This window comes from Stenotrophomonas genospecies 5, assembly GCF_054473825.1.
Genome location: NZ_JBTMUW010000001.1, coordinates 2,517,324 through 2,630,989, shown reverse-complemented (window position 1 = coordinate 2,630,989; position 113,666 = coordinate 2,517,324). Strand labels below are relative to the sequence as shown.

95 protein-coding genes and 1 riboswitch (2 of these 96 cut by a window edge) are annotated in these 113,666 nt (G+C 67.2%); of the genes, 52 read left to right on the top strand and 43 right to left on the bottom strand.

The features are described 5' to 3' along the window. Window positions 1-245, top strand: the final stretch of a protein-coding gene (locus ACX9OW_RS12065) for a glutamate--cysteine ligase (protein WP_065175138.1). 1,120 nt of this gene lie to the left of the window's left edge; only the last 245 of its 1,365 coding nucleotides appear in the window; the start codon falls outside the window, past its left edge; its stop codon occupies window positions 243-245. Window positions 246-407: 162 nt separating this feature from the next. Here ACX9OW_RS12065 and ACX9OW_RS12060 read toward each other — a convergent pair whose 3' ends face one another. Further along, on the bottom strand, window positions 408-1,460 hold the full coding sequence (locus tag ACX9OW_RS12060; RefSeq protein ID WP_053517445.1) for an NAD(P)-dependent alcohol dehydrogenase: 1,053 nt from the start codon (window positions 1,458-1,460) through the stop codon (window positions 408-410). A 106-nt stretch (window positions 1,461-1,566) separates the two neighbouring features. Here ACX9OW_RS12060 and ACX9OW_RS12055 point away from each other — a divergent pair, with 106 nt between their 5' ends. Beyond that, entirely contained in the window at window positions 1,567-2,451 is an 885-nt protein-coding gene (locus ACX9OW_RS12055) for a LysR family transcriptional regulator (RefSeq protein ID WP_065181739.1), read from the top strand. A 66-nt stretch (window positions 2,452-2,517) separates the two neighbouring features. Beyond that, window positions 2,518-3,186, top strand: a complete 669-nt coding sequence (locus tag ACX9OW_RS12050; RefSeq protein WP_459062319.1) for an SMI1/KNR4 family protein — start codon at window positions 2,518-2,520, stop codon at window positions 3,184-3,186. 31 nt (window positions 3,187-3,217) lie between these two features. Here the strand turns inward: ACX9OW_RS12050 and ACX9OW_RS12045 are convergent, their stop codons facing one another. Further along, window positions 3,218-3,622: a VOC family protein gene (locus tag ACX9OW_RS12045; RefSeq protein WP_053517441.1), complete on the bottom strand. Its 405-nt coding sequence runs from the start codon at window positions 3,620-3,622 to the stop codon at window positions 3,218-3,220. 130 nt (window positions 3,623-3,752) lie between these two features. On the opposite strand from ACX9OW_RS12045, the gene ACX9OW_RS12040 reads away from it, so the two are divergent. The 6 genes from ACX9OW_RS12040 to ACX9OW_RS12015 all read left to right on the top strand — a co-directional run bounded on the left by ACX9OW_RS12040 (window position 3,753) and on the right by ACX9OW_RS12015 (window position 10,271). Then, window positions 3,753-4,775 carry a glycoside hydrolase family 43 protein gene (locus ACX9OW_RS12040; protein WP_241685994.1) on the top strand — a complete coding sequence of 341 codons (1,023 nt, stop codon included), beginning with the start codon at window positions 3,753-3,755 and terminating at the stop codon, window positions 4,773-4,775. A 68-nt stretch (window positions 4,776-4,843) separates the two neighbouring features. Beyond that, window positions 4,844-5,119, top strand: coding sequence for a metal/formaldehyde-sensitive transcriptional repressor (locus ACX9OW_RS12035; protein ID WP_053517440.1), 276 nt, complete (start codon window positions 4,844-4,846; stop codon window positions 5,117-5,119). A gap of 58 nt (window positions 5,120-5,177) precedes the next feature. Then, window positions 5,178-6,287, top strand: a complete 1,110-nt coding sequence (locus ACX9OW_RS12030) for an S-(hydroxymethyl)glutathione dehydrogenase/class III alcohol dehydrogenase (protein WP_065175135.1) — start codon at window positions 5,178-5,180, stop codon at window positions 6,285-6,287. Between the two features lie 51 nt (window positions 6,288-6,338). Continuing rightward, window positions 6,339-7,169, top strand: a complete 831-nt coding sequence (gene fghA / locus ACX9OW_RS12025; protein WP_459062318.1) for an S-formylglutathione hydrolase — start codon at window positions 6,339-6,341, stop codon at window positions 7,167-7,169. A 192-nt stretch (window positions 7,170-7,361) separates the two neighbouring features. Then, window positions 7,362-8,789, top strand: coding sequence for a GGDEF domain-containing protein (locus ACX9OW_RS12020; RefSeq protein ID WP_340044958.1), 1,428 nt, complete (start codon window positions 7,362-7,364; stop codon window positions 8,787-8,789). A gap of 159 nt (window positions 8,790-8,948) precedes the next feature. Beyond that, entirely contained in the window at window positions 8,949-10,271 is a 1,323-nt protein-coding gene (locus tag ACX9OW_RS12015; protein ID WP_459040080.1) for an alpha/beta hydrolase family protein, read from the top strand. Between the two features lie 45 nt (window positions 10,272-10,316). On the opposite strand, the gene ACX9OW_RS12010 is transcribed toward ACX9OW_RS12015, so the two are convergent. The 5 genes from ACX9OW_RS12010 to ACX9OW_RS11990 form a co-directional block, all read right to left on the bottom strand. Continuing rightward, window positions 10,317-10,655 carry a hypothetical protein gene (locus tag ACX9OW_RS12010; protein ID WP_053443843.1) on the bottom strand — a complete coding sequence of 113 codons (339 nt, stop codon included), beginning with the start codon at window positions 10,653-10,655 and terminating at the stop codon, window positions 10,317-10,319. A gap of 91 nt (window positions 10,656-10,746) precedes the next feature. Then, a complete protein-coding gene (locus tag ACX9OW_RS12005; RefSeq protein ID WP_312556469.1) occupies window positions 10,747-11,688 on the bottom strand; it encodes a DegV family protein in 942 nt (313 codons plus the stop codon). Window positions 11,689-11,782: 94 nt separating this feature from the next. Next, the gene (locus ACX9OW_RS12000; RefSeq protein ID WP_459062317.1) at window positions 11,783-12,415 is read right to left on the bottom strand and encodes a DsbA family protein; all 633 of its coding nucleotides are present in this window, start codon (window positions 12,413-12,415) and stop codon (window positions 11,783-11,785) included. Window positions 12,416-12,432: 17 nt separating this feature from the next. Continuing rightward, window positions 12,433-13,701 carry an amidohydrolase family protein gene (locus ACX9OW_RS11995; protein ID WP_428999649.1) on the bottom strand — a complete coding sequence of 423 codons (1,269 nt, stop codon included), beginning with the start codon at window positions 13,699-13,701 and terminating at the stop codon, window positions 12,433-12,435. A gap of 11 nt (window positions 13,702-13,712) precedes the next feature. Next, a complete protein-coding gene (locus ACX9OW_RS11990) occupies window positions 13,713-15,122 on the bottom strand; it encodes an amidohydrolase (RefSeq protein WP_459062316.1) in 1,410 nt (469 codons plus the stop codon). Between the two features lie 151 nt (window positions 15,123-15,273). Between ACX9OW_RS11990 and ACX9OW_RS11985 the strand changes: the two genes are divergently transcribed. Next, a complete protein-coding gene (locus tag ACX9OW_RS11985; protein WP_053517431.1) occupies window positions 15,274-16,050 on the top strand; it encodes an AMP nucleosidase in 777 nt (258 codons plus the stop codon). A 43-nt stretch (window positions 16,051-16,093) separates the two neighbouring features. Then, window positions 16,094-16,633: a DUF924 family protein gene (locus ACX9OW_RS11980; protein WP_111186169.1), complete on the top strand. Its 540-nt coding sequence runs from the start codon at window positions 16,094-16,096 to the stop codon at window positions 16,631-16,633. Between the two features lie 87 nt (window positions 16,634-16,720). Here the strand turns inward: ACX9OW_RS11980 and grxD are convergent, their stop codons facing one another. Next, complete coding sequence (gene grxD, locus ACX9OW_RS11975; protein ID WP_053517428.1) at window positions 16,721-17,647, bottom strand: Grx4 family monothiol glutaredoxin; 927 nt, start codon at window positions 17,645-17,647, stop codon at window positions 16,721-16,723. Between the two features lie 60 nt (window positions 17,648-17,707). Here grxD and ACX9OW_RS11970 point away from each other — a divergent pair, with 60 nt between their 5' ends. Continuing rightward, on the top strand, window positions 17,708-18,487 hold the full coding sequence (locus ACX9OW_RS11970) for a polysaccharide deacetylase family protein (protein ID WP_053517427.1): 780 nt from the start codon (window positions 17,708-17,710) through the stop codon (window positions 18,485-18,487). A gap of 89 nt (window positions 18,488-18,576) precedes the next feature. Here ACX9OW_RS11970 and ACX9OW_RS11965 read toward each other — a convergent pair whose 3' ends face one another. Genes ACX9OW_RS11965 through ACX9OW_RS11955 form a run of 3 tightly spaced genes read right to left on the bottom strand, consistent with a single transcriptional unit; the run spans window position 18,577 to window position 21,193 of the window. Further along, the gene (locus ACX9OW_RS11965) at window positions 18,577-19,293 is read right to left on the bottom strand and encodes a class I SAM-dependent methyltransferase (RefSeq protein ID WP_459062315.1); all 717 of its coding nucleotides are present in this window, start codon (window positions 19,291-19,293) and stop codon (window positions 18,577-18,579) included. Between the two features lie 4 nt (window positions 19,294-19,297). After that, on the bottom strand, window positions 19,298-19,915 hold the full coding sequence (locus ACX9OW_RS11960) for an SGNH/GDSL hydrolase family protein (RefSeq protein ID WP_459062314.1): 618 nt from the start codon (window positions 19,913-19,915) through the stop codon (window positions 19,298-19,300). 3 nt (window positions 19,916-19,918) lie between these two features. Next, entirely contained in the window at window positions 19,919-21,193 is a 1,275-nt protein-coding gene (locus ACX9OW_RS11955; protein ID WP_459062313.1) for a pyridoxal phosphate-dependent aminotransferase, read from the bottom strand. A gap of 115 nt (window positions 21,194-21,308) precedes the next feature. Here ACX9OW_RS11955 and rsgA point away from each other — a divergent pair, with 115 nt between their 5' ends. Together rsgA and ACX9OW_RS11945 are read left to right on the top strand one after the other, a co-directional pair. Beyond that, window positions 21,309-22,418, top strand: a complete 1,110-nt coding sequence (gene rsgA, locus ACX9OW_RS11950; RefSeq protein WP_065175126.1) for a ribosome small subunit-dependent GTPase A — start codon at window positions 21,309-21,311, stop codon at window positions 22,416-22,418. 124 nt (window positions 22,419-22,542) lie between these two features. Continuing rightward, window positions 22,543-23,796, top strand: coding sequence for a flavohemoglobin expression-modulating QEGLA motif protein (locus ACX9OW_RS11945; RefSeq protein ID WP_065175125.1), 1,254 nt, complete (start codon window positions 22,543-22,545; stop codon window positions 23,794-23,796). An 81-nt stretch (window positions 23,797-23,877) separates the two neighbouring features. Here ACX9OW_RS11945 and ACX9OW_RS11940 read toward each other — a convergent pair whose 3' ends face one another. From ACX9OW_RS11940 to ACX9OW_RS11925, 4 genes are all read right to left on the bottom strand, one after another. Beyond that, window positions 23,878-26,169 carry a TonB-dependent receptor gene (locus tag ACX9OW_RS11940; RefSeq protein ID WP_459062312.1) on the bottom strand — a complete coding sequence of 764 codons (2,292 nt, stop codon included), beginning with the start codon at window positions 26,167-26,169 and terminating at the stop codon, window positions 23,878-23,880. A gap of 140 nt (window positions 26,170-26,309) precedes the next feature. Continuing rightward, window positions 26,310-27,050, bottom strand: coding sequence for an acetoacetyl-CoA reductase (gene phbB / locus ACX9OW_RS11935; RefSeq protein WP_053517420.1), 741 nt, complete (start codon window positions 27,048-27,050; stop codon window positions 26,310-26,312). Window positions 27,051-27,075: 25 nt separating this feature from the next. After that, a complete protein-coding gene (locus ACX9OW_RS11930; RefSeq protein WP_053517450.1) occupies window positions 27,076-28,404 on the bottom strand; it encodes a CitMHS family transporter in 1,329 nt (442 codons plus the stop codon). 73 nt (window positions 28,405-28,477) lie between these two features. Then, window positions 28,478-29,617, bottom strand: coding sequence for an OprO/OprP family phosphate-selective porin (locus tag ACX9OW_RS11925; protein ID WP_065175123.1), 1,140 nt, complete (start codon window positions 29,615-29,617; stop codon window positions 28,478-28,480). A gap of 327 nt (window positions 29,618-29,944) precedes the next feature. Between ACX9OW_RS11925 and ACX9OW_RS11920 the strand changes: the two genes are divergently transcribed. From ACX9OW_RS11920 to ACX9OW_RS11905, 4 genes are read left to right on the top strand one after another with little or no spacing between them, the layout of a single operon-like run. After that, window positions 29,945-30,634 (top strand): response regulator transcription factor, encoded by a 690-nt coding sequence (locus ACX9OW_RS11920; RefSeq protein WP_053517418.1) that lies wholly within the window; start codon window positions 29,945-29,947, stop codon window positions 30,632-30,634. Next, window positions 30,627-32,018: a sensor histidine kinase N-terminal domain-containing protein gene (locus ACX9OW_RS11915; protein ID WP_459062311.1), complete on the top strand. Its 1,392-nt coding sequence runs from the start codon at window positions 30,627-30,629 to the stop codon at window positions 32,016-32,018. The genes ACX9OW_RS11920 and ACX9OW_RS11915 overlap by 8 nt, the downstream gene beginning before the upstream one ends. Next, the gene (locus ACX9OW_RS11910) at window positions 32,015-33,070 is read left to right on the top strand and encodes an ABC transporter substrate-binding protein (protein WP_065175121.1); all 1,056 of its coding nucleotides are present in this window, start codon (window positions 32,015-32,017) and stop codon (window positions 33,068-33,070) included. Before ACX9OW_RS11915 ends, ACX9OW_RS11910 begins: the two co-directional genes overlap by 4 nt. 60 nt (window positions 33,071-33,130) lie before the next feature. After that, complete coding sequence (locus tag ACX9OW_RS11905; RefSeq protein ID WP_053517414.1) at window positions 33,131-33,778, top strand: response regulator; 648 nt, start codon at window positions 33,131-33,133, stop codon at window positions 33,776-33,778. Window positions 33,779-34,090: 312 nt separating this feature from the next. Here ACX9OW_RS11905 and ACX9OW_RS11900 read toward each other — a convergent pair whose 3' ends face one another. Together ACX9OW_RS11900 and ACX9OW_RS11895 are read right to left on the bottom strand one after the other, a co-directional pair. Next, a complete protein-coding gene (locus tag ACX9OW_RS11900; RefSeq protein ID WP_459062310.1) occupies window positions 34,091-36,736 on the bottom strand; it encodes a hybrid sensor histidine kinase/response regulator in 2,646 nt (881 codons plus the stop codon). 68 nt (window positions 36,737-36,804) lie between these two features. Next, window positions 36,805-37,974 carry an OprO/OprP family phosphate-selective porin gene (locus ACX9OW_RS11895; RefSeq protein ID WP_053517412.1) on the bottom strand — a complete coding sequence of 390 codons (1,170 nt, stop codon included), beginning with the start codon at window positions 37,972-37,974 and terminating at the stop codon, window positions 36,805-36,807. Window positions 37,975-38,305: 331 nt separating this feature from the next. On the opposite strand from ACX9OW_RS11895, the gene ACX9OW_RS11890 reads away from it, so the two are divergent. After that, window positions 38,306-39,649 carry a dicarboxylate/amino acid:cation symporter gene (locus tag ACX9OW_RS11890; protein ID WP_053517411.1) on the top strand — a complete coding sequence of 448 codons (1,344 nt, stop codon included), beginning with the start codon at window positions 38,306-38,308 and terminating at the stop codon, window positions 39,647-39,649. 230 nt (window positions 39,650-39,879) lie between these two features. Next, window positions 39,880-42,171: an NADP-dependent malic enzyme gene (locus tag ACX9OW_RS11885; RefSeq protein WP_065175119.1), complete on the top strand. Its 2,292-nt coding sequence runs from the start codon at window positions 39,880-39,882 to the stop codon at window positions 42,169-42,171. A 155-nt stretch (window positions 42,172-42,326) separates the two neighbouring features. Here ACX9OW_RS11885 and ACX9OW_RS11880 read toward each other — a convergent pair whose 3' ends face one another. Both ACX9OW_RS11880 and ACX9OW_RS11875 read right to left on the bottom strand, forming a co-directional pair. Continuing rightward, a complete protein-coding gene (locus ACX9OW_RS11880; protein WP_459062309.1) occupies window positions 42,327-43,073 on the bottom strand; it encodes a basic secretory protein-like protein in 747 nt (248 codons plus the stop codon). 4 nt (window positions 43,074-43,077) lie between these two features. Continuing rightward, a complete protein-coding gene (locus tag ACX9OW_RS11875; protein ID WP_459062308.1) occupies window positions 43,078-46,422 on the bottom strand; it encodes a GH92 family glycosyl hydrolase in 3,345 nt (1,114 codons plus the stop codon). A 459-nt stretch (window positions 46,423-46,881) separates the two neighbouring features. On the opposite strand from ACX9OW_RS11875, the gene ACX9OW_RS11870 reads away from it, so the two are divergent. From ACX9OW_RS11870 to ACX9OW_RS11855, 4 genes are all read left to right on the top strand, one after another. Further along, a complete protein-coding gene (locus ACX9OW_RS11870) occupies window positions 46,882-49,623 on the top strand; it encodes a TonB-dependent receptor plug domain-containing protein (RefSeq protein WP_081284377.1) in 2,742 nt (913 codons plus the stop codon). 120 nt (window positions 49,624-49,743) lie between these two features. Next, window positions 49,744-49,941 (top strand): zinc-finger domain-containing protein, encoded by a 198-nt coding sequence (locus tag ACX9OW_RS11865; RefSeq protein ID WP_053517405.1) that lies wholly within the window; start codon window positions 49,744-49,746, stop codon window positions 49,939-49,941. Window positions 49,942-49,954: 13 nt separating this feature from the next. After that, window positions 49,955-51,070 (top strand): glycosyltransferase, encoded by a 1,116-nt coding sequence (locus ACX9OW_RS11860; protein WP_459062307.1) that lies wholly within the window; start codon window positions 49,955-49,957, stop codon window positions 51,068-51,070. Continuing rightward, entirely contained in the window at window positions 51,051-52,394 is a 1,344-nt protein-coding gene (locus ACX9OW_RS11855; protein ID WP_459062306.1) for an O-antigen ligase family protein, read from the top strand. Before ACX9OW_RS11860 ends, ACX9OW_RS11855 begins: the two co-directional genes overlap by 20 nt. Before the next feature lie 27 nt (window positions 52,395-52,421). Here the strand turns inward: ACX9OW_RS11855 and ACX9OW_RS11850 are convergent, their stop codons facing one another. Then, window positions 52,422-53,339, bottom strand: a complete 918-nt coding sequence (locus ACX9OW_RS11850) for an LpxL/LpxP family Kdo(2)-lipid IV(A) lauroyl/palmitoleoyl acyltransferase (RefSeq protein WP_053517401.1) — start codon at window positions 53,337-53,339, stop codon at window positions 52,422-52,424. A 60-nt stretch (window positions 53,340-53,399) separates the two neighbouring features. Between ACX9OW_RS11850 and waaA the strand changes: the two genes are divergently transcribed. Both waaA and ACX9OW_RS11840 read left to right on the top strand, forming a co-directional pair. After that, window positions 53,400-54,698 carry a lipid IV(A) 3-deoxy-D-manno-octulosonic acid transferase gene (gene waaA, locus ACX9OW_RS11845; protein ID WP_459062305.1) on the top strand — a complete coding sequence of 433 codons (1,299 nt, stop codon included), beginning with the start codon at window positions 53,400-53,402 and terminating at the stop codon, window positions 54,696-54,698. A gap of 214 nt (window positions 54,699-54,912) precedes the next feature. Further along, entirely contained in the window at window positions 54,913-56,103 is a 1,191-nt protein-coding gene (locus tag ACX9OW_RS11840; protein WP_459062304.1) for an amino acid transporter, read from the top strand. Window positions 56,104-56,172: 69 nt separating this feature from the next. Here the strand turns inward: ACX9OW_RS11840 and ACX9OW_RS11835 are convergent, their stop codons facing one another. From ACX9OW_RS11835 to ACX9OW_RS11825, 3 genes are all read right to left on the bottom strand, one after another. Then, window positions 56,173-57,531, bottom strand: a complete 1,359-nt coding sequence (locus tag ACX9OW_RS11835) for a TolC family outer membrane protein (RefSeq protein WP_065175111.1) — start codon at window positions 57,529-57,531, stop codon at window positions 56,173-56,175. A gap of 16 nt (window positions 57,532-57,547) precedes the next feature. Next, complete coding sequence (locus ACX9OW_RS11830; protein ID WP_053520104.1) at window positions 57,548-58,195, bottom strand: protein-L-isoaspartate O-methyltransferase family protein; 648 nt, start codon at window positions 58,193-58,195, stop codon at window positions 57,548-57,550. Between the two features lie 140 nt (window positions 58,196-58,335). Beyond that, the gene (locus ACX9OW_RS11825) at window positions 58,336-59,013 is read right to left on the bottom strand and encodes a TetR/AcrR family transcriptional regulator (RefSeq protein WP_459062303.1); all 678 of its coding nucleotides are present in this window, start codon (window positions 59,011-59,013) and stop codon (window positions 58,336-58,338) included. A 114-nt stretch (window positions 59,014-59,127) separates the two neighbouring features. Here ACX9OW_RS11825 and ACX9OW_RS11820 point away from each other — a divergent pair, with 114 nt between their 5' ends. Next, window positions 59,128-60,258, top strand: a complete 1,131-nt coding sequence (locus ACX9OW_RS11820) for an efflux RND transporter periplasmic adaptor subunit (protein ID WP_065181718.1) — start codon at window positions 59,128-59,130, stop codon at window positions 60,256-60,258. Between the two features lie 4 nt (window positions 60,259-60,262). Next, window positions 60,263-63,424, top strand: coding sequence for an efflux RND transporter permease subunit (locus tag ACX9OW_RS11815; RefSeq protein ID WP_459062302.1), 3,162 nt, complete (start codon window positions 60,263-60,265; stop codon window positions 63,422-63,424). A 158-nt stretch (window positions 63,425-63,582) separates the two neighbouring features. Here the strand turns inward: ACX9OW_RS11815 and ACX9OW_RS11810 are convergent, their stop codons facing one another. Continuing rightward, window positions 63,583-64,488 (bottom strand): LysR family transcriptional regulator, encoded by a 906-nt coding sequence (locus tag ACX9OW_RS11810; RefSeq protein WP_459062301.1) that lies wholly within the window; start codon window positions 64,486-64,488, stop codon window positions 63,583-63,585. A 117-nt stretch (window positions 64,489-64,605) separates the two neighbouring features. Here ACX9OW_RS11810 and ACX9OW_RS11805 point away from each other — a divergent pair, with 117 nt between their 5' ends. Then, entirely contained in the window at window positions 64,606-65,379 is a 774-nt protein-coding gene (locus tag ACX9OW_RS11805) for an SDR family oxidoreductase (RefSeq protein ID WP_053520099.1), read from the top strand. Between the two features lie 112 nt (window positions 65,380-65,491). Here the strand turns inward: ACX9OW_RS11805 and leuB are convergent, their stop codons facing one another. From leuB to ilvC, 9 genes are all read right to left on the bottom strand, one after another. Further along, window positions 65,492-66,553, bottom strand: coding sequence for a 3-isopropylmalate dehydrogenase (leuB, locus tag ACX9OW_RS11800; protein WP_065175105.1), 1,062 nt, complete (start codon window positions 66,551-66,553; stop codon window positions 65,492-65,494). Beyond that, window positions 66,543-67,121: a 3-isopropylmalate dehydratase small subunit gene (gene leuD, locus ACX9OW_RS11795; RefSeq protein WP_065181715.1), complete on the bottom strand. Its 579-nt coding sequence runs from the start codon at window positions 67,119-67,121 to the stop codon at window positions 66,543-66,545. The genes leuB and leuD overlap by 11 nt, the downstream gene beginning before the upstream one ends. Continuing rightward, entirely contained in the window at window positions 67,121-68,539 is a 1,419-nt protein-coding gene (leuC, locus tag ACX9OW_RS11790) for a 3-isopropylmalate dehydratase large subunit (RefSeq protein WP_253118303.1), read from the bottom strand. The genes leuD and leuC overlap by 1 nt, the downstream gene beginning before the upstream one ends. Before the next feature lie 60 nt (window positions 68,540-68,599). Then, window positions 68,600-69,376 (bottom strand): class I SAM-dependent methyltransferase, encoded by a 777-nt coding sequence (locus ACX9OW_RS11785; RefSeq protein ID WP_111186152.1) that lies wholly within the window; start codon window positions 69,374-69,376, stop codon window positions 68,600-68,602. A gap of 10 nt (window positions 69,377-69,386) precedes the next feature. Beyond that, window positions 69,387-70,973, bottom strand: a complete 1,587-nt coding sequence (locus tag ACX9OW_RS11780; RefSeq protein WP_459062300.1) for a 2-isopropylmalate synthase — start codon at window positions 70,971-70,973, stop codon at window positions 69,387-69,389. After that, window positions 70,970-72,061, bottom strand: a complete 1,092-nt coding sequence (locus tag ACX9OW_RS11775; RefSeq protein ID WP_459062299.1) for a threonine dehydratase — start codon at window positions 72,059-72,061, stop codon at window positions 70,970-70,972. Before ACX9OW_RS11775 ends, ACX9OW_RS11780 begins: the two co-directional genes overlap by 4 nt. Before the next feature lie 96 nt (window positions 72,062-72,157). Next, complete coding sequence (locus tag ACX9OW_RS11770; protein ID WP_053520294.1) at window positions 72,158-72,421, bottom strand: ACT domain-containing protein; 264 nt, start codon at window positions 72,419-72,421, stop codon at window positions 72,158-72,160. After that, window positions 72,405-74,141, bottom strand: coding sequence for an acetolactate synthase 2 catalytic subunit (gene ilvG, locus ACX9OW_RS11765; RefSeq protein ID WP_111186805.1), 1,737 nt, complete (start codon window positions 74,139-74,141; stop codon window positions 72,405-72,407). The genes ACX9OW_RS11770 and ilvG overlap by 17 nt, the downstream gene beginning before the upstream one ends. Before the next feature lie 37 nt (window positions 74,142-74,178). Continuing rightward, entirely contained in the window at window positions 74,179-75,153 is a 975-nt protein-coding gene (ilvC, locus tag ACX9OW_RS11760; protein ID WP_053520296.1) for a ketol-acid reductoisomerase, read from the bottom strand. Window positions 75,154-75,849: 696 nt separating this feature from the next. On the opposite strand from ilvC, the gene ggt reads away from it, so the two are divergent. Further along, window positions 75,850-77,568, top strand: coding sequence for a gamma-glutamyltransferase (gene ggt, locus ACX9OW_RS11755; protein WP_340044931.1), 1,719 nt, complete (start codon window positions 75,850-75,852; stop codon window positions 77,566-77,568). A gap of 326 nt (window positions 77,569-77,894) precedes the next feature. Here ggt and ACX9OW_RS11750 read toward each other — a convergent pair whose 3' ends face one another. Next, window positions 77,895-79,472: a BCCT family transporter gene (locus tag ACX9OW_RS11750; RefSeq protein ID WP_053519166.1), complete on the bottom strand. Its 1,578-nt coding sequence runs from the start codon at window positions 79,470-79,472 to the stop codon at window positions 77,895-77,897. Window positions 79,473-79,716: 244 nt separating this feature from the next. After that, a riboswitch (TPP riboswitch) is annotated at window positions 79,717-79,817 on the top strand. Window positions 79,818-79,899: 82 nt separating this feature from the next. On the opposite strand from ACX9OW_RS11750, the gene thiC reads away from it, so the two are divergent. The 6 genes from thiC (at window position 79,900) to ACX9OW_RS11720 (ending at window position 89,405) form a co-directional block, all read left to right on the top strand. Then, complete coding sequence (gene thiC / locus ACX9OW_RS11745; RefSeq protein WP_065175099.1) at window positions 79,900-81,744, top strand: phosphomethylpyrimidine synthase ThiC; 1,845 nt, start codon at window positions 79,900-79,902, stop codon at window positions 81,742-81,744. Between the two features lie 97 nt (window positions 81,745-81,841). Further along, window positions 81,842-82,513 carry an ion channel gene (locus ACX9OW_RS11740; RefSeq protein ID WP_053519170.1) on the top strand — a complete coding sequence of 224 codons (672 nt, stop codon included), beginning with the start codon at window positions 81,842-81,844 and terminating at the stop codon, window positions 82,511-82,513. 260 nt (window positions 82,514-82,773) lie between these two features. Beyond that, a complete protein-coding gene (locus ACX9OW_RS11735; RefSeq protein WP_253118306.1) occupies window positions 82,774-85,086 on the top strand; it encodes a winged helix-turn-helix domain-containing protein in 2,313 nt (770 codons plus the stop codon). A 114-nt stretch (window positions 85,087-85,200) separates the two neighbouring features. Next, window positions 85,201-86,100: a helix-turn-helix transcriptional regulator gene (locus ACX9OW_RS11730; protein ID WP_053519175.1), complete on the top strand. Its 900-nt coding sequence runs from the start codon at window positions 85,201-85,203 to the stop codon at window positions 86,098-86,100. 49 nt (window positions 86,101-86,149) lie between these two features. Beyond that, window positions 86,150-89,029, top strand: coding sequence for a TonB-dependent receptor plug domain-containing protein (locus ACX9OW_RS11725; protein WP_053519177.1), 2,880 nt, complete (start codon window positions 86,150-86,152; stop codon window positions 89,027-89,029). A 166-nt stretch (window positions 89,030-89,195) separates the two neighbouring features. Beyond that, window positions 89,196-89,405, top strand: a complete 210-nt coding sequence (locus tag ACX9OW_RS11720; protein ID WP_053519179.1) for a hypothetical protein — start codon at window positions 89,196-89,198, stop codon at window positions 89,403-89,405. A gap of 68 nt (window positions 89,406-89,473) precedes the next feature. Here the strand turns inward: ACX9OW_RS11720 and ACX9OW_RS11715 are convergent, their stop codons facing one another. Continuing rightward, window positions 89,474-90,595 carry an HDOD domain-containing protein gene (locus ACX9OW_RS11715; protein ID WP_053519181.1) on the bottom strand — a complete coding sequence of 374 codons (1,122 nt, stop codon included), beginning with the start codon at window positions 90,593-90,595 and terminating at the stop codon, window positions 89,474-89,476. A gap of 151 nt (window positions 90,596-90,746) precedes the next feature. After that, entirely contained in the window at window positions 90,747-91,286 is a 540-nt protein-coding gene (ppa, locus tag ACX9OW_RS11710; RefSeq protein ID WP_053519183.1) for an inorganic diphosphatase, read from the bottom strand. 187 nt (window positions 91,287-91,473) lie between these two features. Here ppa and ACX9OW_RS11705 point away from each other — a divergent pair, with 187 nt between their 5' ends. From ACX9OW_RS11705 to ACX9OW_RS11685, 5 genes are all read left to right on the top strand, one after another. Further along, window positions 91,474-91,974, top strand: a complete 501-nt coding sequence (locus ACX9OW_RS11705; RefSeq protein ID WP_253118307.1) for a hypothetical protein — start codon at window positions 91,474-91,476, stop codon at window positions 91,972-91,974. Then, window positions 91,974-92,450: a hypothetical protein gene (locus ACX9OW_RS11700; RefSeq protein ID WP_459062298.1), complete on the top strand. Its 477-nt coding sequence runs from the start codon at window positions 91,974-91,976 to the stop codon at window positions 92,448-92,450. Before ACX9OW_RS11705 ends, ACX9OW_RS11700 begins: the two co-directional genes overlap by 1 nt. Before the next feature lie 79 nt (window positions 92,451-92,529). Next, window positions 92,530-93,036, top strand: a complete 507-nt coding sequence (locus tag ACX9OW_RS11695; RefSeq protein WP_053519189.1) for an RNA polymerase sigma factor — start codon at window positions 92,530-92,532, stop codon at window positions 93,034-93,036. A gap of 105 nt (window positions 93,037-93,141) precedes the next feature. Then, on the top strand, window positions 93,142-94,080 hold the full coding sequence (locus ACX9OW_RS11690) for a FecR family protein (RefSeq protein ID WP_253118309.1): 939 nt from the start codon (window positions 93,142-93,144) through the stop codon (window positions 94,078-94,080). Window positions 94,081-94,249: 169 nt separating this feature from the next. Next, window positions 94,250-97,165, top strand: coding sequence for a TonB-dependent receptor (locus ACX9OW_RS11685; RefSeq protein ID WP_459062297.1), 2,916 nt, complete (start codon window positions 94,250-94,252; stop codon window positions 97,163-97,165). A gap of 67 nt (window positions 97,166-97,232) precedes the next feature. On the opposite strand, the gene ACX9OW_RS11680 is transcribed toward ACX9OW_RS11685, so the two are convergent. Next, window positions 97,233-97,490: a DUF2789 domain-containing protein gene (locus ACX9OW_RS11680; RefSeq protein ID WP_053519195.1), complete on the bottom strand. Its 258-nt coding sequence runs from the start codon at window positions 97,488-97,490 to the stop codon at window positions 97,233-97,235. 107 nt (window positions 97,491-97,597) lie between these two features. Between ACX9OW_RS11680 and ACX9OW_RS11675 the strand changes: the two genes are divergently transcribed. Beyond that, window positions 97,598-98,185: a biliverdin-producing heme oxygenase gene (locus ACX9OW_RS11675; protein ID WP_164150861.1), complete on the top strand. Its 588-nt coding sequence runs from the start codon at window positions 97,598-97,600 to the stop codon at window positions 98,183-98,185. 31 nt (window positions 98,186-98,216) lie between these two features. Continuing rightward, a complete protein-coding gene (locus ACX9OW_RS11670) occupies window positions 98,217-98,648 on the top strand; it encodes a YbaN family protein (RefSeq protein WP_065181703.1) in 432 nt (143 codons plus the stop codon). A gap of 49 nt (window positions 98,649-98,697) precedes the next feature. On the opposite strand, the gene ACX9OW_RS11665 is transcribed toward ACX9OW_RS11670, so the two are convergent. Then, complete coding sequence (locus ACX9OW_RS11665; protein WP_065175091.1) at window positions 98,698-100,725, bottom strand: sodium-translocating pyrophosphatase; 2,028 nt, start codon at window positions 100,723-100,725, stop codon at window positions 98,698-98,700. Window positions 100,726-101,007: 282 nt separating this feature from the next. Here ACX9OW_RS11665 and ACX9OW_RS11660 point away from each other — a divergent pair, with 282 nt between their 5' ends. Next, window positions 101,008-101,511 (top strand): hypothetical protein, encoded by a 504-nt coding sequence (locus tag ACX9OW_RS11660; protein WP_065175090.1) that lies wholly within the window; start codon window positions 101,008-101,010, stop codon window positions 101,509-101,511. 119 nt (window positions 101,512-101,630) lie between these two features. On the opposite strand, the gene ACX9OW_RS11655 is transcribed toward ACX9OW_RS11660, so the two are convergent. Together ACX9OW_RS11655 and ACX9OW_RS11650 are read right to left on the bottom strand one after the other, a co-directional pair. Then, a complete protein-coding gene (locus ACX9OW_RS11655; RefSeq protein WP_164150863.1) occupies window positions 101,631-102,020 on the bottom strand; it encodes a DUF488 domain-containing protein in 390 nt (129 codons plus the stop codon). Window positions 102,021-102,028: 8 nt separating this feature from the next. Next, window positions 102,029-103,285, bottom strand: a complete 1,257-nt coding sequence (locus ACX9OW_RS11650; protein WP_459062296.1) for a 6-phosphofructokinase — start codon at window positions 103,283-103,285, stop codon at window positions 102,029-102,031. Window positions 103,286-103,420: 135 nt separating this feature from the next. On the opposite strand from ACX9OW_RS11650, the gene ACX9OW_RS11645 reads away from it, so the two are divergent. The 3 genes from ACX9OW_RS11645 to ACX9OW_RS11635 all read left to right on the top strand — a co-directional run bounded on the left by ACX9OW_RS11645 (window position 103,421) and on the right by ACX9OW_RS11635 (window position 106,246). Continuing rightward, entirely contained in the window at window positions 103,421-103,984 is a 564-nt protein-coding gene (locus tag ACX9OW_RS11645) for an adenylate kinase (protein ID WP_053519211.1), read from the top strand. Between the two features lie 322 nt (window positions 103,985-104,306). Beyond that, window positions 104,307-105,671, top strand: coding sequence for a UDP-N-acetylmuramate:L-alanyl-gamma-D-glutamyl-meso-diaminopimelate ligase (gene mpl / locus ACX9OW_RS11640; protein WP_065181702.1), 1,365 nt, complete (start codon window positions 104,307-104,309; stop codon window positions 105,669-105,671). Then, window positions 105,668-106,246, top strand: a complete 579-nt coding sequence (locus ACX9OW_RS11635) for an LON peptidase substrate-binding domain-containing protein (RefSeq protein WP_065175087.1) — start codon at window positions 105,668-105,670, stop codon at window positions 106,244-106,246. The genes mpl and ACX9OW_RS11635 overlap by 4 nt, the downstream gene beginning before the upstream one ends. Window positions 106,247-106,290: 44 nt before the next feature. Here the strand turns inward: ACX9OW_RS11635 and ACX9OW_RS11630 are convergent, their stop codons facing one another. Then, a complete protein-coding gene (locus tag ACX9OW_RS11630; protein ID WP_180875883.1) occupies window positions 106,291-108,288 on the bottom strand; it encodes a bifunctional DedA family/phosphatase PAP2 family protein in 1,998 nt (665 codons plus the stop codon). 85 nt (window positions 108,289-108,373) lie between these two features. On the opposite strand from ACX9OW_RS11630, the gene ACX9OW_RS11625 reads away from it, so the two are divergent. Together ACX9OW_RS11625 and ACX9OW_RS11620 are read left to right on the top strand one after the other, a co-directional pair. Further along, complete coding sequence (locus ACX9OW_RS11625) at window positions 108,374-109,036, top strand: serine/threonine-protein kinase (protein ID WP_111186793.1); 663 nt, start codon at window positions 108,374-108,376, stop codon at window positions 109,034-109,036. A gap of 14 nt (window positions 109,037-109,050) precedes the next feature. Then, a complete protein-coding gene (locus ACX9OW_RS11620; protein WP_429000952.1) occupies window positions 109,051-109,539 on the top strand; it encodes a DUF2867 domain-containing protein in 489 nt (162 codons plus the stop codon). A 34-nt stretch (window positions 109,540-109,573) separates the two neighbouring features. Here ACX9OW_RS11620 and ACX9OW_RS11615 read toward each other — a convergent pair whose 3' ends face one another. Beyond that, window positions 109,574-110,257, bottom strand: a complete 684-nt coding sequence (locus ACX9OW_RS11615) for a hypothetical protein (RefSeq protein WP_111186792.1) — start codon at window positions 110,255-110,257, stop codon at window positions 109,574-109,576. 108 nt (window positions 110,258-110,365) lie between these two features. On the opposite strand from ACX9OW_RS11615, the gene ACX9OW_RS11610 reads away from it, so the two are divergent. Both ACX9OW_RS11610 and ACX9OW_RS11605 read left to right on the top strand, forming a co-directional pair. Then, window positions 110,366-111,184: an SDR family oxidoreductase gene (locus ACX9OW_RS11610; protein WP_053519841.1), complete on the top strand. Its 819-nt coding sequence runs from the start codon at window positions 110,366-110,368 to the stop codon at window positions 111,182-111,184. A 76-nt stretch (window positions 111,185-111,260) separates the two neighbouring features. After that, on the top strand, window positions 111,261-112,241 hold the full coding sequence (locus tag ACX9OW_RS11605; RefSeq protein ID WP_459062295.1) for a YiiG family protein: 981 nt from the start codon (window positions 111,261-111,263) through the stop codon (window positions 112,239-112,241). A 105-nt stretch (window positions 112,242-112,346) separates the two neighbouring features. Here ACX9OW_RS11605 and ACX9OW_RS11600 read toward each other — a convergent pair whose 3' ends face one another. Beyond that, window positions 112,347-113,219, bottom strand: a complete 873-nt coding sequence (locus tag ACX9OW_RS11600; protein WP_053519846.1) for an ion transporter — start codon at window positions 113,217-113,219, stop codon at window positions 112,347-112,349. Between the two features lie 63 nt (window positions 113,220-113,282). On the opposite strand from ACX9OW_RS11600, the gene ACX9OW_RS11595 reads away from it, so the two are divergent. Further along, window positions 113,283-113,666: the 5' end (the start) of an acetylornithine transaminase gene (locus ACX9OW_RS11595; RefSeq protein WP_193396842.1), read on the top strand. 843 nt of this gene lie beyond the right edge of the window; only the first 384 of its 1,227 coding nucleotides appear in the window; it begins with the start codon at window positions 113,283-113,285; its stop codon lies beyond the right edge, outside the window.

The following is a 113,666-nucleotide window of genomic DNA, read 5'->3' as shown; positions in this document are numbered from 1 at the left end:
CGATGAACCTGCCGTTCCGCGATGGCACCGTGCGCGATCTGGCGCGCGAGGCGGTGAAGATTTCCGTTGAAGGCCTGAAGCGCCGCGCCGCGCGCAATGCCGATGGCCAGGACGAGAGCAAGTTCCTGGATGTGCTGCAGGAGATCGTCGAATCCGGCCTGACACCGGCCGAGCGCAAGCTGGCGCTGTTCCATGGTCGCTGGCACGGCAACGTGGACCCGGTGTTCCGGGAATTCGCGTACTGAATGCGGCCGCCGGGCATGGCCCGGCGCTACCCACAATGGCTCCGGTAGCGCCGGGCCATGCCCGCCATGATTCCGGTAGCGCCGGGCCATGCCCGGCGGGTGTTGCGCGCAGAAAAAACCCCGGCCTCCACGCCGGGGTTTTTCATTGCATCAGCCGGGCCGTCAGGCCTTGAGGCTGGCCATGTCGATCACGAAGCGATAGCGCACATCGTTCTTCGCCATGCGCTCCCACGCGTGGTTGACATCCTTGATGTCGATCACCTCAACATCGCTGACGATGTTGTGCTCGGCGCAGAAATCCATCATTTCCTGGGTCTCGGCCATGCCGCCGATGGCCGAGCCGGTGACGTGCTTGCGGCCGAAGATCACGCTGGCACCCATCAGGGGCGGGTCCAGCTCGGTGATGACGCCGACCAGGCACATGGTGGCATCGCGCTTGAGCAGGCTCATGTACGGGTTGGTGTCATGGCTGACCGGCACGGTGTTGAGCAGGAAGTCGAAGCTGTTGGCGTGCGCCTTCATCTGCGCCGGATCGCGCGAGACCAGCACCTCGTCCGCGCCCAGGCGCTTGGCGTCGGCGCCCTTTTCCGGGGTGGTGGTGATCATCACTACGGTGGCGCCCATCGCCTTGGCAAACTTCACGCCCATGTGGCCCAGACCGCCCAGGCCGATCACACCCACCTTCTGGCCGGGGCCGACCTTCCAGTGGCGCAGCGGCGAGTAGGTGGTGATGCCGGCGCACAGCAGCGGCGCGGCGGCCTTCAGGTCCAGCGTCTCGGAGACCTTCACCACGAAGCGCTGCTCGACCACGATGTGGTCGGAGTAGCCGCCCATCGTCAGCTCACCGGTATTGCGGTCGCGGCTGTTGTAGGTATAGGTCGGGCCCTTTTCGCAGTACTGCTCAAGGTCGTGGTCGCAGGCATCGCAATGGCGACAGGAATCCACCATGCAGCCGACGCCGGCGATATCGCCGACGCTGAGGCGGGTGACGGCCGGACCGACTTCGACCACGCGGCCGATGATTTCGTGGCCGGGAACCATCGGGTACTCCGCGCCGCCCCAGTCGTCGCGGGCCTGGTGCAGGTCGGAGTGGCAGATGCCGCTGTACAGCACTTCGATGCGGACATCGTTGGCGCCGACAGCGCGGCGTTCGAAGGTGAAGGGCTCGAGCGGAGCGGTATTGGTACGCACCGCATAACCATGGGCGAGGGACATGGGGAATCCTTGGCGGGTTTGTGGAAAGGCGTTTTACAATACGCCCCTCATACCCGCCCACAAAGCGTGGATATCGGCATGATTCATCAAGGCAGACTGCACAATCATGGCCACTGACAATCTCACCCACCTGGCCGCCTTCGCGGCGGTGGCCCGCCACCGCAGCTTCCGCCGGGCCGGCGCCGAGCTGGCCCTGTCGACCTCGGCGGTGAGCTATGCGATCCGGGCACTGGAAGAGCGGTTGGGGGTGGGCCTGTTCCATCGAACTACCCGCAGCGTGGCCCTGACCGAGGCCGGGCAGCGCCTGCTGGACCGGTTGCAGCCGGCGCTGGGCCAGGTGCACGAGGCGCTGGAGGAAATGAACCAGTTCAGGGACAGCCCGACGGGCCTGCTGCGCATCAACGCGGCCCGCGCGGCAGTGCCGACCCAGCTCGGCCCACGCCTGACCCGCTTCCTGCGCGCGCACCCCGATGTGCGCCTGGAGCTGACCGAGAACGATGGGCTGGTGGACATCGTTGCCGAAGGCTTCGATGCCGGCGTGCGGCTGCATGAGTTCGTGCCCGAGGACATGGTGGCCGTGCCGTTGGGCCCGGCCCTGCACGGCATGATCGTGGCCTCGCCCGGGTATCTGCGCCAGCACCCGGCACCGCAGCATCCCCGCGACCTGCTGCAGCACGAATGCATCCGCTTCCGCTTCGCCAGCGGTCACCTGTACAAGTGGCAGTTCGACCGCGATGGGCAGTCGCTGGAAATCGACGTGCGTGGGCGACTGACGCTGAGCGAGCAGACCACCATCATGCGCGCGGTGCTGGATGGCTTCGGCCTGGCCTATGTGCTTGAGGATGCCGCGCGCCCGCACATCGAAGCCGGGCGGATGGTGGCGGTACTGCAGGACTGGAGCGAACCGTTTCCCGGCTTCGTGCTGTATTACCCCAGGCAACGGCAGATGGCGTCGGCCTTGCGCGCATTCGTGGACATGCTGCGCGAATAGATCCGTGCCTGCGCGGATGCTGCCTGTCGAGGTAAAGTGCGTGCCGATCCAATCACAGGGACGTTCATGCATACGCTTGCCGAGATCGAACTGGCCACCGGCCAGACCTTTCCTGCTCTCTACCACCGGCTCGATGCAGAAGACCGGCTGAGCTGGGGGGCGACCCATCCGCAATGGGCGCAGGTGTACCTTCCGGAGCTGCAACCGGTACCGCCGATTCTGCTGTATGCGCAGGATTACGAGCCGCTTGAGCGTGGCGAACTGCTCGAGGCCTGGCAGGAGCTGACTGCAGAGGATCACTACAACCCATTGCGCGAGGATCTGCAGCTGCTGCCGTTCGCCCGCACGGGGGCCGGTGACAGCTACTGCTTCTGGACCAATGCGCCGGGCTGCGACGAGCCGCCGGTGCTGCTGGTGTGGCACGACGATGATCGCGCTGACGTACTGGCCCGCAACCTCCAGGATTTCCTGTTCCGCAAGATGGTGGAGGCAGTGGCGGACTACGAGGCCCCCTACACGCTGTTGTCGCACGGTGACCTGGCCGACAATCTCCAGCGCTGGCTGGGCTCGCATCGCGCGTGGCTGCGGGACGACCAGGCCACTGCGCTGGAGGCCCTGTTTGCACGCAGCGCAGAGATCGAGCAGGGAGAGATCGATGAGGATCAGGCGCAGGCGCTGGTGCAGCAGCTGATCGGATTCGAGCGGCTGGACGAATCATTCGCCTACGTGCGCTGATGCTGGCGGCGGGCCCGGTGCATTCCGCCGATCAATCCAGCAGGGCGTCGTAGCCGGGGCCGGTGAACTGGATCAGGCAGAAGCCGTGCCCGAACGGATCCGCCAGTACTGCGATGCGCCCCCATGAACGCTCGCGTGGCGCCTGCTCGAGCGCCGCGCCTGCCGCCAACGCCTGGGCAAGCGCGGCGTCGAGGTCCTCCACGATCCAGTCGATGTGCAGCGGGGTCCAGTGACGTTCGTAATCCCGCACGTCACCGTCGACGGTAGCCGCGCTGCCCGCTTCGTTCTGCAGCAGATAGAGCGGGGTCGGGCCGCCCAGCAGTTCCAGCACCTCCGGGCCGAGACGGCGCCCGGCATGGAGGCCGAAGGCGCGTGTGTAGAACGCCTCGGCGGCCGCGAGGTCCGGAACGTCCAGATTGATGATGAAGGGGATCATGGCCCGGGTCCTGCGTTGTGCCAGGCACCATGCGCCGATGATTCCCGTCGATCAAGAGGGTGCGCGGTTTGAGGCAGCGTGTCGCGGAAAGGCGCCGGCGATCGTTCTAGACTCGAGCGATCGAACCTGCATGGGAGTGGCTCTGATGGGACTGCGCGAATGGGGGAGGGGGGCCGCACTGGCCGTGCTGCTCGCAGCCACTGGCGTCGGCATCGCGGATGCGCGTGACAGCCAGGCACCGGTGATGTCCGGCAATCCGATCCTGCCGGGCTGGTACGCGGACCCGGAGGCGGCCGTATTCGGCAGCACCTACTGGATCTTCCCCACGCGCTCGCGGCCCTATGCAGAACAGGTTGCCTTCGATGCCTTTTCGTCGCCCGACCTGGTGCACTGGCGCCGGCACGACAGCGTGCTGTCCATCGAGAACATTCCCTGGGCCAGGCAGGCGTTGTGGGCACCCTCGGTGGTGGCCAACGACGGGCGCTACTACTTCTTCTTCTCCGCCAATGACATCCAGAACGACGGCGAGACCGGTGGCATCGGCGTGGCCGTGGCCGACCAGCCCGAAGGGCCTTACCGCGATCTGCTCGGCAAGCCACTGGTGGGCGCGTTCCACAATGGCGCGCAGCCGATCGACCAGTATGTGTTCAAGGATGACGATGGTGCCTGGTACATGATCTATGGCGGCTGGAAGCACGCCAACATCGTGCGCCTGAAGGCGGATTTCAGCGGCCTGCTGCCCTGGGACGACGGCACGCTGTTCAAGGAGATCACGCCGGCGCCGGAGTACGTGGAAGGTCCGCTGATGTTCAAGCGGGGCGGTCGCTACTACTTCATGTGGTCCGAAGGCGGCTGGGGCGAGCCGGACTACTCGGTGGCCTATGCGATCGCCGACGCGCCGACCGGGCCGTTCACACGCATCGGCCGGGTCCTGCAGCAGGACCCGGCCATCGCGACCAGCGCCGGGCACCACTCCCTGATCCACGCGCCCGGCGATGACACGTGGTACATCGTCTACCACCGCCGGCCGCTCGACCAGACCGACCGCAATGCCCGCGTCACCGCGATCGATCGCCTGTACTTCGACGCGCAGGGCCGCATCCTGCCGGTGAAGATGACGCACGAGGGCGTACCCGCGCACCGCCTGCGCTGAGGCGCAGGATGTACCTTTCCGTCACCTGTGTATACTATCCCCCAGTATAGTTCCTGGGTGGCCCTGCCATGCCGCACTCTCCCGAAGAGAAGAAGAAGGTCCTGGCCCGCGTGCGCCGCATCCGCGGCCAGTGCGATGCACTGGACCGTGCGCTGGAAGCCGGCGCCGACTGCGGGCCCGTGCTGCAGCAGATCGCCGCCATCCGCGGGGCGGTCAACGGGCTGATGTCCGAGGTGATGGAAGCCCACCTGCGCGAAGAGTTCGGACAACCCGCAGCGTCCGATGAACAGCGCGCCGAGCGCGTGCGCGAGATGAGCGGGCTGATCCGCTCGTACCTGAAATAAGCAACGGCGCAGCATAGCGTCGTCCATCTGTTACTGCCTGTCTTTGGAGAATCCCACCATGAAATCCCGTGCCGCCGTCGCCTTTGCTCCCGGCCAGCCGCTGCAGATCGTCGAGATCGACGTCGCCCCGCCGAAGGCCGGCGAAGTGCTGGTCAAGATCACCCACACCGGCGTCTGCCACACCGATGCGTTCACCCTGTCAGGGGATGATCCGGAAGGTCTGTTCCCGGTGGTGCTGGGCCATGAAGGTGCCGGCATCGTGGTGGAAGTAGGCGAGGGCGTGACCAGCGTCAAGCCGGGTGACCACGTGATTCCGCTGTACACCGCCGAGTGCGGCGAATGCCTGTTCTGCAAGAGTGGCAAGACCAACCTGTGCGTGTCGGTACGCGCGACCCAGGGCAAGGGCGTGATGCCCGATGGTACCAGCCGCTTCAGCTACAACGGCGAGCCGATCTATCACTACATGGGCTGCTCGACGTTCAGCGAGTACACAGTGGTGGCCGAAGTCTCGCTGGCGAAGATCAATCCGCAGGCGAACCCGGAACATGTCTGCCTGCTCGGCTGCGGTGTCACTACCGGCATCGGTGCGGTGCACAACACGGCCAAGGTGCAGGAAGGCGACAGCGTGGCAGTGTTCGGCCTCGGCGGTATCGGCCTGGCCGTGATCCAGGGCGCGCGCCAGGCCAAGGCCGGCCGCATCATCGCGGTGGATACCAATCCGTCCAAGTTCGAGCTGGCGCGTGAGTTCGGTGCGACCGACTGCATCAATCCGAAGGACTTCGACAAGCCGATCCAGCAGGTCATTGTTGAAATGACCACCTGGGGCGTGGACCACAGCTTCGAGTGCATCGGCAACGTCAACGTGATGCGCGCGGCGCTGGAATGCGCGCACCGTGGCTGGGGCCAGAGCGTGGTGATCGGCGTGGCCGGCGCCGGCCAGGAAATCTCCACCCGTCCCTTCCAGCTGGTCACCGGCCGCAAGTGGATGGGCACAGCCTTCGGTGGCGTCAAGGGTCGCAGCCAGCTGCCGGGCATGGTGGAGGACGCGATGAAGGGCGACATCGAACTGGCGCCGTTCGTCACCCACACCATGGATCTGGACGGGATCAACGATGCCTTCGATCTGATGCACGAAGGCAAGTCGATCCGTTCGGTCGTGCACTACTGAGCCATCCCGGGTGGCAGGCCGTCAGGGCTGCCACCCTTCTGGAGAGACACCATGGAACGCATCGAACATCGTGCCTGCTTCGGCGGTTGGCAGGACGTGTACCGTCATCCCTCGTCCACGCTGGGCTGCGACATGCAGTTCGCCGTTTACCTGCCGCCGCAGGCGGAAACGCAGGCGCTGCCGGTGTTGTACTGGCTGAGCGGACTGACCTGCACCGAACAGAACGTCATCACCAAGGCGGGCGCGCAGCGCTATGCGGCCGAACATGGCGTGATTCTGGTCGCGCCCGACACCAGCCCACGCGGCGACGATGTCGCCGACGCGGAGGGCTACGATCTGGGCAAGGGTGCCGGCTTCTACCTCAACGCCACCCGCGAGCCGTGGTCCAAGCACTACCACATGCATGACTATGTGGCGCAGGAACTGCCGGCGCTGATCGAGGCGAACTTCGCGGTGACCGGTGCGCGCGCGATCAGTGGTCACTCGATGGGAGGCCACGGTGCACTGGTGGTCGCGCTGCGCAATCCGGGGCGCTACCGCAGCGTGTCGGCATTTTCGCCGATTGTTGCCCCCAGCCAGGTGCCCTGGGGACAGAAGGCGTTCCAGGCCTATCTGGGCGACAACCGCGCCGACTGGGCCGCGTGGGATGCCTGCGAACTGATCGCTGCGGCCAGCGAACGCTTGCCGCTGCTGGTGGACCAGGGCGGGGCCGATGAGTTCCTGCAGAGCCAGCTGCAGCCGCAGCGCCTGCAGCAGGCCTGCGACGCCGTCGGCCATCCGCTGACCCTGCGCCTGCAGGATGGCTACGACCACAGCTATTACTTCATCGCCAGCTTCATCGGCGAGCACATCGCTCACCACGCCCACGCGCTGCACGGCTGAATAGCCCGCGTGACAGCTGCGGTCCCGGGGACGCAACCGCGCATGCCCCGGCGCGACGGAACGCCTGCGTCGATGTAGCGCCGCGCCATGCCCGGCGCAGGGGCAGGGGAAGCAGGTGTGGCGTGGATCACGCCTCCATGGCGGCCTGTCGCGCTATCGTGCGTGCAGACAGGCTTGCGCAGTGGGGGATGCATGCCGGTAGTGCTGGCGCTGCTGTACGTGTTCGGCCATGGCCTGGTCGTGGCCCTGTTGCCGGGGCCGGCAGGCCTGGGTTCGTTCGTGTTCCTCACCGGCGCGCCGCTGCTGGCCGCCGCCGCATGCCTGTGGCGCGCGCGTGCGGATCGCGCCGCGCTGGGCTGGCGTGCGATCGCGCTGGCACTGCTGCTGTGGGCGGGGGGCATGGGCATCAACATGCTCGATGCACTCAGTGCCGACCGCCCCGACATCACCCCGGGCGCCAGCCTGCTGCTGTACGTGCTGTATGGCGTGCCGCTGGTGTTCATCCTGGCCCGCTCGCGGCGGGAGCGCTGGGCCATCAGCGTGATCGACGGAATCATGGCGGCCCTGCTGGGCGTGCTGTTCTTCGTGCATACCCAGTCATTTGCCGACCATGTCGGCATCGACGACCAGGCGCTGGCCAACATGCAGCGCATGTTCGATATCCAGAACCTGTGCATCGCTGTCTTTGCCATCGTGCGCTGGGTGTCCTGTGATGTCCCGGAGCGACGCAGCGTGTTCCGCGCGCTGGCGCTGTACGCGCTGGCCTATCTGCTGGTGGCCTACTACATCAACCACTTCACCTCCGAACAGTCTTTCGGCGCCTACAACGATCTGCTGATCGACGTGCCGTTCCTGTTGCTCGCGCTGCTGGCACTGCGGCGGTCGCCAGCTACCGGATTCGTGCTGCAGCCGCGGCTGGCCCGGCTGGTGCAGGCCGGCGGCCCGATCATCCTGCCGCTGCTGTTGCTGGTGGTGGGCACCCTGGTGGTGGACCATGCCAGGCCCCTGGCATTGGCTGGATTCGTTCTGGCCACGTTGGGCTTCAGCCTGCGCAGTGCGCTTCTGCAGATCGATCTGCTGGAACGGCAGGCCGGGCTCGACCAGCTCGCGCGCCAGGATGGCCTGACCGGCGTAGCCAACCGCCGCCAGTTCGATGCCGAACTGCAGGCCGAATGGAACCGGGCGCGGCGGAGCGGCAGCGAACTGGCGCTGCTGCTGGTCGATATCGATCATTTCAAGGCGTTCAACGATGCCCATGGTCATCCCGCCGGCGACCGTTGCCTGCAGGCCGTGGCGGCGCTGCTGCAGCACAGCGCCGGGCGTGCGGGCGACAGCGTGGCGCGTTACGGCGGTGAGGAATTCGCGGTGATCGTGCCAGGCACGGCGTTGGACGGCGTACAGGCCTTGGCCGAGCGGCTGCGACGCGCGGTGGAAGCGCTGCAGCTGCCGGAAGGGCGGGTCAGCATCAGCATCGGCATCGCATTCCTGCATCCGCCGGCAACAGCCGATGCCGGGCAACTGCTCGCCGATGCGGATGCGGCGTTGTATGTGGCCAAACGCGCGGGACGCAATCGTGTGGCGATGCAGGGCGCAGCGCTGGCCGGTGCAGACCGCCGCTAGACCCCGCCCCGCGCATTCGCCAGGGCAACGCGGTTCCGCCGCTGGTGGCTGTCGCCCGCGGACGCGCCTTCGTCGGCGGTACCCGCACTCCGTCGCACCGCGCTGGCGATCACGCGGGAGCCGGTTCACCGTCACCCATCAGTGTGGAGAGGAGCAGACATGCACAGAACCCTGGTGTCGCTGGCCGCGTGGAGCGCGATGGCCTTCAGTGCGCAGGCGGTCGCGGCCACGGCGGCGTCGCCTTGCGCCGCTGCGAGCTACCGGATGGCCGATGGCAGTACGCTGGACATCGGCCCGGGTGCGGGCGATCAGCTGCGCTGGCGCACGCCAGATGGTCGCAGCGGCGCACTGCAGCGCACCGCGGGCGATGCCTGGACCAGTACCCGCGGCTGGACCGGGCAGCCGGACGGGCACCGGATGGTGCTCACGGACTGTGGGAAGCGCGGCATCAGTGTCGATGGAATGAAGGGCGAGCGCATTCCGCTGCGGCAGATCGACACCCGTTTCAGCGGTGCCGGCGCAACGCTGCAGGGGCGGCTGACGCTGCCCCCGGGCGATGCGCCGGTTCCACTGGTGGTGCTGGTGCATGGTGCGGAGAACAGCTCCGCGCTGGAGCGCTACTCGCTGCAGCGCGAGTTCGCCAGTGCCGGCATCGCCGTGTTCGCGTACGACAAGCGGGGCACGGGACGCTCTGGCGGGCGGTACACGCAGAACTACCTGACCCTGGCCAATGATCTGATCCTGGCCACGCGCGAAGCACGCCGGCTGGCGGGGGCACGTGCGCAGCGGGTCGGCTACCAGGCCGGCAGCCAGGGTGGGTGGGTGGCGCCGCTGGCGGCACGCATCGAGCCTGTGGATTTCATCGTGATCAGCTTCGGCCTGGCGGTCTCGCCGCTGGAGGAAGACCGCGAGGCGATCGCCTTCGACATGCAGCGGGCCGGCCAGGGCGCGGAAGCCACTGCGCAGGCGATGCAGATCGCCGATGCGGTGGCGACCATCGTCGAAAGCGGATTCACCGAGGGATTCGATGTACTGGCGGAGGTGAAGCAGCGTTACCAGCATGCGCCCTGGTTCCCTGCGGTACGCGGGAACATTACCGGTTATCTGTTGTCGACTCTGGAGGTCACTGCGCGCGAGCAGGGGCCGCGGCTGCTGGACGGAGTGCCGGCCCATTACGACCCTTTACCGGTGCTCACGCATCTGCAGGTGCCGCAGTTGTGGATCTTTGGCGGGCAGGACCGCGATGCGCCGCCGGGAGAGACGCTCAGGCGTCTTGCGGTTCTGCAGGGCCAGGGACGGCCGATCTACACGGCCGTGTATGCAGACGCCGATCATGGCATGTACGAGTTCGAGCTGGATGCGGCCGGGGAACGTGTATCGACACGGCAGCCGGCCGGGTACTTCCAGCTGATGACGGACTTCATCCGTGGCGATGCGCTGCGGGCCGAATACGGCCAGGCCCGCCCCACGTCCGCGCGATGAGGGCTTCGACGGGCGAAGCCCAGCAGACGCCAGCGCGTTCGCCGCTCAACGCACGTCGCGCAGTTCCCAGTGATGGCCGGCCAGCAGACGCAGGCGCTGCTTGAACACATCGCTGTCGATGCGGGTGGTGGCCACCAGGTTGATGCGCAGGTCCTTCTGCTCACCGGTTACGGTGGCGTCCGGGTCGGTCACGCCCCACTGCGGCTCCACTGCATCCGGATCGGGTTGCTTGGCTTTCCAGCGCTCGAACAGCGCGCCGCTGCGCAGGGCGTCCTGCAGTTCTTCGGCAAAGCCGGCGGCGCCCTGCGAATGGAAGGACAGGTCGGGGTCGTTGCCGCGGGCCTTGGACGGGTCGGGAAGGCTGATGTGGTACTGCGCAGGCATGGTGATCTCCTTGAAGTGCGGCAAGGCTGGCATAGACGCGGTGCAATGCTTGTGTACATCCGGCGCACCTGCATGCAGGCGTCGCCCGCCCTCATTCGAACCGATGCGGTCCATCGGCAAAGCCCACGGTAACGGCGCCCTTGCCGACGTTGACCATGCCGGTCAGGCTCATCACCGATTCGTACACGGTGACGCCGTGTGTGGCGCAGACCTCCGTCAGCTGCGCGTAGCCGGGCAGGGCGCGCAGCTCCTCCAGCTCACCGCCATAGCTGACGCAGACTGTCGGTGTCATCAGTCCGCTGCGCACGCGCTGGCCGACCACAGCGAAGAGCTTCTGCACGGCATTGTCGAAGCCCTTGATCTTGGCTACCGGGCCGGTCTCACCGCGGTAGCCGTGCAGCACCGGCTTGATGTCCAGTGCGCTGCCCAGCGCGGCACTGAGCAGGCCGACACTGCGGTCGCCCTTGTGCCGCGCGCGGGCCCGCATGTAATACAGGTCACGGGTGACCATGTAGCCATGCACGTTGCCGGCCAGTTCCTCCAGCCGCTCGCGGATCTGCTGCACGCTGGCGTTGCTGTCGCGCAGGCGAACCGCTTCCACCGCCGTCACCGCCTGCGCGGCGAACAGGTTCTGGGTGTCGAGCACGCGCAGTGCGAAGGGCGAGTTGTAGCCCGCGGCCTGCCGCACCGGCTTGTAGTCGTTGAGGATGGCGAAGCTGGCCTGCAGGGCGTTGTCGTGGATCGGGCTGCGGGTCTTGGTGATGGTCATGCAGAAGACGTGGTCGTAGTCGATCACCAGCTGCTGCAGGAACAGGTCACGGATCTGGTTGACGCTGAAGGGGATGGTCTCCGCCTCGGCACCATGTTCGGCCACGTGTGCGTGCAGGAAGCTGAGCGTGGCCTGTTCGTCGCGGTGGTCGGCGAGTACGGCTTCGCCGATCCGTACGGTGATCGGGAGCAGCACGATGTTGTGTTCGGCAATGAACGCCTGCGGCAGGTCGCAGGCCGAGTCGACGACGATTCCGATGCGCATCCGCGGCTCCCCCTCCAGGGCGGTTGTTGGTTCGGAAGTGTGAAAAATATCTCAAAACGGGAGCCCGCGCGCGAGGGAAGCGCAGGCGCCCTGTTCAGCGTCTGCGCTGTACCGCGATCGGCAGGGCCTCCACCCGCTGCCATTCCGGCTGCTTCAGCAGGTCCGGATCGGCCAGCACAGCGGCCATCAGCGGGTGCGCGTCATTGCCCCAGAACAGCTCGTCGCCGATGGCCAAGGTCGGTACGCCGAACACGCCGGCCGCGAGCGCAGCCTCGGTGTTGCGCCGCAGCTGCTCCTTGACCTCTGCGGTTGCCGTGGCGGCCGCCACATCCGCGATGCACAGCCGCGCGCCGGGTTCGCGCAGCGCCTCGGCGCTGTCGGCGGCGTTGCCCTCGCGCCAGATCCAGTCGAACAGCACGTCCACGGCCTGCGCGCCGCCGCCTGCGGCCAGGCACAGCCGCAGAGCGGCCAGCGGGTTGAACGGGTGGGCAGGCGGGAAGCGCAGCGTCACGCCTTCCGCCTGCGCGTTCCAGAGCAACTGGCGGTAGATGAAGCGCCGCTTGGCCGGGATCTCGGCCGGGCCGAGATTGCCAAGCTGCTGCAGCACCGCCCCGAAGGCGATCGGCACCGGCTGTACCTGTGCGAACTGGGGCAGTTGCTTGACCTTCTGCCAGTGCAGGTAGGAGTAGGGCGAGACGAAATCGAAGTACCAGTGCAGCGGGGCCATGGGGCTTTCCTCGTCGGTCAGGGCTGCGCGTTGCGCTGCAGATAGCGGTCGCGCAGGTCGGTCTGGCGCGAGCGCATCGGCATCGGCCGCCCTCCCATCCAGACCTGTTCGGCATAGTGCGCCACATCCAGCGGGTCGCCTTCCCACAGCACCAGGTCGGCGCGCTTGCCGGGCTCGATGCTGCCGATCTGGTCGGCCACCCCGAACGCCTGTGCGGGAACCCGGGTCAGGCCTGCCAGCCCGTCGGCCCAGGGCAGGCCATGGGCTACCGCATTGCCTGCGAGCTGGCGGATCTTGCGTGCGTTGTGCGAGGCATCGCCACGTTGCACGAAGCTGACGGGCACGCCCGCACGCTGCAGTCGTGCCGCGTTTTCCAGGGTGGCGCCGATCTGGTCGAAGCTGGCCGGCAGGTTGGCCAGCACGTCGACGAACACCGGCACGCCGGCCGCAGCCAGCTCCGGCGCCAGCTGCCAGGCTTCGCTGGCTCCAGACAGGGCGATCTTCACCTTTTCGCGTGCAGCCCAGCGCAGCAGCTGGCGGATATCGGCAGCGCGATCGATTTCAACCACGATGCGGCCCTGGCCGGCCAGATAGCGCGACAGTGTGCGGCGACCGGCCGGTGTCAGCACGGCGTGCGGTGAATCGGCGGCGACCTGGCCGCGCGCTTCATCCACCATCTGCTGCAGCAGCATCCACTGTGCTGCACGCGAATGACCGGTCAGTTCCGACGCTGCGGCGCCCAGCCGCAGGAACAGCGCACGTGGACCCAGCGGGTCGGCGCTGCCATCGAGCCGCATCACCCCGCCCTGGCCCGCCACGAAGCCACCGCCGGTGACGGCGCCCAGCGCGGTGAAGCCGATGCCCTCCAGTCGCGCCACCGGAATGAGCACCGACGCGGGGTTGTAGGCCAGGGTCACGTCGAACTCCGGACGCAGCGGTTGCTCGCCGATCTTCAGGCTGCTGTCGACCGTACTCGCTTCTCCCGAGACTTCCTCGATGCCGATCTCGGCGATGCCACCGAACAGCGCGGGCGTGAGCGGGCGGCCATCGGCTTCAACCACGGTCGTGCCGGCCGGTGCGGCCAGGCCCGTACCCACGGCACGGATGATGCCGCCCTGCACCAGCACATCGGCGTGCTGCAGGCTGCCGCGTGCGCCGGCGGTGTGAACCGTCGCGCCGCGCACCAGCAGATCCTGTGCCGATGCCGTGCCGGTGATGGCTGCCAGCACCATGATCGCAGCGCCGAGCCATGCCCGGTTGCGGCTGGAAGACCTTGCCATCTGCATGGAACCGGCCATCAGTGCACCTCCTGCCCGAGCTGGAAGTCCGACTGCGGCGTTGCCGGCAACGCACTGCGGTCGTACAGGCGGCGGCCATCGACATAGACCTGCTCGGCCAATGCGTAGGAGCTGAAGGGATTGCCGTTCCACACCACCACGTCGGCCATCTTGCCGGGCTCCAGCGTGCCGGTCTGGCTCTCGATGCCCAGCGCCTTGGCGGCATTGGCGGTCATCCAGGTGATCGCATGTTCAGGAGTGATCGGGGCCATGCGTGCGCGGCGCGCGGCGGCCATGACCTTGGCGGCTTCCTGGTTCAGGCGCTGGATGCCTTCGGGCGAATCGGAATGGACGATGGCGCAGCTGTTCTTCGCCCGGTCCACCAGCGCGATGTTCTCGGGGATGCCATCGAAGGCTTCCATCTTGAAGCCCCACCAGTCGGCCCACAGTGCACCGCAGACGCCGTCCGCCGCCAGCCGGTCGGCCAGCTTGTAGGCCTCCACGCCGTGGTGGAACGCTGCCACCTTGAAACCGAATTCCTTGGCCAGGTCGAGCATGGTGGCCATTTCATCGGCGCGGTAGCAGTGGATGTGCACGCGGATGTCGCCCTGGATCGCGCCGGCCAGGGTGTCCAGCTTGAGATCGCGCTTGCCACCGGCATCGCCCGCGCTGTCACCTTTGTCGCTGCCGAACCAGCGCTTGCGCTTGGCTGCCTTGGGCGTGTTCTTGGTGATGTAGTCGGCGGCATCGATGAAGGCTGCGCGGTAGCCGGCGACGTTGCCCATCCGCGTAGCAGGCGTCACACCCTTGCCTTCGCCATAGACGCGTTTGGGGTTCTCGCCGCAGGCCATCTTCAGGCCCCACGGCGCGCCGGGAAACTTCATCGCCTGGTAGGTGATGGCCGGAACATTCTTCAGGGTCACGCCGCGGCCACCGACGAGGTTGGCCGAGCCGGGCAGCACCTGCATGCTGGTCACGCCGCCGGCCAGGGCGGCAGCGAAGCCGGGATCCTGCGGCCACACCGAATGCTCCGCCCAGACATTGGCCGTCACCGGTGCGGTCATCTCGTTGCCATCGCTGTGGGCGCCCACCCCCGGGCTGGGATATACGCCCAGGTGCGAGTGCACGTCGATCAGCCCGGGGGTGACCCACTTGCCCTGCGCGTCGATGCGGGTGACATCGGCCTCGGCCTGCAGCTGCTGGCCGACAGCAACGATGCGGCCCTCACGCAGCAGGACGTCGGCATTGTCCAGGCGCTGGCCGGTGCCGGTCAGCACCGTTGCGTTGTGGATCAGCACCGGCGCATCGGGCTGCGCCCGATAGGTGCTGGGGTAAGGATCGGCCATGAAGCGCGAGGCGCTCAGTGCTGGCGCGGCGGCCAGCGTAACCAGCGCCAGCCCCAGCCCGGCGCGCAACAACGTCGACGTCATGCAGATCCCCTCGGCTACGTAAGCAACCGCTGACGCTAGCCGGGCAGCGGTGGGCTTGCCAAGTGACCTTCTTCACAGGGTGCGACCGCGTGCCTCGACGGCGTCGCCCCACTGGCCGAAAATAGGCGGTCCCCGCCGTTCCGGACCGAGCATGAAGAGCAAGCAGGAAATCGTCGACAACTGGCTGCCGCGCTATACCGGCGTGCCCCTGGACCAGTTCGGCCCGCACGTCCTGCTGACCAACTTCGGCGGCTACCTGCACACCTTCTCCGAACTGACCGGTGCGCCCATCGTCGGCCTGGACCGGCCCATGGCCAGCGCCACCAGCGATGGCATCACGATGATCAACTTCGGCATGGGCAGCCCCAATGCCGCGATCATCATGGACCTGCTGTCGGCGGTGATGCCCAAGGCGGTATTGTTCCTGGGCAAGTGCGGGGGCCTGAAGCGCAAGAACCAGCTGGGCGACCTGGTGCTGCCGATCGCCGCGATCCGTGGTGAAGGCACTTCGGGCGACTATCTGCCACCGGAAGTACCGGCACTGCCGGCCTTCGCCCTGCAGCGCGCGGTCTCGACCATGATCCGCGATCTGGGGCACGACTACTGGACCGGTACCGTCTACACCACCAACCGGCGGGTCTGGGAACACGACGAGGCATTCAAGGAACGGCTGCGCGCGATGCGCTGCATGGCCATCGACATGGAAACGGCCACGGTGTTCGCCGCCGGCTTCGCCAACCACATCCCCAGCGGCGCCCTGCTGCTGGTTTCGGACCAGCCGATGATTCCCGACGGGGTCAAGACCGAAGCCTCCGATGCCAAGGTCAGCTCCCAGTTCGTGGAAAACCATATCCAGATCGGCATCGAGGCGCTTAAGCTTATCCGGCGCAACGGCAAGTCGGTCCGCCATCTGCGCTTCGACGAATGATGATGAGGGCCGGGCGCGGGACGTCCGGGCCCGGGAGTAGGTAATGGACGTTGCCGCGCAGGTGGTGGAATTCTGGAAGGAGGCGGGCCCTGCGAAGTGGTTCGCCCGCGACGATGCGTTCGACGCGCAGTTCCGCCGATTGTTCCTCGATGAGCATTTCGCTGCGGCCGCGCGTGCGCGCGAACACTGGCTGGGCAGCGCCGAGGGTGCGCTGGCCCTGATGCTGCTGTTGGACCAGTTCCCGCGCAACTGCTTCCGTGGCACCGCCCACTCCTACGCCACCGATGGGCTGGCCCGGCACTACGCCATGCGTGCCATCGAGGAAGGGCTGGACCTGCAGCTGGTTCCGAAGCTGCGGGCCTTCATCTACCTGCCGTTCGAGCATTCCGAGGATCCGCTGGACCAGGACCGTTCGGTGGCCATGTTCGACGCGCTGGGTGACAAGGAATACCTGCAGTACGCCGACCTGCATCGCGACATCATCCGCCGTTTTGGCCGCTTCCCGCACCGCAACGCCGTGCTGGGCCGCATTCCCACGCCGGAGGAACTGGACTACCTGGCCGAAGGCGGGTTTGCCGGCTGACCGGGCGGCGCCAGCCACGCGCGCGGCAGGCAGGAAACGGAAAACGCCGGCGTGCGCCGGCGTTCTCCTGTTCCGCGCTGCAGCCGATCAGTACTTCGGCACGCCGTTGTCCACCTCTTCGGACCAGGCGTTGATGCCGCCGGTGATGTTGAAGACCTTGGTGAAGCCAAGCGCGCGGAACTGCTCGGCAGCCTGCGCACTGCGACCACCGTGGTGGCACAGGAAGGCCAGTGCGGTGTCCTTCGGCAGTGCTTCCAGCTCGGCGCGGCCGTTGCCGTCGAACACCTTGAACGGCACGCCGACGGCGGCGATGGCGCGCTCGTCAGCCGGGCGTACGTCCACCAGGATCGCGTTGCCGGCGCGCACCAGGTCGTCGGCGTCGCGCACGCTGATTTCCTGCACCGGCTTGGGCGCATTCGGGTTGTCGATGGCCAGGCCCTTGCCGCGGATGTCGTCCACCCAGTCGATGGTGATGCCTTCGGCGCGGCGCGCGCTGGCCAGGTCGAACTGCACGCGCAGTCCATTGGATTCGGCGGCGATCGCAGCCTCGTCATGCGGAGCGAGCTGGAAGTTGGGCTGGAAGCCTGCATCGATGCTCAGCTGCAGGGCGGCGCCCGGGGCGTCGGCCAGCGCGCCCTTGAGCATCTCCACCGCGGCCGGGGTGACGGTGATGCGCGGCGGGGTGCGGTCCGGCGCGGGCAGGCCCAGCACGCTGCTCAGTTCGCCGCTGGCGGCCATCTGCAGCACGATGTCGCTGCCACCGACCAGTTCGCCGTCGATGTACAGCTGCGGGATGGTCGGCCAGTCGCCGTAGGCCTTGATGCCTTCACGGATTTCCTGGTCGGCCAGCACGTTGACGTGAGCGAACTCGACGCCCAGGTCCTGCAGCGCGCCCACGGCCTTGGCCGAGAAGCCGCACTGCGGCATCGACGGCTGGCCCTTCATGAACAGCACGACGCGGTTGGCGTTGAGGAGGGATTCGATGCGCGAACGCAGGGCAGGATCGAGAGACATGGGAAGTCGGGGGTCCAGTAATTCGAATCTTCGATTCTACCCCTCATGGCATCATGGGGTATGAGCAGCGCAGGAACATTGCATCGCATTCCGCCCCGGCCATGGCGCTGGCTGCCCTGGCTGGTGGCGTCGCAGTTGGGGGTGATCCTGGCCTGGGTGCTGGCGGGATGGCACTGGGGTCTGCCGCTGATGGTGGCCAGCCACGCGCTGTTCATCGTGCCGGTGTTCCTGCCCAACAGCCGCTTCTACACGCCGGTGCTGAGCCGCCTGGCGCAGGCGGACGACGCGGTCTGGCTGACCATCGATGACGGTCCCGGTGCGGACACGCTGGCCGTGCTTGATCTGCTGGATCGGCATCAGGCGCGGGCGACATTCTTCCTGGTCGGCGAGCGGGCCCTGGCCCAGCCGGCGCTGGTGGCCGAGATCCTGCGCCGCGGGCACGATCTGGGCAACCACAGCTTCAGCCATCCGCAGGCGCGCTTCTGGCGACTGGGACCGAAGGCGATGCGTGCGGAGATCGAAGGCTGCCAGCATGCGCTGCAGGCATTGTCGGGCACGCCGGTGCGCTGGTACCGGTCGGTGGTGGGCATGACCAATCCGTTCGTGGGCCCGGTGCTGCGCCGCCTGGGCCTGGTGCGGGTGGGATGGAGCGCCCGCGGCTTCGATGGTGTCGGCTGTACGCCCGAGCGCGTGCTGGAGCGCCTGCTGCCGGATCTTCGCCCGGGCGCCATCGTGCTGCTGCATGAGGGGGCCGCCCATGGCCACAACCTGGTAATCATCGAACGCGTGCTGCAGGCACTGGATCAGCGTGGATTGAAGGCAACGCTGCCTTCGGTATAGCGCAGCGGCACGCACGGAATCCGCCGGGCATGGCCCGGCGCTACCAGGGGAATGGGCAGGCATCCGGTAGCGCCGGGCCACGCGTGGCGTCATCCAGGCCGTTCGGCCACCACCAGCCAGCTGTTGAACGGTGTGCGCCCGTGCAGCGGCCGTGGTGCGGCGACGCGCAATCCCGCTTCGCTCAGTGTCGCCAGCAGGGTCTTCGGCTGGGGATAGTGCCGCGGGCGGGTACCCATCCAGCCCACCAGCCAGGCAAGGCGGTCCGCGACCCGCGTGGTGCGGTCCCGGCCATCACCGGTCGCCAGCGGCGTCCGCAGCAGCAGCCGTCCTCCGGGGGACACCCGCGCGCTTGCGGCACGCAGCAGCGTCTGCTGCGGTCCGGCATCCAGGTACTGCACTACGTCCAGCAGCAGTACATGGCCGACGTGCGACGGCAGCGCAGCCTGCACATCCAGGCATTCGAAGCGCACGGCCGGCAGGCCTTCACCGGCTTGCCGCGCCCGCTCGATCTTGGCGGCGTCCACGTCCACCCCGAGATAGGGCTGGCCGCGCCCGCGCTGGCGCAGCACATGCGCGAACAGGCCCAGTCCGCAACCCAGGTCCAGCACCGGCTGGCCATCCTCGGGCAGCTGTTGCAGCACGCCCTCGTACAACGGATCGCTGCCGAGCTTGCCGCGGGTGTAGTAATAGTCGCGGCGGCTGCCCCAGGCCTGTGCAGGTCGGAACGCCTCGGCGATCGCGCGGGCCTGCGGGGAGGTCAGCGGGGAGCAGGGCAGGGGCGTGCCATTCCGTGGCGTGCCGTCCATCGGGTCAGCCGGCGTCGCCTAGCCGGCGCAGGGCGACCGGCAAGGCACGCTCGCTCCACAATGCATACATGCGCGCGGAGGGGTGCAGACCGTCTTCGGCGATCATCGCCGGGTCGTGACCGTGGACGCGGCTGATGTCGGTGATGTCGACGAAGTCGACGCCGAGGCCACTGCAGACCTGCTCCGCAGCCGCGTTGAACGCGTCGGTTTCGATGCCGATGCGGCCACGGTGTCGGCCGCTGCTGGCGCCGAACGGCGTCACGCCCCAATCGGGAAACGACAGCACCAGCACCCGATCGGTACGGCCGCCGGCAAAACCGATCGCGCGCTGCAGCAGGGCCTGGAACTGCGTGCGGTATTCGTCGAGCGGACGGCCGCGGTACTGGTTGTTGACCCCGATCAGCAGGCTGACGAAGTCGAACGACCCCTGCGGGGCGGCCTCGTCGATGCCGGCATCGAGCTCGTCGGTGGTCCAGCCGGTGGTGGCGATGGTCTGCGGATCGGCCAGCGCGACGCCCTGTGCGCGCATCGCGGCGGCCAGCTGATGGGGCCAGCGGCCTTCGACCGCGACGGCCTCACCGATGGTGTAGGAGTCGCCCAGCGCCAGATAGGACAAGCCCACGACTCAGGCCACCGAACGGCGTGGCTTGATCGGTACGACCTTGGTTGCATCCTCGGCGCGGCGGGCCAGCACGCGGTCGATGCGGGCGAACACATCGCGCATCACCGAGGCCTCCGGCAGCAGGGTTACGCGGAAGTGGTTGCGGTAGGGCACGTTGAAGCTGGAACCGGGCACCACCAGCACGCCCTCGTTGTCCATCAGCTCCAGGGCGAAGGTGTGATCGTCGAAGCCCTTGGCGGCAGCGCCGACCACCGCCGGGAAGGCATACAGCGCGCCGGCGGGGGCCACCAGCGACAGATGCTCGCTGGCCTCGCATGCTTCGATCACCGCGCGGCGGGTTTCGTACAGGCGCCCGCCCGGGGCACACAGTGCCGAAATGGTGTCGGGCCCGTTCACCGCAGCCTCGATGGCGTACTGGCCGGGCACATTGGCGCACAGGCGCAGCGCGCTGAGCAGGTCCATCGCCGCGCGGAAGTCGCCCAGGCGTGCGTCATCGCCGCTGAGGTGCGCCCAACCCACGCGCCAGCCGCAGGCGCGATGCACCTTGCTCAGCCCGCTGAAGGTCAGGCACGGATGGTCGCCCGCCAGCGGTGCGACCGGCTGGAACACCGCCTCGTCATACAGGATCTGGTCGTAGATCTCGTCGACCAGCAGCAGCAGGTTGTGCCGGCGCGCGATGTCCACCACGCGTTCAAGCAGTTCGCGCGGGTAGCTGGCGCCACTGGGATTGTTCGGATTGATCAGCACGATCGCGCGGGTGCGCGAGGACACCAGGGTCTCGATCTCGCTCGGGTCCGGCTGGAAGCCGTTCTCGGCGGCGCAACGGTAGTACACCGGCCGGCCGTCGTTGAGGATGGTGGAGGCCGACCACAACGGGTAGTCCGGGGACGGCACCAGCACTTCATCGCCGGGGTTGAGCAGCGCACGCAGCGACAGGTCGATCAGTTCGCTGACGCCGTTGCCGACGAACACACGGTCCGGGTGCGCGTCGGGAGCGCCGCGACGGCTGTAGTAGGCGGCGATCGCCTCGCGCGCCACCGGCAGGCCCTGCTGGTGGGTATAGGGATCGGTGCGACCCATGTCGTCGGCGATCGCGCGCTGCAGGTGTTCCGGGGCGCGGAAGCCGAAATTGCCGGGGTTGCCGATGTTGAGCTTGATCAGCTTGCGGCCCTGCGCCTCCAGCTCCCGGGCTCGCCGGGCCAGTTCTCCGCGGATTTCGTAGCGCACTTCGGAAAGGCGCTCGCGGGTGGCCAGGGGCTTGGGCGCGGAGGTTGACATGGTCGGTGAGCCGTCGGATGGCATGGAGGTTCCATGGTAGCGGAATTGCTGCACTGCATGGCAAGGCCCCCAGGGCCCGCCGCTGCTGGGCTGGAGCGGCGTTGGCACGGGTAGAATGGAGGCGATGACCCAGACCCCCGATTTCACCGCCCTGCAGACCATCGGCTGGCCCTGGCCGGGCCCGGCGCAGCAGGCCGACTGGCAGGCCATGATGGCCGAGCACCCGCAGGCCCGCCCGGCCCGGGTGATCGAGCAGCACCGTACGCACTATGTCGTGGCCGACGCCCCGGACGCTGCGATCAAGGCCGAATCGCTGCCGGAATGGCAGCGGCCACGCTTTCCCAGCCATGAGCGGCCGGCGGTCGGCGACTGGGTGCTGCTCGACGGCATCCGCATCGTGGCGCTGCTGCCACGTCGCACCGCGATCAAGCGCGGTGCCGCCGGCGAGCATTATCACCAGCAGGTGATCGCGGCCAACATCGATACGGTGTTCATCGTCTGCGGGCTGGATGCGGACTTCAATCCACGCCGTATCGAGCGCTACCTGCTGCTGGTGGGCGGCGGCGGTGCCGAACCGGTGGTGGTGCTGACCAAGGCCGACCAGACCGAATACAGCGAAGATGCGCTGGCGGTGCTGGAAGAACTGGAAATGCAGGGGATCGCCCTGCATGCCATCAATGGCCTGGATGCTGGCAGCGTGGCTGTGCTGCAGCCATGGTTGGGGCCGGGCCGCACCGTGGTGCTGGTGGGCTCCTCCGGCGCCGGCAAATCCACGCTGACCAACACGCTGCTTGGCGAGCAGCGGATGAAGACCAATGCGGTGCGCGCCAACGACTCACGCGGGCGTCATACCACCACCCATCGTGCGCTGATGCCGTTGCCGACCGGCGCCTGCCTGATCGACACGCCCGGCATGCGCGAGCTCAAGCCGACCGGCGAGGAGACGCTGGCCGAAGGGGGCTTCGCCGATATCGAAGCACTGGCCGAACAGTGCCGCTTCCGCGACTGCTCGCATCACCAGGAGCCCGGTTGTGCGGTACGGGCAGCTATCGACGCGGGTGAGATCGAGGAAAGCCGGCTGCTGAACTACTTCAAGTTGAAGGAAGAAGTGGCGGCTGCGGCCGCCAAGCTGGCCGTGCGCCAGGCCGAGACCGCGCAGGAACGTGGTGGCAGGAAAGGCAAGGGCCAGCAGTTCCGTCCGGCAGGAAAGCCGCGACGTCGTTGATGAGGCAGCCGGCCACGGGCGCGGCTGCATGGAGATTCATCCCGGGATGCCGGGGTAACGCCCTCGCTGATGCCGGGGCCCGCGGTGGACAGCGCACGGCCTGGCAGGGCGCTATAGTCCGCGCATGGAAACGACCGCCGTGCTGGATCGCGAGGTGGCCCACCATGCGGCGCTCGATGCGCGGCTGGTCGAGGCCGTGGGTGGCATCCGCCTGCTGGGCCTGACCAGCTGGCCGGCGACGGTGCAGGCACCGTTCCTGGACAGCGTTGCGCGCGGGCAGCCGCAGTTGCCGAAGGTGGACTACCCGAAGCTGGATTTCAGCGAGGAACGCCGCACCTTGGCAGCCATCGCCGCCGACTGCGACGCGGGGCATCCCTTGGGTCACTACGTGCAGCAGTCCGCGCACAGCTGGGACCTGGCCGCACGCCTGCTGGAGGGCCTGGGTACCGCAGCGGTGGACACCTGTTCGGTGCAGCTGTTCGGCGCCCCCGAACAGCCCTTGCCGGGCAATGGCCCGAGCACGCGCGATGCAGCGCGCCATTTCATCCAGATCGCGGCCGAGCTGGACCATGAACTGCTGGCGCCGGAAGAACAGGTGCCGGTGTCTGCGATCGCGCTGCAACTGCAGCTGCAGAACGATCTGGATGCCTTCTTCGAATCGCGGATCATCCAGGTGCAGCTGGATCCGGAACTGGTGTCCAAGGCGGCCGCCGGGCCGACGCGGATCCGCCTGCGTACCAGTGCGCGCTTCAGCGCCTACGATCGTGCACAGCTGTTCCATCACGAAGCGCTGGTGCATTCGCTGACCGCGTTGAATGGCCGGGAGCAGCCGGTGCTGCCCAGCCTGGCTTTGTCCTCACCCCGGGTGACGGCTACCCAGGAAGGGTTGGCCACCTTTGCCGAGCAGATCACCGGCAGCATCGACATCGAGCGCCTGAAGCGGATCAGCCTGCGTACCGAAGCCATCGCCATGGCCCGCGAGGGCGCCGACTTCATCGAGGTGTTCCGCTACTTCTGCGATGCCGGGCAGAACCCGGAAGAGAGCTTCGCATCGGCCCAGCGCGTGTTCCGCGGAGTGCCCCCCGGCGGCGGGCTGGCCTTCACCAAGGACACCGTGTACCTGCGCGGGCTGGTATCGGTGCACACCTTCTTCCGCCACATGCTGGCCGAGGATCGCCTGCAGGTCTGCCGGTGGCTGTTCGCGGGCAAGATGAGCCTGCAGGACGCCATCGCGTTCGCGCCGTTGTTCCAGGCCGGGGTGCTGAAGCCACCGCGCTGGCTGCCGCACTGGGTCAGCCGGGCCAATGGCCTGGCCGGCATGCTGGCATTTTCGCTGTTTGCCAACCGGATACGGATGGACCAGCTGGCGCCGGAATGACATGCGTTGGCGGATCCTGCATGGGCCTGCCTACCCGCGCCATGCAGGAACACTCGATGCGCCGCAGCGCCCGCTTCTGACTTAGAACTCTGCCGCCACCGTCATGAACACCTGCCGCGGTGCGCTGGCGTGGATCGCGTAGCGCTTGCCTTCCGGGTCGGTCGGCGCGAACGAGCTCAGCTGGCCGGCGTAGCGCTTGTTGGTCAGATTGGTCGCGTTCAACGAGACCCGCACGTTGCGCAGTCCCAGCCCAGGGCCGAAGTCATAGCCGGCACCCGCATCGAAGGTGGTCACGCCCGGCACCGACTGATCGTTGGTGTAGGTGTAATAACGCTTGCCGGTGTACTTGGCACGCAGGCTGGCGAAGAAGCCATCGCGGTTCCAGCTGATTTCGCTGGAGGCCATGCGCTGCGGCGTGTCCACCGTGATCTTGCCGGCCACCGGCACCACCGCGCCGCCGGAGATGTAGTCATCTTCGTAGGTGGTCTTGTTCCAGGACAGCGCGTTGTACCACTGCAGGCCATCGACCGGCTTGAGGATGAAGGTCAGTTCCGCGCCGTGGCTCTTCACCGAGCCGACGTTGATGAAGCGTGTCACGCACTCCGGTCGGGTGCCCACTTCGATGCTGGAGCACGGGTTCAGTGACAGCAGGCGGTTGTCGAACGTGACGTTGTAGGCGGCGATCGAGGCCTGGTACTTCTCGCCGAACGTGCGGAAACCGGCCTCCAGGCTCTTCGACTTTTCCGGTTCCAGGTCGGCGCTGGCAGCGAACGATTCCGGTGCCACCTGCAACGGGCCGCCACTGCCACCACCGACGAAGGCGGCGATGTTCTCGGCGTACGAGGCGAACAGCTCGTTGTTGGCGTTGAGCTTGAAGCCCACGCCCAGCTGCGGCAGCACCGACTCCTTGGCCGTCAGCGTGCCGGACGCCAGGCGGGTTTCCACGCCAGGGCGGGCCGTGGCACGCATGCGGGTGTTCGGGCTCTTGATGCCGACATCAACGGTCAGGCGCTGGTCGAGGAAGCGCATGCGGTCCTGCACGTAGAACTGCTGCGTGCGGATGTCGTAGTCCTGGTTGAACAGCAGGCGGTCCGGATTCTTCAGGTACAGGTCGTCCAGGAACGGACCGCTGATGTAGTAGAAATTGCGCGACACGTTGTGGTCGTTCTGCTCGTACCACAGGCCGGCTTCCAGCTCGTGGATGCCAGCCGTCCATGACAGCGCTGCGGTCACGCCGTCGCGGTTGATCGTGTAGTTGGTGCTGCGGATGGAGATCGGCAGCATCCGGTCGGTGCCGGGGTAGGACGGCTGGCCCGGCGCCCACCAGTGACCCTGGCCGCGGTTGTCATGGTGGTAGGCCAGCAGTTTCAGGCGGCCCTGCTCGCCCAGGCGAAGGTCGGCATCGATCGAGTACAGGTTGTCATCGCGCAGCGCACGGCTCTGGTAGTACGCATCGTCGATGCTGGTCACGCCGCCGCTGTAGGCACATCGCGCCGGATCACGCGTAGCCGGCGCGCAGTAGGCGGCGGCCACCGCGCGGTCCCAGTCCGGCGCATAGATGTTCCAGTCCCAGCCCAGGCCCCGGGCCAGCATGTCCTTGGACAGGTAGGCGTAGTTGGCCTGGCTGGCACGCGAGGTCGCCACGAATGCACCAAAACGATGGTCGCCCACGTTCCACACGGCCTTGGCATTGAACTGGCGGGTGGTCTGGTTCTGATGCGGTGCGGCCCACATGTCCTGGTCCTGGTGAACGCCGGAGACATACGCAGAGAAGCCGTTGAGGTCGCCCGTATCCACGCGCAGGTAACCACGGCGCTGATTGTCGTCGCCGACGGTGACGCTGGCACGGCCGCCGAATTCGGTGGACGGATCGGCCGAGAAGTACTGGATGGTGCCGCCGAGGTTGCTGGTCGAGGCCACGCCGAGTGAACCGATGCCCTGCGACAGCTCGGCGCCGGCCAGGTTTTCGGCGATCAGCGCACGGGCGATGCTCAGGCCGTTGTAGTTGCCGTAGCTGTTGTCGCCCAACGGAATGCCATCGAGCGTATAGCCCAGCCGGCTCTTGTCGAATCCGCGCAGGCTGATGGTCTGCGATTCCTCGTTGGCGCCGAACGCATCGTTGGACTGCACCGACACGCCCGGCAGCCGATCGAGGATCTTCTGGCCGCTGGTGCCTGGCGGAAGCACCTGCTTGTCGACGCTGGTAATGCGCTGCACCTGGCGGGTCTCGCCCTGGCCGATCACCGAGATGGTATCCAGCGTCTGCGCGCTGGGCGCGGCATCGGTGCCGGTATCGGCGGCAGAGGCGGAAGCAGCGCTGGCAGCGGCGGAAAGCGCGATCGCTACGGCGATCGTCAGGTGTCGAGTCTGCATGGTGGTCCGTTGCATGGGGGATGGGCACCGGCGTGCGTGCGCGATGCCGCCCCACTATGCGAACGGAACATGAAAGCTTCTTTACGGAACACCCATGCGGGTACGCGCCGCCGCGTTGGCGGCGCACCCAGGGCGGCTCATTAGCCCATGTACAGCCCACCATTGACCGGATAATCGGCGCCGGTCACATACGACGCCTCGTCCGAGGCCAGCCAGGCGCACAGGCCGGCGACTTCTTCCGGACGGCCCAGGCGCCGTACCGGCACCGATGCGGCCAGGCGGTCCAGGACATCCGGAGGAAAACTGCTGATGGCCTGGCTGGCGATGTAGCCCGGCGAGAGCGTGTTGACCGTAACCCCGCGCGACGCCACTTCGGCCGCAAGTGCCCGGCTGAAGCCATGCATGGCGGCCTTGGCGGTGGCGTAGTTCACCTGGCCGATCTGCCCCTTGTGGGCGCTGACCGAACCGATGTTGATGATGCGTCCCCAGCCCCGCGTGGCCATGCCATCGACCACCTGCTTGGTCAGATTGAAGAGCGCGTTGAGGTTGGAGGCGATCACCGCATTCCAGTCTTCTACCGTCATCTGCCGGAACAGCAGGTCGCGGCTGCCGCCGGAGTTGTTGACCAGCACGTCCACTTCTCCCACTTCCGCGCGCACTTTGGCGAAGGCGGCGCTGGTCGAGGCCCAGTCGGTGGCATTGCCCTCGGAGGCGATGAAGTCAAAGCCCTGCTCGCGCTGCTCGCGCAGCCAGTTGGCCTTGCGCGGCGAGTTCGGCGCACAGCCGGCAACAACCGTATGGCCGGCGCGGGCCAGGCTCTGGCAGATGGCAGTGCCGACACTGCCCATGCCGCTGGTGACGTAAGCGATGCGAAGAGTCATTGCGGAACGCTCCTTGGTAACGGGATCAGGCGGCGAGGGGATACAGGCCGAACAGCAGGCTGCCGACCATCAACAGCAGCGAGATGGCGATGGCCCACTTCAGGGTGAATTTCTGGTGGTCGGCGAACTCGACCTTGGCCAGGCCCACCAGCAGGTAGGTGGAGGGCACCAGTGGGCTGAGCAGATGCACCGGCTGGCCGGCCAGCGAGGCGCGGGCCATTTCCACCGGCGTGATGCCGTAGTTGCCAGCGGCTTCGGACAGGATCGGCAACACGCCGAAGTAGAACGCGTCGTTGGACATGAAGAAGGTGAACGGCATCGAGGCCACGGCAGTGATCACCGCCAGATAGGGGCCCCACGAATCCGGAATCACCGCCAGGAAGCTGTGCGACATCGCCTCGACCATGCCGGTGTTGTTGAGGATGCCGGTAAAGATGCCCGCCGCGAAGATCAGCGACACCACCGACAGCACGTTGCCGGCGTGGTTGACCACGCGACGGCGCTGCTCGGCCAGGTTCGGGTAGTTGATCACCAGGGCAATGGCGAAGCCGACCATGAACAGCACCGGCATCGGCAGCACGCCGACGATCAGCGCGGTCATCAGGACCAGGGTCAGCACCAGGTTCACCCACAGCAGCTTGGGCCGCTTGATGTCCTCGGCATCCTCGACCGTCGGCAGCGCATTGCTGTCGTCGGACACGCTGCTGTCCATCCAGCTGCCGCCCTTGGGCAGCGTCACCACGCCCAGCCGGCGGCGTTCCTTCAGGCCCAGGTACCACGCCAGCAGCAGCACGCCCGCGCAGGCGATCACCATCGACGGGATCAGCGGCACGAACACATCAGCAGGATCAACGTGCAGTGCGGTGGCGGCGCGTGCGGTCGGGCCGCCCCACGGAGTCAGGTTCATCACGCCACCGGCGAGGATGGTCACGCAGGTCATGTTCAGCGCGTTCATGCCCAGCCGCTGATACAGCGGCAGCATTGCCGAGACCGTGATCATGTACGTGGTCGAGCCATCGCCATCGAGCGAGATCAGCATCGCCAGCACGGCGGTGCCGAGCACGATCTTCATCGGATCGCCCTTGACGAAGCGCAGGATCACCCGCACCAGCGGATCGAACAGTCCCGCGTCGATCATCACGCCGAAGTAGAGGATGGCGAACATCAGCATCACGCCGGTCGGCGCGATCTTCTTGATGCCTTCCAGCATCATTTCGTCGATGCCGGCGCCAAAGCCACCGATCAGCGCGAACAGGATCGGGATGGTGATCAGGGCCACCAGCGGTGACAGCCGCTTGCTCATGATCAAATACATGAATGTAATGACCATGCCAAAGCCGAGGATGCTCAGCATCATCTGCGGACTCCTTGAGAAAACAGGACGTGGGAAAGGGAGGGGCGGGTGCGGAGGGGGGCGCGGAAGAGGCTCAGAAGTCGTACTGCAGGCGGCCGGTCACGGCGCGCGTGCGGTCCACCGTGATCCCGGCCAGGCGGTCACGGTTGCGGCTTTCGATGACGTTGAGCATGAATCGCAGGTTGTCGCGCAGGTACCAGTTGCCGCCGAGCGTCCAGGCTTCGGTACTGCCGCGGCGCAGGTCGGGAGCGCCGTCGAGGTGCTGCGCGCCCCACATCCGGTCGTAGCGCAGCGCCACTTCAAAGGCACCGGCCTTGTGGCGGATGTCCTTCACCCTGGCGAAGCGGCCGGTCTTGCGGTCGTAGGCGCGGCTCTCGCCGGTAACGAACCAGCTGAGCATGCCGTAGCCGGCCATGACGTCGCCGCGCTGGGCGCCGTCATCGAAGGTCGCACCGCTGAACTCGCCCTGCCATGACAACGGGCCGCGGACCTGGGCGTACTCCAGTGACCACTTGTTGACGTCGGTATCGCGGCCTGCGGAGAAATCGACCAGGGTCAGGCGGCTCTCATCGGACAGATGGCCGGCGGGGCGCGGGCGGATGCGCAGTGCCGGCACACCGTTGGCGCCAGGGTTGTCGTACGCCTCACGGGCCAGCGACAGGCCCAGGTGCAGTACATCGCCGTCGCTGGGCGAGGGCGCCCAGGTCACGCGGCCGCCGGCGGCGCGCCCCTTCACCTGCCAGGCATCGATGCTCTCCAGGCTGTAGACGCTGGCGGCCCAGGTGAAGTCACCCGGATTGGCCTGCCACGAGGCACCCAGCCGGTACAGCGGCGCCAGCGTGGTACCGGCATTGCCGCGCTCCAGGAAGCTGCCGTAGTTGGAGCTGGTGCGGTCATCCAGCGAGAAGTACTGCTTGAACTGGCCGACCGTCAGCTTGCCGGCCTTGCCGAAGCTGCGTGCCAGATAGACGTCCTTGGCTTCCACACGGTCGCCGGAGAAGTCGGCTTCCATCTTGTAGTCGACCACGAAAAACCTGCCGGAGACATCCAGCCAAGCGCGGCGGATCTCGGTGTCATCCTTGTTCGGCGTACCGCGGTTGTCATTGTCGAACGTGGCGAAGTCCAGATGCAGGCGACCGCCCAGCGTGGCGGTGACCGGCCGCTCGTCATCAGCGGCAAAGGCCGGCGCGGCCAACGCAGCCAGGGCCATCATGGCGGCGGAACGCGGCCAGGCAAACGTGAATTCCACAAACCCTCCCAGGTGCGCGCCAGGCGCGCGGCAATCGTGGGCACCGGATGGTGCGCGGCCGCAGTCTGGGTCGCGCAAGCTGTCATCCGCCTGTCAGCGGTTTGTGCGTTGCAGCGTAAAAGCGGCCGCTGCGCTCGCCGGGGCTGGCCCGGCGCTACCCCCGTGCAGGCTGCCCGATCGCGCCGGTCCATCCATCCCCCCCCCCGCGACGCCCGGGTAGCGCCAGGCCAGCCCGGCGGGCAGGCCGGGCGGCATGCGGTAGCATTCGCTTCCCCTCCCACGCTTGTCCCCATGCGCCTGCTGCTGGTTGAAGACAACCCGGATCTGGCCGATGCGATCATCCGTCGCATGCGCCGCAGTGGGCACGCGGTGGATTGGCAGGCCGATGGCCTGGCCGCCGCAAGCGTGCTGCGCTACCAGAGTTTCGATCTGGTGGTGCTGGATATCGGCCTGCCCAAGCTTGATGGGCTACGCGTGCTGGCCGGCATGCGCGAGCGCGGCGACAGCACGCCGGTGCTGATGCTGACCGCGCGCGACGGCATCGAGGACCGCGTGCAGGCGCTGGACGTGGGTGCCGATGATTATCTCGGCAAGCCCTTCGACTTCCGCGAGTTCGAGGCGCGTTGCCGCGTGCTGCTGCGGCGGGCCCGCGGCCAGGCCAGTGAGGTGGTGCAGGTGGGCGGCTTCCAGTTCGACAATGCCGCGCATCGGGTCACCCTGGATGGCGAGCCCATCGAGCTGCCCAACCGCGAGTACCGTCTGCTGGAAATCCTGGTCGGCCGGTTGGGCCACGTGGTCGGCAAGGATGAGATCGGCAACGGCCTGTTCGGCTTCGATGACGAGGCTGGGCCGAACGCGATCGAGCTCTATGTCGGCCGCCTGCGCAGGAAGCTCGCCGACGCGCCGCTGCGCATCACGACCGTGCGCGGCGTCGGTTACCTGCTCGAGGCTCGCGACGAAGGCGTGGACAGCGATGGCTGACGCGCGCCCGGCAGCGGCCGCGCCGGGTTCGCTGCGGCGGACCCTGCTGCTGTATCTGGGTGCGCTGCTGGCGGTGTTCGCAGTCGCCCTGCTGTTTGCCGCACGCGACTACGGCCAGCGTGCGGCCAATCGCTCCTACGATCACCTGCTGGCGTCCTCTGCACTGTCCATCGCCGATTCGGTGGCGCTGGCCGATGGCCAATGGCAGGTCGACCTGCCGTACGCGGCGCTCGACCTGCTGGCGATGGCGCCGGAGGACCGGGTGTTCTACCGCGTCGCGGACAGTCGCGGCACGCTGATCACCGGCTACGGCGACCTGCCGGTGCCACCCCGGCGGCCGGGGAGCCAACCGCAGTTCTTCGATGCGCGCTACAGCGGTGAGACCGTGCGGTTCGTGGTGGTGGGCCGCAGCTTCGCTGCTGCGTCCGCGCAGGGTGAGGTGCTGGTGCAGGTCGGCCAGACCCGGCGCGCGCGCGAGGCGGTGGCGCAGGACATGGTCAACCGGTCGCTGCTGGCGATCGGTGTGCTGTCCGGTCTGCTGCTGGCGCTGGTCGCCTTCGGTGTACACCGTGCATTCCGGCCACTGGTGAGGGTGGAACGCGAACTCTCGCGCCGTGAACCGTCGGACCTGAAGCCGCTGGATGCACGTGTGCCCCGTGAGATGGACCAGATGGTGGCGGCGCTGAACCGCTTCATGGAGCGGCTGTCGAGCAGCAACGAGACCCTGCGCGCGTTCATGGCGGAAGCCGCGCACCAGATGCGTACCCCGCTGGCCGCCCTGCGCGCGCAGGCGCAGCTGGCGCTGGATGATGACGACCCGCAGGACATGCGGCGCAGCCTGCAGGCCATCGAGCGCAATGCCACGCACATGAGCCGGCTGCTCAACCAGCTGCTCAGCGATGCCAGCGTGATCCACCGTTCGCATCTGCAGCGGTTCACGCCGGTGGATCTGGCAGAAACCGTGCACCAGGCATTGCACGATGCGTTGCCGCAGGCCGGTCCCGCGCCGCGCGTGCAGCTGGCCGTCACGTCCGAGCAGGTGCATGTGCACGGTGATGCGCTGCTGCTGCGCGAGGCGATCAAGAACCTGGTGGACAATGCGTTGAAGTATGGCGGCGATGGCCCGCTGCAGATTGCACTGACGGTCGAGGGCGGCCAGGCGGTGCTGACCATTGCCGACCACGGCCCGGGCATCGCCGCGGCCGACGCCGAACGGGTGTTCGAGCGATTCGCCCGTGGCGAAGGCGTGCCATCCGGTGGCGCCGGCCTGGGGCTGGCCATCGTCAAACGCGTGATCGACAGCCATGCAGGCCATATCGACCTCAGCAACCGCCCGCAGGGGGGGCTGATCGCCACCATCCGCCTGCCCCGGAGCAACCCATGATCCGCCTGTTTGCCGCCGTCATCGCGCTGCTGCTGGCTCTGCCTGCGCAGGCTGCACCCGGCGACGTGCGCCGTTTCCCCGCACGTGAGACCGCCACTGCCCAGCTGCGCATCCACGGCACCACCGACATCGAGGTGTTCGCCGTGGTGATCGCCGACTACCAGCGGCTGCATCCCGGCACGGAAGTGGTGTACGAGGACATCATCACCCAGGATCTGTACGCGCGTTACCTGCAGGACCGCACCAGCCCTGCGTCGCCGGATCTGCTGATCTCCAGCGGCATGGACCTGCAGACCAAGCTGGTCAATGACGGTCATGCCCTGCCACACCGCTCGGCGCAGACCGCGGCGCTGCCGGCCTGGGCACAGTGGCGGGGCGAGGCATTCGGGATCAGCTACGAGCCGGTGGTGATGGTCCACAACACGCGCACATTGCCTGCTGCCAAGGTGCCGCATACACGCCGGCAGCTGCTGGACCTGCTGCGCGCGGAAGGCGCGCCCCTGCGCGGACGGGTGGGCACCTACGACATCGAACGCAGCAGCGTGGGCTACCTGCTGGCCACGCAGGATGCGCAGCGTGGCAGCATTGCCGGTGCGCTGCTCGGGGCGCTCGGCGACAACGAGGTGGTTCGCGAGGAGCGCACCGGGGTACTGCTGGACAAGGTCGCCAGCGGCCAGCTGTCGCTGGTCTACAACGTGCTCGGCTCGTACGCGCAGGCGCGCATCGATGCCGGCGCGCCACTGGCCATCATCGAGCCGGAGGACTACACGCTGGTGGTGCTGCGCACGGCCGTGATCCCGCGCACCGGTCCGCATCCGGAGGAGGCGCGGCGTTTCCTCGATTACCTGCTGTCGCCGCGTGGCCAGCAGGTGCTGTCGCGCGAGGCGCGGCTGATGCCGATCGTGCGCAGCGATGCCCGGCGCGATGATGCGCCCGGTCGCAGCCGGCGCCCGATCCAGCTCGGGCCGGGACTGCTGGTCTACCTGGACGCGCTCAAGCGGCGCCAGTTCCTCGATGCCTGGCGCAGCAGCGTGGAGCCGGCGGGGCGCTGATGCCCTGGTAGCGCCGGGCCATGCCCGGCGGATGCAGTGCGCTGCCCGTACAATGGCCGCATGAGCGAATACACCATCCTGATCGCCGATGACCACCCGTTGCTGCGTTCGGCGGTGGTGCAGTCATTGCGGCAGAGCCTGCCGCTTGCCCAGGTGCGCGAGGTGGCCAGTGCCGAAGCGCTCGCCGAGGCGCTGGATGCGCATCCTGACGTGGACCTGGTGCTGCTCGACCTGACCATGCCCGGTGCCCACGGTTTCTCCGCGCTGCTGCACGTGCGTGGCTCGCATCCGGACATTCCGGTGGTGATCCTGTCGTCCAACGATCATCCACGGGTGATCCGGCGCGCGCAGCAGTTCGGCGCAGCTGGTTTCATCCCGAAGTCGGCGCCCGCCGAGACCATTGGCGAGGCGGTGACGGCGGTGCTGGAGGGTGGCCTGTGGTTCCCGGCGATGGCGGCCGAGCGTTCTGAGGCCGATGCACTGCTGGCCAGCCGCCTGGCGCAGCTGACACCGCAGCAGTTCCGGGTGCTGCTGTGCCTGGCCGATGGCCTGCTCAACAAGCAGATTGCCTACACGCTGGGGTTGGCCGAAAACACGGTGAAGGTGCATGTCACCGCGATCCTGAAGAAGCTCGAATGCCACAGCCGCACGCAGGCCGCGGTGCTGGTGAAGGCGCTTGAGCCGGAAGGTGATGCGGGAGCGCCGTGAATCCGTCCCTGGAGGCTTGGCTGCCGCATCCATGCGGCGGACGCCCCCGCGAACCCAACCCGGCCGATCTCTGACAGATTTCGGTGGCCTGCCACCCCCGGAAAAGGGAAAAGATCAAAAGCAGAAGCAGCCTGTCCGGCCGCCTTCTGTGGAGCCGAGCATGGGCTCGGCTCTACACGAGCACGCGCGGCGTCGCGACCCGCGTTTGATCTTCTTTTTCTTCCACGTGGGTGGACGAATAAGGAACCTGCCCGGCCTCAACCATGGACTGCTTTACGTGCCACCGGCGAGGGGCTGCGCCGTTGGCTGGAATCACCCGCGATGGCGGATCAGCAACTGGCTCATCAGCGCCCGCAGCGCCGGCGGCTTCACCGGCTTGGCCATCATGCCCCAGCCACGTTCGGCCGCCATTTCGCGCAGTCCTGCGTCGCGCTCGGCGGTCACCAGCACCACCGGCGGCCGTGCCTGCCAGTGCTCGGCCAGCACTTCGTACAGCACCGGCCCGTGATGGTCGCCCATGCGAACGTCCAGCAGCACCAGCTCCGGGACGGACCCCACGCCGGCCAGCTGTAGCGCGGCCTGGGGGCCATCGGCCAGCACCACCTCGCATCCCCAGCGCTCCAGCAGGGCACGGCTGGCAGCGCAGACATGCGGATCATCATCGATCACCCACACGCGGCGGCCGCGCAGCGGATTGTCTGCCGCCGGTTCCTGTGCCTGCGCCGGTGCCTGCGCAACAGCGGGAATCGCGTTGGCATCGCCAAGAGGTACGCCCACTGCGAACACGCTGCCTCGCCCCAGTTGCGAGCGCAGGCGGATCGGATGGCCGAGCAGGCGGCCGATACGGTCGACGATTGCCAGGCCCAGGCCGGCGCCGCGCTGGTGACCATCGTGCAGACGGCGGAATTCCTCGAAGATTTCACCCTGCAGCGCATCAGGAATGCCGGGGCCCTGGTCATGCACTTCAATCCACAACTGGTCTCCGCGCCGGCGGCAGCCGAGCAGCACCCGGCCACGCTCGCTGTAGCGCAGTGCGTTGGACAGGAAATTCTGCAGGATGCGGCGCAGCAGTGCTTCGTCGCTGACCACCACCGCGCGGGTATCCACCCAGTCCACGACCAGCCCGCGTGTCTGCGCGGCGATGCCGAACTCGCGTGCCAGCGTCTGCAGCAGCGGGCCCAGCCGGAACGCATGCACGCGCGTGGGCAGGCTGCCTGACTCCAGTCGCGCGATGTCGAGCAGGCTGTTGAGGATGGCATCCTGCGCGGCCAGTGCGGCATCGATGTGGTCGGTGGTCTGCTGCTGCGCCGGGTCGGTCAGCTTGCCGCGCAGCACGGAGACGAACATGCGCGCGGCGTTCAACGGTTGCAGCAGGTCGTGCACCGCGGATGCGACGAAACGGGTCTTGTAGCGGTTGGCCTGTTCGGCTTCGCGGCGGGCCTCGTCGAGGTCATGGGTGCGCTCGGCCACGCGGTGTTCCAGCGCATCGGCCAGTGACCGCAGTTCGCGTGCAGCGTTCTTGTAGCTGGTGATGTCGGCGTAGCTGGTGACGAAGCCGCCATCAGGCAGCGGATTGCCACGGATCTCCAGAACGGTGCCATCGTCCTTTTCGCTCTCGCGCATGTGCGGGCGGCCACTGCGCAGGTGGTTCAGACGACGCTCGATGGCCTCGTCGATCGGCCCCGGCCCGAGCAGGCCGCGGCGTGCGTTGTAGCGGAACAGCTCTTCGATGGGCCGGCCGACACGGACCAGCCCCGGCGGGAAGCGGAACAGTTCCAGATAGCGCGAATTCCAGGCGACCAGGCGCTGTTCGCGATCAATGATCACCACGCCCTGCGGCAGGTGCTCCAGGCTGCGGCTCAGGCCGCTGTCGGCATCGGTGGCAGCCTGCAGCAATCCGTCCTGGGCGGTGCGCAGTTCCTGTGCATGCTGCTTGAGCAGGGTTTCCAGTTCGCTGCGGCTGCGCTGGCGGTGCCGGGCCAGGCGTCGGCGCTGCTGCACGAACAGCAGCAGGAACCCCAGCGCCAGCCACGCAGCGGCGCCGGCCAGGGCGGCACCGCGTCCGGCGCTGGTGGCGGCACTGGCATCGTGCAGCAGATGCAGGTTCCAGTGTTCGTCGGGCAGCGCCAGGCTCTGCCACAGCATCGCCTGCGGCAGCACCGGGTCGAGCAGGCGCACCATGCGGCCACCATCGGCCAGCACATCCTCGGTACGCACCCGCAGGGGCTGCAACGAGCGGTCGGCATACTGGCGGGCATCAAGCATCTCGCGGCGCTCGTCCGCGCCCAGCGGCCGCAGCAGGCGGTAGCGCCAGGCATCGCGGTTGGACAGGAACACCACGTCATGGTTGTCGCTGGCCAGCACCACGTCCGGGCTGTTCAGCCACTCCTGTTCCAGCGCCGACAGCTCGATCTTGATCACGATCACGCCGATGCGCTGGCCGCGGTCGTCGACGATCGCCTCGGACATGAAATAGCCGGGCACGCCGGTGGTCATGCCGATGCCGTAGAAGCGGCCGCGGCCGTGGGCCAGGGCCTGCTGGTAATAGGGCCGGTAGCTGTAGTCCTCGCCGACGTTGGTGGTCGGCTGGTCCCAGTTGCTGGCCGCGACCGCGACGCCATCGCGGCCGACCAGGGTCAGGGTGGAGGTTCGGGTGACCTGGTTGGCGCGCTGCAGTTTCAGGTTCAGCTGCTGGCGCTCGGCGGGCGAGGGCGGCGTGCGCAGTACGCGCAGCAGGTCCGGGTCCAGTGCCATCACCTGCGGCAGGGTGCCGAAGCGGTCGATACGCTGCTGCAGGCCCTGGCCGTACAGCTGCAGCTGGCGCTGGACCTGCGTGCTCTCGGCAGCCAGGGCGCTGCGCCACGCGTAGTGGCCCGCCGCGATCGCGCACAGCACGGTGCCTCCGGCCATCGCGAGGAGGGTCAGCAGCAGCATCCGGTGGCGGCCGAGCCAGTACATGGCGGCAGTCTACGCAGTGAGGGCGGGCATGACGTGCATGCCCGCCGGATTCCGCACCGTGGCGCGGATCAGAAGTGCATCTGTGCGCGCAGTTCGAAGATCTCCGGGGTGCTGTGCACACCGCGGCGGCTGGCATCGACCTTGACGTAGTTGGCCTGGAACTTGAAATGGCTGGTCAGGTACCAGTTCGCGCCCAGGGTCAGGTCGTGCTGACGCCCCCCCAGGATGCTGCCGTCGTCCAGATCCAGGCGGCTGTAGCGTGCCACCAGCTCGACCGCGCCGTAGTCGTGGGCGGGCTTGATGTTGGCCACGGCGCCGGCGTTGTACGGACGGGATTCGCCGGTCAGCACCCAGCTGGCCATCGCGTACTGGCCGTGGCCGGTGTAGTCGGGCTTGCCGTCGTTGCGGGTGACAGTGGCCTGCAGCGCTTCGGCCTGCAGCGAGAAGGGGCCACGGATCCAGATGCCTTCCAGGCCGGTGCGGCGGATCTGGTCGGCGGTCACCAGCGCGCCGGAATCCACGTAGCGGATGTCGGTCAGGCCGGCTTCCGGGCGCGCGCGCAACCGTGCGCTGGCCTCGTGATGGACGTCACGGCCATCGCGGTAGCCGCGCGGGTTTTCCTGCGAGTAGGCCAGGCCCAGGTGGATCACATCGCCAGGCGCCTTCACCGGCGTCCACACCGCACGTACCGCCTGCGTGGTGCCGGGGTTGTCGCCCTGCAGGTCCTTGCCGCCGTAGGCACCGGCCTGCAGCAGGTACTGCGGGCGCTCCAGCACCCATTCCACACCGGTGCGGCGGCCGGCGTAGAACGCCTGCACCGGCAGCGCGGTCTCCAGGAAGCTACCGGCGCGCGAGGAGGTGTTGGCATCCAGGCCGACCGGCGTCTTCATGTAGCCGAAGCGGAAGCGGCCGATGTCGCGGCCCACGAAGGCCTTGCTCTCCAGGCGCAGGAACACGTCCAGCCAGGTGTCGGCCTGGAAGTCGTAGTACACCATCGCGTCGTACACGCCCTTCTTCTTCAGCGTGGCGCCGAATTCCTTGCGGCGCACGGCATCGTCATCGTCCAGGCCACTGCCGGAGGAGAAATCGTTGTAGTCGTAGGCGATGTTGGCGGTGGCCGCCAGCTCGGTGCCGTCGCCGAACGCGTACTTGGTCGGCCAGTTGTCGAAATCGGCAGCGGACGCGAAGGCGGGCAGGGCGGCCAGCGACAGGGCCAGCAGGGTGGGAATGGGGCGCATGTTGGGTGCGGCTCTCTCGGATTGCGTAGGGTCAGGACAACAACGGCCGCCAGGGCCGGAACTTGGGCAGGGACGCCACGGGCCGTTCAGCCCGCGCCACCGGCCTCCCGGCGCGGTGCGATGCCGGGCCAGTGTAGGCATCCCGGCCACCTGAACCGGGGGGCTAGTACCAATAGGTTATCTGCGTTGGCGTGCCCGGCGCGTACAAAGGCGTCCATTGGTCGCCACCCTGCGCGTGGAGCGAGGGGGCGGTGACCAGCTTCCACGGTATCGGCTCCCATGCAGTTCCGGGGCCATACGTGCCTGAAAACGCCCTTCCCCGGAGTCCGCCATGCACATCCCGACCGCTGCCCCGGCGCCTGCAAAGCCGTTGCCGATCTACCGCCAGCTGTACTTCCAGGTGATCGTGGCGATCGTCCTGGGCGCCATCCTCGGCCATTACGAACCCCTGATCGGCGAGAAGATGAAGCCGCTCGGCGATGCCTTCATCAACCTGGTGAAGATGATCATCGCGCCGGTGATCTTCCTGACCATCGTCACCGGCATTGCCGGCATGACCCATCTGCGCACGGTCGGCCGCGTGTTCGCCAAGGCCATGGCCTACTTCCTGTTCTTCTCCACGCTGGCGCTGGTGGTGGGCATGATCGTGGCCCACGTGGTACAGCCTGGCGCGGGCATGAACATCAACCCGGCCGAGCTGGACCAGACCGCGGTGCACAGCTACGTCGAGAAGTCGCATGACCTGACCCTGGTCGGCTTCCTGATGGATGTCATCCCGAAGACGCTGATCAGCGCCTTCGTGGACGGCAACATCCTGCAGGTGCTGTTCGTGGCCGTGCTGTTCGGCATCGCGCTGGCGTCGGTCGGCGAGAAGGGCAAGCCGATCCAGAACTTCCTCGAAGCGCTGGTGGCTCCGGTGTTCAAGCTGGTGCACATGCTGATGAAGGCTGCTCCGATCGGCGCCTTCGGCGCGATCGCCTTCACCATCGGCAAGTACGGCGTGGGGTCGTTGATCAACCTGGCCTGGCTGGTCGGTTCGTTCTACATCACCGCCTTCCTGTTCGTGGCGGTCATCCTGGGCGTGGTCTGCCGCCTGTGCGGGTTCTCGGTGTTCAAGCTGGCGCGCTACCTGAAGGCCGAACTGCTGCTGGTGCTGGGTACCTCTTCGTCCGAGTCGGCGCTGCCGTCGCTGATGGAGAAGATGGAGCGGGCCGGCTGCAGCAAGTCGGTGGTGGGCCTGGTGGTCCCCACCGGCTACTCGTTCAACCTGGACGGCACCAACATCTACATGACCCTGGCGGCGCTGTTCATCGCCCAGGCCACCAACACCGAACTGACCCTGGGCCACCAGATCGCGCTGCTGCTGGTCGCCATGCTCAGCTCCAAGGGCGCGGCCGGCGTCACCGGTGCCGGCTTCATCACCCTGGCGGCCACTCTGGCCGTGGTGCCGGAAGTGCCCGTGGCCGGCATGGCGCTGATCCTCGGCGTGGACCGCTTCATGAGCGAATGCCGCTCGCTGACCAACTTCATCGGCAATGCCGTGGCCACGGTGGTGGTCTCGCGCTGGGAAGGCGCACTGGACCGTGACCGCCTGAAGCTGGCGCTGGATGGTCGCGAAAGCGAACTGCCGCCGCCGGTCGATGCCGTGCCGGAGGCACTGCCCGCCAAGGGCTGATCCAGGTGTGTGGTACCGCGGGGCCGGTCACGTGAGTGGTGCGGCCCCGCGGCGTTTCAAGGCGTCCCATGGCTGTCATGGGCAGCGCCGAAGCTGGTGGCTCCAGGTTGTCGCATACGCCAGGGAATTGTGCGGTCGCAGCATGCCTGCGACAGGATAGCGACAGGTCCGGGCGCCCCAACGGGGGTATGATCCCCTGTCCCTCTTGCCCATTCATGTATCCAACGTCGATGTCCAACGAAGATTTCAAACAGGCCGCCCTCGATTACCACCGGATGTCCCCGCCGGGCAAGATCAAGGTCTCCGCGACCAAGCCGATGCTGACCCAGCGCGACCTGTCGCTGGCGTACTCGCCGGGCGTGGCGTACGCCTGTGAAGCAATCAAGGCCGACCCGCAGCAGGCCAGCGAGCTGACCGCCCGCGGCAACCTGGTGGCGGTGATCTCCAACGGCACCGCGGTGCTGGGCCTGGGCAACATCGGCGCACTGGCCGGCAAGCCGGTGATGGAAGGCAAGGGCGTGCTGTTCCAGAAGTTCGCCGGCATCGATGTGTTCGACATCGAAGTGGACGAAACCGATCCGGACAAGCTGGTCGACATCATCGCCTCGCTGGAGCCGACCTTCGGCGGCATCAACCTGGAAGACATCAAGGCGCCGGAATGCTTCGTGGTCGAGCGCAAGCTGCGCGAGCGCATGAAGATCCCGGTGTTCCATGACGACCAGCACGGTACGGCGATCATCGTCGGCGCGGCGGTGCTGAACGCCATGGCGATCACCGGCAAGAAGATCGAGGAGGTGAAGCTGGCGACCACGGGCATGGGCGCGGCGGGCGTTTCCTGCGTCAACATGCTGGTGCAGCTGGGCCTGAAGCCGGAGAACATCCTGGCGTTCGACCGCGAGGGCGTGATCCACACCGGTCGTACCGATCTGGACCCGGAAAAGCAGCGTTACGCACGCGACACCGACAAGCGCACCCTGGCCGAGATCGTCGACGGCGCGGATATCTTCCTGGGCCTGTCGGCGCCCGGCATCCTCACCGCCGAAATGGTCAAGACCATGGCGCCGGACCCGGTGATCTTCGCACTGGCCAATCCGACCCCGGAAATCATGCCGGAAGTGGCGCGTGCGGCGCGTCCGGACGCGATCATCGGCACCGGCCGTTCGGATTACCCGAACCAGGTCAACAACGTGCTGTGCTTCCCGTACCTGTTCCGCGGTGCGCTGGACGTGGGCGCCACCGCGATCAACGAGGAAATGAAGATCGCCTGCGTGCGCGCCATCGCCGCACTGGCACGCCGCGCCGCGACCGACATGGGCTCGGCCTACGGCGGTGAAACCCCGAGCTTCGGCCGCGAGTACCTGATCCCGCGCCCGTTTGATCGCCGCCTGCTGGTGGAGCTGTCCGCTGCCGTGGCCCAGGCCGCGATGGACTCGGGGGTGGCCGCCCGGCCGATCGCCGACATGGGCGCCTACCGTGACAAGCTGGCCCAGTTCGTCTACCGCACCAGCCTGATGATGAAGCCGGTGTACGACCGTGCACGCACCGACAAGCAGCGCGTGGTCTATGCCGAAGGCGAAGAGGAAGTGGTGCTGCAGGCGGTGCAGAACGTGGTCGATGAAGGGCTCGCACATCCGATCCTGATCGGCCGGCCGGACGTGATCGAAGCGCGCATCGAGCGCCTGGGCCTGCGCCTGAAGGCTGGTGAGCACTTCGAGATCACCAACATCAATGATGATCCGCGCTTCAACGAATACTGGCAGTACTACCACGGGCTGACCGGTCGTCGCGGCGTCACCGTGGCGGCGGCGAAGAACCTGATGCGTTCGCGGCCGACCCTGATTGCCGCGGTGATGGTCGCGCGTGGCGAAGCCGATGCAATGCTGACCGGCATCGTCGGCCGTTTCCACAAGAAGCTGGGTTATGTCCGCAGCGTGCTGCCGCTGGAGCCGAAGGTCACCTCGACCTCGGCGATGACCGGCGTCATCAACCAGCAGGGCGTGTTCTTCTTCGTCGACACGCACGTGCAGGAAGATCCCAGTGCCGAGCAGATCTGCGAGGCGACCCTGCAGGCCGCGTACCGCATGAAGCTGTTCGGCATCGAACCGAAGGTGGCGCTGCTGTCGCACTCCAATTTCGGCAGCCACGATTCCAAGGACGCGCTGAAGATGCGCCAGGTCCGCGAGCTGCTGCTCAAGCGCAATCCGCGCCTGAACGTGGACGGCGAGATGCAGGGCGATACCGCCTGGGACGAGGCGCTGCGCCAGAAGCTGCTGCCGGGTTCCACCCTGCAGGGTCGCGCCAACCTGTTCGTGCTGCCCAATCTGGAAGCGGCCAACATCGCTTACAACCTGGTGCGTGTGTTCACCGATGGCGTGGCGATCGGCCCGATCCTGATGGGCGTGAACAAGCCGGTGCACATCCTGACCACCAGCGCGACCTCGCGCCGCATCCTGAACATGACCGCCATTGCTGCGGTCGATGCGCAGATCCGCAAGCAGCTGGAAGCGGAAAAGAAGGCGTAATCCTTCGTCACCGCGATCGCTGCAGAAACGCGCCCCACGGGGCGCGTTTCTGTTTCCGCACAGCGGAAACCGGATCGGGTAGCGCCGGGCCATGCCCGGCGAGCGCGCAGCGCGGCAAATCAGGCATTCCGCCGGGCATGGCCCGGCGCTACCGATCAGCGCTTGCCGCGTCGTGCCGGTGCCGGCGGCGGGGCGTCCGAACGCGGCGTGGCGTACTCGGCCCATAGCGCCGGCAGGCCCTTGCCGGTGTGCTGCTGCCACAGCGCCAGGGTGTACTGGCCGTTGCGCAGGGCCTTGTCCAGCGCCAGCACCAGGCCGGGGTGTCCAGCTTCGGCCCATTTCAGGAAGGCCCCGGTTACCCGGTAGCCGCTTTCCACGCTCTGGCCCTTGCCCACTTTGTCCGGCAGCGCCCAGCCCGCTGCGGCATTGTCCGTGCCGTAGCGGTCGCGGGCGTAGTCGGCGATGCCTTCCACCAGCCAGCCCGGTACCCGCGTGTCGCCGTAGCTCGGGTAGCCCTGCACGATGTGCATCGCCTCGTGGGTCACCAGGTCGATGTCATCGGGGTGCTTCACCAGCCAGCCCGGGTTGATGGTGATGGTGCTCGCCTTGTCCTTCTCGCCCACGTAGGCGACGCCGTCGTAGGCCGGATCGATCACGATGTGCACCTCGGCCGGTGCCGCCGGGTGGAAGTCCGCCCGTTCGCGCAGGTAGGCGGAATAGAACGTATCGACGATGCGCTGGCGTGCCGGTGCGGCCAGCGCACCGGTCGCATCCTGGTAGTGCAACGTGATGCCTTCGCGGGTGAACTGGCCATCGAAGGCCCGGGGCTGCGACGGCTGGGCCAGCGCAATGCCGGGCAGAGTGAATGCAGCAAGTGCAAGGGTCAGCAGGCGAATGCGCATGGGGTCACCGTACAGTGGAGGGGGACAACAGTTCGATCTCAGCCAGCTGCAGGCGTCCCGGCGCAGTTACGCGCAGGCGGTACTCGGCATAGCGTGAGGGCGAGGCGATGCGGAACGGACGGGTCTGCCGCGCAGCACTGAAGTCTTCGCCACGCCGCTGGTCCAGCGTGGTCCAGCGGCCGTCGCCGTTACGGGCTTCCAGCGTCCATCCAGCCCCCCGGATCGGCCCTTCGCCGCTGGTCAGCGTATACATCGTCGGCGCGCCATCACCCACGGCGCTCAGCATGAGGGTGGCACCCGCGCCCAGCGGAACGGCCGTGGTCGCATCGTCGTCCAACAGCGCGGGCACGGCGCGGCCATCGGCCAGCGCAGCGCGCGTGCCGCTGCCCAGCAGATCGTGCAGCATCCGCGGTCGCTGGCCCGGTGCGGTCAGCGAACGGGGCACGTCGTCGGCGCCTGTGCCCCAGCGCGAAGGCTGCGGGCCCATCTCGAAGTCCAGCGTCGCGCCCTTGGCGATCACCTCGTGCGGTACCCAGGTCCGGGTCCATGGCGTGCCGTTGATCTTCAGCGACTGGACGTAGACGTTCTCCGCGGAGTTCTGCGGCGCATTGACGGTCAGCACCGCGCCACCCTGCAGTTCCACCCGGGCGTGCCTGAATGCCGGGGAGCCGATCACGTATTCCGGCGCGCCCATCCGCAGTGGATACAGGCCCAGCGAAGCCAGCACGTACCATGCGGAGGTCTCGCCATTGTCCTCATCGCCCGGATAGCCCTGGCCGATCTCGCTGCCCACGTACAGCCGCGACAGGATCTCGCGCACGTGCTGCTGGGTCTTCCAGGGCTGCCCGGCGTACAGATACATCCATGGGATATGGTGCGCCGGCTGGTTGCTGTGCGCGTACATGCCCATGCGCACGTCGCGCGCTTCGGTCATCTCATGGATGATGCCGCCGTAGGAGCCTGCAAACGCGGCATCGGCGGTCTCCGGCGTAGCAAAGAAGGCATCGAGCTTGGCGGCCAGCCTGTCGCGGCCACCGTACAGCGCGGCCAGGCCCTCGCCATCGTGCGCGGCGGTGAAGGCGAACGTCCAGCCGTTGGATTCGGTGTAGTCGTGGCCCCACACGCGCGGATCGTAGTCCTTGGCGTCCACGCGCCAGCTGCCGTCGGCCTTGCGGCCCTGGAAGAAGCCGGCGGCAGGGTCGAACAGGGTCGCGTAGCCGGCAGCGCGGTAGCGGAAGTAGTCGGCTTCGGTGCTGTAGCGCTCGCGCTGCGCGGCGGTGGTCGCGCGCTTGGCCAGTGCCTCGGCCATGTTGGCGATGCCGAAGTCGTTCAGCGCGCCTTCCATCGTCCATGACATGCCTTCATGCACGTCGGCACTGGCATAGCCGCGGAACGTCGAGCGGTCCATGCCCTTGCGCCCTACATGGCGATCGGGCGGTACCACGGTGGCGTTCTTCAGCGCCGCGGCATAGGCCTCGGCGGGATCGAAACCGCCGACGCCCTTCAGCCATGCGTCGGCGAAGGCCACGTCGGAACTGGTGCCGACCATCAGGTCCGCGTAGCCCGGCGATGACCAGCGGGCGATCCAGCCGCCCGCGCGGTACTGCTCGATGAAACCCTGCACGAGCTGGCCGGCGTCCTCCGGCGTGAACAGTGCGTACGCCGGCCACGTCGTGCGGAACGTATCCCAGAAGCCATTGTTGACGAACACCCGGCCATCGCGCACGCCACTGAAGGTGCGGCTGTCACTGCCATCGGTGTTGTTCTCGCTGGCGCTGGCCTGGTTGGCGTAACGCCACTCGGGGGCGGCAGCGCTGCCGACGTTTTCGTGGCCGGAGTTGGGATACAGGTACAACCGGTAGAGGCTGGAGTACAGCGTGGTTTTCTGGTCGTCCGTGGCATCGCCGATATCGAAGCGGGCCAGGCGCGCATCCCAGGCATCCTGGGCGCGGCCGGCCACGCTTTCCAGCGTATCCGTGGCGGAAATCTCCAGAGCAAGGTTGTGCCGCGCCTGTTCGAGCGAGATCAGCGAGGTGGCAATGCGCATGGTGACGCGGCGATCGCTGCCGGCATCGAACTTGATGTAGCCGGTCGGGCGGCCGCTGTCGATGCGTCCGCTGCTGCGCCAGGGCCGGTCGAAGCGGGCCACCACGAACATGCGGCCGGCACCGTTGGACAGGCCGCTGCGCGTGTCGGTGTAGCCGGACAGTGTCTGCGTGGCCGCATCCAGTGTCAGCCCGCCGCGTGCGTCCACATTGTCGAACAGCAGGTTGGCATCACCTTCCGCAGGGAAATCGAAGCGGAAGACCGCGGCGTGGTCGGTCGGCGCGATGGAGGCGGCGATGCCGTTGTCGAAGCGCACGTCGTAGCGGTAGGGGCGCGCGTTCTCGTGCGAGCGGTCGAAGGACAGCGCACGCTTGCTGCGGTCGGCCTCGGGCACACCGCGGCTGGCCGATGGCATCACCTGGAAGGTCTGGCGGTCGCCCATCCAGGGACTGGGCTGGTGACTCAGCGCGAGCGCCTGCAGCTGCGGGCGGTTGTTCGCATCGTTCTGCTCGTTCCAGCGGTACAGCCAGTTCAGTGCACCGGCATCGGTCACCGGGGTCCAGAAGTTGAAGCCGTGCGGCACCGCCGTGGCCGGGAAATTGTTGCCGCGCGAGAACGTGCCGTTGGCCTGCGTACCGCGGGTGGTCAGCACCCAGTCCGAGACCCGCTGCGGCACCTGCCGCGGCTGCGCATCCAGGCGCACGTCATCGATCCAGCCGGACACCGGCGCACCGTCGGCGCTGGCCACTTCCAGCTCGATGGCGACCACCCGGCGGCCGCGCAGCGCAGGCACATCGCCCAGGCGTACCGCCTTGCGCGCCCACTGCTGCGGGTACAGCGTTTTCGAATCGCCCTGCGCACGCGCGCCCACGGCGATGCCGTGCTGATCACGCGCGGAGCTGGCCGATACGCGGCTGCCATCGTCCAGGCGCAGGTCCAGCGAGACGTAGGTGGAGGCCATCGTGTCCTTGTCGACGATCTCCGGCAGCACCAGCCAGGACAGGGTGGTGTCGGCGTCGATGGTCAGGTCCGTGCTGAACAGGTCGCGCCGCGCCGCGCCGCCGTCGGCCTGGTAGTGCAGCGCGCGCAGGCCGCTGTAGCCGGCGTTGCGCTTGGCCGCATACGGCGCCGCCGGACCGGTGCCGATCTGCACCTGCAGCGCGCCGCCGGCCTTGGCCGGTGCGGGCTCACCTGCTTCGAACGAGGTCTGCAGGCCCTGTGCCATTGCGGGCAGGGCGGGCGTGGCGCAGGCCAGGGCCAGGGCGAGCGGAAGCAGGGCGCGGCGCGGATCGGAAAGGGTCATGCAGGGTCTCCCGGAAGGGCAGGCGGCAGGCAGGACCCGCATCGGCACGTACCACGGCCAGCATCGCGCCCGCCGCCCAGGGGCGGTGGAAAGGAGCGATGCCGGTCCGGTGGGGGCGGGCCATGCGATCGGGTCGTCGGAGTGGTCCCGATCCTGCCTCAGTGCGTTGCCCCCTGACAAGTGCAATTAGTTCGATCCAAATCCGGGAAAAACGTTTCATTTCAAATTATTGACAGAGGGGATTGGATCGATTTAAAAGTGGCCGGGGTCCAGGCCCGGGGAAGGCGGCGTCCTTCCCGTCCCGATCCCAACCCTTCCATCTGTCCCGGAACACCCTGCATGCCCTGATCCGGGCGGGCGGCCTGCGCTTGCTGCTGCTGCCCGTCACCACCGTCCATCCACGACCCTCCCGTCCGTCCCCCACCGGCAGGACCGTCATCCGTCTCTGGAGAGCGCTTGATGAAACCCAGGTTGCTGTCGTTGTTGATGTCTTCGCTGCTGCTGTCGCCGCTGGCCGTGCAGGCCCAGTCCTCCAACGCAGGGGAGGGCGCCGATCCGCCGCGTACGCGCGACCTGGATGCGGTCACGGTGACCGGGTCGCTCATTCCGCGCGCGCAGGTGGAAGGCCCCTCACCGGTGACGACCATCACCGCCGAGCAGATCCAGGCGCAGGGTTTCACCACGGTGTTCGATGCGCTGCGCTCACTGCCGGTCTCCAATGGGTCGGTGCAGGATTCCCAGGGAACCGGCTTCTACACTCCGGGCGCCAAGACCATCAGCCTGTTCGGTCTGGACCCCAGCTACACCCTTACCCTCATCAACGGGCGGCCGATCAACAGCTATCCGCTGGCCTACAACGGCAACACCAGCATCGCCGACATTGCCAACATCCCGCTGGGCATGGTCGAACGCATCGATGTGCTCACCGGTGGCCAGTCCTCGGTGTATGGCTCCTCGGCCGTGGCCGGCGTAGTCAACATCGTGCTGAAAGACCGCGTGGAAGGCACCCATCTGCGCTACCGCGTCGGTGGTTACAGCCAGGGCGGCGGTTCCAGCCAGCGCTTCAGCGCCAGCAGTGGACAGACCTTCGGCAACCTCGATATCAGCTACGGGCTGGAATACATCAACCAGAAGGCGATCTACGCCTTCGACCGCAGCCGCATCGACAGCGTCAACGACAACCCGACCGGGCCGCAGGATCCGTCGCGCAGCTTCCTGCGTATGCGCCAGGGGCCCAACGCCTACATCGACCCGGGCGCGGCCACCTGCGCGCCGCTGTCGAATCTGTTCGGTGGCAGCACCGTGTACGCGCACCGCGACATTTCCGGCGGTGGCTACTACTGCGGCACCCCCGACAACGTCGGCACCGCGTCGCTGTACAACGCCAGCCAGGACGTCAACGCGACCACCTTCCTGCGTTATCACCTCAGCCCGGATACCGAGTTGTACTCGGACATCCTGTTCGGCTTCAGCCGGCCGACCTACAGCGGTGGCAGCCCGTTCTGGAACAAGACCTTCTACAACCGCACCAGCGGCCAGTACGAGCAGTGGCAGCGCATCTACGCGCCCGAGGAAGTCGGCCTGGATGCCAAGGACCAGCGCGTCTACACGCGATCGCTGAACGTCACCGCCGGCGTGCGTGGCGTGCTGGGCAGCTTCGACTACGACGTCTACGTCAACCGTTCCAGCACCGATGTCACCCGCAAATCCACCGACTTCCTCGCCCGGAACGGCGTGGACGATTACTACCTGGGGCCGATGCTGGGCATGCAGGATGGCTACGAGGTCTACGCCCCGGACCTGTCGCGCCTGTACCAGCCGATCACCCGCGACCAGTACGACAGCTTCAGCGGCCTCAACCGTGCTGCATCCAGCGCGTCGCGCACGGCAGTGACGGCACTGCTGACCCATCGTTCGCTGTTCACCCTGCCGGCCGGCGACGTCGGTTTCGCGCTGATCGCCCAGGGCCAGCGCGAGAAGTTCTTCAACCAGTCGGCCGATCCCGATGCCGGTGTGCTGTTCCGCGGGCAGACCGCCGGCACCTCGGCGCAGGGCCAGCGGGATCTGTACGCGCTGGGTGCGGAACTGCAGGTGCCGATCATCGATACCTTCAGCGCCAACCTGTCCGGCCGCTACGACAAGTACGCCCTGCAGGGCGGTGGCGGCAACGGCAAGGCGACCTGGAAGCTTGGCCTGGAGTACCGGCCGATCGAATCGCTGCTGCTGCGTGGCAGCTACGCCACTGCGTTCCGTTCGCCGGACATGTTCTACCTGTTTTCCCGCGAGAGCAGCGGCTATACCACCAACACCGACCTCTACCAGTGCCGGCAGGCCGGTTACACCTCCGACAACTTCGATGACTGCGAGCAGTCCGGATTGGCGGTGCTGTCTTCCAGTACCGGCAACCGCGATCTGAAGGACATCACTGCACGCACGTTCACCTATGGTGCGGTGTGGTCGACACTGGACAACGCGCTGACGTTGTCGGTGGACTACAACTCGGTGGTGATCGAGAACGAAGTGCGCATTCTCGGCACCGACAGCATCCTTGACACCGAGGCCAACTGCCGGCTGGGCGTATCGGAGAACGGGCAGACCCGCTTCGACATCACCTCGCCCACCTGCCAGCAGGTCCTGGGCCAGGTGCAGCGCAAGCCGGCTACCGATCCGCTCAACCCCAACGGTGTGGACAAGGTGTTCTCCTACCCGATCAACATCGCCAGCCAACGCCAGACCGGTGTGCAGGCAGCGCTGGACTATCGCTGGGGTACCTCCTCGGTGGGAGATTTCACGGTCAACGCGGGCTACTACCGCCCGCTCAAGCACACCACCCAGGACAAGGAAGGCGATCCGGTCTACGACCAGTTGTGCTGCGGCAATTCCAATGAACTGCAGTACCGGGCCACGCTGGGCGTGAACTGGAAGCGCGGGCCGTTCAGCGCCAGTGCGTTCGGCGTGCGCAACGCGCCCACCTGGGACAGCCGTGGCGAGCAGCGCAACATCGGCCCGTGGACCACCTGGAACGCCACGGTCGGCTACCGCATCAATGACCTGGCCAGCCTGCTGCTGACGGTCAACAACCTGACCGACGAGATGCCGCCGATCGACCGCAGCAACGGCAACTGGCCGTACTACGACCAGGGCATCTACAACGCCTATGGCCGCTCGGCCTTCCTGGAGCTGTCGCTGGACTTCCAGTAGGCCGGGCGCTGGCAGGTCCCGGCTGTCAGGGGGCGGGGGCCAGGAAAGGACAGGGGCGGCCGGGTCGCCGCCCCAGGTGCTAGAATCGCAGGCCTCGCAATCCGTTCATCGACATCCGCCATGAGCCATACCGCCACCGCGCCCGCCAACGCCGAGAAGCGCTACACCGTGCACCGCAGCGACCTGCCGCTGAGCTGCCCGACCCCGGAGATGGCGCTGTGGAACTCGCATCCGCGGGTCTACCTGGCGATCGAAGACGAACCCAACGGTGAAGCGCAGTGCCCGTACTGCGGTTCCGTGTTCGTACTGGCTGACTGAACGGCCTTCACCGATGCGTCGACTGACCGTGGTGCAGTTGCTGCCGGCGCTGCACTCCGGCGGCGTCGAGCGCTCGACCCTGGAAATCGCGTCGGCACTGGTGGCAGCCGGCCATCGCGCGCTGGTGGTGTCTGCCGGTGGCCGCCTCGTTGAACCGCTGCTGGCCAGCGGTGCCGAGCATCTCACCCTCGATATCGGCCGCAAGTCGCTGCTGACCCTGCGTCATCTGCCGACCCTGCGTCGCCTGTTCGCCGAGGTCGGCGCCGATATCGTGCACGCCCGCTCGCGCCTGCCCGCGTGGCTGGGGCTGTATGCGATCCGGGCGATGCCGCAGGCGCAGCGGCCGCACTGGGTAACCACCGTGCACGGGCTGAACTCGCCCAGCCGCTACAGCGCGGTGATGACCAGCGGCGAGCGGGTGATCTGTGTCTCCAACAGCGTGCGCGAATACGTGCAGCGCCACTATCCGACCGTGCCGGAGGACCACCTGCGGGTGATCCCGCGTGGTGTCGATGTCAGTCAGTTCCCGCGGGTGGCGCGCGGTGATCGCCGGCCGCGCCTGTCGCTGGTGGCGGACTACCCGTGGCTGGCCGGGGTGGACGGGCCGCTGCTGCTGCTGCCGGGCCGTGGCACGCGCCTGAAGGGGCACACGCACGCGCTGCAGCTGCTGGCCGACGTCCGCGCTGCCGGCGTGCCGGCGCAGCTGTGGATGCTGGGCACCGACGAGCCGGGGCGCGAAGCCTATGTGGCCGACCTGCGCCGCCAGGCCGCCACGCTCGGCATCGCAGACGCGGTCCACATCAGCACGCCGACCGCGCGCATTGCCCAGGCCTATGCCGCCAGCGATCTGGTGCTGCAGCTGTCCGACAAGCCCGAAGCCTTCGGCCGTACCGTGGTGGAAGCACTGTCGGTGGGCCGACCGGTGCTCGGCTGGAACCACGGTGGGGTGGGCGAACTGCTGCAGCAGCTCCAGCCCACCGGTGCGGTGCCGCTGGGAGATGCGCAGGCACTGGGTGAACGTGCGCTGGCCCTTCTGGCGCAGCCGCCATCGTTGCCGGGCCGTATCCCGTTTACCCTGCAGGCCATGCAGCGCGATACCCTCCGTCTCTATGCCGACCTCGCAGGCTGACACCGCAGCCGTCCTGCGCGATGAACGCGCCGGGCGCTGGGCGCCCTGGTGGGTGCTTGCCTACGTGGCGTTGTGGCCGCTGCCAGGCATCGCCGAGACCGTCCTGGGCCTGGGCGCGATCTATGCCGCAGTGCGCATGGTCATCCGCCGCCTGCAGCGCCGGCCGCTTCTGCTGAGCCCGGCGGCCTGGGCGCTGACCTCGATCCTGTTCCTCGGCTACTGGTTGCCGCAGGCATTTTCCGCATTCGATGCGATCGACCCGTCGGCCTCGTGGACCAAGGCAGCAGCAGGCCTGCGCTACCTGCCCTTCATGTGGCTGGTAGCGATCGCAGTGGCCACGCCGGAGCGGCGCAGACTCACCCTGGGTGGACTGGCGGTGATCACCGGCGCCTGGACGCTGGATGCGCTGGTACAGGCGGTGGCCGGCACCAGCCCATGGTTCTGGTCGCTGGAGCAGCTCAAACTGGCAATCAGCGGGCGTGCGCTGTGCCCGGCCGATGAAGCGGCGTTGGCCGACCGGCTCAGTGGCGTACTGGGCCCGTGCAACCTGAAATTCGGCCAGGTGCTGGCCAGCCTGTCGCCGTTCCTGCTGCTGCCGCTGGCGCGCCGCTTCGGTGCTGCCGGCTGGCTGCTGGCCGCTGCGGCCCTCGGCAGTGTGTTGCTGCTGGCCGGCTCACGCGCCTCGTGGATCACCTTCGCGCTCGTGCTGGCCTACAGCGGCATGCGCCAGTTCGGCTGGAAGCGGCTGGCGCTGTTGGCGATGGTCGGGGTCCTGGGGGCCGGGGTCCTGGTTGCCAGCGTGCCGCAGCTGCGCGAGCGCGTGCTGCGCACGACGATGGCCTGGGAGGGGGACGAGACGGGCGTCGACCAGGCGCTGTCCGGGCGTGCGCGGATCTGGAGCGCAGCGGCCTGCATGATCGAAGCACATCCGATCAACGGTGTCGGCGCGCGTGGCTTCCGCGATGCGTATCCCGCCTGTGTCGCAGGGGAGGGAACCGCGGTGTGGGGCGCGGAACCGGCCCTGCACGCGCACCAGATCGTGCTGGAGATCCTGGCCGAGACCGGCGTGCTGGGCCTGCTGTTGTGGCTGGCCGCCGTGGCACAGGCCTGGCGGGCGTGGCGCTTCGCACCGACCGCGGCCCGCGAGCGGGCGCGGCCGGCGATGCTGGCGCTGGCGGTCACCGTGTTCCCGCTCAACACCCACCTGGCGTTCTACTCTGCGTTCTGGGGTGGGCTGACCGTGCTGCTGGCGGCGCTGTTCGCCGGCAGCCTGCTGGCGCGTGACGCGGATGACTCACCACGCGCGATGGAAACGGGTAGGTAATCCGGGCGGATCGAGGCGTGCCTGGGTCTACTTGTAGAAGTCGCTGCGCCCGCCGGGCTGGCGCTTGAAGCGGCGATGGATCCACAGGTACTGGTCAGGGGCTTCGCGCACCATCTCTTCGATCGCCTGGTTGACGCGCGCGGTATCGGCTTCCACATCCTCGCTCGGGAAGTTCTCCAGCGGCGCGCCGATCTTCAGGAAGTACTTCCCGCCTTCGCGGCGGTGGAAGTACGGAATGACCGCGCAACCGGTCATCCGCGCCAGCTGGTGGGTGGCGGTGATGGTGGCGGCGGTGTGGCCGAAGAACGGAACGAACACGGTGTCCTTGCCACGCATGTCCTGGTCGGGGGCATACCAGAGGAAGCCGCCCTTCTTCAGGTGGCGCACGGTGGCGCGGATGTCCTCGTTGGCGAACATCGCCTTGGCATAGCGCAGGCGGCCGAACTTCACCGCCCACTCGTACACCGGATTCTTGTGTTTGCGGTACATGCCGGACAGGTCGACGTAGTCGCACAGCAGGCGGCCGCACATCTCCAGGGTCATGAAGTGCCCGGACACCAGCAGCACGCCGCGACCCTCGGCCTGCATCTGCCGCAGGTGCTCCAGCCCTTCGATCTGCACCTGCGGGCGGATGCTGTCGATGCTGCCCCACCAGGCACGGATGCACTCGAACACGCCCACGCCCAGGGCATCGAAGCTGTCGCGAACCAACCGCTTGCGCCAGGCATCGTCCTTTTCCGGGAAACACAGTGCGAGATTGACCTCGGCTGCACGGCGACGGCTTCCGGCCAGGCGCCAGGCGATCGACCCCACCCCGCGACCGAGGGCGCGCTGCAGCATCCACGGCAGGCGGGCGATGGCGAAAGCGCCGTACATGGCGGCGAACATCGGCCAGTTGCGGGGATCGCGCAGTGACGGGCGGACGGCAGTGGAGGCATCGGACATGGCGCCATTCTAGCAATCCGGCTGCGTGTCTTTCCCGGGGGTGTCCCGTATCCTTGCCGCATGCGCAAAGACCCTGTCGAATGGATCCTGCGCGGCCTGTATTCGGTCGTGCTCTACATCCTGCTGCCGATCACCGTGTACCACCTGGTCTGGCGCGGCTTCCGGGTCCGTGAGTATTTCCTCCGCTGGGACGAGCGCTACGCCTCCTATCCCCAGCCCAGCGGCCAGCCACGGGTCTGGCTGCATGCGGTCTCGGTGGGCGAGGTCAACGCCGCCGCGCCGCTGGTCAACGCCCTGCGCCAGCAGCGCCCGGATATCCGCTGGGTCATCACCACCATCACCCCCACCGGCTCCGAGCGCGTGCGCGCGCTGTGGGGCGATGCGCTGGACCACGTCTACCTGCCGTATGACGTGCCCGGCAGCGTCAACCGTTTCCTCGGCCACTTCCAGCCCAGCCTGGCGCTGATCCTGGAAACCGAGCTGTGGCCGAACATGCTGTTCGGCTGCCGTGACCGCGACATTCCGGTCTACATCCTCAATGCCCGCCTGTCGGCCCGCTCGCTGCGTGGCTACCGGCTGCTGGCCGCGCTGATCCGCCGCGCGCTGCGCACGGTGACGTGCGTGGCAGCCCAGTCGCAGGACGACGCAGAGCGCTTCGTGCAGCTGGGGGCGGCGCCTGACCAGGTGCAGGCACTGGGCAACCTCAAATTCGACATCGCCACGCCGGACGTGCAGGCCTTCATCGAACAGTTCCACGCACGGGTGCCGGACACGCGACCGGTCTGGATCGCGGCCAGTACCCATGATGGCGAAGAGCAGGCGGTGATTGATCTGCACCGGCGCCTGCGCCAGCACCATCCGGACCTGCTGCTGCTGTGGGCACCCCGGCATCCCGAGCGCTTCCCGAAGGTGGAGGCGCTGGCGCGCGAGCAGGGCTGGAACGTGGCGACCCGCCGTGCGCAGCAGTGGCCGTCCGCCGATACCGATGCCTTCATCATCGACACCCTCGGCGAACTGATGCCGTTCTATGGCTGTGCGCAGGTCGCTTTCGTCGGCGGCAGCCTGCAGCCGATCGGTGGCCACAACCTGCTGGAGCCGGCGGCGATGGGCACTGCCGCGGTGACCGGTCCGCACCTGCACAATTTCTCGGAGATCTCGCGGCGCATGCGCGAGGCCGGTGCGCTGTTGATCGGCGAAGACGTGCAGGCGGTCGGCGGTCTGCTGCAGCACCTGCTGGAGGATCCGCAGGCCCGCGAGGACATGGCGCACGCTGGATGCACGCTGGTCAGCAATGGGCGCGGCGCGCTGCAGCGGACGCTGGCGCTGGTGGCCCCGCACCTGCCACCGCCCCGCGGCTGAGCCGCACGCGGCGCGCTCGTCGCCGTACTGTCGCGATCAACTGGATTAAGCCTGCTTGACGGCTATCGTTCTGTCGTAGCAGGACCGGTCGCCGACGCCGCAACGTGCCTCGGATCACACCTCGCGGCATGCAGATGCAAATCTGATATCGATTGCCCGCACAGGCTGCCAGCCTGATGTCGACCGTGCTTGGACGGCATCAAGGGAGCTTGAGATGAGCGGCAGCGATGGCCATCGGCTTGGAATGGATCATCTGGGCGTGATCCTGATGACGTTGCTGCTCGGTGGCAGTGTCATCGCACGGGTCGGTCAGTACACGGCGGCGCAGGCGGGGCCGGCCGTCGTGCTCAGTCTGCTGCTCGCAGCCCTCGGTGCGGCGCTGGTGCTGGCACGCCTGTACAGGGTGGTGACGCAGGCGGATATGGCCGATGGCCTGCATGGCCTGCTGGTGGCCGGCTGGGGGCGGTCGATTGCCCGCGTACTGTGCCTGGCGTTGTTGCTGGAGTGCACGGCGACGCTGGCGGGTGCGGCGCAGTCCGGGGCTGGCCATCTGCATGCGGCACTGGCGGCGGCGAGCGCATCCAGCGCCGGTACGCTGCCGGTGCAGGTGACAGCCGCTGCAGGCCTGCTGCTGTTGGGAGCCACCGCGCTGATGCGACCGGCGCGGACGGTGCTGCTGGTGTGCGCGCTGTTGACCGTGAAGATCGGCATCGGCGTGCTGCTGCTGGCGCTGGCGGCCCGGTATGTGCACTACGCGCACTGGATCCCATGGGTTCCCCCCGCCACTGCACCGTATCGCTTCGGCCTGGGAGGCGTGCTCGCTGCGGCTGTGCCGCTGCTGGGCATCTTTGCCAGCGCCGGCCTGGCACTGGGCGTTCCCGGGGTGCCTGTTGGCGGGCTGGCGCGACGCCCACTGACGATGCTCATGGTGCTCGTCGCGGCGACGCTGATGCTGATCGCACTGGCCGCACTGCAGGCGGGCCTGGTCGACTATCCAGCGCTGGCCAGCAGCCGGCCCTTGACGGTTGCGCTGCGAAGCCATCCCCAGTTGTCCTGGATGTTGCCGTGGCTGCCGCTGGCAGGCTATGCAGGGTTGGCAGCGCTGCAGCTGGTGCTGCTGATGCTGGCGACGCGGCTGGCGCTGCCGCTGTGGCCGCTTGGAAACGAGGGCGACCCACCGGCGGCGTGCGTGGCGACCGTGGCGATCATCCTGTTGGCGACCCTGCTGGCGCTGTGGCTGCCGGCCGGCGTCTTGCCGACGATGCCGGGGCCGGTGGGACTGCTGGTGGTGGCCGCCTTGTGCCTGGGAGGACTTCAGCGGCGCAGCGAGGTGACGCGCTCGCCTGCCGACGCCGTGCTGGGCATGGCGGCAGCAGCGTTGTGCCTGCTGCCGCTCCTGCGCTAGATCACATCGCCGCGGCACAAACAGAAAAGCCACCCGGTCGGGTGGCTTTCCGTCAACGCGGGTGACGACTTACTGCGTGGTCGTGGCGGGATTGCCCGCGTCCTGGGTCAGCAGGCGATTGATGTCCTGCAGTTCGGCCACGTCCAGCGCGCCCAGCGACTGGCTCAGCAGCAGGCGGTTCTGCAGGAAGGTGTAGCGGGCCTGCGCGTAGTCCAGCTGTGCCGAGAACAGGATGCGCTGGTTCTGGATCACGTCCAGCACGGTACGGGTACCCACTTCCAGGCCGACCTGCGAGGCGTCGTACGCGCTCTGTGCCGAGACGACGGCCAGGCGGCGTGCCTCCACCTCGCTGATGCCCTGCACCAGGGTCTGGTAGGCATTGCGGGTGTTGCGATCCAGCGCGCGCTTCTGCTGCTCGTAGCCATCCTGGGCGATGTCACGCTGGGCCAGCGCCTGGCGCACGCCGGACTGGGTGGCGCCGCCGGCGAAGATCGGCACGCTGAGGGTCAGGCCGATGCTGTTGGTGCGCGCATCCGGGGACAGCGAACCCGAACCGGTGCTGTCGCCCCAGGTCGCGGTCTTGCCCCAACTGCCGCCCAGCGACAGCGTCGGGTAGTGGGCGCCACGGGCGGCCTGCACGCCGGCCTCGGCCGCGCTGACCTTCAGCTCCTGTGCCTTCAGCGAGGGGTTCTGGCTGGTTGCCTGCTGCACCAGTTCATCGATGTTGCCGCGGTTGGCCGGCACTTCGGGACGGAAGTCGGCCGGCAGCCCCTTGAGGTTCAGCACCGGCTGGCCGGTAAGTTCGGTCAGCGCCTGGTAGTTATCGGCCAGGGTGTTCTGCGCGACGATGGTGTTGGCGCGCGCCTGGTCATACTGCGCGCGCGCTTCGTGCACGTCGGTGATCGGCGCCAGGCCCACTTCCAGGCGCTTGTCGGCGAAGTCGAACTGCTTCTTCGCGGCCGCTTCGTTGGTCTGTGCGGCATTCAGCGATTCGATCGCCACCAGCACGTTGAAGTAGGCCGCCGAGGTGCGGACGATCAGGCTGTCGTTGGCCGAATCCAGGGTGAAGTCAGCCGCCTTGCTCAGTTCGCGCTGCGAGCGCAGGTTGTTGATCTGCGTCCAGTTGAACAGGGTCTGCGAACCGTCGATCGTGTAGTTGCGGCGCTTGCTGCTGACCGTGCCGGTATTGGCATCGGCGTTGGCTTCGCTGCGTGTGCGGTTCAGCGTGGCCTGGCCGTTGATCTGCGGAAGCAGGGCAGCGCGCGCCTGCACGGCGCCTTCCTTGTCGTACAGCCGGGTGGATTCGGCGGCCGACAGCTGCGGATCGCCGTTGCGCGCCATCTCGTAGACCTGCAACAGGTCAGCGGCATGGGCAGACAACGGCAGCAGGGCAGTGGCCAGCGCAACAGCGAGGGATCGGCGGATCATTGCGGCTTCCTTGGACTCAGAGGTGGAACTGGGGTGCCGGGGCGGCACCGCGCAGGTAATCGATATCGGTCTCGAACAGGGATTCGGTGCTGCCATCGGCCTTGATCAGAAGCGCTTCCATCGCCGGCGAACGGCCCTGGATCACGAACAGGCGACCACCCGGACGCAGCCACGAGGCGAACTGTGACGGCACCACGTTGACGGCACCAGTGACACAGATCACGTCAAAGCGACGTTCGGTCTGCCACGCCAGCGCGTCAGCCACTTCCACCCGGACGTTGGTACCCAGGCCGGAGGCATCCAGCCGCGCGCGCGCGGCGGTCGCCAGTTCCGGGTCGATCTCCAGGCTCAGCACGTCGCGCGCCAGCGCGCCGATGCAGGCGGCCAGGAAGCCGCTGCCCGTGCCGATCTCCAGCACTTCGTCACCCGGTTGCAGGTCCAGCGCCTGCAGGGTACGGCCCTCGATGACGGGCTTCATCATCTTCTGGCCATTGCCGATCGGCAGTTCAACATCGGCGTAGGCCAGTGCCCGGTGCGCGTCGGCGACAAAGGCCTCGCGCGGCAGGCGGGCCAGGACGTCGAGCACCTTGATGTCCAGCACGTCCCAGGGACGGATCTGCTGTTCCACCATCAGTTCGCGGGCGTGGGCGTAATCAATCGTCATGAGGTTCAAATCCAGCGCAGTGGGCCGGCCATTTTACCGGTGCCGGAGGCCGGCGGCGCGCCCAGAGCATCCGCTGCCGGGGGGCCGGGGTCGCAGTGCCGGAAGTCATCGCGACCACCGGTTCGTTCAGCTTTGCCGTTTCAGCTGGTTCCGGCTCCTCCGGGCGCATAGGCGCGCAGGAAGAAGTCGACGCTGGCCGCCACGTGGGTGACAGGATCGATCTCCACCGATGACAGTGGCATGCCGCACATCATATGCATGTGCACTTCACCCTTGACCAGGGTCAGGAACTGCTGCCCGGCCAGGTGATGGTCGGGAATCTGCAGCTCGCCCCGCTCGCTGCGCGAGCGCAGGAAGTCGGCCAGCGCCTCGCAGGTGCGCTCGGGCCCGGCCTGCCAGAACAGCTCACGCAGGCGTTCGTCGGTCTCCGGGGCCATCATCACCCGTTGGATCGAGATCGCCGCGTCGGAGGTGATCAGCTTGAAGAAGGCAAGGCCGATCCCGATCAGCTGGTCTCGCAGTGGCCCTTCGGCGTCGGCCACGAACAGCGCATCCGGCAGCATCTCGATGCATTTGGACTGCACGGCCTCGGAGAACAGGGTCTCCTTGTCGCCGAAATGGCTATACACCGTCAGCTTCGACACGCCCGCCTGGGCAGCGATGCTGTCCATGCTCACACCGGTATAGCCCTGTTCGATGAACAGGGTCTTGGCCGCCTCGAGGATCGCCGCGCGCTTGCCAAGATCCTTGGGACGCCCGGGTCCGGCGGCCTTGGCAGCAGGCTTGGCCGACGGCTTGCGGGAAGTGGAAGAACTCATTGCGGTAATACTAGACCAAGCGGTTCGATATTTATACTATACCGGCCAGTTTACTAAATTGGGCCGGACGTTGCGGCTCCCCTGCTGAACTCAGTGTTGTCAGGACGTTGACCGATGAAGATCGTGCGCTGGATGGGCGGTATCGTGTGGGTGGCTGCGCTGGCAGCCTGTTCGGGACAGGAGCAGGCGCCACCGGCGGCCGTGCCGGTGCTGGTGGTGCATCCCGGCGAGCAGGTCGGGCAGGCGCCGGCGGCGTTTCCCGGTACGGTCCGGGCACGCCAGGAGAGCCCGCTGTCGTTCCGCGTCGGCGGCAACCTGGTCAAGCGCCATGTGGACGCCGGCCAACGGGTGAAGAAGGGGGAGGTGCTGGCCGAGCTGGATGTCGCCGACTTCGCCCTGCAGGCGCGCGCCTCGCAGGCGCAGCTGGCCGCGGCCGAAGCCGATCTGGTACGCGCCCGCGACGATCTCAAGCGCTACCAGGTGCTGGCCGACCAGCAGCTGGTCAGCCGCTCGCAGCTGGATCAGCAGTCTGCCGCGTTCAAGGCCGCGCAGGGCCAGGCCAACGCGGCCCGGGCCAACCTGGACGTGCTGCGCAACCAGGCCGGCTACGCCCAGCTGCGTGCGCCGGCCGATGGTGTGATCGCCAGCCGTGAGGCGGAAGCCGGGCAGGTGGTGGCCGCGGGCCAGACCATCTTCAACCTGGCCGCAGACGGTGGCCGCGAAGTGCTGATCGACCTGCCGGAAGCCACCATCCGCGACTACGCGGTAGGCCAGCCGGTGGAAGTGGAGTTGTGGAACCGCCCGGGGCAGCGCCTGCCCGGCACGATCCGCGAGATCGCCGCCGCCGCCGATCCGCAGGCGCGGACCTACGCAACCCGGGTCAGCCTGCCCGCCGATGCACTGGCCGATGTCGAGCTGGGGCAGAGCGCGCGCGTGTTCAGCAGCGCCGGCCGCCACGGCACCCTGCAGCTGCCGATGGCCGCTCTCCAGCGCGGTGCAGGTGGCGCAACCAGTGTGTGGGTGGTGGACCCGGCCAGCAGCACGTTGAAATCGGTCACCGTCAGCACGGGCGCCTATGGCATCGACGCCGTGCCGGTGCTGTCCGGCGTGGACGCCGACGACTGGGTGGTGGCTGCGGGCGGCCATCTGCTGCGATCCGGCCAGCAGGTCGTCGCGGTGGACCGGCAGAATCGCCCGGTGCTGAAGCCCGCAGCGCCGGCTGCCGCACCGAAGGCGAAGGAGTAAGCCTGTGCGCCGTTTCAATCTATCCGAATGGGCGCTGGGCAACCGCGCGCTGGTGCTGTTCGCCATGCTCGCCTTCGCCCTCATCGGCGCCTGGTCGTACAAGCATCTGGGCCAGTCCGAGGATCCGCCGTTCACCTTCAAGGTGATGGTGGTACGCACGATGTGGCCGGGCGCGACCGCCGAGCAGGTCTCGCGCCAGGTGACCGAGCCGATCGAGAAGGCGCTGCTCAACACCGGGCAGTACGAGTTCATCCGCTCCTACTCGCGCCCGGGCGAGTCGCAGGTGATCTTCGCGGCCAAGGACAGCCTGCGCTCCAAGGCCATTCCGGACCTGTGGTACCAGGTGCGCAAACGCGTGGGCGACATCAAGCCGAACCTGCCGCGCGAAATCGTCGGTCCGTTCTTCAACGATGAGTTCGGCGACACCTTCGGCAACATCTACGCGCTGACCGGGCAGGGCTTCGACTACGCCGTGATGCGTGACTACGCCGATCGCATCCAGCTGGAACTGCAGCGGGTGCCGGACGTGGGCAAGATCGAGCTGCAGGGCCTGCAGGACGAGAAGGTCTGGATCGAGCTGTCCAACACCAAGCTGGCCACGCTGGGCGTGTCGCTGCAGCAGGTGCAGCAGGCGCTGGCCGACCAGAACGCGATCAGCGCCACTAGCTTCTTCGAGACCCCGACCGATCGCGTGCAGCTGCGCGTGACCGGCCAGTTCCAGAGCATCGATGACATCCGTCGCTTCCCGATCCAGGCCGGCGACCGCACGGTGCACCTGGGCGATATCGCCGAGATCAAGCGCGGCTTCGCCGATCCGGCGTCGCCGAAGATGCGCTTCATGGGTGAGGATGCGATCGGCATTGCGGTCGCGATGAAGGACGGTGGCGACATCCTGAAGCTGGGCTCCACGCTGGATGCCGAGTTCGAGCGCCTGCAGAAGACGCTGCCGGCGGGCATGCACCTGCGCAAGGTCTCCGACCAGCCGCATGCGGTGGAAGAGTCGGTGGGTGAGTTCGTGCAGGTGCTGACCGAAGCGGTGGTGATCGTGCTGCTGGTGAGCTTCTTCTCGCTGGGCCTGCGTACGGGCCTGGTGGTGGGCGTGACCATTCCGCTGGTGCTGGCGATGACCTTCTTCGTCATGCATTACTTCGATATCGGCCTGCACAAGATCTCGCTGGGCGCGCTGGTGCTGGCGCTGGGCCTGCTGGTGGACGATGCGATCATCGCGGTGGAGATGATGGCCACCAAGATGGAACAGGGCTACGACCGCCTGCGCGCGGCCAGCTTCGCCTGGGAATCCACGGCGTTCCCGATGCTGACCGGTACGCTGATCACGGCGGCAGGTTTCCTGCCGATCGCCACGGCGGCGTCAAGCACCGGTGAGTACACCCGTTCGCTGTTCCAGGTGGTGACCATCGCACTGGTGGTGTCATGGATTGCGGCGGTGCTGTTCATTCCGTACCTGGGTGACAAGATGCTGCCGGATCTGTTCAATCCGCAGCTGCCCAAGCCGGACAGCCTGGCCGGTCGCTGGCGTGCGAAGCGCCTGGCCTGGGCCGATCGCCATCCGGCGCTGCTGCGCTGGGTCGCACCGAAGGAGCATGCACACGACCATGATCCGTACCAGCGGCCGTTCTACACGCGTTTCCGCCGTTTCCTGGACATGTGCCTGCGCCACCGCTGGTGGGTGATCGCAGCAACGGTGGCCCTGTTCGTGTTCTCGCTGCTGATGTTCCGCTTCGTGCCGCAGCAGTTCTTCCCGGATTCGACCCGCCCGGAACTGATGGTGGATATCGAACTGGCTGAAGGCGCGTCGCTGCAGGCCACGCAGGCGCAGGCCAGCAAGCTGGAAAAGCGGCTGAAGGGCCGTGAGGGCATCGCCAACTACGTGGCCTATGTGGGTACCGGTTCGCCGCGCTTCTACCTGCCGCTGGACCAGCAGCTGCCGGCGACCAACTTCTCGCAGTTCGTGGTGCTCACCGAAGACGCCAAGGCGCGCGAGGCCACGCGCGACTGGCTGCTGAAGGAGGTGATCCCGCAGTTCCCGGATGTGCAGATGCGCGTGACGCGGCTGGAGAACGGTCCGCCGGTGGGCTACCCGGTGCAGCTGCGGATCTCCGGCGAGCACATCGAGCAGGTGCAGGCGATCGCACGCCAGGTACAGGATAAGGTGCGGGAGAACCCGCATGTGATGAACGTGAACCTGGACTGGAGCGAGCCGAGCAAGGTCGTGCGGCTGGTGCTGGACCAGGACCGTGCGCGCGCGCTGGGCGTGAGCAGTGCGCAGGTGAGCCAGCTGCTGGGCACTTCGCTGTCGGGCATGAGCGTGAGCACCTATCGCGAGGGCAATCGCCTGATCGAGATGCTGCTGCGGGGTCCGGAGAACGAGCGCGTGCAGCTGGGCATGCTGGGCAGCCTGGCCATTCCCACAGCCAATGGCACGTCGGTGACGCTCTCGCAGGTGGCGCGCCTGGAATACGTGTTCGAGGACGGCATCATCTGGCATCGCAACCGCCTGCCGACCGTGACCGTGCGTGCCGATATCAGTGACGGCAGCCAGGCGCTGGACGTGGTGCAGCAGATCCTGCCGACGCTGGATGGCATCCGCGCTGCACTGCCGAATGGCTACCTGCTGGAAACCGGCGGAACGGTGGAGGATTCGGCACGTGGCCAGGACTCGATCAAGGCAGGCATGCCGTTGTTCCTGATCGTGGTCGCAACGCTGCTGATGCTGCAGCTGCGCAGCTTCTCGCGTGCCGCGATGGTGCTGGTGACGGCGCCGCTGGGCATCATCGGCGCGACCTTGTTCCTGCTGCTGTTCCGTGCACCGTTCGGGTTCGTGGCGCTGCTGGGCACGATCGCGCTGGCCGGCATGATCATGCGCAACTCGGTGATCCTGATCGACCAGATCCAGCAGGACATCGATGCCGGGCATGATCGCTGGCATGCGATCATCGACGCGACGGTACGGCGTTTCCGCCCGATCGTGCTGACCGCCCTGGCGGCGGTGCTGGCGATGATTCCGCTGTCGCGCAGCGCGTTCTATGGCTCGATGGCGATCTCGATCATGGGCGGGTTGATCGTGGGTACCGTGCTGACCCTGGTGTTCCTGCCGGCGCTGTATGCGGCGTGGTTCCGGGTGAAGCCGGATGAATCCGGGGCGTAATGCCCCGGGTTCCAGGGCCGCCGCCTCTGGCAGGTGCCAACCCTGGTTGGCACGGCGCTTTGCAGCCACGCATGCTCGCGGGATCTGCTTTCTGTAGAGCCGAGCCATGCTCGGCTGCTCTTCGCGCGATGATGGGGTGAGTCGAGCATGGCGTGGATCTACTGCAGTTGCAGGCCGCTCCGCAGCAGTGGCACCAGCCACTCCAGGAATACGTGCACGCGCTGTGCCCGATGCTGCCGATGCGGTTGCAGCAGGGTCACCGGCAACGGTTGTGCGACGTGCCGTGGCATCACTTCCACCAACGTGCCGGACTGCAGCTCGTCCTGCACGTCATAGCGCGGAATCTGCAGCAGTCCCAGTCCGGCCACGCAGCAGGCGATCGAGGCTTCGGCGCTGTTCACCCGCACCCAACCCTGCATGGGCAGCGTGCGCAGCTGGGTTCCGTCCTGCCATTCCCATGGTTCCGCCCGCGCGGTCGTCGGCGAGGCGTAGTTCACCGCCCGGTGCTGCTGCAGGTCCGCCGGCTGCTGCGGGACGCCGTACGCGCGCAGGTAGGACGGCGCAGCCACGTTGACGAAGTCCAGCGTGCCCAGCGTGCGCGAAACCAAGCTGGAATCGCCCAGCTGGCCGACCCTCAACACCGCATCGCAGCCTTCCTCGATCAGGTTCACTGCGCGGTCGGTCATGCCCAGATCCACCTCCACCTGCGGGTAACGGGCGAAGAAGTCAGGCAGCGCCGGCGCCACGATGCGCCTGCCGATGCGGCTGGGTACGTCGATCCTCAGCAGGCCGACCGGCTGCGCGTCCTCCTGGCGGAACAGCGATTCGGCATCTTCGACCTCGGCGATCAGGCGCAGGCAGCGGGCGTGGAACACATCGCCATCGTGGGTGGTGGAGACGCGTCGCGTCGAGCGTTGCAACAGGCGCGTACCCAGCCGCTGCTCCAGTTCGGCGACCGCCGCCGATACCGTGGAACGGGGCAGTCCGAGCTGGTCGGCGGCGCGGGTGAAGCTGGCGCACTCCACCACCCGGCTGAAGATGCGGAAGCGGTCGATCCGATCCATTGTTCGCTCGATCTGGAAAGTTAAGTCAATGTTGCGGGCTTTATCCGCATTTTCCGCACGATATCGTCATTGGGGCAGGGTTGCCATCCCGGACAGCCCCACTCCGAGACCGAAGCCATGACCGACCACTCCCTCAAGGGCAAGACCGTGCTGATCGCAGGCGGTGCCAAGAACCTCGGTGGCCTGCTCGCCCGCGATTTCGCCGCCCACGGCGCCGGGGCCATCGTCATCCATTACAACAGCGACGCCAGCCAGGCCGACGCCGAAGCGACCGTCGCGGCGGTCCAGGCTGCGGGCAGCAAGGCCGTGGCCCTGCAGGGCGACCTGACCTCCGCTGCCGCCATGGAGCGCCTGTTCGCCGACGCTGTCGCAGCCGTCGGCCGTCCCGATGTCGCCATCAATACCGTCGGCAAGGTCCTGAAGAAGCCGCTGCTGGAGATCAGCGAAGCGGAGTACGACGAGATGAGCGCGGTAAATGCCAAGGCGGCGTTCTTCTTCCTCAAGGAGGCCGGCCGTCACGTCAATGATGGTGGCCGCATCTGCACCCTGGTGACGTCGCTGCTGGGCGCCTACACGCCGTTCTACTCCAGCTATGCAGGCACCAAGGCGCCGGTGGAGCACTTCACCCGCGCGGCATCGAAGGAGTTCGGCGAGCGGGGCATCTCGGTGACCGCGATCGGTCCCGGGCCGATGGACACGCCGTTCTTCTATCCTGCCGAGAGTGCCGATGCGCAGGCGTATCACAAGACCGCGGCGGCGCTGTCCGCGTTCACCCGCACCGGTCTGACCGACATTGCCGACATCGTGCCGTGGATCCGTTTCCTGGTTACCGACGGCTGGTGGATGACCGGGCAGACGGTGCTGGTCAACGGTGGCTACACCACCAAGTAACCGGGCCACGCTGGGCGCGGCTCCACCGCACTGCACCTGTGGCGCCGGGCCATGCCCGGCTCATGCAACAGCCATCGGGCATGACTCGACGCTACAGGTGCCGCCCGGCGGGTCAGCCCAGCTTCGCCAGTACGGCGTCGGTCGCCGCCGCCGTGCTCACGGCCTGGCCCTTTGCAGCCAGATCAGCAGTGAACACGCCATCATCCAGCACCGCGTGCACGGCCGCCTCCACAGCCGCCGCTTCGGCATCCAGGCCCAGCGAGTGGCGCAGCAGCATGGCCGCGCTGAGGATCGTCGCGTAAGGGTTGGCGATGCCCTTGCCGGCGATGTCCGGTGCCGAGCCGTGGATCGGCTCGTAGATGCCGACCGCACCCGGTTCTCCCAGCGATGCCGACGGCAGCAGGCCCAGTGAGCCGGCCAGCATCGAGGCCTCGTCGGTGAGGATGTCGCCGAACATGTTTTCGGTCACGATCACGTCGTATTCGCGTGGCTTGGCCAGCAGGTGCATCGCCATCGAATCGACCAGCTGGTGTTCCAGCGCGACGTCCGGGAACTCCTCGCGGCCGATGCGGGCGGCGACGTCGCGCCACAGGCGGGACGTCTCCAGCACGTTGGCCTTGTCCACCGAGGTCACCTTGCCTCGGCGCTGCTGTGCCAGGCGGAACGCGCTGCGCAGCACGCGCTCGATTTCGGCCACGGTGTAGCGGCAGAGGTCGCTGGCGCTGTCGGCATCGCGGGTCTTGTCGCCGAAGTAGATGCCGCCGGTCAGTTCGCGTACCACCACGAAGTCCACGCCCTTGAGCAGTTCGGCCTTGATCGGCGATGCCCCCAGGGCGGCATCATGGGTACGCACCGGCCGCAGGTTGGCGTACAGGCCCAGCGCCTTGCGGATCGCCAGCAGGCCCTGCTCGGGGCGCACCTTGGCGTTCGGGTCGGACCACTTCGGTCCACCCACTGCACCCAGCAGCACGGCATTCGCGGCCTGGCATGCGGCGAGGGTGGCGGCGGGCAGGGGCTCGCCATGGCGATCGATGGCGATGCCACCGATATCGTGCTCGCTGAACGTGAAGGTGTGGTTGAAGCGTTCGCCGATGGCTTTCAGGACCGCAACCGCAGCGGCGGCCACTTCCGGGCCGATGCCATCACCGGGGAGTACAACGATCTCAGCGTGCATGCTCACTCTCGTAACGTTCGATGTCAGGGACGCGGCCCAGCAGATAACCCAGTTGATCGACGCCTTCCAGCAGACAGGTCTGCGAGAAGCCATCCAGCGGGAAGGAGTAGACCTGGCCATCCGGCGTACGCAGCTCGCGTGCCGCCACGTCGATGGTCAGTTCGTCGTCGGGGCGCTGCATCAGCGCCTGAACGTCGGCTTCGTCCAGGACGATCGGCAGCAGGCCGTTCTTCAGTGAGTTGCCACGGAAGATGTCGGCGATCTCGCTGCTGACGATGGCGCGCAGGCCCAGGTCGGTCAGCGCCCACGGCGCGTGCTCGCGCGAGGAACCACAGCCGAAGTTGCGGCCCGCCAGCAGGATGCTGCGGCCGGCGTTGTGCGGCTGGTTGAAGGCGAAATCGGCCACCGGCGAACCGTCGGACTGCCAGCGCCAGTCATTGAACGCGTTGCGGCCCAGTCCGGCACGCTCGGTGGTGGACAGGAACCGGGCCGGAATGATCTGGTCGGTGTCGATGTTGGTCTGGCGCAGCACGACGCTGGACGAGGTCAAGGTGCGGAAACCGGCCATTACGCCACCTCCTGCGCGAACAGTTCGCGGGTATCGGCCACGTGGCCCTTCACCGCCGCCCAGGCGGCGCTCATCGGCGAGGCCAGCAGTGTGCGCGAGCCCGGCCCCTGGCGGCCCTCGAAATTGCGGTTGCTGGTACTCACTGCCAGTTGGCCGGGGGCGACCAGATCACCATTCATGGCGATGCACATCGAGCAGCCCGGCTCGCGCCATTCGGCACCGGCTGCACGCACGATCTCATCGATGCCCTCCGCTTCGGCCTGGCGCTTGACGATCTCCGAGCCCGGTACCACCAGCATGCGCACGCGCTCGGCGACGCGGCGGCCGCGCAGCACCTGTGCCACTTCGCGCATGTCGCTGAGGCGGCCGTTGGTGCACGAACCGACGAACACGACATCGACCGGCGTGCCGGCCAGTGCCTGGCCGGCCTGGAAGTGCATGTAGTCCAGGCCCTTCTGCGCGGCGGCGTCGTTGGCCGCAGGAATCGGCATATCGACCGCGATGGCGGTGCCGGGATGCGTGCCCCAGGTCAGGGTCGGACGGATGTCGGCTGCATCGATGTGGACTTCGCTGTCGAAGCGCGCGCCTTCATCGCTGCGCAGTTCCTGCCAACGGGCCACGGCCGCCTCGAAATCGGCGCCCTTGGGGCCGCGTGGCGTGTTGGCGACGAAATCGAAGGTGACCTGGTCCGGTGCCACCATGCCCGCGCGCGCGCCGGCCTCGATGGACATGTTGCACAGGGTCATGCGCTGCTCCATGTCCATCGCTTCGATGGTGCTGCCACGGAACTCGATCACATGGCCGGTGCCGCCGTTGACGCCGATCACACCGATGATGTGCAGGACCACGTCCTTCGCGCCGACGCCCGGCGCCAGGGGGCCGTCGACCGTGATTGCCAGCGTCTTCGCCTTCCGCTGCAGCAGGCACTGTGTTGCCAGCACATGACCCACTTCGCTGGTGCCGATGCCGAAGGCCAGCGAGCCGAACGCACCATGGGTGGAGGTATGGCTGTCGCCGCAGACGATGGTCATGCCGGGCTGGGTGAAACCCTGCTCGGGCGCGATGACATGGACGATGCCCCGGTTGTCCGAGCTCATGTCGAACAGTTCGATGCCGTGCTCGCTGCAGTTGCGCGCAAGCGTGGCGACCTGCGCCTCGGAGGCGGCGCTGGCGTACGGCAGCCGGCCGTCGGCGGTGGCCGGCAGGGTCGGCGTGGAATGATCCATCGTCGCCTTGGTGCGGTCCGGCCGGCGTGGGCGGAGACCGCGTTCGCGCAGCTCGGTGAACGCCTGCGGCGAGGTCACCTCGTGGATCAGGTGCAGGTCGATGTACAGCACCGCAGGGGCGCTGTCGGATTCGGGAACGACCACGTGGGCGTCCCACAGTTTGTCGTACAGGGTGCGGGGTGCGGAGGTCATGCGGTTGCCTGGCAGAAGTACGATTGAACGAACATCGGGAAATAACGGGAAAGGGTCAAGTCAACGGCGGCGCGCGAGTACGCGCAGGCGCACGTAGTCAGCCAGCGGCTGGCCCGCCGCGTTGCGGGGCAGGTCGGCCAGCAGGGCCGCGGCGGCCTCGCGAACGGTGGCACGGGCCTCGACCGGCAGGTCGTCCAGCAGTGGTGCGGCGAACACCCGCAGCCATCCTGCCACGCCTGTCGGCAGTGCGGTGGGGCGCGGCAGGCATTCGATCAGCTGCACCTGGAAGCCGTGCTGGCGCAGGCGGTCGGCATAGGCGTCGGCGGTCGGGAAATACCACTGGAAACCGCTGGCGCCATGGCCATGCGCAGCACGTGCGGCCTGCACCGCGGCGATGATGGTCGCCACGTTGCCATGGCCACCGAACTCGGCCACGAAGCGGCCGCCGGGACGCAGTGCACGGCGCACGCCTTCCAGCACGGCGTCGGGGTGGCGCATCCAATGCAGCGCGGCGTTGCTGAACACCGCGTCGAACGCGCTGTCGAAGGACAGGGCATGGCCGTCCATCACCTGCGCATCGACGCCGCGCGCGCGCGCGGCGATCACCAGTTCCGGCGACGCGTCCACGCCGTGGATGCGTGCACCGCTCAACGCCAGTTCACTGCTGAGCACCCCATCGCCACAGCCCAGATCGAGGATGTGCTCACCGGCGCGCGGGTCGAGCAGGCGCGACACCGCGCCGCCGAGCAGCGGCACGAAGCCGGCATCGATCGCATAGTCCTGGGCGTTCCACTGCTGGCCCGCCGTAGCGGACGTGGTCGTGTCGAAGGCGCTCATGTCAGGTTTCTCAGGCGGTGGCAGGGGTGGCGGTTTCGCTGACGCTGCTGGCAGCAGCCTGGCGTTGGCGCAGCAGCCGGTTGGCAACGTCCAGCCAGGCCAGCGCAGAGGCTTCGATGATGTCCTTGCTGGTGCCGGTGCCGTCGTATTCGATGCCGTCGTGGCGCACGCTCAGGTTGGCCTCGCCGCGTGCATCGGCACCGATGCCGACGCTGTGCACGTGATAACTGTCGAGCATCAGCTGCACGCCGGTGGCGGCCGACAACGCGCCGAACAGCGCATCCACCGGGCCATCGCCCTGCGCGGTCTCGGCCACGCGGTTGCCGTCCGGGTCGGACAGCTCGACCAGTGCATTGGCGCGACTGCCGACATCGCTGATGGTCATCGAGGCCAGGCGATAGCCCTGTGCATTGGCGCCGCCCTGCATCAAGGTCTGCAGGTCGGCATCGGTGACCACCCGCTGCTGCTCGCACAGGCCCTTGAACTGTTCGAACACCAGCTTCAGCTCTTCTTCGTCCAGCCAGAAGCCCAGTGCACGCAGGCGCGCTTCGACGGCGGCGCGGCCACTGTGGCGGCCCAGCACCATCTGCGAATCCTCCCAGCCCACGTCTTCCGGGCGCATGATTTCGTAGGTGCCGCGATGGCGCAGCATGCCATGCTGGTGGATGCCCGATTCATGGGCGAAGGCATTGGCGCCGACGATGGCCTTGTTGCGCTGCACCGGCATGCCGACCAGGCGCTGCAGCAGCTGCGAGGTGCCGACGATGCGCGGGGTGTTGATCGCGGTGTCCTGCTCGTAGAAGGCCTGGCGCACCTTCAGCGCCATCGCGATTTCTTCCAGTGAGCAGTTGCCGGCGCGTTCACCGATGCCGTTGACGGTGCACTCGACCTGGCGGGCGCCGCCCTCGATGGCGGCCAGGGAGTTGGCCACAGCCAGTCCCAGGTCGTTGTGGCAGTGCGCGCTGAAGATCACGTTGGTGGCATTGGGCACGTCGGCCACGCCGGCAATGACCTGCTGGAACATCGCGCGGATTTCCTCCGGCGTGGTGAAGCCGACGGTGTCGGGCAGGTTGATGGTGGTGGCGCCGGCGGCGATGGCCACGCGCGAGACCTCGATCAGGTAGTCCAGCTCGGTGCGGGTGGCATCTTCGGCCGAGAATTCGACATCGTCGATGTAGGAACGGGCCAGCGATACATGCTTGCGTACCGACTCCAGCACCTGCTCGCGGGTCATCCGCAGCTTGTGCTCGCGGTGCAGCGGGCTGGTCGACAGGAACACGTGCAGGCGCGGGTTGGCCGCGGCTTCCAGGGCACGTGCCGAGGTCTCGATATCGGCCTGCAGGCAGCGCGACAGCACGGCCAGGCTCAGGCCCGGACGGCGCAGTTCGCGGCCGATCAGGGCCATCGCTTCGCGGTCGGACTGCGAGCTGGCCGGGAAGCCGGTCTCGATGATGTCCACGCCCAGTTCGTCCAGCGCACGCGCCATCACCAGCTTCTGCGGTGGGCTCATGCTGCAGCCGGGGGACTGCTCGCCGTCACGCAGGGTGGTGTCGAAGATGCGGATGCGCGGGGTGGTAATTCGTTCGATGGTGGTCACAGGGAGATCTCCTCGACAACAGGTGCAACGGCGTGCAGGGGGGAAGGGGGGGCAGCGGTGGTGGGCGTGACGCCGGTCCGTGCCGGCGGGCGGGGCGTCTCGGCGCGACGCCGGCGCGGCTTGCGCGGCGGGCGTGGGCGGATGTCGGTCAGCAGGCCGGCCAGCACGCCGGCATCGATGTTGCCGCCGGAGACCACGGCGCACTTGCGGCGCCCGGCGATGCGTCGACCGGCAGCCAGTGCCAGCGCGCCCGCGCCTTCGGCGATGATGTGTTCTTCCAGTGCCAGCCGCACCAGCGTTTCACGCAGTTCGGCCTCGCGCACGATCACCACGTCGTCCAGCAGCGAACTGCACAGGCGACGGGTCAGGAGGCCGGGGATCTTCACCCGCACGCCATCGGCCAGCGATGCCACCGGGGCGATCTCGCGGACATCGCCTTGGATCGCACGGGCCATCGAGTCCACGCCTTCCACCTGCGCACCAATCACGCGCACGCCCTGCGACTTGAGCGCCAGGGCGACGCCGGCGGCCAGGCCGCCACCGCCGATCGGTACGATCACCACGTCCGGCGCGTGCGCGGCCAGCTCGATGCCGACCGTCCCCTGGCCGGCGATCACGTCGGCGTCGTCAAAGGCGGACAGGAAGCGATAGCCATGACGCTGCGCCAGTTCGACGGCGAAGGCGCAGGCCTCGTCATAACTGTTGCCGTGCTGGCGTACGGTGGCACCCCAATGGGCGACACCGGCGATCTTGGTTGCCGGTGCACCGTGCGGCATCACGGTGATCGCGGGGACATCCAGCCGGTAGGCGGCCCAGGCAACGCCCTGGGCGTGATTGCCCGCCGAGGCGCAGATCACCGGGCGGCTGTCGCCGCGCTCGCGGCCGGCCAGCAGGGCATTCAACGCGCCGCGCACCTTGTAGGAGCCGGTCCGCTGCAGATTCTCCAGCTTCAGCCAGGTGCCGAAGCGTTCGGCATGATGCAGTGGCGTGGGCGGCAGGAAGCGGCGCAGGCGCGCCTGCGCGGCCAGGACATCGGCGACGCTTACGTCGCCGACATCACTTTCCTTGCTGGTGTCAGCGGCCGGCATGGGCCACCGGTGCGGTGCGCGCGACCATCGCATGCGGGTACGGGCGGCGAAGAAGACGCCTCCGTACCGGCACCGTGGTCACAACGGTACGGGTGTTCATTGCGATACTCCTTCGATGCTGCTGTCTACCGGCGTCAGCTCCACCGATACGCAGTCGTAGATCTTTTCGATCTGCCGGCACAGCGTCTCCGCCGGTCGCTGGCCGTCCACGACCAGCTGCAGGTGCCAGCGTCCGTCATCGGCGGCGTCCGGAGCACCGCTGATCGAACGCGGCGCGAAGCCACGGCGCTCGGCCATGCCGATCACGCGCAGCAGCGCGCCTTCGGCCGGCTGCAGCACCAGGTCAAGCCGGTATTGCATTGGGAGTCTCCTGGCGGGCATGGGCTGGATTGCTTTCCAGCATGGTGCTGTTGGCGGTGTTCGGCGGCACCAGCGGCCACACGTTGGCGCGCGCGTCGATGGCCACGTGCAGCAACGCCGGGCCCGGCTCGGCCAGCAGCGCGGCCAGGCCGCCTTCGACGTCATCGCGCGAATCGATGCGGCTGGCGGCGATGCCGAACACCTGGGCCAGGGCGACGAAATCCGGGTTGTCGGACAGATCGATCTCGCTGTAGCGCTCGGCGAAGAACAGCTCCTGCCACTGCCTGACCATGCCCAGCGAGCTGTTGTCCAGCAGCACGATCTTCACCGGCAGGCGGCACCGGGCGATGGTCGCCAGCTCCTGCACGTTCATCATGAAGCTGCCATCGCCGGACACCAGCACCACGGTGCGCTCCGGGCAGGCAAACTGCGCGCCCATCGCCGCCGGCAGGCCGAAGCCCATCGTGCCCAGCGCGCCGCTGGTCAGATGGTTGCGCGGATGATTGAAGCGACAATGCTGGGCCACCCACATCTGGTGCTGGCCGACGTCGCAGGCAATCACCGTGTCGGCGGGTGCCAGTTCGCTCAGGCGCTTCAGCAGCGCCGGTGCGTAGATGTGCTGCCCTGGCGCGTCGTAGCGGGCGGCGAAGCGGTCGCGATGCTGCGCACAGCGGCTGCGCCATGCGTCCTGATGGGCCCTGGGGGAGGGGAAGGCCGCATGCAGGGCACGGATGGCATGGCCGACATTGCCGGGCACGGCGACGTCGGCGCTGCGCAGCTTGGAGATCTCGTACGCATCGGCATCGATATGGACCACGCGCGCGAACGGAGCGAACTCCGCCAGCTTGCCGGTGGCGCGATCATCGAACCGTGCGCCCAGCACCAGCAGCAGATCGCTTTCCTGCACCGCCATGTTGGCAGCGCGGGTGCCGTGCATGCCCAGCATGCCCAGCGACTGCGGATGGTGTGCCGGCAGAGCACCCAGTCCACGCAGGGTCATCACCGTGGGAATGCCACTGGCCTCGACGAAATCGCGCAGGTCCTGCACTGCATCGCCCAGTGCGATGCCACCGCCGGCATACACCACCGGCTTCTCCGCCGCCGCCAGCGCTGCGATGGCGGCGGCGATGGCGTCGTCGGTGGCTGCCGGCGGCGGCTCGACGCTGCTCGGCACATGCACCGGCAGGTGACTGGCATCGGCCACCTGCACATCCTTGGGCAGGTCGATCAGCACCGGGCCGGGACGTCCTTCGCGGGCAATGCGGAAGGCATCGGCGACGACGCGGGGCAGGTCATCGACGCTGCGTACCAGCCAGCTGTGCTTGACGATCGGCATGGTCAGGCCGAACACATCCAGCTCCTGGAAGGCGTCGGTACCCAGCAGGGGCGTACCGACCTGGCCGGTGATGCAGACCATCGGCACCGAGTCCAGCATCGCATCGGCGATACCGGTGACCAGGTTCGATGCGCCGGGGCCGGAGGTGGCCACGCAGACGCCCACCTGGCCGCTGGCGCGTGCGAAACCGTTGGCGGCCAGCGCCGCGCCCTGCTCGTGCCGCACCAGGATGTGCTTCAACGACGAATCCACCAGCGCGTCGTAGAACGGCATGATGGTGCCGCCGGGATAGCCGAACAGCGTGCGGACGCCTTCGGCCTCCAGTGCCTGGGTCAGCCAGCGCGCCCCGTTGGGTGGCGCGCTGCGGTGTGTGGAAGAGTTCATGGGGGACCTTGCAAGCGGGTGGGGGAGGGCCGCGTGGTTACGCGGCCTGTCCTTGCAACCAGACCATCTTGGCGCGCAGTTCCTTGCCTACCTTCTCGATCGGATGCTCCAGGTCGGCCTGCTTGAACCGGTTGTAGTTCGGCAGGCCCGCTTCGTACTCGGCCACCCAGTTCTTGGTGAAGGTGCCGTCCTGGATGTCCTTCAGTACTTCCTTCATGCGCTCCTTGGTGCCGGCATCGATCACCCGCGGGCCGCTGACGTAGTCGCCGTACTGCGCGGTTTCGGAGATGAATTCCAGCATGCGCGAGATGCCGCCTTCGTAGAACAGGTCCACGATCAGCTTCAGTTCGTGCAGCACTTCGTAATAGGCGATCTCGGGCTGGTAGCCGGCTTCCACCAGGGTCTCGAAACCGGCCTGTACCAGCGCCGAGGCGCCACCGCACAGCACCGCCTGCTCACCGAACAGGTCGGTCTCGGTTTCTTCCTTGAAGGTGGTCTGGATCAGATTGGCGCGGGCGCCACCGAGACCGGTCGCATAGGCCTGCGCATGCTGCGCGGCCTGGCCGCTGGTGTCCTGGTAGACCGCCCAGATGCACGGAACGCCACGGCCGATCTCGTACTCGCGACGCACCAGCGCGCCCGGGCCCTTCGGTGCGACCAGCACCACGTCCAGGTCGGCGCGCGGCTCGATCATGCCGTAGTGGACATTGAGGCCGTGGGCGAACAGCAGGCACGCGCCCTGCTTCATGTTGGGCGCCAGCACGTCGTTGTAGAGCTTCTTCTGCACCATGTCCGGAGTCAGCACGGCGACCAGGTCGGCATCCTTCACCGCATCGGCGGGAGCCACGACGGTGAAGCCATCGGCCTGGGCCTTGGCTTCGGTCGGGCCGCCCGGCCGCAGGCCTACCACCACATCGAAGCCGGATTCGCGCAGGTTCAGTGCGTGGGCGCGGCCCTGGCTGCCGTAGCCGATGACGGCGATCTTGGTCTGGGGCAGGTCGTTGGTGCTCATGGGGGAGGTTCCTTGCGGTGGGAAGAAAAAAGAACGGCCGGTCGTCGAAGCGACGTACCGGCCGGTCAGGGGAAAGCGGTGGAGGAGGGGCCGCGCATCGCACAGGAACGGCCGCCACGAGGCATCGTGGTGCGGCAGGTCCGGGTTTTGCAGAAGGCGGTGGTCATGGTGGTTGCGTCTGAAACCAGGTCTTGAAATGAAAAAACCCGCACCTGGGCGGGTGCGGGTTTTTGATCGAGTTCCGGTGTGTTCTATCTGCTTACACGCTGGCTCGTCCCGCACCTGTTGGTTGGGTAATAAGTACGAGCACAAGAATCGAACGCAGCGACGCGGCGCCGATGTCGGCGGCTTCGATGTGGGTTCGCGGTGGTGTGTTGTGTTGCAGCATGTGATCGAGAGAAACACAGCTGTTTTGACGATGTCAACCCTTGTCGGGGTGATTCCAGGCACTTTCCGCTGCGTCCAGCGGAATCGCTTGTGGCGCAAGGATGGTTGCCGCTGAAAGTGTTTCGGTGAACCCGAATTCACTCCTTTCACCAAGGTTTTTGCGCGGATTTTGGGGGTTCTGCCCGCCGGGCATGACCCGGTGCCGGCAGCGGTCGCCGCGGCCGCCTCGCCCCATGACCTCTGCCCGATACCGCGTGAAGGCCGCAGCGGCGATGATCGGTGCTACCACCCTTCCATCGGAACCCGACTGTGTCCCGACGCCTTGCCCGTTCCCTGCTGGCTGCCGCCGTCCTGGCGGCCATGCCCGCGCTTTCCCTCGCTGCCGACCGCATCACCGGCCACACCTTCGCCACCCGCTCGGAAGTCATCGCGCCTCACGCCATGGCGGCCACTTCGCAGCCACTGGCCACCCAGATCGCACTGGACGTGATGAAATCCGGCGGCTCGGCGGTCGATGCCGCCATCGCCGCCAATGCTGCGCTGGGCCTGATGGAGCCGACCGGCAATGGCATCGGTGGCGATCTGTTCGCCATCGTCTGGGACCCGAAGACACAGAAGCTGTACGGCTACAACGGGTCCGGCCGCTCGCCGAAGTCGCTGACCCTGGCCGAGTTCCAGCGCCGCGGCCTGAAGGAGATCCCGGCGACCGGGCCGTTGCCGGTCTCCGTGCCGGGTGCCGTCGATGGCTGGTTCGCCCTGCATGGCCGCTTTGGCCGCAAGCCCATGGCCGACAATCTTGCGCCCGCCATCCGCTACGCGCGCGAAGGCCACCCGGTGGCCGAGGTGATCGCCTATTACTGGGATCGTTCCGTGCCACGGCTGTCGCAGTATCCCGGCTTCAAGGAACAGTTCACGGTCAACGGGCATGCCCCGCGCAAGGGCGAGATGTGGAAGAACCCGAACCTGGCCGATACGTTGCAGAAGGTGGCCGACGGCGGCCGGGATGCCTTCTACAAGGGCGAGATCGCCCACACCATCGGCGATTACTTCAAGGCCAATGGTGGCTACCTGAGCTACCAGGACATGGCCGACCACCACGGCGAGTGGGTCGAGCCGGTCAGCAGCAACTATCGCGGTTACGACGTATGGGAGTTGCCGCCGAACAGCCAGGGCATCGCCGCGCTGCAGATTCTCAACGTACTTGAAGGCTACGACTTCTCGAAGATTCCATTCGGCTCGCCCGAGCACGTGCATCTGTTCGTGGAGGCCAAGAAGCTGGCCTTCGCCGATCGTGCGCGCTTCTACGCCGACATGGCCTTCCAGCCCGCACCGGTCCAGAAGCTGATTTCCAAGGAGTATGCCGCGCAGCGGCGTGCACTGATTTCCATGGACAAGGCGTTGAAGGAAGTGCAGCCGGGCACGCCGAAGCAGCTGGAGGAGGGCGATACGATCTACATGACCGTGGCCGATGCTGACGGCATGATGGTGTCGCTGATCCAGTCGAACTACCGCGGGATGGGCAGCGGCATGGCGCCCCCGGGGCTCGGCTTCATCCTGCAGGACCGCGGCGAGATGTTCGTGCTGCAGAAGAACCATCCGAACGGCTACGCACCGGGCAAGCGCCCGTTCCAGACCATCATTCCGGCGTTCATCACCAAGGATGGAAAGCCCTACGCCAGTTTCGGCGTGATGGGCGGTGCGATGCAGCCGCAGGGCCACGCGCAGATCGTGATGAACCTGGTGGACTTCGGCATGAACCTGCAGGAGGCCGGAGATGCGCCGCGTATCCAGCATGAAGGTTCCACGGAGCCGACCGGTCAGGTCACGGCGATGACCGATGGGGGGGAGGTGAACCTGGAGACGGGCTTCCCGTACGAAACGGTGCGCGCGCTGATGCGCAAGGGGCATCGCATCGTGTTCGCCGACGGTCCGTACGGCGGGTATCAGGCGATCATGCGGGATCCGGACACGGGCGTGTACTACGGCGCGTCGGAGAGTCGAAAGGATGGGCAGGCGGCGGGGTATTGAGGCCTCCCGGCCACCGGGCTGAGCCCCCTCGCGGCTGATCGCCAGAGCCGATCATGGATTGGGGCGTGCGGATGGGAATGCCGGGGGACGCCGTGAATACGTCCTTGTAGGCTTGGCCGCGGCATCCATGCCGCGGACACCCCCGTCCTTCCCACCCGCACGCCCCCCGACAATTTCCGTGCGCGTCAGCCACGGAAGAGAAAGAAGAAGATCAAAAGCAACAGCAACAGCAACAGCCGCGCGCTGTGGGTTGGGGTCCGATCCGTTTTCCAGAGGAAACGGATCCGACCCCTTCGTGTTTTTCCGGCGCAGGCTGCCGAACACCCTCAATCCGAATCCTGCGCGCGCGCTGCTTCGGCCTGGGTTTCTTCCTGTGCCGCCATTTCGCGCGCGATCCACGCATCGATCATGTGCCGCTGGCGCTGTGCCTGCCGCCGCTCCCGCGTGTACTCCTGGTCCAGTACCCGGTACAGCGAGACCATCACCAGCACCATCAGCAGCGCGAATGGCAGTGCCGAGATCGTGATCATGCCCTGCAGTGCGTCGAGGCCGCCGGCCAGCAGCAACGCACCTGCGATCAGTGCGATGCCCACACCCCAGGCCAGCTTGCGCTTGGCGGGCGGGTCGCCTGCCTCGTCGGTGGACATGCTGGCCAGCACCAGCACCGCCGAGTCAGCCGAGGTCACGAAGAAGATCATCAGCAGAACCAGCGCGATGCACGACAGCAGCAATGGCAGCGGCATGCTGTCGAACAGGGTGAACAGTACGGTCTCATAGCCATTGCCCAGCGCCTGTACCAGGTCTGCATGGCCGAAGATCTGCGACCAGATCGCGGTGCCACCGAACACCGAGAACCAGAAGAAGCCCAGCAGCGTCGGCGCCAGTACCACGCCCACCACGAACTCGCGCACGCTGCGGCCACGCGAGATGCGCGCGATGAACGAACCCACGAACGGTGCCCAGGAAATCCACCAGGCCCAGTAGAAGATCGTCCAGTCGGCGACCCACGTACTGGAGGAGAACGGTGACATGCGCAGGCTCATCGTCACCAGCTGGTTCAGGTAGGACCCCAGCGTCGTGGTGAAGGTGTTGAAGATCGCGCCGGTCGGCCCGAGCACCAGGACCAGTGCCAGCAGCAGGGCGGCCAGTGCCAGGTTGAAGTTCGACAGCCATTTCACGCCGCGCTCCACGCCGCTGAGGGTGGAGGCCATGTACAGCACGAAGGCGACGGCGATGATGGTCAGCTGCAGCGGCACACCGGCATGCACGCCGAACACGCGCTGCATGCCGGCTGCGATCTGGATGGTGCCGAAGCCCAACGTGGTGGCCACACCGATTGCCGTGGCCACCACCGCGGCAATGTTGACAATCCGTCCGATCCAGCCCCGATGATGATGACCGATGATCGGCTGCAGCATGTCGCTGACCAGCCCGCGGCCGTTGCGGTTGAACTGGAACCACGCCATTGCCAGACCGATCAGCGCGTAGATCGCCCACGGATGCAGGCCCCAGTGGAAGAACGCATAGCGCATCGCTGCACGTGCGGCGTCCATGCTTTCCGGTGCCAGTCCTTCCGGCGGCTTGCTGAAGTGGGAGATCGGCTCGGCCGCCCCCCAGAACACCAGGCCGATGCCCATGCCGGCGGCGAACAGCATCGACATCCAGCTGGCCCGCGAGAATTCGGGTTCGGCGTCTTCGCCACCGATGCGCAGGTTGCCGAAGCGGCCGAACGCCAGGTACATCAGGAACACCAGCGCCAGGAACACCACCAGCAGGTACAGCCAGCCGATGCCGCGGATGAGTTCGCCGAGGATGCTCTGCACCACGGCGTTGAAGGGACCGGGTGCTACGCCGGCAAGCAGCACCAGCAACAGGACCAGTGCGATGGAAACACGAAACACCATGAAGGAGCTTCTCCGATCAAAGGGATTGAGGGAGCGAGCAAATGCTTGCAGCGAGGGGCCGGCGGCACTCGAGCGCTAGCCGGGCAGGGGCCGCGATGGCGGCGATGCGTCATCGGTCGCAGCGACACGATGCGCGTGCACGTTACTGAACGCGACGTCATGGTTGCGTTAATTCATCAATGTCGCGTGACGCGCAGCCGCCCCGTAGGCTCGCCCTGTTGCAGGACTTCTATGGTCTAATGCCGGCAAGAAGCGGGGGTACCGCGGCCATCGGCCACGGTTGAGACAGTCCCTTGGAACCTGATCCGGCTCATACCGGCGTAGGGAAGCTTTGCAATGCAACCGAACCCGGACGCGGCCCAAGGGCCGTCCGCGTGCGGGGGCAGTGCGCCGCCGCTTCGTCCCTGACCCTCCTGGACGATGCCCGATGAACGCACAGCTCTCCGCCCTGCAGCAACAGGCCCAGCAACTCTCCGAATCCGTGACCCGGCCGATTCCCGGCTCGCGCAAGATCCATGTCACCGGCTCGCGCCCGGACCTGCGCGTGCCGATGCGCGAGATCACACTGAGCCGCACGCCGACCCTGTTCGGCGGCGAAGAGAACGCGCCGGTCACGGTGTATGACACCTCCGGCCCCTACACCGATCCTGACGTGCGCATCGACCTGTCCGCGGGCTTGCCGGCCCTGCGCCGTGCCTGGGTCGAAGCGCGGGGTGACACCGAACAGCTTGATGGCCTGAGCTCTTCCTTCGGCCGCGATCGCGAGCACGACCCGAAGCTCGATGCGGTGCGCTTCCCGGCCCGCAGCCTGCCGCGCCGCGCCCGTGCGGGTGGCAATGTCACCCAGATGCACTATGCGCGCCGCGGCATCATCACGCCGGAGATGGAATTCGTCGCCATCCGCGAGAACCAGCGGCTGGACGCGATCCGCGATGCAGGCCTGCTGCAGCAGCATCCGGGCGAAGCCTTTGGCGCATCCATCCAGAAGATCATCACCCCGGAGTTCGTCCGCGACGAAATCGCCCGTGGCCGGGCGGTGCTGCCCAACAACATCAACCACCCGGAAAGCGAGCCGATGATCATCGGCCGCAACTTCCTGACCAAGATCAACGCCAACATCGGCAACAGCGCGGTGTCATCCGGCATTGCCGAGGAAGTGGAGAAGCTGGTGTGGGCGATCCGCTGGGGGGGCGATACGGTGATGGACCTGTCCACCGGCAAGCACATCCACGAGACCCGCGAGTGGATCATCCGCAACTCGCCGGTGGCGATCGGCACGGTGCCGATCTATCAGGCCCTGGAGAAGGTCGATGGCCGTGCCGAGGCACTGACCTGGGAGATCTTCCGCGACACGTTGATCGAACAGGCCGAACAGGGCGTGGACTACTTCACCATCCATGCCGGCGTGCTGCTGCGCTACGTGCCGCTGACCGCCAAGCGGGTGACCGGCATCGTCAGTCGCGGCGGCTCGATCATGGCCAAGTGGTGCCTGGCCCATCACAAGGAGAATTTCCTCTACACGCACTTCGAGGACATCTGCGAAATCATGAAGGCCTACGACGTGACCTTCTCGCTGGGCGATGGGCTGCGCCCGGGCTGCATCGCAGACGCCAACGACGCGGCGCAGTTCGGCGAGCTGGAAACGCTGGGCGAGCTGACGAAGATCGCATGGAAGCATGACGTGCAGACGATGATCGAAGGTCCCGGGCACGTGCCGATGCAGCTGATCAAGGAAAACATGGACAAGCAGCTGCGCGAATGTGGTGAGGCTCCGTTCTATACGCTGGGGCCGCTGACCACGGACATCGCGCCCGGCTATGACCACATCACCAGTGCCATCGGCGCAGCGATGATCGGTTGGTTCGGTACCGCGATGCTCTGCTACGTGACGCCGAAGGAACACCTTGGCCTTCCCAACCGCCAGGATGTGCGCGACGGCATCATGGCCTATCGCATCGCCGCACATGCGGCCGACCTGGCCAAGGGGCATCCGGGCGCGCAGGTCCGCGACAACGCATTGAGCAAGGCGCGCTTCGAGTTCCGTTGGGAAGACCAGTTCCACCTCGGGCTGGACCCGGAGAAGGCAAAGGAATTCCATGACGAGACGCTGCCCAAGGACGCGCACAAGCTGGCGCACTTCTGCTCGATGTGCGGGCCGCACTTCTGCTCGATGAAGATCACCCAGGACGTGCGTGAGTACGCCGAGGCCGGAATGAAGGAGAAGTCCGAGCAGTTCCGCGCTGCGGGCGCGGAGGTCTACCAGCAGGGCTGATCGGACTGGCGTCGCCGGGCGTGCCCCGGCGGCGCTGCATCGCGCGCCTCACGCGCATCCCGTTATCCTCCGCCCATCTTTCCGGGGAAGGGACGCCATGCCTGTTGCCGTGACCACCCGCTGGCTGGCCATCGCCCGCCGCCATCCGTCCGCGTGGCTGCTGGGCGCGCAGCTGCTGGCGGTGATGCTGTATCCCGCGCTGGACGACACGGCCGCCGGCCGCGCCGCATTGGGCATGTTTGGAATGGCGGTGCTGGGCCTGGCGTTGTGGGTGGTCCAGCGCAGCCCGTTGGGTACATGGCTGGCACTGCTGCTGGCGATTCCGGCGGTGGTGTTCTCCATCGCCGGCGCGCTGCTGGACCGCGCCGCGCTGGTGACCACCGCGCAGCTGCTGGAGAGCCTGCTCTACTTCTATACGGCCGGCGCCCTGATCGCCTACATGCTGCAGGACCACAAAGTCACCCGCGACGAACTGTTCGCGGCCGGCGCCACCTTCACCTTGCTCGCGTGGGCATTCGCCTTCGCATTTGGGGTGTGCCAACAGTGGTATCCGGGCAGCTTCCAGGGCAGCAGCGAGGGACCTCAGCGAAGCTGGATGGAGCTGCTTTATCTGAGCTTCAGCTTGCTGTCCGGGGTCGGCCTGAGCGATGTCGTGCCGCTGCATCCGCAGGCACGCGCACTGGTCATGCTGGAGCAGTTCTCAGGCGTGATGTACGTGGCTTTGGTGGTTTCGCGGCTGGTCGGATTGACCATGCTGCGGCGTTTCTGAAAATGAATGGCAGATAAAAATTTCGCGCCCGAAAGGGCGCGAATGATGGTGCGAAGTTATGTGAATGCGTCGGCGAGAGAGAGCCTGATGTCGACCACGCGATAGGCGAGGTAACCGGCATAGGCTAGTATTCGCGCGCTCCATTGTTTTTGCGGTATGCGCCGATGCTTTGTGCGGAGTCTGGCTTTTCGCTGTTCCCCGTTGGGGACGGTATCGAAGGCGAACACTGCCCGGAAACTGTCTCTACTGTTTAGCAAAAAATGAACCGCAGCGAAATCCAGCCCACCGAATCTGATCGGATCCGGATTGGCGAATGTGTCGTCACTTTGTCCTCGCGAGAGGTCGAAGTTGCCGGCGCGCGTCGCCCGCGCCGGCTGACGCCGAAGGCGCTGGGCGTGCTGCGTGTGCTGCTGCGGCAACCCGGGCGCGTGGTCACCCGCGAAGAACTGTTCGCCGAGGTGTGGCCCGATACGCTGCCCACCAACGATGTGCTGACGCAGGCGGTCACCCAGCTGCGCAAAGCCTTCGCCAACGACGATGACAACGGCCAGGCGTATATCGAGACGATCGCCAAGACCGGCTACCGCCTGCGCGTGCCGGTGCAGGCCGTGCCCGAGCCCGAAGCGGAACTGGCGGTCGATGCCGAAGGCGCGGCTGGCGATTCCAACGCGGTCGTGGAGGTGCACACGCCAGCCCCGGAGGACATGCGACGCCGTCGCTGGCGCTACCTGCGACGTCGATTGTTGCTGGTGCTGGGCCTGTTGATGCTGGCCGCACTGCTGGTGATGACGGTCCTGCTGCTGCGCCGTGCGCCGGCCAGCTCTCCGGTGGAGGCGGCGGTGGAGAACGGCACGCGGGTGATCGGCAGCCCGCAGCGGCCCTATCGGCTGATCACCGCCACCGCAGGCTTCGAAACCTATCCCACGCTGTCGCCGGATGGTTCGCAGGTGGCCTACGAAGGTGCCAGCGAGGATGGCCTGGGCGGCGGTGCGATCAAGGTACAGACGTCCGGCAACGCGCCGGCGCGGCAGCTGCTTGTTCCTCCTGAGGGTGCGGTTGACCGCTTCCCGAACTGGTCGCCGGATGGACGCGACATCGCCTTTGCCCGCTTCTCCGCCGATGGGGGTTGTCAGGTGCTGATCGCCAGTGCGACCGGCGGCGCGTTGCGCCAGGCCACGCGCTGCGATGGCACCGAGCTGCTCAGCTTCGACTGGACACCCGACGGGCGCGGCCTGGTATTCGGCAGCATGGTGGGCCGCTATGCCCACCGCGGTATCCGAGTACTCGATCTGGCCAGCGGACAGTGGCAGCCGCTGCAGTACGCCGTCGATCAGGACGATTTCGATTACGCGCCGCGCTATTCGCCGGACGGCAAATGGCTGGTGTTCGTGCGCAACCCGCAGATGGGCGACCTGTGGCGGGTTCCTGCCGCGGGTGGCACGCCGGAGCAGCTGACCAGCGAGTCGGCCGAGCTGCGCGGATGGGCCTGGCTTGGCGACGGCCGCACCATCGTGTTCGGCCGCCGGGTCGACAGCGAGGTGCGGCTCTATTACCTCGACATCGAGCGGCGCACGCTGCGTGATGCCGGACTGGATGACGCGCAGTGGCCGGCGGTATCGCGGCATGGCGGCATGCTGGCCTTCGTCCATCGCCGTGCACAGTTCGGCGTGTTCAAGGTGCCGATGCAGGGCGGTGAACCGGAGCGCCTGTTTGCGTCCAGCGGTCGCGATGGTCAACCGATGGCAGCACCGGACGGTCGCCAGCTGGTATTCACCTCTGACCGCTCGGGCAGCTTCGCTCTCTGGTGGGCGGACATGCAACGCCCCGATTCGCTGCGGCCGATCGAGGGCCTGCGCCCGGAAGCACGGCAGGCCCCCGATTGGTCGGCCGACAGCCGGCAACTTCTGGTGGTTGGGCGCGATGCACACGGTCGCGCGGTGGTCTACGAGATCGCACCCCGCGACGAGCGTCTGCAACCGCTGCCCGTGCCCGCCGAACAGCCGCTGCAGGCGCTGTATGGCGCCACGCCCGAGCAGCTGCTGGTGGTCGAACGTGATGCCGACCAGCGTACGCGGCTCAGTCTGTTCGATCGCAGCACCCAACCCTGGCGGCGGCTGGCGAGCATCGACGGCGTCTCCCAGGTCCGCTTTGACCGCGCAGGCCGTCGGGTGCTGTTCACCCGCCTGGCGGCGGAGGGGTTGTGGGCGGCGGACGCGGCGCTGTCGCCGGACAGCGTGCGGCAGATCAGCGAGGACAAACCCAGCCGCTGGCGCTACCGCTCGTGGACGGTTGCCGGCCACGACAGCATCGGCTATCTCGGCAGTTCCACCCGCTGCAGCACCATCCTCGTCCGCATCGCCGCCGGGCAGGAGGATGCCGGGCGCTGCCTGGACGCGCAGCGCTTGAGCGCGAGCAACGGACTCAGTGCCAGCGCAGACGGGACGGCCCTGTTTGTCGCTCTGGCAGTCAGTGATGGCGCCGACATTGGCGTGATGCGGCTGCCCGAAAAGGCGCCAGCGCTGTTCCCGGCCTTCTCCAAGATGTTGATGTTCAAGGGAAATGGGCCTTCGTAATTTTTTCGTCGGGATCTCGCCGCGAATTCGTGGCGATCTCGTCGGTCTTTCCTGACGCGGTGCCGCCTGATTGGGCAAAACGGAGGCCTGTACTTGGCAAATCCGTGGTGCACCATGCGTCAACTCTCACTGGCCGATCGTGGCCAATCCGTCTCCCTGGACAAGGCACTCGATGACGTCGTGCCGACCTGCCTGGGCGTGGCCCGGCTCGGCAGCCTGCAGACCGCGGGCAGCAGCTTCACTGTGTGGATGCAGGTGCGCGGCAGCTCCTGGGTGGAGGCCAAGGAGGGGCGCTTCCGCCTGCGCCACGGCGAATGGATCGCGTTCGAGAAGGAATCGCGCCCGCTGGTGCAGGCAGGGCGCAACGGGCTGTGCATCGGCCTGAACCTGAACGTGGAAGCGCTGCGTGTGCTGGCGGAGATGGCCGACTGCGGCCTGTACGCGGGCCGCGGCCGGATGGGCCGCAGTGACGCTCGCGTCGCGCTGCGCCTGTGGCGTGATGCCTTGGCCAGTGGCCACCCGGCGCAGCACCTGCGCCCGCTGCTGCTGCATCTGGCCGGCCTGCAGCGTGGATTGGCCGACAACGTGCAGCGCTGCCCTGGCCGTTCGCGCAGCCGCAAGCGCCAGGTGTTCGGTCGCATGCAGCGCGCCCGCCTCTATCTGGAAGGCAACAGCCACCGCGTCGTACGCATCGGCGAACTGGCCGAGCTGACCAACTTCTCCAGCTGGTATCTCTCCAAGACGTTCCAGAGCCTGTATGAAGAAAGCCCGCAGTCGCTTTCGGCACGGCTGCGCCTGGAGCGCGCCGCCGACCTGCTGCGCGACACCGACATGATGGTGGGAGAGGTCGCCGCGGCCAGTGGTTTCGACAACTGCTGCAGCTTCGCCCGGGCGTTCCGCGCCCGCTACGGGCAGTCCGCTTCGCGCTTCAGGGAAAACGGCGGCTTGCTCCCGCCACAATCCGCAAAGTCTCTGGTTGGTTCGCGCAAATACAGCGCTGCAACGCAATCGTAACGTGCTGGGGTGTTTTAACACGCTGCTAACACGTACCTTGGAGAGATTGATGAACGTTCGTAACCCCGCAGTGCGGTTCGGCCTGCTGCCGGCCGGCATTGCGCTGGCGCTGGCGCCCGCCTTCGCTTCCGCACAGGAAGCACCGGAAGCAAAGGGCACCACCGACCTGGACCGCATTTCGGTCACCGGCTCGCGCATCCGCGGCGCTGCCGTTGAAACCCAGCAGCCGATCGTCACCCTGAGCCGTGAGAACCTGGAAAAGCAGGGCTACACCTCGGTTGCCGACGTCCTGCAGAACCTGACCTCGGCCGGCTCCCCGGCCATCTCCCGTTCGGAGTCGCTGGCTTCGGGCGAAAACGTCGGTGGCTACTACGTCGACATCCGCAACCTGGGCGCGCAGCGCACCCTGGTGCTGATGAACGGCAAGCGCCTGGGCGCGACCACCGCCGGCTACCAGGATCTGAGCCAGATCCCGATGGCCGCCATCGAGCGCATCGAGATCCTGAAGGACGGCGCCTCGGCCATCTACGGTTCGGACGCCATCGCGGCCGTGGTCAACGTGATCACCCGCAAGCGCTTCGACGGCGCTGAAGCCAGCGTCTATGTCGGTCAGTACGGCAAGGGCGACGGCGACACCGAAACCTATTCGTTCACCCTCGGCAGCATGGGCGAGCGCGGCGGTGTCACCATGTCCGCCGAGTACTCCAAGCAGGATCCGGTGTGGGCGAAGGACCGTTGGTTCAGCCGTGACGGCAACGCCGGCCCGAACTACCCGGGTTCGGGCGCCAGCCCGATCAACCAGAAGGGTGGCTTCTGCGACCCGTGCGTCACCCCGAACCTGAAGCAGGGCGAGCCGGGCTATGTCGGCCCGAGCGACCAGCGCTGGTACACCCTGCGTGATGGCGGCAACCCGGCCAACCGCGCCGACTACCGTCTGGAAACCTCCGCTGACGCCGTCAATGCCAACCAGCAGATGATGGTGCAGACCGGTATCGAGCGTAAGTCGCTGTACGTCAACGGCAACTACGACTTCACCGACGCGATCTCGTTCAACGCTGACGTGCTCTACAACGAGCGCAACACCACCCAGCAGATCGCAGGCTATCCGTACCAGTCGGCATCCTTCGACACCCCGCTGTCGGCCGACAGCGCGTTCAACCCGACCGGTGAAGACCTGACCTTCCGCCGCCGTCTGTGGGAAGTGCCGCGCACCACCGAAAGCCAGGTCAAGACCCTGCGCTTCGCCCCGAGCATCAGCGGCTTCTTCGACTTCGCCGGCAAGACCTTCGACTGGGACGTCGGCGCGCTGTGGAACCGCAACGAAACCACCAAGCGTGGTCACGGCGACATGAGCCTGATCGCATCGGAACAGGCGCTGGGCGCTTCGTTCATCGGTGCTGATGGCGTCGCCCGCTGCGGCACCAGCATGTCCGATCCGCTCGCCACCAGCGGCTGCCGTCCGTGGAACCCGCTGCTGCCGTTCGGCGTTGCCGGTGCCGGTTCGCTGGCCGACCAGGCCACCCAGGACTTCCTGTTCCCGTACTTCACCGATACCGGTCTGACCAAGACCACCAGCTTCACCGCCAACCTGTCGGGTTCGATCGTGACCCTGCCGGCCGGTGACCTGGGCTTCGCCGTGGGCGTCGAGCACCGCAAGGAAGAAGGCCGCTTCTCGCCGGATGCCTTCGCACAGTCGGGCCAGTCCACCGGCCTGGGCGCGCAGACCACCCAGGGTGAGTACTCGCTGGACGAGGTCTACCTGGAACTGAACGTGCCGGTCCTGGCGGACATGCCGTTTGCCAAGGAGCTGACCCTGAATGCTGCGACCCGTTACTCGGATTACAGCAACTTCGGCGACACCCTGAACTCGAAGTTCGGCTTCACCTGGCGTCCGCTGGACGAGCTGCTGGTTCGCGGTACCTGGGCTGAGGGCTTCCGTGCTCCGACCATCGACAACCTGTACGGTGGCCTGAGCAGCAGCTTCGAGTCGTACACCGATCCGTGCGGCATCACCGCGCCGGGTTCGGTCAACGGCAACGCGGCCTGCTCGGCGGCGGGCGTCCCGGTCGGTTACACCCAGCTGGGCCAGGGCCTGATTCCGTGCACCTCGACCCCGTGTGCGACGCCGGACCAGTTCATCTCGGGTGCCAACCCGAACCTGACCCCGGAAACCTCCAAGAGCACCACCGTCGGCCTGGTCTGGAGCCCGCGCTGGGTGCAGGGCCTGGACATCTCGCTGGACTGGTACAAGTACGAAATCAGCGACATGATCATCGCTGACAGCGTCGACCGCATCCTGCGTGACTGCTACGTGCTGGGCGATGCTTCGCGTTGCGCCGCGCACACCCGTGCAGGCGATGGCCACATCAACGGCATGACCTACGGCCTGGCCAACCTCGGCCAGATGGAAACCCAGGGCTACGACCTGGGCATCAAGTACCGCCTGCCGGAGCTGGCCATCGGCCAGTTCGCGATCGACTGGCAGACGAGCTACCTGGCCAAGTACGACGAGCAGGGCCAGAACGCTGACGGTGACAACATCACCATCGGCCGTGTCGGTGAGCCGGGCCTGTTCCGCGTGCGTTCGAACCTGGGCCTGACCTGGTCGAAGGGTGACTTCGGCGTGGCGTACACCGCACGTTACTACTCGGGCATGAACGAAGCCTGCGTGGCCAACCGTCCGTGCGACGACGCCGACCGCTACCAGAACGGTGAGAAGTCGCCACTGCGCAAGACCGGCTCCAACACCTTCCACGACCTGCAGGTCAGCTGGAAGGCACCGTGGGATGCCACCATCGCGCTGGGCGCCAACAACGTGTTCGACCACAAGGGTCCGATCATGTTCACCCAGCCGAACTCGAGCTTCGCCTACTACGGCGGCTTCGACGTGGGTCGCTTCCTGTACATGAAGTACACCCAGCGCTTCTGATCCATCGAAGTGCGATAGCAGAACGAGGAGGGCGGACCGCAAGGTCCGCCCTTTTCGTTTCTGTAAGGGAATTCTGATCAGGTCGGGAAAGTGAGTGCGGTCACTGTCTGCTCTTGTCGCATTCAGCACAGTAGGCGCGTCCAATACCGGACACTGGGAGATGGATATGAAGCGCACGCTTTTCCGCCAGGTATCGGCCGCCGTCCTGATCTATGCAACGCTGGTGGGCTCGCTGTCCGCACAGAACATCATCGTCTGCGGCGGCGGTGTGTACTGCGAGCAACTCCGGCTGGAGTGCCTGGCCAAGGGCAACGCCCCGGCCCTGTGCGAGCGTCAATGGCGTCTGTGCGTGCTGGACGCCTGTCCGCAGCGCTGAGAGAGAAAAAAGGGCGCGTCCGTTGGACGCGCCCTCATGCGAGGTGACGGCAGTCGCCCGCGTGCCGCTCAGGCGTCAGTGGGTGTCAGCCCCATCAGTGCATTGGCATGCTCACGCCACTGCGGCAGTCGATTGAGCACGCCCGCGCGCTGCAGGTAGTCCTCGTCAACGGGATCGCCGTTGACCAGCGCCAGCGCCACGTGCACCGCGCCGGTCACCCAGAAACTGCGGGTCGTGGCGCGTTGCGGCTGCAGGTGGAACGCCACCGCTTCGATGATCGGCATCGGCAGGCCCCACAGCCCCAGCAGGTAGGCGCCGGCTTCGGCGTGCCCGGGACGGAGGTCGCCGGCCAGCGCAGGCTCGCTGCGCTCGTTGCGGACGCCCGGCAGCAGCAGGCCGATGTCAGCCAGCAGCGCCGCGGTGGCACCCAGTTCCGCACTGGAATCGGGCAGCAGGCGGGCGGCCAGACGCGAGGCGAGCAGGGCGCGCTGCTGCAGCGAGTTGCGTTCGGCCGCAGACAGCGTCGGTGCCGAGAACACCTCGCTTGCCAGGACCAGGTCGCGCAGGGTGGACAGGCCCAGTCGGGTGACCGCCGTGCGCAGATCGGCGATGGTGCGGCCCTGGCTGAAGAAGGCCGAGTTGGACAGCTGCAGGACTTTCGCGGCGATGGCAGGATCGGCGGCGACCAGTTTGGCCACGTCGGCGCTGTCGGTATCGTCATCGTGTTCCAGGGCCTGGGTCAGGCTCAGGTACAGGTGTGGCGGCGAAGGCAGCTTCTCGATGCGGCCGATGGCATCACGCAGGCGCGGGCTGTCCAGCACCTCGCGCAGCTCTTCCAGGCTGGTCAAGGCCTCCAGCAGCACTTCCGGCGCCAGTGGCAGCGGCAGGAAGCGGTGGGCAACGCCGATCAGGCGCGCCGGTGGTGGCCGGTTGCCGTGCTGGGCATCGACCAGGGCGATACGGATGGTTTCCGGGCGCAGTGTCCGGATCTGCCCCAGCAAGGTGGTGGCATTGAGGTCCGGCAGCTGCGGGCAGACGATCACCGCGTCCACGCCCTGCGTGGCCACTGCCGTCATCGCGGTGTGGCCGTCGGCGGCGGTCAACGGCTGCCAGTCTTCCCCAAGATCGGCAATGAATTCGGTCAGCTCGGCCGGCAGGCTGGCTGCATCTCCAACAAGCAGAATACGCACGACACAATCCCCTGGCTGTCTCGACGCTGGATGTCGACGACGTGTGAAGTGACGCAATTTACCTAATACAGCACCCGGAGTGCTGTGCCGTGGTGTTGAAACGTGACCCGCATCGCTCCGGCAGGACACACCGGAGCGACGCGGTTCAGGATCAGGCCTTGCTGCCTTCCAGGTAGCGCGCGTGCGCTTCGACCAGGATCTGCTTGGCTTCCGCCGCGCCGCCCCAGCCGTCGAGCTTGACCCACTTGCCCTTTTCCAGGTCCTTGTAGTGCTCGAAGAAGTGGCCGATGCGCTCCAGCCAGTGGCTGGAAACCTGCTCGATGTCCTCCACGTGGGCATAGCCGCTGAAGATCTTGGCGACCGGCACGGCCAGGATCTTCTCGTCGCTGCCGGCCTCATCGCTCATCTTCAGCACGCCGACCGGGCGGCAGCGCACCACCGAGCCCGGCACCAGCGGCAGCGGCAGCACCACCAGCACGTCGGCCGGATCGCCGTCGCCGCACAGGGTGCTGGGCACGTAGCCGTAGTTGCACGGGTAGCGCATCGGGGTCGACAGGATGCGGTCGACGAAGATCGCGCCGGTTTCCTTGTCCACTTCGTACTTCACCGGCTCCGAGTCCTTCGGGATCTCGATGATGACGTTGATTTCTTCCGGCGGGTTCTTGCCGGGCGAGACGAGTTCCAGACCCATGGTCGTGCTCCAGGTGGGGATGTAGGCGGATAGCCCTCCATTTTATGCCTTTGCAGGCCGCTGTGCAGGTGGGGCGACCCCTACAGGCCGCTGCGCAGGTGGACGACCTGCGGCGCCCGCCTTGCCCGATGGGCCCGGAAGGCCGGCCGGCGCAGGCTGCTGGCTCGTTCCCTGGGAGATATCCGCCATGTCCTGGACAACCCGCTGCTGCGGCACGTTCCTGTTGTTCGCAACCCTGCCGCCGCTGGCACACGCCAGCCATGTCGACCTTGTCGACTACCCCTCGCCCCAAGCCAATCGGGACCGCTTCCACCGGTTGCAGGCGTCGCTGGTGCGCGAGTTCGACGGCATCTGCGCCGACACCTTCTGCGAAGGTGAGTACAGCAACTACCGGGTACTGACGTTCCGCTGCGCCGTTCAGGCCGACGCCGGTACCGTACGCCACTGCGCCTGGGGCATCGTGGCCAGCGAGCTGCAGGTCGAACCGGTCCGCGGCGAAGTGCAGGTGGACAATGCGCGCTGGATCTGCCCCGTCACCCTTGGGGAGGGCATTCCGGTGGAGGTGTTCCACGCGACGCTGGAGCAGGAGGAGGGCGCGTTCGAGCCCTTCCCGGGAACCGATGTGACGGTCTTCGACACACTGCCGACCTGCCTGGGGCGGCCGGGCAATGCCGGGAGGGCCGCCTGATGCGCGCGCTGAAGAGGGGTGTTCTTGCAGGCCTGATGGGGCTGGCCGGCGCGGCACACGCTGCGCCGGCCTATGTGGATGCACGCCTGTTCCCCAACCAGGCGGCTGGGTGGCAACGCTTCCTGGCGGTCGAACGGTCGCTGCGGCAGAGCTTTGACCACGTCTGCGGTGACACCTTCTGCGAAGGCGAATACAGCAATCTGCTGCCGATGCGGTTGCGCTGCTCGGTGCATGCGGCAAGCGGCGCCATCCAGAGCTGCATCTGGACCTTCGCCGGCAGCGCCACCACGGTGGCTGATGATGGACGGATCGATGTCGACCTGCGCAGTTTCGCCTGTCCACTGCCCGTGGCGACGGGAACACGGCTTGAGGACTTCCTGCGTGCGCTGGAGCAGGCCCAGCCCAACCGTGCGATCCATGTGACGCCGCCGGGCGGCCGCATTTCGATTCACGAGGGGCGGATCGGTTGCCTGTGATTCTCTCAAATGAGAACGTGACTGATTCGCATTGACGGTGTAGCATGCGCGGCGCCCTCCCGTCGTACCGGCTCCGCGCATGCCATCCAATGCCGCCACCCTCACCGAACTGCTGATCCGAGAGCGGCCGGCGCTGCTGCGCCGGGTGCAGCGCATCCTGGGGGGCGACCCGGGTGCGGAGGACGTGATCCAGGCCGTCTGGTTCAAGGCCCGCGGGGTGGGCAACGCCCCGTTGATCGACAATCCCAGGGCCTATCTGTACCGCCTGGCAGCCAACCTGGCGACCGATCATGGACGCGAGTCGACGCGCCGCAACCGCCTGTTGGCCGATCACTACCTGTGGGGACCGGACGAGGCTACGTCCACGTCCACCGAAGAGCAGGTGATGGCGCAGGATGAGCTGCAGCGTGTCCTCGATGCGGCCAGCCACCTGCCGGAGCCGACCCGCGCCATCTTCCGCCTCAATCGGCTGCAGGGCCTGACCCAGGCCGAGATCGCGCGTCGCCTTGGCGTGTCGGTCACCACCGTGGAGAACCACATCCGCGCCGCGTTGCAGCGCCTGGCCTGGGCCCGCAGCGGCCGCTGAGCGGACGCGCTTGGGGATGGGCCTGGTTCAAACGTCTTGATGGCTGGACTGTACCTGCGGTCCAGTTCCCTCTCCCCGCGCGTGAATATTCCTGTCCGCCAGCCAATGAGCCCGCCGAACACTTCTTCTCCCGCCGCCTGCGAAGACGTCGTGGCCGAACAGGCCATGCGCTGGATCGCGTGGCTGGCATCGGGCGACATCACCGATGCTGGCATGTGCGAATTCGAAGAGTGGCTGGCGCAACCGGGCCATCGCCACGCCTTCGAGCAGCAGCGCACGCTGTGGCGCAGCCTCGGCCCTCGACCGGCTGTCGCGTCTGCGGTGCGGCGCCGGCGTCAGCGGCTGCGCTGGATGACGGCTGCCGCTGCCGCCCTGGCGATGCTGATGGTCTGGCCCGAGGCGTCCCTGCGCCTGCAGGCGGACCACCGCAGCCGCCAGAGCGTCCAGCATGTGCAGTTGCCCGACGGCAGCCGTGCGGTGCTCGACGCGGACAGCGCGATCGCCGTGCACTTCGATGCGGGCACTCGGCGGGTCGATCTGCTGCGTGGCCGCGCCTGGTTCGAGGTGGTCGCCGATCCGCAGCGGCGCTTCAGCGTGGCCGCAGGCAACGGCGTGGTTGAAGACATCTCCACGGCATTCTCCGTGTCGCGGGTCGAGGAAGCGGTTGAAACCCAGGTCGGGCAGGGCAGGGTGCGCGTGGCCGCCCCGGCCGACAGTGGCTGGACCTATCTGCAGGCGGGGCAGCGTGCGCAGTACGGTTCCGCGTCCGGCGTCGTCCGCCTGAGCGATGTCGCTGCCGACAGCGTGGGTGCGTGGCGCCAGGGCGAACTGCTGCTGGAGCAGGCCAATGTTGCCGATGCAGTGCATCTGCTTGGTCGTTATCGTGCTGGTCCGACCTTCGTGCAGGGCGACCTTTCGACCTTGCCGGCCGTGAGTGCCGCACTGCGTATCGATCGCCCCGAACAGGCCCTGGATGCACTCGCGGAGACGACGGGGCTGAGGATCACCCGCCTGCCGATGGCTGTGGTCATCGTTCACAGATGACGCCGTGTCACGCGTGGAGACGTGATCGGCAGTGATCCCCCTTGGGGCTGTGGCGCTGCCGTTCGTCTTACTCCACGAACGTACCCGCAGCCGCCACGTACGTCGCCGTGTCCACGCGTGCCGTGGATGACGCCGCGCCTGCGGCTCCGCTCTCCTGACAGGTTTCTCCATGTTCGATTCCCCACGTCCGGGCCGCACTCCGCGCCCGTCCCGCCTGTATGTCGCACTGCTCGCCGCCGGTATTGCCGGCGCAGTACCGCCCGCGCTGGCCCAGGACACTGCCAACCCGCAGGCAGCCGCGCAGCGCTTCGACATTCCCGCGCAGCCGCTCGACAGCGCGTTGCGCAGCTACATGCGGCAGTCCGGCGTACAGGTGGTCTATCCGGCTGCGCTGGCCAGCGGCGTCACGTCGCAGGCGGTCAGCGGCCCGCTCACCGCAGACGAGGCGCTGGCGCGGCTGTTGCAGGGCAGTGGCATGGGCGTGCGCCGTGTCGGCGACGGTGCAGTGACACTGGCAGCGGCCGGCGCCCTGCAGGCGCAATCGCCGACCATCACCGGCCCGCTGCGTGTGGCCGGCGATCGCGTCGCTGAAGGCATCGGCAGCGACGAGGCGCGCCTGCTCGACACCTATCGCAGCGTCGGCTCGACCACCACGCTGGATCGCACAACGCTGGAGCGCTTCCGTGGCACATCCAACGGCGACATCGTCAAGGGCGTGGCCGGGGTCACCGCCGGTGATCCGCGCGTGGGCAACGGTTTCGACGTGAACATCCGCGGCATCCAGGGCCAGAGCCGCGTGCCCGTCATCATCGATGGCGGGCAGTCCAGCATGGACACCTACCGAGGCTACGCCGGCCAGTCACAGCGCAGCTACCTTGATCCGGACCTGATCTCACGCCTGACCATCACCAAGGGCCCCAGCCTGCAGGCCAACGCGTCCGGCGCCATCGGCGGCGTGGTGGAGATGGAGACGCTGAACGTGGGTGACATCCTGCGCGAGGGCCGCGACGTCGGCGTCCGCGTGCGCGCTGGGTTGGCCAACGCCAGCGCCAACAGCGTGCCGGCTTACAGCGCCGTGCCCCGGACGGACCGCAGCGCCACCGGAAGCCAGTTCTTCAACGTTGCCGCCGCTGGGCAGTGGGACCGCTTCGATCTGGTCGCGGCGTACGCCCACCGCGACAACGGCAACTACTTCTCCGGCAGGCACGGATACGATGACTTTCCGCAGACCCGGCGCACGCTGGCACCATTGAATCCTCCGCGCACCGAAGTGTTCAACACCTCCTCGCGCTCGACGTCGGCCCTGCTCAAGGGCACCTGGCGCATCGACGATGCGCAGACCCTCGAAGCTGGCTATCGCCGCTATGAGGGCCGCGCCGGCGAGATCATGGCCTCGCAGATCATCCGCGTTGAGCGGGATCGCATCCCACAGTGGGATCCCGGCCACGTCGACATGGACAGCTACAGCCTGCGCTATCGCTTCGATCCAGACAGCGAACGGATCGATCTGCGCGTCAACGCCTGGTACACCGATGCTGACAGCGTGATGTACAACAGCCTGACCGGCATCACGCCGTGGTACTTCGACCGCCGTACCGAGTGGTACGACGCGCCGAGTTTCAGCGGCGATCCGGGCTACAAGGATGCCTACCGCAATCCGCTGCGACAGAAGCGCTTCGGCCTGGATGCCAGCAACACCTCGATCTTCGACACCCGTGCAGGCGTGTTCACCCTCGACTACGGCCTGTCCTACAGCGATGAGGACATCGCACCGGGCAGCTCCGCACCGATCAAGCAGGATGATCTGGTCAACAACCGTTTCCTGCGCAACGCTGAGCGCAAGGAATACAGTGCGGTGGCGTCGCTGAAGTGGCAGCCCGACGAACACTGGGAGTTGATGGCCGGTGGCCGCTGGAACCGGGTGGACGTGCATGACCGCAATCGTCTGGCCACACCCGATGCCTATGAAGTGCAGGGACAGTACCGCTACACCGAGCTGCTGGATGGCAACCCGGCACTGCCCTCCTGGCGCGCCAAGCGCATCGCGCTGCTGAACTGGTATCCGGACGCCGATGGTGCGTTCACCCAGGCCTCGCTGTTGGCCTCGCCGTACAAGAAAGGCACGGTGGCTGACATCGGTGGCTGGAACTTCTACGACGCTGATGCACCGGAAGACCTGGAGGTGCCGGTCAGCTGGACCTGGTCGCAGCCGATCCGTCGCCGCGACAGTGCCTTCTCACCCACCGCCAGCGTGGCCTATCGCTTCAGCGAGGACACGATGGTCTACGTGAAGTACGCCGAGGGCACCAAGCTTCCGAGCCTGTTCGAGACGACACTGGGCTTGTTCACCGCCGCCAAACCCGTCGGAGAGCTGAAGCCGGAGCGCGCGCGCAGTTGGGAAATCGGTGCCAGCACCGTCCACCATGACCTGTTCACCGCCGATGATCGCCTCGCGCTGAAGCTGGCGTACTTCGATACGCGCATCGATGACCTGATCACGCGTGACTACCGCACGCTGTCGGCCGGCCTGATCCGCAACGTCGACCAGTTCAAGGTCTCAGGCATGGAGTTCCAGTCCAGCTATGACAGCGGCAAGGTATTTGCCGACCTGTCCGCGCATTACTACTTCAAGGCCAGGACCTGCGCCCCGGACATCGCCGCCGAGCGCCGGGCGTACGGTGCACAGCGCAACAATGATGAACTGGCCAGTACGCCCAACTGCGTAGACGGTGGCTTCGAGGGTTCCTACACCAATACGCAGAACCCGCCGCGCTACATGGTGAACCTGACGGCTGGATCGCGCCTGTTCGACGAGCGCCTGACCTTCGGCACCCGGGTGATCCACAACGCCGGCCCGATCAGCAGACTGGACAAGGACTGGAATGTCGGCCTTTCGGCGATCCAGCAGCTGTACCGGCCCACCACCCTGGTGGATCTGTTCGCCAGCTGGCGCTTCAGCGACCAGCTGTCGGTGGAGGCGAATGTGGACAACGTGACGGATCGTTACTATCTCGATCCGCTCGCCCTGGGCGTGATGCCCGCCCCGGGCCGTACCGCGCGCCTTGCGTTCACCTGGAGGTACTGATTACCTGCGCAGAGCGCCTTCGGTGGGTGCGGACCTTGGTCCGCACCGCCTTGCCGCGACCGCAGGCTTACAGCCCGGTCGCTGCCTTCACCGCATCTTCGTGCAGCGACTCGTTCAGTTCATCGACCACCGTGCTCCAGGCCGCATCGGCCTGCAGCGATTCGGCCAGGAACTGCCGCTGGCCATCGTTCCAGTAGGGCGCGTCGGCCACCGCCACGCCGGTAGCCAGTTGGTGGTCGCGGATGAAGCGGGCGATGCCCTCGGCGCTGGCATCCAGGCCCAGCTGCAGGAACAGGTTGGTCATGCGCGGTTCGGTGGTGATCATCATCGGTTCCCGGCGGGAAAGAGGGAGGGGCATTATCGACCCAAGTGGGCTTGGGGAAAGCCCTGCGCCGCACGTCTACAGCAGGACCTCTCTCCCAGGTACCCTCCGTGAACGCACATATCGCTCCTGAAGACAGCCGTAGCCTGCGCCTCAAGGCCGCCACGCGCGACAGCCACGGCGCGCTGGACAAGCGCATCATGGCCGGTGACATCTTTGCCGATCTCGGCAGCTTCGCCCGCTTCCTGCGCGTGCAGTACCGCTTCCATCGCAGCATCGACCGGCTGTACGCCAGCCCGGCGTTGGAGGCATTGCTGCCGGAGCTGGCCGGGCGTCGGCGTCTGCAGCAGGTGGCAGCTGATCTGCACGACCTGGGGCAGGATCTCCCTGGCGCGGACATGGCGCCGTTGGCAGGTGACCTGCCGTTGCCGGTGGCGCTGGGGTGGCTGTACGTGGCCGAAGGCTCCAACCTGGGGGGCACGGTGCTGTACAAGATGGCCGCGCGGCTTGGCCTGGACCAAGGGTTCGGTGCCCGCCACCTGGCTGCGCACCCGGATGGCGCGGCCCGCCACTGGCGGGAATTCACCGCCGCGTTGGATGCGGTGCCCCTGAGCGCCGCGCAGGAACAGCAGGTGATCGATGCCGCCGATGCCGCGTTCCGTAGCGTGCATGGCCACGTTGAAATCGAGTTCGGCTGATGCCCGGGCTCTGCCTGCGGGCGATGCGCTGATGCGCTGGCTGTGGTTCGCGCTGGGCTGGATGATGGTCGGGCTGGGGGTGATCGGCGCGTTGCTGCCGGTGATGCCCACCACCATCTTCCTGATCCTGGCGCTGGGCTGCTTCGCGCGCAGTTCGCCACGGTTCGAGCAACGGCTGCTGGCACATCCTCGCTACGGCCCGCCGCTGCGACTGTGGCGGGAACAGGGCGCCGTGTCGCGCCGGGGCAAGGCATTGGCCAGCGCTGGCATGGCGGTGGGGTTCGCCTTGTTCTGCTGGGGCGCACACCCTTCCTGGCGGCTGCTGCTGGGCGTGGGCCTGTTCTTCGCGGTCAGCGCCGGCTATGTGCTCAGCCGGCCAGCGCCACGGTTGGAGCCGCCCCAGAGTGTCGAACGTGGCGATGTCGGCGATCCGCGCCGCTGTGGGCGTCGCTGGAATCGCTGAGTCCGCGTGAGGGGATGGAGCCGGGCCCACGCCCGGCTCCACCGATCCGCTACAGCAGCGGCACCAGCAGCAGCGCCACGATGTTGATGATCTTGATCAGCGGATTGATCGCCGGCCCTGCCGTGTCCTTGTACGGGTCGCCGACCGTGTCGCCGGTCACCGCGGCCTTGTGCGCTTCGCTGCCCTTGCCGCCGAAGTGGCCATCCTCGATGTACTTCTTGGCGTTGTCCCAGGCACCGCCGCCGGTCGTCATCGAAATCGCCACGAACAGGCCGGTGACGATCGTACCGATCAGCAGGCCCCCCAGCGCGCGTGGGCCCAGCAGCAGGCCGACCACCACCGGCACCACCACCGGCAGCAGCGAGGGCAGGATCATCTCGCGGATCGCAGAACGGGTCAGCATGTCCACGGCCTTGTCGTACTGCGGCTTGCCGGTGCCCTGCATGATGCCGGGGATGTCGCGGAACTGCCGGCGCACTTCCTCCACCACCGCGCCGGCGGCACGACCCACCGCCTCCATGGCCATCGCGCCGAACAGGTACGGAATCAGGCCGCCGATCAGCAGGCCGATGATCACCGTGTGGTCACTGAGGTCGAAGCGGAACTCCTGCCCGGGATTCGCCGCCTGCAGGTTGTGCGTGTAGTCGGCGAACAGCACCAGCGCCGCCAGCGCCGCCGAGCCGATCGCATAGCCCTTGGTCACTGCCTTGGTGGTGTTGCCCACCGCGTCAAGCGGATCGGTGATGTCCCGGATCTCCGAGGGCAGTTCGGCCATCTCCGCGATGCCGCCCGCGTTGTCGGTGATCGGTCCGTAGGCGTCGAGGGCCACGATCATGCCGGCCATCGACAGCATGGCAGTAGCGGCGATGGCGATGCCGTACAGGCCGCCCAGCGCGTAGGCGCCCCAGATCGCGGCACAGACCGCCACCACCGGCAGCGCGGTGGACTTCATCGAGATGCCGAGGCCGGCGATGATGTTGGTGCCATGTCCGGTGGTCGACGCCTGGGCGACGTGCTGCACCGGCTTGTACTGGGTACCGGTGTAGTACTCGGTGATCCAGACGATCAGGCCGGTCAGGACCAGGCCGATGAGGGCGCAGCCATACAGCGCCAATGGACCGTGCACGTTGTCGGACATCAGCCCCGTGGTGATCGGGTAGAAGGCGATCGCCGCCAGAACACCCGACACGATCACGCCCTTGTACAGGGCCCCCATGATCGAGCCACCGGGCTTCACCTTGACGAACAGCGCGCCGATGATCGATGCGATGATCGACACGCCTCCCAGCACCAGCGGATACAGCACGGCGTTGGCGCCGGCTTCGGCGAGCATCAGGCTGCCCAGCAGCATGGTTGCGATCACCGTGACCGCGTAGGTTTCGAACAGATCGGCGGCCATGCCGGCGCAGTCACCGACGTTGTCGCCGACGTTGTCGGCGATCACCGCCGGGTTGCGCGGATCGTCTTCGGGAATGCCGGCTTCGACCTTGCCGACCAGGTCGGCGCCGACGTCGGCGCCCTTGGTGAAGATGCCGCCGCCCAGGCGCGCGAAGATCGAGATCAGGGAAGAGCCGAAGGCCAGGCCGACCAGCGCATGCAGCGCCTGGTCCATCTGCAGCCCGAGCCGCAGCAGCAGGGCGTAATAGCCGGCCACGCCCAGCAGGCCCAGGCCGACCACCAGCATGCCGGTGATCGCACCGCCACGGAACGCTACGTCCATCGCGGCGCTGATGCCGTTGCGTGCGGCTTCAGCGGTCCGCACGTTGGCGCGCACCGACACGTTCATGCCGATGTAGCCGGCAACGCCGGACAGCACCGCACCCACCGCGAAGCCGACAGCGGTGTACCAGCTCAGGAACACGCCTACGAGCACGAACAACACCGCGCCAGCGATGCCGATGGTCAGGTACTGGCGGTTCAGATAGGCGCGTGCGCCCTCCTGGATCGCGGTGGCGATCGCGACCATGCGCTCATTGCCGGTGGGTTGGCGCAGGATCCAGCGCGCCGAGACGATTCCGAACAGGATCGCGAGAATGGCGCAGCCCAGCGCCAATGACAGCCCGTGACGTTCCAGCATTAGACCCCTCCGCAGAATGGATGATGAGCATCCAGTGGCGATGAACTTCACCACGAGGGGGACGACGGGCTGCAGCCTGGAACCAACCCGTGCCGACCGTGGCGGTCGTCCGACGTATGGCGGTGTTCAGCATTCCCTGGTGGCCGCAGTATGCGTGCACATGCGCCCGGATGGTAGCGCCGTGCGTGGAAGGCGCAGCGCTTGCCCCTCCACCGACGCGCCTTTGCACCCTGTTAAGCCTTCCTCTGCAAGCCTGCGCTCAGTCCTGAAGGAGACCCTCCCATGCGTCTGTCCCTGTTGATGCTTGCCGCCCTTGTGCCGGCAATGCCTGCATCTGCCGCCGAGACCCCGGAACTGCAACGCGCGGTGGGTGCGCCGCAGGCGGTGGGAGCGGTACACACGCTGCGGCAGATTCCCGAAGCCTGTGCGCGGCTGGAGGGCGCCTTCACCGGCCAGGCTGCCGAGCCGTATCGATTCGCCGTGGTCCGTACCAGCGAGCAGTGCCAGCCGCGCGCTCGTTTTGTCGACTTCGCCAAGGCGCAGCCCGCTGTCGACAAGGGCTGGAAGCTCAATGACGTGATCCGCGTGCCCAGCGCGACGTGCCCGGCACAGCAGGCGGTGGTGCGGGTGTGGCGTCTGCCGGTCGACAACCGCCAGGCGCTGGACGGCCAGGGGCAGTCGCGCATCTATCTGGAAGAAGCAAAGAAGCAGGCCGCCGCCGGCAAGATTCCGCAGGTGACGATGTTCGCCGCGCAGCTGCAGGTGGAAGGCAAGGCCTGCAACTGACGCCGTCCGGCAGGGCGAAGCCACGCAGGGCGTGGATGTACTTCGGCGCGCACCGGTAGCGTCGGGCCATGCCCGGCGGAGAACCCGGTAGTGCCGGCCGCTGGCCGGCACCCCTGCCATCACTCGGCCAGCTTCGCACCGCGGGCCACCAGCAGGTCACGCAGTGCCGAACGATGGCAGTGCGCCTCATCCTCGCAGTAGCAGCCCACGCTGATGTCGGTGTGCTGCGACAGCGCGGCCAGCAGATCCAGCGCGTGGGCTGCGTCGGGCGCCTTCATCTCGGCACGGTAGCTGCGGAAGAAGGCATTCCAGTCGGCCGCGGTGGTCGCCCCGCGAGCCTGTTTCACTCGTTCCGCGCTGGGCGACAACGTCGGGAACCAGACGTCGTACCAGTCCTGGCGGACGAACTCGCTGCGTGGCACGCCGCGCGGCGGGCGGCGTACGGTGCCGATGCGCAGGCCTTCGCCCGGAACGCGCGGAGAACCGAGGCGGACGATCCGCAGGGCCATGATCGCAGTCAGACCTCGAAGGCCGGCAGCGTCTTCTTCACTGCCACGTTCTTCAGCGTCACATACTTCGGCAGGCCATCGGCGCCGTACGGCAGTGGCGCTTCGCCCTTGATCAGCGGTGACAGATAGGCGCGCGCCCGGGCAGTGATGCCGAAGCCGTCGCGCCGGATGAAGCCGGCTGGCATCTTCTTCTCGTGGTTGGCGATCTTCGACAGCGGCGCGGACTCGATCTTCCAGCGGTACGGTGCGTCGCTGCTGCGCACGATCACCGGCATCACCCCGTTCTGGCCCTTCAATGCCAGTTGCACGGCCGCCTTGCCCACGGCCTGCGCCTGGTCCCAGTCGGTGCGGCTGGCGATGTGACGTGCCGAGCGCTGCAGGTAATCGGGCAGGGCCCAGTGCACCTTCAGCCCCAACTGGTCCTTGACCCGGCCAGCGAGGTGCGCGGCGACGCCGCCCAACTGCGAATGACCGAATGAATCCTTGCTGCCGCCGGCATCGGCGACGAAGCGGCCATCCGCCGTGGCGATGCCCTCGGAGGCCACGACCACGCAGTACCCGACGCGTTCGACCACCGCCTTGACCTTGGCCAGGAAGGCGGCCTCGTCATAGGCACGTTCGGGCAGCAGGATGATGTGCGGGGCCTCATCGTCGCCATTGCCGGCCAGGCCTGCGGCAGCGGCCAGCCATCCGGCATGGCGGCCCATCGCCTCGTAGATGAACACGCGGGTGGAGGTCTCGGCCATCGCCGCGACATCCAGCGCCGCCTCGCGCACCGACACCGCGGTGTACTTGGCCGCCGAGCCGAAGCCGGGGCAGGTATCGGTAACAGCCAGGTCGTTGTCGATGGTCTTCGGCACGCCGATGCAGGTCAGGTCGTAGCCGGAGGCCTTGGCCAGCTGCGAGACCTTCAGCGCGGTATCGGCCGAGTCGTTGCCGCCGTTGTAGAGGAACCAGCGCACGTCGTGCGCGCGCAGGACCTGCAGCAGACGTTCGTAGCGCGCACGGTCGGCATCGAGCGACTTCAGCTTGAAGCGGCACGAACCGAAGGCACCGCCCGGTGTATGGGCGAGGGCGCGGATGGCCGCCGCACTCTCCCTGCTGGTATCGATCAGCTCTTCGCGCAGGGCGCCCAGGATGCCGTTGCGGGCCGCCAGGACCTTGATGCCGTTGGCCCGGGCCTGTTCGATCACCGCCGCAGCGGTGGCGTTGATGACCGCGGTGACACCACCGGACTGGGCATAGAGGAGGGTACCGTTGCGCATGCTTCTACCTGCTCAGGGGAGGGACATTGCAGGGACATTACCCGGATGCGGTAAAGTGGCGCTATTGCGGTGCAGCGATACCGGACCGTCCGGGACGCGAACCTTCTTTGTTTTCAACACGTTGGAGTCAGGTCAATGCGATTGGTTCTGTTGGGACCGCCCGGTTCGGGCAAGGGGACACAGGCGACGCGCCTGAAGGACAAGCTGGGCATCGCCCATATCTCGACCGGTGACATGCTGCGTGCGGAGATCGCTGCGGGCTCGGAGCTGGGCAAGCAGGCGAAAGCGGTGATGGATGCCGGCAACCTGGTGTCGGACGAGATCCTGCTGGGCATGCTTGAGTCGCGGCTGGCCCAGGCGGATGTCGCCAAGGGCTTCATCCTGGATGGCTATCCGCGCAACGTGGCGCAGGCCAATGCGCTGGACGGCCTGCTGGCCAAGATCGGTCAGCCGCTGGATGCGGTGGTGCAGCTGGATGTGGCCACCGAACTGCTGGTCGAACGCATCGCCGGCCGCGCCAAGGAGCAGGGCCGCGCCGACGACAATCCCGAATCGGTGCGCCAGCGCCTGCAGGTCTACAACGACCAGACCGCGCCGGTGGTGGATTTCTATGCAGGCCGGGGCACCCTGGCACGCGTCGATGGCGTCGGCGAGCTCGACGAGATCGAAGCCCGCATCCTGGCCGCGATCAAGGCCTGAACCAGGCGCGCGGCCGGCTGCGGTCGGCATGCAGAACACAGGCCTGGTCCTTGCGGACCAGGCCTGTGTCGTTTTCATAGGTGCCAGCGGAGGGCTTGCTCAGGGCCCCGCAGCATGAGCTCCCTTGGGGATGGCCTCTTGGGGAGTAGGACCGGTTCGGGTACTGCGGCTGGCAATCCGAATTGTGTCCGGGTTCACAGAACATCGCTATCGGGAATTCCCTGACAGGTGGCTGGAGTTTTCTCACATCGGGTGTAGGACTTGTCTGACCCCATTACGGACATTGGCCCTATACAGCCGTGATCGGTCACAATCCTCGCTCATGAGCAGCGTACATATCCTTGCAATCGCCGGCACCTTCATGGGTGGCGTGGCCGCCCTGGCGCGGGAACTGGGCCATACGGTCAGCGGCAGTGACCAGGCCATCTATCCGCCGATGTCGACCCAGCTGGAGCAGCTGGGCATCACCCTGGACCAGGGCTACCGGGTCGACAGCGTGCCGGCGGGCACCGACCAGGTGGTGATCGGCAACGCGCTCTCGCGTGGCAACCCGGCCGTGGAGGCCGTGCTCGACGCCGGCCAGCGCTACAGCTCCGGCGCGCAGTGGCTGTCCGAGCAGGTGCTGCCGGGCCGCGACACGCTGGCTGTGGCCGGCACCCACGGCAAGACCACCACCACGACCATCCTCACCTGGCTGCTGGAGAATGCCGGTCGCGCACCGGGTTTCCTGATCGGTGGCGTGGCCGAGGATTTCGGCGTTTCCGCCCGCCTCGGCCAGGGCCGTGAGTTCGTGGTGGAAGCCGATGAGTACGACACCGCCTTCTTCGACAAGCGCAGCAAGTTCGTCCACTACCGGCCGCTGGTCGCCATCCTCAACAATCTCGAATACGACCACGCCGACATCTTCCCGGACGTGGCCGCGATCCAGCGCCAGTTCCACCATCTGGTGCGCACCGTTCCCGCGCGCGGCCGCCTGATCGTCAACGGCGAGGACGTGCACCTGGCCGAAGTGCTGGCAATGGGCTGCTGGACGCCGGTCGAGCGTTTCGGATTCGATCCGGCGCTGGAATGGCATGCCGAACTGCTGGCCGCCGATGGCAGCGCCTTCCGCGTGCACCATCACGGGCAAGCGCTGGGCGATGTGCAATGGTCGCTGCTGGGGCGGCACAACGTGCTCAATGGCCTGGCTGCGCTGGCCGCTGCCCATGCGGTGGGCGTGGCACCGGCCGAGGTGATCCCGGCGCTGGCGCGCTTCCGCAGCGTCAAGCGGCGCATGGAAGTGATCGGCAGCCACGACGGCATCACCGTCTACGACGACTTCGCGCACCATCCCACCGCGATCGCCACCACCCTCGAGGGCCTGCGCGCCAAGGTGGGCGATGCACGCATCGTGGTGGCGATGGAACCGCGCAGCAATTCGATGCGGCTGGGCGCACATGCACACGCGCTTGCGCCCTCGCTGGCGCTGGCCGACGAGGTGGTGTTCCTGCATCGTCCCGAGCTGGCCTGGGACGCAGCGTCGGTGATCGCAGCGGTGCGCGGCCACGCGCACGCGGTACCCGATACCGACGCATTGCTGGCACAGCTGCAGGAGCGCGTGCACCGCGGTGACCACGTGGTGTTCATGTCCAATGGTGGCTTCGACGGCGCGCCGCGCCGTTTCCTCGCAGCATTGCAGGCGCGATGAGCACGGACGCGTCACTGCCCCTGTTCCCGCTGCACGCCACCCTGCTGCCTGGCGCGGCGATCGGCCTGCGCGTGTTCGAGCGCCGCTATCTGGACCTGATCCGCGACAGTGGCCGCAGTGCGGAGGGATTCGGCGTCTGCCTGATCCTTGATGGCCAGGAGGTCGGTGCGCCGGCAACGCCGGCCGCCTACGGTGTGCAGGTACGCATCGAGGACTTCGATGTCGGCGCCGACGGCGTGCTGCAGCTGCGCCTGCGCGGTACCCGCCGCTTCCATGTCGAGCGCACCCGGGTGCGCGACAACGGCCTGGTGGTGGCCGATGTGCGCTGGTGCGAAGAAGACCCGGATGACGAGCTGCGTCCACAGCATGCGCTGCTGGCCACCGTGCTGGGTCACATCATCGAGCAGGCCGGCGAAGCCTACGCTCCGGCCAACCCTGCGTTGCTGGACCAGGCAAGCTGGGTCGGCTGGCGCCTGGCCGAGCTGCTGCCGTTGAGCGAACAGCAGCGCCTGCAACTGCTGCAGATGGACGATCCGCATCAGCGCCTGCAGCAGCTGCTGGGCTGGATGCCGTAAAGAATCATCCCGCGCGGTAGCGCCGGGCCACGCCCGGCGGCTCCTCACGGTGCGATGGTCTTCAACCGCAGTACCGGCAACCCGGTTTCGCCGTGCACATCCTCGCGTTGCGGCAGTTCCTGCACGGCGTCCTTCACCGCGTTCAAGGCTGGATCCACGCCGCGCAGCGGATGCCACATGCCGATCCACTGGAAGTGGCGCTCGTAGCGCAGGGTCTGTGCGCTGCCCAGCCACAGTGGCGTGTCGCCCGGCTGCAGCTGCACGGCGGCCGGCCACAGGCGCAGCACGTAGCGCTCGTCCGGACGCGCCCCCTGGCGCACCATCAGCAATGCTTCCACGCGCGTGTCCAGCGTTGCCGGCAAGACCGGCAGCTGCTCCGCACCGGTGTCCTTGTCCAGCATCAGCAATGCTTCCTGCCAACCGGCCTGCTCCTGCAGCGTCCAGCCACGTGCCTCCAGCTGTGCCTGCAACGGGGCCAGGGGACCGGCGACCTGCACATCGAGCGGCCAGCGCTGGTCATCGTCGAACTCGTTGCGGCGCGCCGGCAGCGCGGACCAGTCGTGCTGCCACCACGCCTGCATATCCATCGCCTGCGCGGCGGGCAGGGACGGCTCGAAACGTTCCAGCTTCACCGCGATGTTGCGCGGCGCATACCACATCGCGGCAACGGCGAAGACGCCGTAGAAAAGCCAGGCGACCGGTTTGACCCAGAACGACCGGTTGAACCGGCGGCGGTAAGCAATGCCCAGCACCAGCAGCCAGAACGTGCCGAACAGCATGCCGCCGATCACATCGCTCAGCCAGTGTGCGCCCAGATACAGGCGCGAGAAGCCGATCAGGCTGACCACGATGCCCGATACGAGGTACGGCCAGACGCGGGTGCGGCCGGGCATCTCGCGCGCGATCAGGACCGCGAAGAAGCCGAAGGTGATGGTGGCCATGGTCACCGATACCGACGGGAAGCCGAAGCCGCTGCTGGCGTCGACCGGGCGGACCACATCCACGGTCGCGCCGAGCAGCAGCGTCAGGGCCAGGCCGAAGGCGAGCGCGGCCAGCCAGTGCGCCGCAGCCATCCAGCGCCGGCGCCAGATCAGGTAGCCCATCGCCGCGGCGGTGGCCGGCAGCAGTACCGGCCATGCGCCGAGCGAGGCCAGCGCCGCCATCGGGTAGTCGGCCAGCGGGTTGCGCAGCGCCAGCATGGCCTGGTGCACCAGCAGATCGACCGCAAGCGGTTCACCGTGCGCGACCACCAGGGTGAGCAGTGCGAACCAGCCCCAGCCGAGCAGCAGCAGCATCAGTGCCAGCATCGCCAACGGCACCGACTCGCGCCGCTTCGGGTCGAGCACGCCGACCGTGTAACGGCCCAGAGTCGGATGGCGGTTGGACCAGTCGAGCAGGCGCGACAGCCAATGATCCATGCGCGCTGCGGACCAGCGGTAGCCGTACAGCACGATCGCCCAGACCAGGCTGAGGATCACCGCGAGCAGGCCGACCACCACCACCAGGCGACCTGCCACGGCCGCGACCGCGTCATAGGCTTCGCCCAGGATCCAGCCTGGCGCCAGGAACAGCACGGCCCAGGAAATGCTGGCGATGCCGCTGGCCTGCATGTAGCGGCTGGCGGGCATGTTCATCATGCCGGCGATGGCGGGGACGAACGGCCGGATCGCGCCGACGTAGCGGGCCACAAGAATGCTCTTGAAGGCATTGCGGCGGAACAGGTTCTCGCCACGGTCCAGCAGTTGCGGGTAGCGGCTGAACGGCCACACGCCGCGCAGGCGATCGCCCCAGCGGCGGCCGATCCAGTAGCTGATGCCGTCGCCCGCGAACGCACCCAGCGCTGCCGCAGCGACCGCGTACGGCCCGGAGATCTGGCCAAGGCCGATGAACACGCCCACGGCGAACAGCAGGGGCAGCGCGGGCACGATGGCGCCGAGAATGATGACCGCGTCGCAGAACGCGATCAGAAAAATGACCGCGCCCGCCAGCACGGGATGAGCGGCAATCCACGCGAGGGTGGCGTCGATCCATGAAGAGTCCATTGCCCGATTATAAAGGCGTGAAGGTGACTGGTTCCCAGCCGCTTGCCGACCGTTTGCCACCGTCGGCATCGCCTAGAATGGCGCCATGCCGCATTCGCCAGACGTCCCACCACATGCATTGAAGGCCGACAGCTTCGGCCGCATCCTTCGTATGGAGGGCCCCGACGGGCCGTTCGTGCGCCGCGATCTGGGGGCGACGCCGCTGTGGCTGCGCCTGCCGGCGTGGTGGCTGGCGCGGCGCGAAGCACGCGCGCTGCGCCATATCCACGGCATGGCCGATGTCCCGCAGCTGATCGATTGGGATGGCCGCCACCTGGATCGCAGTTTCATGGCCGGCGATGCCATGTACCAGCGCCCGCCGCGCGGCGACCTCGCCTGGTTCCGCGCCGCGCGGCGCCTGCTGCAGCAGCTGCACCGGCGCGGCGTCGCCCACAACGACCTGGCCAAGGAGGCCAACTGGCTGGTCACCGACGATGGTCGTCCGGCGCTGATCGACTTCCAGCTGGCGGTGATCGGCAATCCGCGCTCGCGCTGGATGCGCCTGCTGGCCCGCGAGGATCTGCGCCATCTGCTCAAGCACAAACGCATGTACTGCCGCGAGTCATTGACGCCGGTGGAGAAGCGCGTGCTCAAGCGCACGTCGTGGGTACGCGAACTGTGGTTCGCCACCGGCAAGCCGGTCTACCGCTTCGTCACACGGCGCATCCTGCACTGGGAAGACAACGAAGGGCAGGGGCCGAAGCCGTGAGACGGTGGCACGTAGTGACCACGCTGCCGAGCGCGGCCAGCGTCCTGCATCCGCAGCTGGCGGGTGCGGATTTCGTGCATGCCTGCCGCGTCGACACCCATCGACAGGGGCGCAGTGCGCTGCAGGCCTATCGCGACATGGCAGCGACGGTCCCTGCGTGGTTTGACGGGCTGATGGCGCTGCGCAACCAGGGCATGCGCCTGCTCGGGATGAAGGATCTGGGTTCGCTGCGTGCGGTGCAGGCTGCGCAGCATCCGAGTCCCGGGCAGCGGCTCGGCATTTTCACCCTGCAGTCGCTGCACGATGATGCCATCGTGCTGGAGGATGACGACCGGCACCTGCACGTGCAGCTGGCGCTGCAGTGGCAGGGTGACACGCTGGAAGTGGCGACGGTGGTGCATACGCACAACGCGTTCGGGCGCCTGTACATGCTGCCGGTGGACCCGATGCACCGGCTGATCGTGCCGCATCTGCTGCGCAGGCAGGTACGCGCGTACGGGTAGGCCGGGCCCGGCGGCACCCGGCGCCACCGGAGCGCTAGGGCGTTGCCGGCACCAGCTGCTGGCCAATGAAGTTCCGCTTGGCATCGAAGTCATAGCCGATCTGCAGCTGCCCCACATCCGGGCAGGCATGGCAGTCGCGCAGCGGCGTGCGGTACAGCAGGCGGATGCCGCCGCCTTCCAGTGGTGCGGTGCCTGCGGCCTGCGCCGGTGCGAACGGCGTCGCCTGCGGGTTGGCCTTCAGCACTGCCTGCACAGTCGGGTCGGCGCGCAGCGCATCGTCCAGCTGCACCGCATCGACATCGATGCGCTTGCCGCCTGCATCCACCAGACGCGTGCCTTGGTTGGTGTTGGCGCGGAAGGGATATTCAACCGTGGCCACGCCCAGTCCGTCATGCTCATGCCACGCGCTGACATAGGCCAGTTCGCCGCCGGTGGAAAGCTGCTCGGCGGCCGTGATTGCATCCGAGCTGGCGCCGCCGCTGCGCATCGCATCGCGCAGGCAGTCGCGCGTCGCCGCATCGCCTCCCTGACGGCAGGCGTTGAGATCGCCGTCCCACACCACCGCCTCGCTCCAGCGCATCCGGCCATCGGTCGCTGCCTTCTCCGCGCTGGGGGTGTCCGTGGCGACAGGTTCCTTGCCGGGCTCGGGCGAGCTGCCCTGGCAGGCGGTCATCAGGGCGAGTGCGAGGGCAGGCAGCAGCAGACGGGAACGGCGCATGGCGTGGACCTCGTGCGTTGACTGGAGGCCCGAGTATCGTCAAGACCGGGTGAACTCCGCGTCGGCGCGGCATACTAGCCGCTCATTGCATACGCTGGAGTCTGGAACGTGGGCAGTCTGCAGGGCAAGACCCTTTTCATCACCGGTGCCTCGCGTGGCATCGGCCTGGCGATCGCGCTGCGTGCCGCGCGCGATGGTGCCAACGTGGCCATCGCGGCCAAGTCGTCGGTGCCGAACCCGAAGTTGCCGGGCACCATCCACAGCGCTGCCGATGCGGTGAATGCGGCCGGCGGCCAGGGCCTGGCGTTGAAATGCGACATCCGCGAGGAAGAGCAGGTGCAGGCGGCCGTCGCCGCTACGGTCGATACCTTCGGTGGCATCGACATCCTGGTCAACAATGCCAGCGCGATCTGGTTGCGCGGCACGCTGGAGACACCGATGAAGCGCTTCGACCTGATGCAGCAGGTCAATGCGCGTGGCAGTTTCCTGTGCGCACAGGCCTGCCTGCCGTACCTGCGGCAGGCCCCGAATCCACACATCCTCACCCTGGCGCCGCCGCCGAGCCTGGAACCGAAGTGGTGGGGTGCGCATACCGGCTACACGCTGGCGAAGATGGGCATGAGCTTCGTCACCCTCGGTCTTGCCGCCGAGTTCGGGCCGCAGGGCGTGGCGGTCAATGCGCTGTGGCCGCGCACGGTGATCGCCACCGACGCAATCAACATGATCCCCGGCGTTGACGCGGCGGGATGCCGCACGCCGCAGATCATGGCCGATGCCGCGCATGCAGTGCTGGTACGCGAAGCCGCGGGTTTCCACGGCCAGTTCCTGATCGATGACGAGGTGCTGGCACAGGCCGGCATCACCGACCTGTCCGGCTACGCGGTGGATCCGTCGCGGCCGCTGCTGCCGGATCTGTTCCTCGACTGATCCGATGCGAGTGTCATGATCGGCCAACTGCGATAGAATTCGCGGCTGTAATCGTTTTCAACAAGGATGTGCGTAGATGCTCCGTCGTACCACTGCAGCGCTGCTCGCTGCGTCGTTGTCGCTTGCCCTGGTCGCCTGTGGTGGCAAGCCGCCCGCCTCGTCCGGCACGTCCGACAAGGCCGATGCCGCGCCTACGCAGGATGCCCAGCAGCAGCTGACCGCCAAGCTCAACGCCTATATCGGCTGCTTCAACGCGGTCGATTCCGAGGTGCATGGCAGCGCCCGCGCCTACACGGGCTGGATCAAGGATCTGGAGGCCGGTCCGAGCGGACGCGAGACCCGTGTGTACGGACCAAGCGAGATCGACGACTACGACATGAAGCAGTGCGACGCACCGATCACCGAGGCGATCGCGGCCCAGCCCGCGCTGCCGGAACTCGATGCGGCGGCTGGCCGCTACCTGCAGGCGCTGAAGGCACTGGTGCCGGTCAGCCATGAGGCACACGACTACTACGAGCGCCAGGATTACGAGGACGACCAGTTCGCCAAGGGCAAGCAGCTGCACGCGCCGCTGATGGCGGCGTTCAAGGCCTTCGCCGGCGCCAGCGAAACGTTCAACACTGAACTGGAACGCCAGAACGATGCTGCCCAGCGCGAGCACCTCAAGGCGCTGGAACACGCCGAGGGCCGCACCCGCGAGTACTACCGGCTGGCGATGATGCTGGAAGCGAAAGCGATCATGGACCTGATGGGCGACGACGATTTCGATCCGGCGCAGGCCGATGAACGGCTGCAGGCCTTCAATCGCATTTCCGACGAAGCACATGCCAAGGTGGCCGATCAGGAGCCGGGCAAGCTGGACTGGAACAGCTTCGAGCGCGAAGCCGAGAACTTCCGTCGCGAGGGCAAGGAGCGCCTGCAGCGGGTCAGCAGCAAGACCCCGTACAACGACTTCGAGCGGCGCATGCTGGATTCGCCGTCGATGGCCCCGCGGGGTTCGGCCGGGCGACTGCTGCATGTCTACAACGCGCTGGTGTTCCAGAGCAACCGGCAGTAGATCCGGGTGACAGTCCAGTGTGCCGACGCACTGGTCAGTGCCAGCAATCCGATGCGCTGAGGCGGGAGCGGCGGCAGGCTGCTCACCGCCCCGCGCAGGTACGGGTCAGCGGTTGAAGGCTTCCGGCAGCGCGTTGCCGCAGGCCCGGCAGTGGCGTGCATCCGGTTCGTGGCCTTCCAGCCCGCAGTGCGGGCAACCCCGGGCATCGCGGCGTGCCGCCAGCTCGGCCTCGCGCATGGTGCTGGCCAGTTCAGCGGTGTAGATGCCGGTGGGCACGGCAATGATGCTGTAGCCGATCAGGATCAGCACGGACGTGACGAAGCGGCCGAGCACGGTCTGCGGCACGATGTCGCCGAAGCCGACCGTGGCCATGGTCACCACCGCCCAGTACATGCTGGCAGGAATGTTGCTGAAGCCGTTCTCCGGTCCTTCGATCACGTACATCAGCGCGCCGGCGATGATGGTGATGGTGATCACCGTGAACAGGAACACCAGGATCTTCCGCCGGCTGCGCCACAGCGACTGCATCAGCACGCCGCTTTCCTCGATGTAGCGGGTCAGCTTGAGGATGCGGAACACGCGCAGGATGCGCAGTGCGCGCACCACCAGCAGGCTCTGCGCGCCGGGGATGAACATCGACAGGTACGCGGGCAGGATCGACAGCAGGTCGATGATGCCCCACACGCTCACGGCATAGCGCAGCGGGCGCTTGACCACCGCCAGCCGCAGCAGGTACTCGGCGGTGAAGATGAGGGTGAAGCCCCACTCGAGCACGTACAGGCTGGTGGACCACTCGGCGTGCAGGTGCTGCACGCTGTCGATCATCACCACCAGGATGCTGGCGATGATGGTCACCACCAGCAGCAGGTCGAAATTGCGCGAGGGCCGGGTATCGTGCCGGTAGATGATGTCGAACCACTGGCGGCGCCAGCCGGTTTCGGTGGCGGGGTTCAGCTGGGGGGCGGAGAACGGTCGCATGGGCGCATTGTGCCGCAGGGGTTCCGGCGCGAGAATGGGCATTCCTGAATCCTGCCGACTGCCATGACCGCCGCGACCGACCCGCTGATCTCCCTTTCGCACTACTACCTGCCGGTCTACAAGCCTCGCCAGGTGGTGCTGGAGCGTGGCCAGGGCGCCCGCGTGTGGGACAGCCAGGGCCGTGAGTTCATCGATCTGGCGGCCGGTATCGCCGTGTGCGGCCTGGGCCACAACGACCCGGATCTGGTGGCGGCACTGGTCGAGCAGGCCGGCAAGCTCTGGCACACCAGCAATGTGTTCTACAGCGCACCGCCGCTGCACCTGGCGGAAGAGCTGGTGAAGGCCAGCCGCTTCGCCGAGCGCGTGTTCCTGTGCAATTCCGGCGCCGAAGCCAATGAAGTGGCGATCAAGATGGTGCGCAAGTGGGCCTCCAGCCAGGGGCGGCCG

What these genes read in the sequence shown, in the direction of transcription:
- ACX9OW_RS12060 (WP_053517445.1), bottom strand. Translation starts at nt 1,460, where the DNA reads ATGTCCCTCGCCCATGGTTATGCGGTGCGTACCAATACCGCTCCGCTC.
- ACX9OW_RS12055 (WP_065181739.1), top strand. Translation starts at nt 1,567, where the DNA reads ATGGCCACTGACAATCTCACCCACCTGGCCGCCTTCGCGGCGGTGGCC.
- ACX9OW_RS12050 (WP_459062319.1), top strand. Translation starts at nt 2,518, where the DNA reads ATGCATACGCTTGCCGAGATCGAACTGGCCACCGGCCAGACCTTTCCT.
- ACX9OW_RS12045 (WP_053517441.1), bottom strand. Translation starts at nt 3,622, where the DNA reads ATGATCCCCTTCATCATCAATCTGGACGTTCCGGACCTCGCGGCCGCC.
- ACX9OW_RS12040 (WP_241685994.1), top strand. Translation starts at nt 3,753, where the DNA reads ATGGGAGTGGCTCTGATGGGACTGCGCGAATGGGGGAGGGGGGCCGCA.
- ACX9OW_RS12035 (WP_053517440.1), top strand. Translation starts at nt 4,844, where the DNA reads ATGCCGCACTCTCCCGAAGAGAAGAAGAAGGTCCTGGCCCGCGTGCGC.
- ACX9OW_RS12030 (WP_065175135.1), top strand. Translation starts at nt 5,178, where the DNA reads ATGAAATCCCGTGCCGCCGTCGCCTTTGCTCCCGGCCAGCCGCTGCAG.
- fghA (WP_459062318.1), top strand. Translation starts at nt 6,339, where the DNA reads ATGGAACGCATCGAACATCGTGCCTGCTTCGGCGGTTGGCAGGACGTG.
- ACX9OW_RS12020 (WP_340044958.1), top strand. Translation starts at nt 7,362, where the DNA reads ATGCCGGTAGTGCTGGCGCTGCTGTACGTGTTCGGCCATGGCCTGGTC.
- ACX9OW_RS12015 (WP_459040080.1), top strand. Translation starts at nt 8,949, where the DNA reads ATGCACAGAACCCTGGTGTCGCTGGCCGCGTGGAGCGCGATGGCCTTC.
- ACX9OW_RS12010 (WP_053443843.1), bottom strand. Translation starts at nt 10,655, where the DNA reads ATGCCTGCGCAGTACCACATCAGCCTTCCCGACCCGTCCAAGGCCCGC.
- ACX9OW_RS12005 (WP_312556469.1), bottom strand. Translation starts at nt 11,688, where the DNA reads ATGCGCATCGGAATCGTCGTCGACTCGGCCTGCGACCTGCCGCAGGCG.
- ACX9OW_RS12000 (WP_459062317.1), bottom strand. Translation starts at nt 12,415, where the DNA reads ATGGCCCCGCTGCACTGGTACTTCGATTTCGTCTCGCCCTACTCCTAC.
- ACX9OW_RS11995 (WP_428999649.1), bottom strand. Translation starts at nt 13,701, where the DNA reads ATGCAGATGGCAAGGTCTTCCAGCCGCAACCGGGCATGGCTCGGCGCT.
- ACX9OW_RS11990 (WP_459062316.1), bottom strand. Translation starts at nt 15,122, where the DNA reads ATGACGTCGACGTTGTTGCGCGCCGGGCTGGGGCTGGCGCTGGTTACG.
- ACX9OW_RS11985 (WP_053517431.1), top strand. Translation starts at nt 15,274, where the DNA reads ATGAAGAGCAAGCAGGAAATCGTCGACAACTGGCTGCCGCGCTATACC.
- ACX9OW_RS11980 (WP_111186169.1), top strand. Translation starts at nt 16,094, where the DNA reads ATGGACGTTGCCGCGCAGGTGGTGGAATTCTGGAAGGAGGCGGGCCCT.
- grxD (WP_053517428.1), bottom strand. Translation starts at nt 17,647, where the DNA reads ATGTCTCTCGATCCTGCCCTGCGTTCGCGCATCGAATCCCTCCTCAAC.
- ACX9OW_RS11970 (WP_053517427.1), top strand. Translation starts at nt 17,708, where the DNA reads ATGAGCAGCGCAGGAACATTGCATCGCATTCCGCCCCGGCCATGGCGC.
- ACX9OW_RS11965 (WP_459062315.1), bottom strand. Translation starts at nt 19,293, where the DNA reads ATGGACGGCACGCCACGGAATGGCACGCCCCTGCCCTGCTCCCCGCTG.
- ACX9OW_RS11955 (WP_459062313.1), bottom strand. Translation starts at nt 21,193, where the DNA reads ATGTCAACCTCCGCGCCCAAGCCCCTGGCCACCCGCGAGCGCCTTTCC.
- rsgA (WP_065175126.1), top strand. Translation starts at nt 21,309, where the DNA reads ATGGAGGCGATGACCCAGACCCCCGATTTCACCGCCCTGCAGACCATC.
- ACX9OW_RS11945 (WP_065175125.1), top strand. Translation starts at nt 22,543, where the DNA reads ATGGAAACGACCGCCGTGCTGGATCGCGAGGTGGCCCACCATGCGGCG.
- ACX9OW_RS11940 (WP_459062312.1), bottom strand. Translation starts at nt 26,169, where the DNA reads ATGCAGACTCGACACCTGACGATCGCCGTAGCGATCGCGCTTTCCGCC.
- phbB (WP_053517420.1), bottom strand. Translation starts at nt 27,050, where the DNA reads ATGACTCTTCGCATCGCTTACGTCACCAGCGGCATGGGCAGTGTCGGC.
- ACX9OW_RS11930 (WP_053517450.1), bottom strand. Translation starts at nt 28,404, where the DNA reads ATGCTGAGCATCCTCGGCTTTGGCATGGTCATTACATTCATGTATTTG.
- ACX9OW_RS11925 (WP_065175123.1), bottom strand. Translation starts at nt 29,617, where the DNA reads ATGATGGCCCTGGCTGCGTTGGCCGCGCCGGCCTTTGCCGCTGATGAC.
- ACX9OW_RS11920 (WP_053517418.1), top strand. Translation starts at nt 29,945, where the DNA reads ATGCGCCTGCTGCTGGTTGAAGACAACCCGGATCTGGCCGATGCGATC.
- ACX9OW_RS11915 (WP_459062311.1), top strand. Translation starts at nt 30,627, where the DNA reads ATGGCTGACGCGCGCCCGGCAGCGGCCGCGCCGGGTTCGCTGCGGCGG.
- ACX9OW_RS11910 (WP_065175121.1), top strand. Translation starts at nt 32,015, where the DNA reads ATGATCCGCCTGTTTGCCGCCGTCATCGCGCTGCTGCTGGCTCTGCCT.
- ACX9OW_RS11905 (WP_053517414.1), top strand. Translation starts at nt 33,131, where the DNA reads ATGAGCGAATACACCATCCTGATCGCCGATGACCACCCGTTGCTGCGT.
- ACX9OW_RS11900 (WP_459062310.1), bottom strand. Translation starts at nt 36,736, where the DNA reads ATGTACTGGCTCGGCCGCCACCGGATGCTGCTGCTGACCCTCCTCGCG.
- ACX9OW_RS11895 (WP_053517412.1), bottom strand. Translation starts at nt 37,974, where the DNA reads ATGCGCCCCATTCCCACCCTGCTGGCCCTGTCGCTGGCCGCCCTGCCC.
- ACX9OW_RS11890 (WP_053517411.1), top strand. Translation starts at nt 38,306, where the DNA reads ATGCACATCCCGACCGCTGCCCCGGCGCCTGCAAAGCCGTTGCCGATC.
- ACX9OW_RS11885 (WP_065175119.1), top strand. Translation starts at nt 39,880, where the DNA reads ATGTCCAACGAAGATTTCAAACAGGCCGCCCTCGATTACCACCGGATG.
- ACX9OW_RS11880 (WP_459062309.1), bottom strand. Translation starts at nt 43,073, where the DNA reads ATGCGCATTCGCCTGCTGACCCTTGCACTTGCTGCATTCACTCTGCCC.
- ACX9OW_RS11875 (WP_459062308.1), bottom strand. Translation starts at nt 46,422, where the DNA reads ATGACCCTTTCCGATCCGCGCCGCGCCCTGCTTCCGCTCGCCCTGGCC.
- ACX9OW_RS11870 (WP_081284377.1), top strand. Translation starts at nt 46,882, where the DNA reads ATGAAACCCAGGTTGCTGTCGTTGTTGATGTCTTCGCTGCTGCTGTCG.
- ACX9OW_RS11865 (WP_053517405.1), top strand. Translation starts at nt 49,744, where the DNA reads ATGAGCCATACCGCCACCGCGCCCGCCAACGCCGAGAAGCGCTACACC.
- ACX9OW_RS11860 (WP_459062307.1), top strand. Translation starts at nt 49,955, where the DNA reads ATGCGTCGACTGACCGTGGTGCAGTTGCTGCCGGCGCTGCACTCCGGC.
- ACX9OW_RS11855 (WP_459062306.1), top strand. Translation starts at nt 51,051, where the DNA reads ATGCCGACCTCGCAGGCTGACACCGCAGCCGTCCTGCGCGATGAACGC.
- ACX9OW_RS11850 (WP_053517401.1), bottom strand. Translation starts at nt 53,339, where the DNA reads ATGTCCGATGCCTCCACTGCCGTCCGCCCGTCACTGCGCGATCCCCGC.
- waaA (WP_459062305.1), top strand. Translation starts at nt 53,400, where the DNA reads ATGCGCAAAGACCCTGTCGAATGGATCCTGCGCGGCCTGTATTCGGTC.
- ACX9OW_RS11840 (WP_459062304.1), top strand. Translation starts at nt 54,913, where the DNA reads ATGAGCGGCAGCGATGGCCATCGGCTTGGAATGGATCATCTGGGCGTG.
- ACX9OW_RS11835 (WP_065175111.1), bottom strand. Translation starts at nt 57,531, where the DNA reads ATGATCCGCCGATCCCTCGCTGTTGCGCTGGCCACTGCCCTGCTGCCG.
- ACX9OW_RS11830 (WP_053520104.1), bottom strand. Translation starts at nt 58,195, where the DNA reads ATGACGATTGATTACGCCCACGCCCGCGAACTGATGGTGGAACAGCAG.
- ACX9OW_RS11825 (WP_459062303.1), bottom strand. Translation starts at nt 59,013, where the DNA reads ATGAGTTCTTCCACTTCCCGCAAGCCGTCGGCCAAGCCTGCTGCCAAG.
- ACX9OW_RS11820 (WP_065181718.1), top strand. Translation starts at nt 59,128, where the DNA reads ATGAAGATCGTGCGCTGGATGGGCGGTATCGTGTGGGTGGCTGCGCTG.
- ACX9OW_RS11810 (WP_459062301.1), bottom strand. Translation starts at nt 64,488, where the DNA reads ATGGATCGGATCGACCGCTTCCGCATCTTCAGCCGGGTGGTGGAGTGC.
- ACX9OW_RS11805 (WP_053520099.1), top strand. Translation starts at nt 64,606, where the DNA reads ATGACCGACCACTCCCTCAAGGGCAAGACCGTGCTGATCGCAGGCGGT.
- leuB (WP_065175105.1), bottom strand. Translation starts at nt 66,553, where the DNA reads ATGCACGCTGAGATCGTTGTACTCCCCGGTGATGGCATCGGCCCGGAA.
- leuD (WP_065181715.1), bottom strand. Translation starts at nt 67,121, where the DNA reads ATGGCCGGTTTCCGCACCTTGACCTCGTCCAGCGTCGTGCTGCGCCAG.
- leuC (WP_253118303.1), bottom strand. Translation starts at nt 68,539, where the DNA reads ATGACCTCCGCACCCCGCACCCTGTACGACAAACTGTGGGACGCCCAC.
- ACX9OW_RS11785 (WP_111186152.1), bottom strand. Translation starts at nt 69,376, where the DNA reads ATGAGCGCCTTCGACACGACCACGTCCGCTACGGCGGGCCAGCAGTGG.
- ACX9OW_RS11775 (WP_459062299.1), bottom strand. Translation starts at nt 72,061, where the DNA reads ATGCCGGCCGCTGACACCAGCAAGGAAAGTGATGTCGGCGACGTAAGC.
- ACX9OW_RS11770 (WP_053520294.1), bottom strand. Translation starts at nt 72,421, where the DNA reads ATGCAATACCGGCTTGACCTGGTGCTGCAGCCGGCCGAAGGCGCGCTG.
- ilvG (WP_111186805.1), bottom strand. Translation starts at nt 74,141, where the DNA reads ATGAACTCTTCCACACACCGCAGCGCGCCACCCAACGGGGCGCGCTGG.
- ilvC (WP_053520296.1), bottom strand. Translation starts at nt 75,153, where the DNA reads ATGAGCACCAACGACCTGCCCCAGACCAAGATCGCCGTCATCGGCTAC.
- ACX9OW_RS11750 (WP_053519166.1), bottom strand. Translation starts at nt 79,472, where the DNA reads ATGGTGTTTCGTGTTTCCATCGCACTGGTCCTGTTGCTGGTGCTGCTT.
- thiC (WP_065175099.1), top strand. Translation starts at nt 79,900, where the DNA reads ATGAACGCACAGCTCTCCGCCCTGCAGCAACAGGCCCAGCAACTCTCC.
- ACX9OW_RS11740 (WP_053519170.1), top strand. Translation starts at nt 81,842, where the DNA reads ATGCCTGTTGCCGTGACCACCCGCTGGCTGGCCATCGCCCGCCGCCAT.
- ACX9OW_RS11735 (WP_253118306.1), top strand. Translation starts at nt 82,774, where the DNA reads ATGAACCGCAGCGAAATCCAGCCCACCGAATCTGATCGGATCCGGATT.
- ACX9OW_RS11730 (WP_053519175.1), top strand. Translation starts at nt 85,201, where the DNA reads ATGCGTCAACTCTCACTGGCCGATCGTGGCCAATCCGTCTCCCTGGAC.
- ACX9OW_RS11725 (WP_053519177.1), top strand. Translation starts at nt 86,150, where the DNA reads ATGAACGTTCGTAACCCCGCAGTGCGGTTCGGCCTGCTGCCGGCCGGC.
- ACX9OW_RS11720 (WP_053519179.1), top strand. Translation starts at nt 89,196, where the DNA reads ATGAAGCGCACGCTTTTCCGCCAGGTATCGGCCGCCGTCCTGATCTAT.
- ppa (WP_053519183.1), bottom strand. Translation starts at nt 91,286, where the DNA reads ATGGGTCTGGAACTCGTCTCGCCCGGCAAGAACCCGCCGGAAGAAATC.
- ACX9OW_RS11705 (WP_253118307.1), top strand. Translation starts at nt 91,474, where the DNA reads ATGTCCTGGACAACCCGCTGCTGCGGCACGTTCCTGTTGTTCGCAACC.
- ACX9OW_RS11700 (WP_459062298.1), top strand. Translation starts at nt 91,974, where the DNA reads ATGCGCGCGCTGAAGAGGGGTGTTCTTGCAGGCCTGATGGGGCTGGCC.
- ACX9OW_RS11695 (WP_053519189.1), top strand. Translation starts at nt 92,530, where the DNA reads ATGCCATCCAATGCCGCCACCCTCACCGAACTGCTGATCCGAGAGCGG.
- ACX9OW_RS11690 (WP_253118309.1), top strand. Translation starts at nt 93,142, where the DNA reads ATGAGCCCGCCGAACACTTCTTCTCCCGCCGCCTGCGAAGACGTCGTG.
- ACX9OW_RS11685 (WP_459062297.1), top strand. Translation starts at nt 94,250, where the DNA reads ATGTTCGATTCCCCACGTCCGGGCCGCACTCCGCGCCCGTCCCGCCTG.
- ACX9OW_RS11680 (WP_053519195.1), bottom strand. Translation starts at nt 97,490, where the DNA reads ATGATCACCACCGAACCGCGCATGACCAACCTGTTCCTGCAGCTGGGC.
- ACX9OW_RS11670 (WP_065181703.1), top strand. Translation starts at nt 98,217, where the DNA reads ATGCGCTGGCTGTGGTTCGCGCTGGGCTGGATGATGGTCGGGCTGGGG.
- ACX9OW_RS11665 (WP_065175091.1), bottom strand. Translation starts at nt 100,725, where the DNA reads ATGCTGGAACGTCACGGGCTGTCATTGGCGCTGGGCTGCGCCATTCTC.
- ACX9OW_RS11660 (WP_065175090.1), top strand. Translation starts at nt 101,008, where the DNA reads ATGCGTCTGTCCCTGTTGATGCTTGCCGCCCTTGTGCCGGCAATGCCT.
- ACX9OW_RS11655 (WP_164150863.1), bottom strand. Translation starts at nt 102,020, where the DNA reads ATGGCCCTGCGGATCGTCCGCCTCGGTTCTCCGCGCGTTCCGGGCGAA.
- ACX9OW_RS11650 (WP_459062296.1), bottom strand. Translation starts at nt 103,285, where the DNA reads ATGCGCAACGGTACCCTCCTCTATGCCCAGTCCGGTGGTGTCACCGCG.
- ACX9OW_RS11645 (WP_053519211.1), top strand. Translation starts at nt 103,421, where the DNA reads ATGCGATTGGTTCTGTTGGGACCGCCCGGTTCGGGCAAGGGGACACAG.
- mpl (WP_065181702.1), top strand. Translation starts at nt 104,307, where the DNA reads ATGAGCAGCGTACATATCCTTGCAATCGCCGGCACCTTCATGGGTGGC.
- ACX9OW_RS11635 (WP_065175087.1), top strand. Translation starts at nt 105,668, where the DNA reads ATGAGCACGGACGCGTCACTGCCCCTGTTCCCGCTGCACGCCACCCTG.
- ACX9OW_RS11630 (WP_180875883.1), bottom strand. Translation starts at nt 108,288, where the DNA reads ATGGACTCTTCATGGATCGACGCCACCCTCGCGTGGATTGCCGCTCAT.
- ACX9OW_RS11625 (WP_111186793.1), top strand. Translation starts at nt 108,374, where the DNA reads ATGCCGCATTCGCCAGACGTCCCACCACATGCATTGAAGGCCGACAGC.
- ACX9OW_RS11615 (WP_111186792.1), bottom strand. Translation starts at nt 110,257, where the DNA reads ATGCGCCGTTCCCGTCTGCTGCTGCCTGCCCTCGCACTCGCCCTGATG.
- ACX9OW_RS11605 (WP_459062295.1), top strand. Translation starts at nt 111,261, where the DNA reads ATGCTCCGTCGTACCACTGCAGCGCTGCTCGCTGCGTCGTTGTCGCTT.
- ACX9OW_RS11600 (WP_053519846.1), bottom strand. Translation starts at nt 113,219, where the DNA reads ATGCGACCGTTCTCCGCCCCCCAGCTGAACCCCGCCACCGAAACCGGC.